Origin of the sequence: Haladaptatus sp. DYSN1, assembly GCF_029489995.1 — an archaeon.
GTDB lineage: Archaea > Halobacteriota > Halobacteria > Halobacteriales > Halococcaceae > QDMS2.
In genome coordinates this window covers 1497458-1611755 of the sequence record NZ_CP120470.1, presented here as the reverse complement: position 1 = coordinate 1611755, position 114298 = coordinate 1497458, and the positions used below count along the sequence as shown (strand labels likewise).

The following is a 114298-nucleotide window of genomic DNA, read 5'->3' as shown; positions in this document are numbered from 1 at the left end:
AGTCAGAGCGGGGCTACTGGGAGAAACGCGGGTATTCGCAGAGTGCGAACCCGTGGAACGAGGAACGGTATAGTTAGGCTAAATAGTCGCCAGCCCTGAATGCCGGTAATGGAACCCCTGCGCAGCGACGAGACGGTGGCGCACGCGTCGGGTGACGCCACCCTCGAAAGCCGGGTGTGTGAAATCGAGCGGCTTTCCCTCCACCGACTGCTCGATGCCGCCGACGCGCCGCGCATCGCGTGGAGTACTCCCGACGGACCGACGATCGTCGCCTTCGGCGCAGCAGACGTCCTGACCGCCGAGGGCACCGCCCGCTTCGACGACATTCGCTCGCAGGCGGAGACGCTGTTCGCCCGCAGTTCGAACGCCACAAGCCTCCCCGAGGCGGCCCGCCCCCGCCTGTTCGGCGGCTTTTCGTTCAACGAAGGCCCGACCACCGACGAGCACTCTGCGTGGGCGGGCTTCCCCGATGCCCAGTTCATTCTCCCGCGAGTACAGGTATCCCAGACAGCCGAGAAGACGTATCTCACGGTCACGCTCGCGGGACCGGGAGCAACCCCGGAAGCGGCCAATGCACTGCTCGAACAGGAACGCGAGTCGCTCGCAAACCTCCCGACAGAGCCGCCGACCGCGGCAAAACCCGGCGTCGCCTCGCTCGAACTGACCACCCCACGCGAGACGTGGACCGAGCAAGTAGAGGCCGCCCTCGCTCGCATCGAACGCGGCGAACTCACGAAGGTCGTCCTCGCGCAGGCACTCACCGCGACGCTCGAAGACGACCTCTCCGTGCCGGGGGCACTCACGCGACTGGCGGAGGCGTACCCGGACTGTCACCGATTCCTCGTCGCCCCAGACGAACACGGCACCTTCTTTGGCGCGACGCCAGAGGGCCTCGTCTCGTTGCGCGGACGCACCGTCTCCACCGTGGCACTTGCCGGGTCCACCGGCCGCGGGGAGACGCCTGAGGAAGACGAGTGGCTCGGCGCGGAACTCCTCGCGAGCGAAAAGGACCGCCACGAACACGACGTGGTCGCAGAGACCATCCGCGAGCAACTGTGTCCGTTCGCCTCGAGCGTCTCGCTCGGCGAGCGCGGCCTTCGACGACTGGCCACAGTCCAGCACCTCCAGACGCCCATCACGGCCGAACTCAAGCGTGACGAACACGTCCTCTCGCTCGTCGAGGCGCTCCACCCGACGCCGGCCGTCGGTGGCCTCCCGCCAGAGCGGGCGAAACGCACGATTCGCGAGACAGAGACGTTCGACCGGGGGTGGTACGCCGCGCCAGTCGGCTGGTTCGACGCGGCCGGAAACGGGTCGTTCGTCGTCGCAATTCGTTCGGCGATTGCCCGCGGTGACGAAGCGACCCTGTTCGCCGGGGCCGGCATCGTCGCCGACTCGGACCCCGACGGCGAGTGGGACGAGATACAACTGAAGTACCGACCGATGTTAGACGAACTCGAATGACCGCCCCGAACCGAAACACACTCTGGGCGCGGGTCATCACGGACGAGTTCTCGAAGGCCGGCGTCGACGCCGTCTGCATCGCTCCCGGCAGTCGTTCGACACCCCTCACCGTCGCCTTCGACCGCCACCCTGAGATTCGCGTCTTCTCGCACCTCGACGAACGCGCTGCCGCCTTCTTCGCCCTCGGCAGGGCCAAGCGCACGGGCCGACCGACACCGCTCATCTGCACCTCGGGCACCGCGGCGGCGAACTTTCATCCTGCCGTCATCGAGGCGTCACAGTCGCGCGTCCCGCTCGTCGTCATGACCGCAGACCGCCCGCCCGAACTCAGAGACAGCGGCGCGAACCAGACGATAGACCAGGAAAAGTTGTACGGCAGTGCGGTCCGGTGGTATCGAGACCTCCCCGAACCGGCCGTCGAGGACCGCAAACTGCGGTCGCTCCGCACCGACTGCGCCAGAGCGGTCACGACGGCGACCGGTCCCCACCCCGGCCCGGTTCACCTGAACGTCCCGTTTCGCAAACCGCTCGACCCCGTCGAAGTTCCGGACGACGTCCCCGAGGGGTTCGCTGCCGAGTTCCCGCTCGCGGCGGAAGGGCGAACCGGCCCGTTCGTATCGGTGCAGCAGGGAACGCCGCATGCCGACGAATCCACGCTCTCTGAACTGGCAGACGCACTCGACACGGCAGCCCGCCCGCTCGTCGTCGTCGGCCCGGACGACCACGGTCCGGCCCCGAGGGCCATCGCAAACCTCACAGACGCGACGGGTGCGCCGGTGCTCGCCGACCCACTCTCGCGGGTTCGATTCGGGCCGCACGTCGCCGAGCGGCCGATTTGCGGCGGCTACGATTCGTACCTGGCGGCCGAGTGGCCCGCCCCGGACGTCGTCTTGCGCTTTGGCGCGTCGCCAACCTCGAAGGTGCTCCGAACCTACCTCGAAGAGTCAGGGGCCACGCAGTTCGTCGTGGACCCCGCAGGCGAGTGGCGCGAAGCCACGTTCACTGCGACAGCCCTGGTGGTCGCTGACCCGACACCGTTCGCAGCGGCGCTCGCAGACCGCTGTTCGCGTTCCGCAGACGACTGGACTGCCCGTTTCGAAGCCGCCGAAACTCGCTACTGGGAGTTGGTCGGATCGGCCCACGACGAGCAGTTCTTCGAAGGCACCGTCCTCGGCGACGTAGTCGAACTCGCGCCCGACCCGACGACGCTGTTCGTCTCGAATTCGATGCCAGTGCGTGACCTGGACCGCTTTGGACAGCCCCGAGAGGCGGCGATTACCGCCCTTGCAAACCGGGGGGCGAGTGGCATCGATGGCGTCACCAGTTCGGCTCTCGGTGCGGGGAGTGCAACCGACGACCCGCTGGTGCTCGTGACCGGCGACCTCGCGTACTACCACGACATGAACGGCCTGCTCGCGCTCTCTCGCTGTGGAGTGGACGCGACCATCGTTCTCGTCAATAACGACGGCGGCGGCATCTTCCACATGCTCCCGATAGAGGAGTTCGACCCGCCGTTCACCCGCCAGTTTAAGACGCCACACGGACTCGATTTCGAGGCGACGAGCGACCTCTATGACCTCGACTTCGTGCGCGCAGCGGACCGCACCGCGTTCCGCGAGGCGTTCGCGGCGTCGGTTGGCGAGTCCGGCACGCGCGTCATCGAAGTTCAGACGGACGCGGCGACCAGCCACCGGTTCCGCGAGCGCCTGCACGGGCGGGTCTGCGACACGGTTGGGCGACCCGAGTGACGCGACGTAAGACGGCCGCGACGGCGGACGACAGCGACCCGGACGTGGCTTCCGGAGTCGATTTTTCACCTGTTGCACCGAGTCCGCCCGACCAACCGACCGGTTTTCGAGTCGTCGAAAACCAAGAGACTGCGGCGCGTAAGACAGTTCGAGTCTCGTCGATTGACACGACGGGTGTGGGTTTTCGCCCGCCCCTGTCAGACCGACCCCGTGTGAACGTCTCACAGACATTTATGAGGGGTGCGGTCGATGGAAGGTGTACCTGCGGTCACGCCGTGGGTGGGAAACGGGACCGGTGCAGGAACAGTCATTCAGGAGTGGACACGCTGTGGCTGCCACCGACCCGGAGCACATCATGAATCATCACGAGTCGAACACACCCGTCGAAACGGTCGCGTCAGGCACAGACCAGTCCACGCTGAGTGGTTCGATTTTCGACGACCTCCTCCGTAGGAATCGGCTGTTCTGCGACCGCGACAAGCTCCGCCCGACCTACACGCCGGCCAGCCTCCCACACCGCACCGAAGAGGTGGCCGCGCTCGCTCGCCTCCTGGCAGGAACCCTCAAAGGCGAATCAACGCCGAACGTCTTCCTCTATGGCAAGACGGGCACGGGAAAGACGGCGTGTGTCCGCTCGGTCACGCGAGAACTCGAACGTGCCGGGACGCGCCGCGACGTGCAGGTGGACGTGGTGCACCTGAACTGTGAAGTTACGGACACGCAGTATCAGGTGCTCGCCCACCTCACGAACGCGCTCGTGGAATCAAACCGCGAGGTGGGCGGTGCGGACGCCGGCCCGTCACCGGTCCCGATGACCGGTCTGCCAACCGAAGTCGTCTACGGCACGCTCGTCGAAGCCGCAGACTGCGTCGAACGCTCGCTGCTCGTCGTTCTCGACGAAGTGGACCGACTGGCGACGAAGGGCGGGTCGAGCGCGCTCTACAACCTCACCCAACTCGCCGCCGTCCTCGAACGCTCGCGGGCGACCGTCTTGGGCATCAGCAACGACCTCACGTTCACCGACACGCTCGACCCACGGATTCGCTCGCGGCTCGGGAGCGACGAACTCGTCTTCCCGCCGTACGACGCGACGCAACTCCGTGACATCATCGCAGAACGGGCGGCCGTCGCCTTCGAGGATGGCGTTCTCGAAGACGGCGTGTGTGCGCTCGTCGCCGCTCTGGCTGCACAGGAACACGGCGATGCCCGCCGGGCGCTCGACCTGCTTCGGGTGGCTGGCGAACTCGCAGAGCGGGCAGACGAGGGGCGAGTCATGGAAGCACACGTCCGCCAGGCGCAGGCCCGCGTCGAGTTCGACCATACGGCTGACCTGGTCGAGTCGCTCCCCCAACAGGCGCGACTGGCCCTTGCCGCCGTCGCCTCGTTCGACGCGTTCGCCCCGGTCGAAGCCGTCCACGAACGCGGGCTGGAACTGGCGACGAACCTCGACTGTACCTGCCCCGGCCGTGCCCAGTTTTCGAGCGCCCTCGGGGACCTCGACGCGCTCGGACTGGTGACACTCGTCTCCCGAACCCGCCCGCGAAGTCGACAGGTTCGGCTTTCGATGCGACGCCGCGACTTGGCCCGCATTCTCGCGGACACGGACCTCGCCGGTGTCGTCGGCTGAGTCGCAGAATCTTTTTGCGCCGCCCGTCCCGAGTGGACGTATGGTTTCAGACATCTTCGACCCCGACCGCTGGGACGCGATTTCTGGCTTCGACTTTCGCGACATCACCTACCACCGGGCGAAAGACCACGGCACGGTCCGCATCGCTTTCGACCGCCCGGAGGTCAGAAACGCCTTCCGCCCCGGCACGGTTGACGAACTCTACACCGCGCTCGACCACGCTCGCCGCCAGACGGACGTCGGCTGCGTCCTCCTGACCGGTAACGGCCCCTCCCCGAAAGACGGCGGCTGGGCCTTCTGTTCTGGCGGCGACCAGACCATCCGCGGCGACGACGGCTACCAGTACGAAGGTGACGAGGAAGGCGCATCCGAGACCGGTCGCCTGCACATCCTTGAAGTCCAGCGCCTCATTCGCTTCATGCCCAAACCCGTCATCGCCGTGACCCCCGGCTGGGCCGTCGGCGGCGGTCACAGCCTCCACGTCGTCTGCGACATGACTCTCGCCTCGGAGAAGGCCATCTTCAAACAAACCGACCCGGACGTGGCGAGTTTCGACGCCGGCTTTGGCTCTGCGTATCTCGCCCATCAGGTCGGCCAGAAGAAAGCCCGCGAAATCTTCTTCCTCGGCAAGGACTACTCCGCCGAGGAAGCAGCAGAGATGGGCATGGTCAACGACGTGGTCCCCCACGAGGAACTGGAGGACGTGGCCCTGGAGTGGGCCGCAGAAATCAACTCGAAATCGCCGACAGCCATGCGGATGCTCAAATTCGCCTTCAACCTCGATACCGACGGCCTCGTCGGCCAGCAGGTGTTCGCCGGCGAAGCCACCCGCCTCGGCTACATGACCGACGAGGCAAAAGAGGGCCGCGAGGCCTTCGTCGAGAAGCGCGACCCCGACTTCTCGCGGTTCCCGTGGCACTACTGAAGCGCACCTTTTTGCTCGGCGGACCGCTCCGAGCAAAAAGGTGCCCGAAAAAGGCCGATTGCGCTGTTGGCGCAATCGGTTCTGGTAGCTGACTTCCTCCCACGACTGCAGTCGTGGGGTTCCAGTCACAGACTGGGGTTCCACGACGGAGAGGTTCCCACCTCACCGATGGGTGGGTTGTGGGCCGAGCCAGTACGGCCCCCGACCGAGATAGCGGGCTTCATTTACCCCCTCGGTGGGATGCATATCCTTACCTCAGACTCGGTAGCACAACCTATGAAACGCTCCGATATGGCCGTTTCGGGAACTGTCGGATGCATCCCACGACTGAAGTCGTGGGCTTTCTCCTCGAATCTCTGTAACTTCGCCGCTTCCGCCACCGCATCGCCTCCGCACGGCAACTCCACAACAGGTCCGTACGGCAACCGTACGCCTCCACTACCGCACCGCCTCCGCCTTCGCACCGCAACCACAGGCGCTATGCCCACGCCATCCTAACTGCCAACTGAATGACTGACACCGCGACCATCTCGCCGACGAAGGCGTGGGTCATGGCCGCCCGTCCCCAGACACTTCCCGCGGCGGCCGCCCCCGTCATCGTCGGCACCGGGCTCGCCGTACACGACGGTGTCTTTTCGGCGCTCCCCGCACTCGCCGCGCTCCTCGGCGCACTTCTCATCCAGATCGGGACGAACTTCGCGAACGACTACTACGACGCCGTGAAGGGCGCGGACACGGACGAGCGACAGGGCTTCACCCGGGTCACGCAAGCCGGCATCATCGCCCCCGAAGACGTCAAACGGGCGATGGCGCTCACTTTCGCCATCGCCATCGTCTCCGGAACGTACCTCGTCTCCGTCGGCGGATTGCCAATCGTCGTCATCGGCCTCGCGAGCGTCGCAAGTGGGATTGCATACACGGGTGGCCCGTACCCCCTCGGCTACCACGGCCTCGGCGACCTGTTCGTGTTCACCTTCTTCGGTCTCGTCGCCGTCACGGGAACCTACTACGTACAGGCCGTGGACGCGATTGCGGGCATCCCGCTCACCGTTCCGCCGGGCACGATTCCCCTCGCCGCCATCGTCGCGAGCCTCGCTCCCGCCGCCCTCTCGACGGCGATTCTCGTCGTGAACAACATCCGCGACAAGGAGACGGACGCCAAGACTGGAAAGCGCACGCTCGCCGTGCGACTCGGCTACCGCTGGAGTCGCGTCGAGTACCTTCTCATGCTCGCGGTGGCCTACGCCGTCCCTGCCGTGTTCGCACTCGACCCCGCCTACTCGCAGTTCGCACTCCTGCCACTGCTTTCGCTTCCCATTGCAGTGCGCGTGGCGCGGACGGTCCTCACCCGAACTGACGGCGCGGCACTCAACCCCGCGCTCGAACAGACCGGGCAACTGCTCGCGATTCACTCGCTCCTGTTCGGCCTCGGCCTCGCCGCCCCCGCCTTACTCTAATGGACCTCATCCCCTACTCACTCGACCTCGAATCGCCCCTCTCGACCGCTGCCGGCGACATCACCGCCCGCCGGGGCTTCCTCGTCCGCGTGTCCGTAGACGGCCACACCGGCCTCGGCGAGGCGACGCCGCTTCCCGGCTGGACCGAATCCCTCGACGCCTGCGAAACGGCGCTGAACGCGGTAGCCGAGCGAGTCGAAACCGGCGCGTACGACGCGGCGACAGCAGCACTTTCGAAGAATCCGGCCGCCAAACACGGCCTCGCGCTCGCCATCGCTGACGCCCGCGCTCGCGCCGCCGGTGTTCCGCTCTATCGCCATCTCGGCGGCGAGAAGCGAGTCGAGCGCGTCTCGGTGAATGCTACCATCGGCGCAGGGTCCCTCGAAACGACCGTCGATGCAGCGGAGCGGGCGGTCGCTTCGGGTTTTCGAACGCTCAAGCTCAAAGTCGGAACCGCCGACGTGGCGGCGGACGTCGCGCGTGTGGCCGCCGTCAGAGACGCCGTCGGCCCGGACATCGAACTCCGAGCGGACGCGAACGGGGCGTGGGACCGGCGGACGGCCCGAAGCGCGCTCGACGGCTTCGCTGAAGCGGACCTCGCGCTGGTCGAACAGCCACTCGCGCCAGCCGACATCACCGGACACGCGACGCTCCGTGGCGGTTCCGTGAAAATCGGCCTTGACGAATCGCTCGCGGAACGAAGCGTCGAGGAAGTACTCGCGGGCGAGGCGGCAGACGTGCTGGTGCTCAAGCCGATGGCCCTTGGCGGCCCCCAACGGACTCGTGCGGTGGCGATGCAGGCGAAAGCCGCAGGCGTCGAACCCGTCGTGACGACGACCATCGACGCAGCTGTCGCGCGGACCGCCGCCGTGCACGTCGCCGCGAGCATTCCCGACATCGGCGCGTGCGGACTCGCAACCGCCGACCTGCTCGCGTCCGACGTCCTCGATGAGGACCCCGCTCCCGTCGTCGACGGTGCGGTTCGCGTCCCGCAGGGAAAAGGAAATACGGGCACGGCATCGATGGAGGAGTAATGTACGACTGGTTGCGCCATCGTGCGAGCGTTTCGGCTGACGCGACGGCACTCGTCGCGGCGGATTCGGAGGCGACGTGGACCTACCGGGAACTCGACGACGCCGTCTCCCGGACTGCGGCCCACCTCGTCGGCGCGGGAGTCGGCCGCGGCGACCACGTCGGCACGCTTCTCGATACCAGCGTCGAGTTCGTGAAATTGATTCACGCGACGGCGCGACTTGGAGCCGTGTTGGTCCCGCTCAACACGCGGTTGACGTCGGCAGAACTCCGGCCGCAAATCGAACGGGCCGACCTTACCGCGCTCGTCTGTAGTGTGGCCACCGCCGAGAAAGCCGTGTCCGCGTGCGAATCAGCAGACACCACACTGCTCTCTGTGTCGCGGCAGGATGCGGGGAGCGTCCCCGAACTCGCCGCCCAGCCACTCGGGTCGGTCACGCCGGCGACGTGGGACGAAGACGACCCGCAGGTCATCATGTTCACCTCGGGGACGACCGGCGAACCAAAAGCGGTCGTGCTCACGCACGGCAACCTCGCGGCGAGCGCCGAGGCCTCCGCCTACCGCCTCGGAACCCTGCCGGGCGACCGATGGCTGGTCTGTCTCTCGCTCTATCACATGGGCGGACTCGCGCCGATTCTCCGCGCCACGCGCTACGGTTCGACGGTCGTGCTCGTCTCCGAATTCGACCCGGAACGAGTCGGCCGCGCGGTCGAGGAGTACGAACCGACTGGCATCTCACTGGTACCGGTCATGCTCTCGCGCCTGCTCGACGCCGGTGTGTCGTTCAATTCGTTTCGCTTCGTCCTCCTCGGCGGTGCGCCCGCGAGCGACGACCTCATCGTCCGCTGTGAGCGCGAGGCCGTCCCCGTCTACCCGACCTACGGCATGACTGAGACGGCCTCGCAAATCGCAACCGCGACGCCCGCCGAAGCGTTTGTCCACCAGGGGACGGTCGGCAAGCCACTCCTGTTCACGGAGGTGACCGTCGTGGGCGTAGACGGCGAACCAGTCGAGCATGGGGAACACGGCGAACTCGTGGTGCGTGGCCCGACCGTGATGAAAGAGTACTACGGCGACTACCAGGCGACTGTCGAGGCATTTTCAGAGTACGGCCTCCACACGGGCGACGTCGGCTATCGCGACGAGGCTGGTCGCCTGTGGGTGCTGAACCGTCGGAGCGACCGCATCATCTCCGGGGGCGAGAACGTGGACCCCGGCGAGGTTGCCGCCGTCCTTCTCTCGCACCCGGCCGTCGCCGACGTCGCCGTCGTCGGCGTCCCCGACGAGGAGTGGGGCGAGCGCGTGGGGGCGCTCGTCGTGCCGGAACCGGATGCGACGCCGTCCCGCGACGAACTCGACGCCCACTGCCGGGAGTTCCTCGCGGGCTTCAAGTGCCCGCGGCTGGTCGCGTTCGCAGCCGAACTGCCGCGAACGGCGTCGGGAACGGTGGCCCGCGAGGCGGTCAGAGACCTCCTTCAAGCGACCGAGTGACGCCAAGGGTAGCGTACCTGTTCTTGAAAAAAGGAGCAAACAGGCGTGATTGGAACAATATCACATCCAAATCATTAAGTGGTCTTCGACCGCACAGAGTCTCGTCGCATACGGCTCACACACGGTCTACACGAACGTTCAGGAGCCCCATGTGACAGGCCAATACACACTAGCCAGCCGTTCCGCTGGTGTGCGTGCTTTGATGACGCGTCCTGCACGTTGCTGGTGCCGGGAACGAAACTTGAAAGACCACTGAGTCGCCCGGTGCGTCCCACGAGAAGCACGAAAATAGATAGTAGTAACACGGTGAGGTCCAGCCACCTTCGGTACTCAGTTGTACCGTTTGCTACCGAAAATAGGAACGGTTTAGAAGCGATGGCAGCCTAGAGGAACTCGTGTGTACGCTCACCCTCGCGTGGCAGGTGTTCGACGACACGCCAATCGTCGTCGCCGCCAACCGTGACGAACGATTAGACCGCCCCTCGACGCCGCCGACGACGTGGGACGGCGACCCGATCATCGTTGCCCCTGGCGACAGCGAAGCGGGCGGTACCTGGATTGGCTACAACGAACACGGCGTGTTCGTCGCCATCACCAACCGCTGGGTGGCCGGCGAACTCGTTCCCGAACGCTCCCGCGGATTGCTCGTCAGAGACGCGCTTCGCTACGAGACTGCAGAGGAGGCCACCCGGTTCGTCGAGCGCGAACTGGACGCCCGCGAGTACGACGGCTTCAACCTCGTGCTCGCCGACGCGAACGCCGCGCTGTTGGTCGAGTGGGATGGCAGTCGCACGATTCGAAACTTCGACCCGGGCGTCCACGTCGTCGTGAACGTCGGCGTTGACGGCGAATTCTTCGAGCCACCCCGCTTCCCAGACGCTGGCGAAATCCAGTCGCAGAACGCGATTCGGCTCCTCGAAACGCTCGAACCGAAACCAGCAGAGACCGCAGAGGCCTGGCTCAGACGGGCACAGACGGTCATCGCGGACCACGACTACGGCGTCTGCATCCACGAGGATGGCTACGGGACGCGCTCGTCGTCGCTCATCACGATTGGCCGCGATGGCGACGCGACCTACGACTTTGCCGCCGGGTCGCCGTGTACGACCGAGTACGAACCGGTCGAAGGTCAGATTTAACCTGCTCGGGGGAATTTGTTCAAGCCATGAGTACGGCAGAAGCGGAGGCTGAACTCTCCGAGGACGAGCGCGCAGGACTCGAACTCATCCGCGAGTCGGGTGGCGTCTACCAGAGCGACTTCTGGAAGGAACTCGACGTGAACTCTCGCAAGGGGAGTCGCATCATCGAATCGCTGCTCGAAAAAGACTTCATTCGCCGCGAAGAGGCCGTCTACAACGGTCACACGACCTACTTCGTCACGCCCGCCCCGAAGGACCTCGACTTCTCGCTGTTGATGGCCGGCGACCTGCTCTCGCCGTTCATCGGAGAGGAAGACATCGACCCGCGCAGTGACGCCCTGAGTCACTGGATTATGAACCTCGCCTACAACGGATAGGCCCGGCTCGGTCACTCGCTGCTTTTTCGCTGCTTGGCTGTACCGAGCGCCGCGCCCAGTGCGATACCGACGCCGAGACCGACTGCGATGTTGTCTATCGCCACGTCGATGGCCGCGCCGAGGGCGGTTCCGACGGCAATCCACACGCCTATCGATTGTGAAGACTGGCTAGCCATAGCTCACGGTTGTCGGCAGCGATAAAAGCGGTTGTCGTGACTCAGGCCAGCACGCTGCCGGCGCGAATGATGGTCTCCTCGCCGAAGGCCGGACCGATTAGCTGGAGGCCGACCGGAAGTCCATCAGTCTCGCCCGCCGGGACGGAGATGGCCGGCAGGTTCGCGAGGTTGATGGGAACAGTGTTCGCGTCTGCGAGGTACATCTGAAGCGGGTCGGAGAGGCTCTCGCCGAGTTTGAACGGCGGCGTCGGCATCGTCGGACTCGCGAGCACGTCTACGTCCTCGAAGGCGCTGTCGAAGTCCTGTTTGATCCACTCGCGGGCGTCCTGTGCCTTTTTGTAGTAGCGGTCGTGGTATCCCGCAGAGAGGGCGTAGGTGCCGAGCAGGATGCGGCGTTTCACTTCGTCGCCGAAGCCTTCCTCACGGGAGCGAGCGTAGGCGTCGTTCCAGTTGCCCTCGAAGCCACCGGAGATGCCGTAGCGCACGCCGTCGAACCGGGCGAGGTTCGAGGAGGCCTCTGACATCGCGATGACGTAGTAGGCCTGGACGGCGTGTTCGACGGAGGGAAGCGTGACCTCTTCGACGGTCGCGCCTTCGGCTTCGAGTTCCGAGAGCGCGTCGTAGAACGTCTCGACGACGCCTTCGTCTGCACCCTCGACGAGTTCCGTCGGGACGCCGATGGTGAGCCCATCCACGTCGCCGGTCGCGGCGTCTGCGTAGGTCACGTCCGGTTTCTCCCGAGTCGTCGCGTCGCGGGGGTCCTGCCCGCTGATGACGTCCAAGAGACCCGCGGCGTCTTCGACCGACGAGGCGATTGGGCCAATCTGTTCTAAGGAGTTTGCGTAGGCGACGAGGCCGTAGCGCGAGACGAGGCCATAGGTCGGTTTGATGCCAACGACGCCACAGAACGCGGCGGGACACCGAATCGACCCGCCCGTGTCGGAGCCGAGCGCGAGGTCTGCGTCACCAGCGGCGACGGCGGCGGCGCTGCCACCTGATGAGCCGCCGGGCACGCGGTCTTCGTCGAGTGGGTTGAGGGTCGGCCCGTAGGCGGACGTTTCTGTCGTCGTCCCCATCCCGAACTCGTCCATGTTGGTCTTGCCGACGATGGTCGCACCGGCCGCTTTGAGGCGGGTGACGACGGTGGCGTCGTACGGTGGGATGTAGTCTTCGAGCATCGCAGAGCCACAGGTCGTGCGAACGCCCTTCGTGGAGATGTTGTCTTTCACCGCGATGGTCTTGCCCGCGAGCGGGCCGTCGCCGTCGCCCTCGATGGTTTCCTCGGTGACGAAGATGTTGAGAGACTTCGTCATGAGACGCGCGGCCCCTTGAAGTAGCCGTCCTCCGTCTCCGGAGCGTTCTGCAGTGCCTCTTCCTGCGTGAGTCCGTCGCGGACCTCGTCTGGGCGCATCACGTTGACCAGGTCTGCCTCCTGTTCGACCTCGGGCACCTCGTCGAGCGCACCGAAGTAGTCGAGGATGTCACCGAACTGCGCTGCGAACAGGTCGACCTCCTCGTCGTCTAAGTCGATGCGCGCCAGGTCCGCGATGTGACGGACCTCGTCTGCGTCGACAACCGTATCGCTCATGGGTCAAACCACACGCGGACTGTCGGTAAGGGTTTCGATACTCGGGTTGACCCGAGGTGAATTTGAATTCAGTTAATCTGGCAAAATCGAGCGACAGAAGCCGCGAAACGCCCGAAGCATTTAAGTCGCCCGAGATACAACAAAACGGTGTATCGACGCCGTCTCTGCTAGTTCTCTTTGCAGTTTGATACACCAGACAATGACTGATACGAGTATTCGAACCCGAACCGATGAGCGGACGAGCGAGCGAGAAGAGCCCGAGCGAACACGAGAGGAGGAGCTGGTCTGCCCCGAGTGCAGTGGTAACCTCGTCGCGGATACGGAACACGGCGAGACGGTCTGTCAGGACTGTGGCCTCGTCGTAGACGAAGGTACCATCGACCGCGGCCCGGAGTGGCGCGCCTTCGACTCCTCTGAACGCGACGAAAAGTCCCGCGTCGGAGCTCCCACCACGCAGATGATGCACGACAAGGGGCTCTCGACGAACATCAGCTGGCAGAACAAGGACGCCTACGGGAAGTCCCTCGGCAGCCGCCAGCGCGCGAAGATGCAGCGCCTTCGCAAGTGGAACGAGCGCTTCCGCACGCGTGACAGCAAGGAGCGCAACCTCAAACAGGCGCTCGGTGAAATCGACCGCATGGCCTCGGCGCTCGGCCTTCCAAAGGACGTGCGCGAGACGGCGTCGGTCATCTACCGTCGCGCGCTCTCCGAGAATCTCCTTCCCGGCCGCTCCATCGAAGGCGTCGCGACGGCGGCGCTCTATGCCGCTGCCCGGCAGGCGAACATGCCCCGAAGCTTAGACGAGATAACGAACGTCTCGCGGGTAGACAAGAGTGAGATTGCCCGCACGTACCGCTACGTGGCCCGCGAACTCAAACTAGAGGTACGTCCGGCGGACCCCGAAAGCTACGTACCGCGGTTTGCGTCCTCGCTCGACCTCTCCGACGAAGTCGAGATGCGTGCCCGCCAACTCCTGAAAACCGCCAAAGAGCAGGGTGTCCACAGCGGCAAGTCGCCGGTCGGCCTCGCCGCCGCCGCCGTCTACGCCGCCGCGCTGCTCTCGAACGAGAAGGTCACCCAGAGCGAGGTCTCCGACATCGCGAACATCAGCGAGGTCACCATCCGAAACCGCTATCACGAACTGCTCGAAGCAGAAGAGCAAGTTCTCTAAGCGAAACACTGACCGTTTTTCCGGCGTTTTTCGACCCATGGAAACGACGCGTCACTACACTGCAACCGTCTACATCGTCAACGACGGAGCCACCGCCCTCCACGACCACAAGCGCCTCGACATGTGGCTCCCGCCCGGTGGCCACATCGACCGCGACGAACTCCCCCACGAGGCAGCCATCCGCGAGGTCAGCGAGGAGACCGGTCTCGACGTGACCCTGCTCGCAGCGCGAACCGGCGCGTCCTCTGCAACCGTCGAACCGCTACCCGAACCCGCCCACCTTCAGCTCGCGGACGTGAACGTCTGCGACGGCCACGTCGGCCACCAACACATCGACTTCGTCTACTTCGGGTCGGTCGAACACCGCGACATCCAGCCAGAAGACGGCGAAATCGAGACGTGGCACTGGTTCACCGCAGCGGAGTTGCGCGAGGACGGCGACCACCTCGACTCGGACGTCATCGCCCACGGCATCGAGGCAATCAAGGCGGTCGAGAACGACCGGTAGTTACAGAGCTCCGAGCGTGTCCATCCCGAGTTGCTGGAGCATCCTGAGAATGTCGAAGTTCGCCCACCGTTCTGCGTTTTTCCCGTCTTCGAGTCGCACTGCACCGATACCCATGATGTCGATTCGCTTTCCGGTGGGTTCCAGACGCATGAATGGTCCCTCGTGGGTGCCGGTCACCCGTCCCCAGAACGCGACGTAGTCACCTTCTTCGATCATGTGCGAAACGTCGTAGCGCAGGTCAGGAAATGCTTCGCGGTAGCGTCGGATGAACGTCGCAAACTCCGAAAGTTCCTCCTCGCCTGAGTCAGCAGGGTTGTGAAACACCTGGTGAGGAGTCAAAATTTCGGGCAGCGCTCCACATTCCCCTCGCTCCAGATCTCTTTCGTGTAGCGACGGACGACGACCTTCGAAGTGGATTGAACGGCCATACGAGAGACTACGGCGTGTCGGGAGAAAACGTATCCCGGCCTACAGCAGTGATTCGACGTACTGCCCGACGTGGTCGTCCATGCGCTTTTTGAAGCCCGCCTGTCTGGCGAGGCGGTCGAGTTCGCGGGCGACGAGACTGCCGTACTGAACCGCCTTCTTCTCGCGGAACGCGATGGGGTCGGGCGTCCACTCTCGGACGGCCAGCCTGAACGCGAATTTTCGCTCGCCACGCGGACTCACGAGCAGGCCGCCGGGCAGACGCAGACTCGCCTCGACGACGTCGTCGTGGAGGAGTGGGGCGATGGGTTCGACGCCCGCCGCCCGAATCGCGAGCACGTCACGGGCCAACTGGTCGGGAAGCGTGGCGATGACTTCGTGGGCCGCGCCTCTGACGGTGGTCGCTTCGACGCGGTGGTCTGCGCGGATTACCTTCTCGTAGCCACCGAACAGTTCGTCTGCCCCCTGTCCGACGGCGAGGGTGTCGTAACCGTCAGCGGCGGCGCGCTTCGCGGTGAGATAGAGCGGGAGCGCGATGCCCACGTCCATCGGGTTTGTCCGGCCAATCGCGCGGGCAACCGCTGGAATCGCGGCTTCGAGGCGCTCGTGAGTGATTTCGACGACCGTCAGGTCTTTGCCGAGGATACGTGCGGCCGAACGGGCCGCCGCCACGTCGTGACTTTCCGGGAACCCCGTAACGTAGAGCGGTCCGTCAAGGGACGCGCCGAGGGCCGCAGAATCCACGCCACCGGAGAACGCGACGGGCGTCTCTTCAGGGAGTGCGGCGAGACGGGTTTCGACGGCCGTTCCGACCGCCGAAACCGCTTCCGGGCCGGATTCGAACAGCGGAGGTTCGGGGAGCGTCCAGACCTGCTCGTCGCCGTCGGCGGTGCGCTTGCATCCGGCGGGCACGAAGTCGGGCGAATCGAGGTCGCGGTGGTCGAAACTCCACGTCATCGGGTCGTCCGCTTCTGAGAAGATTGGATAGCGGCCGAGCACGTCGCGGACGAGCGCGCCGTCGAGTTCGCCCGCGAACCCGCCGGTTCCGAGAAGCGGTTGCTTCGAGTCGAGGGCCGGCCGGACCGTGGCTGGGTCCGCGCCCTGCATCAGTCGATTATCGAGAGAAAGCGGTTTTTCACGCGGCGTTTCGCGCCGCCTGCGGCCTGTGCGAAACTGATACGCCACGGGGTGCGCTGGCCGACGACGCTCGTCCGGCCCTCGCGGATGGCGTCGAGGATGGCTTCGACACTCCGGTCGTCGGCGTCGATTTCGGTGACTGCCTGCCCGACCATCTCACTGATGTGGGCGTCACTGCCAGCGGTCATCGGGAGGCCACGGGCCCTGGCAAAGCGTTCTGCCTTGCGGTTTGCCCGCCCCGTGAGCAGTCGCGAGTTGTACACCTCGATGGCGTCTGCGCTCGCGAGTTGATCCATGGTGATGTGCGGGGCGACGCCGCTGCGGGACTTCTGGAACGGGTGGGGAACGACCGCGAGGCCACCTTGCTCGCGGATGCGGTCGAGCGTCTCGTCGAACGGACGGTAAGCCGGAATCTTTTCCTGGATACCGAATGCGAGGACGTGTCCGGCGGCGCTCGTGACTTCCATGCCCGGAATGCCGACGAGGCCGTAGTCTGGCGCCTTCCGCGCGGCTTCGAGACTGGCGTCTAGTTCGTCGTGGTCTGTGATGGCCAGTGCGTCGAGTCCGACGGCGGCGGCCTGTTCTAACAGGAGGTCGACCGGGTCGCGTCCGTCGAACGAAAGCGCAGAGTGGGTGTGGAGCTCGACCGACAGCACAAGCGGAGGTTACGCGGCGGTCCTGAAAAGCACCTCGGAACTGGGCCGCCGTTGTGCCGGGCCGACACGCCACAGCCCGAAAGTAATCACGTTCGTGCATATGAAAAGGACTTTACCCCGACTATCTCAACAGAAGGATGAATGAGTCTTGCCGAGTCGGACAAGGAACTCGTGGTTGCGGAGTTGGGCCGAGAACCCACCGACGCAGAGGAGGTCCTGTTCGAGAACCTCTGGAGCGAACACTGCGCCTATCGCTCGTCGCGCCCCCTGCTCAGCGCCTTCGAGAGCGAGGGCGACCAGGTCGTCATCGGGCCAGGCGACGACGCGGCCGTGGTCAAACTGACCGACGACGTGTACATCACGATGGGTATCGAGAGTCACAACCACCCCTCGTACGTGGACCCCTACGACGGGGCGGCGACGGGCGTCGGCGGCATCGTCCGCGACACCCTCTCGATGGGAGCCTACCCCATCGCCCTGGCGGACAGCCTCTACTTCGGTGGCTTCGACCGGGAGCACTCTCGCTACCTGTTCGAGGGCGTCGTCGAGGGAATCAGCGACTACGGCAACTCCATCGGCGTGCCGACGGTGGCCGGAAGCGTCGCCTTCCACGACGACTATGTGGGCAACCCGCTCGTGAACGTCGCGTGCGTGGGCCTCCTGCCCGCAGACCGCATGGTCACGGCGGAAGCACAGTCGGTCGGAAACAAACTCGTCCTCGTCGGTAATTCGACCGGGCGCGACGGCCTCGGCGGCGCGTCGTTCGCCTCCGAAGACCTCGCAGAGGACGCGGAGACCGAAGACCGACCTGCCGTGCAAGTCGGCGACCCATACACGGAAAAGCTCCTCATCGAATGCAACGAAGCCCTGCTCGACGAGAACCTCGTCGAGGCGGCCCGTGACCTCGGCGCGGCGGGCCTCGGCGGCGCGTCGAGCGAACTCATCGCGAAAGGACGGAAGGGCGCGATTCTCGAACTCGAGCGCGTCCATCAGCGCGAACCGAACATGGTTCCCCTGGAGATTCTGCTCGCAGAGTCCCAGGAGCGCATGGTGTACGAGGTCATCCCCGAAAACGTCGCTCGCGTCGAGGAGCTCGCAGAACGCTACGACCTCGGCTGTTCGGTCATCGGCGAAGTGACCGACTCCGGACGCTACGTCTGTACCTTCGAGGGCGAGTCCGTCGTGGACGTGCCCGTCCAGTTCCTCTGTGAGGGCGCACCGATGAACGACCTCGCGACCGAAGCGCCGGCAAGCGTCGAACGCGATCTGCCTGCGGTCGACCTCGCGGACGCCTTCGAGGCAGTCGTCGGCAGCCCGAACACCGCGAGCAAGCGGTGGGTCTACCGCCAGTACGACCACGAAGTCGGAACCCGCACGGCGGTCGGGCCGGGCCAGGACGGCGCGGTCCTCGCCATCCGCGAAGCGAACAAGGGCCTCGCCTTTACCGCGGGTGCGGACCCGAACTGGACGAGCGCGAACCCCTACGAGGGCGCGCGGGCGGTCGCCCTCGAAAACGCGACGAATCTCGCCGTGAAGGGTGCGACGCCGCTCGCCGCCGTGGACTGCCTGAACGGCGGCAACCCCGAGAAACCGGACGTGTACTACGGCTTCAAGGCTATCGTGGACGGTCTCGCCGACATGTGCGCCGACCTCTCGGTTCCCGTCGTCGGCGGGAACGTCTCGCTCTACAACGACTCCCAGTCCGGCCCGATTCCCCCGACGCCGACGCTCGCAATGGTGGGCACGAAGGATACCTACGCTGCCCCGCCCGCCTTCTTCGCCGGTGAGGGAACGGTCCTGCTCGTCGGCGACGCGGTGCTCGCGGGCGACGACGCGGGCCTCGGTGGGTCTGAATACCTCGCGCAGTTTGGCGGCGCAGACGACTTCCCGGCGCTCCCCGAGAACGCACCGGCGTTCGTCGAAGCACTCGCCGCTGTCGTCAACCAGGACGCGACGCTCGCCGCCCACGACGCCAGCCACGGCGGCCTCGCGGTGACGCTCGCGGAGATGGTCACAGCAGAGACGGGCGCGGACCTGCCCATAGAGGGCGACGCCACCGCCGCAGAGCTGCTGTTCCACGAGCAACCCGGTCGCGCTGTCATCGAGACGACCAACCCGGACGCCGTGAAGGCCGCATTCGACGGCATCGCACCGGTGTCCGAACTCGGCACGGCGACCACAGACGGGTCGCTCTCGCTTTCGGTCAACGGCGAATCCCTCGCCGCCTCGGCTGACGCAATCGCCGACCTGCGGGCGATTATCGAACGCGAACTCGACTAACCGAGAGCCGAACGCTTTTCACGCGCCACGTCAACTCGAACCATGGACGCAGTAGTCGTCGGTGGCGGCGTCGTCGGCCTCGCCTGTGCACACTATCTCACGGAGCGCGGAGCGGCCGTCACCGTCCTCGAAAAGGGAAGTCTCGGCGGTGGTTCGACAGGACGCTCTGCTGGCGGAATCCGGGCGCAGTTCTCGACGCCCGTAAACGTAGACCTCTCGGTGGCGAGCATGGCCGTGTGGGACACCTTCGAAGCCGAGTTCGGCGTGGACATCGCCCATCGCAAATCCGGCTATCTCTTTCTGGCCCGCGAGGCGGACACCGCGGACGCCTTCCGCGAAAACGTCGCCATGCAAAATGAGCGCGGCGTTCCGAGCGAAGTACTTTCGCCGACGGAAGCAGAGGTCCACTGCCCCGGGCTTCGCACCGAGGAGTTCGTACTCGCGACGTACTCGCCGACCGACGGCTTCGCCGACCCGAATTTGGCAGTTCAGGGATTCGCCCAGGCCGTGACCGAGGCCGGCGGCGAGATTCGGACGAAAACGCCCGTCACAGACGTACTCGTCGAGGACGAAGTGGTGGTCGGCGTCGAGACGCCAGACGGCGAACTGACCGCTGACGTGGTCGTGAACGCGGCGGGGGCGTGGGCCGGCGACCTGGCCGCGATGGCCGGCCTCGACCTGCCAATCGCACCTCGACGCCGGCAGATTGCGATTGTCCAACCCGAGACTCCCCTCACTGATGACCACCCGCTCACCATCGACCTCGACACCGGGTCGTACTTCCGTCCGGAGCGCGAGGACCAGGCCATCGTCGGCGGGCACTTTGCTGACGCTGATAGGGACGTCTCACCGGACCGATTCAGCGAGAAACTGGACATGGACTGGGCGGTGCGGGCGGTGGAGAACGCCGGAGACTGCGCGACCAACTTCGGCCTCGATTCGCGCATCGTCCGCGGATGGGCGGGCCTCTACGCGGTGACCCCTGACCACCACCCGATAATCGAGGAGTCGATGCCGGGATTCCTGACGGTGGCTGGCTTTTCCGGCCACGGCTTCCAGCACTCACCCGCCGTTGGAAACGTAGTCACAGAGCTCGTCTTCGACGGGAAGGCGTCGCTCGTGGACGTTTCAGGATTGTCGAGCGAGCGATTCGAAAGGGGCGAGGGACACGTCGAACAGAACGTGGCCTGACCTACGCCATCACGAACGCGAGGCCGAAGACGAGGGCGACGCCGATGAGCGTGACGATGAACCCCGTCGTGACCTGTCCCATCGTGAACTCCTGCATCGGCGAGGTGACGCGGCCGACCGATTCTCCTTCGTGGTGTTCGCCGTGACCGCCGTGATCGTCGTCGTGTGAATGCTCGTCCATATCCGCACATTCGCCCGGTCCTACTTTGCTATGTCGGAGTCGGGTGGTTACCGCAGGCGAAACAGTCTAACCCCGAGGTTCCTTAGCCCAAACCAACTGAATGCTCACGAAGCGGATCATCCCCTGTATCGACGTGGCGCTGGACGACGACGGGAACGCGGCGGTCTACACGGGGGTCAACTTCACCGACCTCAAGTATACCGGCGACCCCGTAGAGATGGCGAAAGCGTACAACGAAGCGGGCGCAGACGAGTTCGTCTTCCTCGACATTACCGCGAGTTCCGACGGCCGAGAAACCATGCTCGACACCGTCTCCCGGGTGGCAGACGAGGTGTTCATCCCGCTGACCGTCGGCGGCGGCATCCGAACGAAAGACGACATCAAAGAGACCCTCCGGGCGGGCGCAGACAAAGTCTCGATTACGACTGGGGCGCTCGAACGCCCCGAACTTATCAACGAGGGCGCGGCCGCCTTCGGGAACCAGTGTATCGTCATCAGTGTGGACTCTCGGCGCGTTTTCGACGAGCAGGGCGAACACTACGTTGAGGTGGACGGCGAGTCCTGCTGGTTCGAGTGTACCGTCAAGGGTGGCCGCGAGGGCACTGGCGTGGACGTCGTGGAGTGGGCGAAAGAGGCAGAGGCGCGCGGCGCTGGCGAGTTGTTCGTGAACTCCATCGACGCAGACGGCACGAAGGACGGCTACGACATCCCGCTGACTTCGGCGGTGTGTGATGCGGTTTCGACCCCGGTCATCGCCTCCTCCGGATGTGGCGGGCCGGAGGACGCCTACGAGGTGTTCACCGAAGCCAACGCGGACGCGGCGCTCGCGGCGTCTATCTTCCACTTCGACGAGTACAGCATCCGGGAAGTCAAGGAGTATCTCGCAGAACGGGACGTCCCAGTGCGCCTCTGAAAACCGAATTTTTACTGTGCTGCTTCGAACGCGTCGCGGAAGGCCGCTGCTTTTTCTCGAACGCGGGCGGCACCCGCTTCGAGTGCTTCGAGTGGGTCTACCCCCTCGACCGTTTTCACGGTGAGGATAGGGTCCGTCTGCCCACCGGACTGCTCGGGGTTCATGTCGTACGTCGCCGCAGAGACGTCCTCGAGTTCGAGGAGGGCGCCCTTCAGGACGTTCATGAACGTGTGGTCTTCGCCCGCAATCTCGATGGAGAGTTCGTTCTCCGTCTTCTCGATGACCCGCAGTTCCATACTCCTATGTCCAAAAGCCGGGCGTTTGTACCTTTCGAAGGGCCACGCCCGCACGCAGGACGACGCAGGGGCTCAGGGTTCGCTGAAACCGGCCCAAAAGCGGGAGAATCAGTCCTGACAGCAGCCACCGGCCTTCTCACCGAAGTCGACGGCGAGTTCGGCGGAGATGGCGTCGTTTACGGCTGCGAGTTTTGCATCGAGGTCGGCCTGTGCGGAGAGGTAGTCGTCCATCACGGGCAGGTCGTGGAGGTCGGCCTGTGCGTTCTGGAGCTGGTGGAGGTCTTCCTGGGTCGCCTCGCCGGATTGGCGGGCGAGCATGAACTCCTGGCGGAGTTGTTCGAACTCCTGGACTCGGCGCTGGGCCTCTTCTGAGTTCTCGACGGCTTCTTTGGTCTCCTCGAACCGCTTGTACTCCGGCGACTCGGCGATTGCCTTGCCGAGTTCCGTTCCCATGTCCTCCAGTCGTGCGGTTTCTACGCTCATGGACGGCGCTAAGTGAGCGAAACGTTTGAAAGTGCCGGTCTGGGCGGTTATTTTGGCGTGACGGTGAAGCCAACGGCCCGCCGCTGGAGACGGAGTTTGACCGCTTGCAGGATGGGAATCGCCCAGAGCGTCGAATAGAGTGCCTGCGTGAAGGGGTTCGAGACGAGGAAGTACCGCCATTTCTCCGCACGGCTTTCGAAGGCGATGGCACGGTCTGCCGCACGGTACATGTCGACGGAGTAGAGCGTCCAGGTGAACAGGTTGATGGCGAGGATGACGCCGAACGGTTCTGGAATCGGCAGCGGTCCGTAGAGCGCGAGGTGGGCAAGCGCGTAGAAACCGGTCGGCACGCCGATGACGTTGACGACGGCCGTCACCTGGTTGATGAGGGCGTACGTGGCGAAGCGAATGCGGTCTTCGACCGAGAGTTTCGACGAAACGAACACCGAGTACGGGCCCGACACCCAGCGGCGCTTCTGTCGAATCCAGTCGCGAGATTTGGGTGGACAGAGGTCCTCCACGTAGCGGTCGATGATGCCGAGTCGATAGCCCTTCGCGTAGGCGTCGATGCCGAGAGCGAGGTCTTCCGTCGCCTCGTAGGGGTCCCAGCCGATGAGGTCGTAGAGGGTCGATGCCTCGATGAAATAGCCCTTCCCGAGCAACTGATACGGCCAGGTCGCAGCGCGCTCGTAGATATTCTGTGACCACGCGGCGATGCCCATCGCTTCAAGCAGCGGGAGCCACCCCGCCCGTCGGTTCGCCACCGTCTGTTTTGCCTGCACGATTTCGTACTCCTCCAGTCCCACGACGCCGAGTGAGAACAGGTCTGTGGGGATGGCCGTATCCGAATCGAGAACGGTGACAACTTCGTCCAGGTCGAGTTTGTAGAGCGCGTAGGTGAGCGCCCGGGCCTTGCCGCGTGGGAAGGCGAGTCCCGTCCACCGGAGCCGAGTCACCTCCTCCCAGACGGGGTCGTCTTTGCGAACCTCCACGAGGCGAATGTCGAGGTCCGGCAGCGAGTCGGCAACCGAGTCGGCGTAGGAAGTCACCACCTTGTCGTCGTCTTCGTAGATGAGGTACACGGTGATTCGGTCGAGCGGGTAGTCGCCGGCTGTGATTCGTTCGAGGGTCGATTCGAGGACCTCACGGCGCTCGCGGTAGGCCGGAACGAGCGTGTGTATCTGTCGATAGCGGTTGGGCGGCCGCTCTTTGACACGGCGTCTGGGCGTCGTGCGCAACCAGAGAAACGCCAGATTCGCCACGAAGTAGCAACTCTGGCTCATGAGAAAGAGCAAGAAAACGATGGGCACGAAATGTGACATACTGTCTCAACAGACGCCAGAAAAATATACCTTCACGTTGGCTTAGGTGTGGCTTCCACCGACGGCGAGGCGAAGTCCGAGTGCGACGAAGATGCTACTCGTCACCCACCGGAGCCCGCGATTTATCGACGGGCGAGCGGCGAGCAGGGTTCGCACGCGCCCCGAGAGCAGCGCGATACCGGTGAGATACGCGAGCGTCAACACCGCGTAGATGCCACCGAGGGCGAGAAACTGGCCGGTTGCGGCGGCCGAGTCGACGAACTGCGGGAGGAAGGCGAGGAAGAACAGTGCGACCTTCGGGTTGAGGACGTTGATTGCGACACCCTGGAGATAGCTGTGGCCCGCCTGTTCTTCGTTCTCGATGCTGAGCGGCTCGTCGTCGCGGAACGTCTGGATACCGAGATAGACGAGGTAGAGCGCCCCGACGTACTTGACCGCGGCGAACGCGGTAGCAGAGGTCTTGAGCAGCACTGAGAGCCCCAGAACGGCTCCGAGAGTGTGGACGAGGATGCCCGTGCTGATGCCCGCCGCAGAGAGCACGCCCGCCCGACGGCCGTCGCTCACGCCTCGCGTCAGGACGTAGATGGTGTCCGGGCCGGGAGCGAGGATGAGCCCGACCGACGCGAGCACGAAGAGGTCGAGCGAATCGATTGCCATTGGGTCTTGGTGAGTCGCTTTGAGATAAAAACATTCGGCCGGCCAGAACGGTCTTGAACCCCGTCCAGTCTGCCACAATTGTTAAGTGAACACAGTCGATGACCGTCTCAATGGCATGGGTGCGGACGCTGGTGTTGGTAGGGCTTCTACTAGCGCTCGCGCCGATGGCCGGCGTGGCCGTGGACCCTGCAACGTCGCCATCACTCACGGCTACGTCTTCTCGAACACCCGACGGCATTCGATACGACATCACGGTCGAACCGGCATCCGTAGAGGGTCTCTGGGTTGACCCGGGTGACGAGTTCGACGTCGTCGGGGTTTCCGGCCTCGAAGAAACGACGCGTGGGGAGCGGCGCGTCTACCGCTGGGACGGCGAGTCGTCGGTCGCGACACTCAGCCTCGAATACGAAATTTCCAACTCCAACGGCGTGACCGCTGGCCCTGAATTCACGCGGGCTGACGACTGGGTTCTCGGCCCGGTTCCCGACCTCGAACTGTCGTGGGACGAGGATGGACAGCTCACCACCCGTCGACCCTTCTCAGACCCGACCGACCCGGGCGTGACGATTACGACAGACGGTCCCGGCGTCGTTGGGGAACGCTACGCGTTCCTCGGGGCCCACGACCGCTACGAGCAGCGCGGGTCGGAAACGACGGTGCAACTGGTCGTTCCGCGTGGCGTCGAGCTGGACCAGGCACCTGATACGATTCTCGATGCACTTCTAGCGAGCGAATCGATGCTTGACGTCGGTTCACCGTCAGAGGAAGTGCTCATCTTCGCGCTCCCGGACCCCGCACGTGGCGGCGGCGAATCGTTCCTCGGGGCGAACGAACTCTGGGTCCACGCTGAGTCACGCCTCGACACCCCCAACAACGTCTGGCTCCACGAGTACATCCACACGCGCCAATCGTTCATGCTCGCCTCAGAGATGGTCTGGTTGCGCGAAGCGTCGGCCGAGTACTACGGCGCGAAGTTGGCGCACGAGCACGGCTTCGTGAGCGAGACAACCGTCCACGAGTACGTCAGGAGGCCCGGGCACGAAGACACCGTGCTCGCGGACACGGAGACGTGGACCGAACCGGGCGTGCCCTACACGAAGGGAACCCGAACCCTCGCAAAACTCGACGAGCGAATCCGCGCCGCCACCGACGGGGAGCGGTCGCTCGACGACGTGATGCGCAGACTCAACGAACACGACGGCGTCGTCACCTACGCCGTCTTCGAACGGACGGTGGCGGCCGTCGCCGGCCAGTCGATGGACGAGTGGCTGTGGGAGCAGGTCCACGGGAGCGAAAACCCCAGGCCACTCACGACTCCGTGGGTCGTCCACCAGGCGAAAGCCCTGACCGGACCACTGACGCCACTCCCCACTGACTTCGGCTCGAAATCGCCCGCCGCTGGTCTCGGGGGCGTGCTGGCTGTGGGGTCTGGACTCGCGCTTCTCTCGCGAAAATAGCGTGACAGGTTGGGGACCGTCTGTCGCTCAGGGTTTGACCATGTAGCGGAGCACGAGTCCGACGCTGAGCAGCGCCCCGATGAGGATGAGCATCGTCGCGAGGCTGACGATGTTCATCCCGAACGAGCCGTACTGGTCGTCGAACAGTTCGCTGTGCGGCGGAGGCGGCTGGTTGAACACGTCGTCGACCGCCGGGGTCGTGTCGCCACCATCGACGTCCTCCACCACAGTCGGAAGGTCGGGTTCCGACGTCACCGGGCCGATGTCCGAGGACGAATCGTCGTTCGTACCGCCCTTCTTGTCGTCGTTCGGGTTCTTGTCACTGGCGTCGCCGCCGCCAGTCGCACCACTGTCAGCACCGCCAGTTGCTTGCTCCCCGTCGGTCGTTTCCCCGGACGAACCTGACTGCTGGTCGCCCGAGCCACCGGTGGCACTCTCGTCGGGTTCACTACCGCCCGTGTCCGGGTCAGCGACGGCGTCAGATTGACCGTCGTCACCCGTATTCGTGTCTGGTTGCTCGCTCGGCTCAGGTTCTGGCTCGGGGGCTGGTTCTGGGTCCGGCTCTGGCGCTGGGTTCGGGTCAGCACGGTCCTCGGTGTCAGGGTCCGCCACGTCCTCGATTCCCTCGTCGCGTGGGGTTGGCTCGGCCGGTTCTGGGTCAGCGCGATTGTCTGGCTTCTTCTCGGGCCGTTCCTTTTCGGGTGGCCCGCGCTTGTCTTCGCCATCCCATTTCTCGTGGAACTGCGAGTGTTTCTCTGCCCAGCGTTCGGCGAATTCACGGGCTTTCTCGTCCCACTTCGCGTTCAAGTCTACGACTTTTTCAGCGTCAGCACCGTACTTCTCGGTCGCCTTGCCGATCTTGTCGCGCTTTTTGTCCTCGAACTTCTTCGCGTCCTCTCTTGCCTCCTCGTGGAACTCCGCGTGCTCCGACTTGAATTTCGCTGCCTCCTCGCGTGCCTTCTCGGCGTCCTTGCGCTCCTTCTCCGCGCGTTTCTCGGCCTCCTTTCGTTCTTTCTCAGCTTTCTTCTCTGCTTCTTTACGTTCCTTTTCTGCTTGCTTCTCCGCTTCCTTGCGTTCCTTCTCGTCTTCGTCCGCGGAGCCTGCGTTCAGAGCCGACGAGTGATAGTCATCTTCGTCATCGTCCTCGTCGTCATCGTCTCGTTCCCATTCGTCGTCATCATCGTCATCGTCTCGTTCCCACTCGTCTTCGTCGTCATCGTCGTAGAACGTGCCAAGCGTCTGCACGTCGTTCGTCTGTTCAGTCGGGCCGAACGGTGCGGCTACAGCGACACCGGGGGCGAACAGAAGCGCGGCCACGACGACGAGAACGAACAATCGGCGTAGCAAAAGTCGAGGAGCAGTCACAGCGTCCCTCCCCGTCGCTCGTTCGTTGGGACGTTCGTCTCGGATGACGCACCAATCATGACAACAAGTCTGCCAGCGGGTCGCTTTGTTATGGGCAGCGTGAATGTCGTCGTTCGGGCATTGAAGTCAGTAAGTAGAGATTAATTTGTAGACAGGTTCGCCGCACGGAGCGGCGAAAAATCGGTTGCGGTGACCCTCACACGTCGAATTTCACGGAATTCAGACACGTGGCGGTCGGGAATCGAGGTCGTCGATCCTCACGCGGTCCCATTCTCGAGGCGAGCAATCGTTTCCTCGTACTGCGAGATGAGGTTCTGGCGCTTCGTTTCGTAGATGGCCACTTTTTGCTCCTGTTGGGCGCGGAACTGCTCGACCTGCTTTTCGTGTTGTCGTTCGAACGTCGCGACCTTCTTCTCCTGGTGGGCGCGGAACTGGTCGATGAGCCGCTGTGTGTGGGCCTCGAACTGCGCGACCTTCTTCGCCTGCGTCTCGTTGAAGTCAGCAACCATCTGTTCGTGTTCGGCCTGGAAGGCAGCTATCTTGGCCGCCTGATCGGCTTCGAACTCGGCTTCGAGCTGGTCGTGTTTGGCCTCGTACTCGGCTTCAAGTTGTCGCTGGCGCTCCACGTAGGCGTCGTATTCAGCCGGGTCGCCGCCGGTGTATGTTTCCTCGAACTCGCGAGCGAGGGCGGCGCTCCGTTCCTCGTACTCGTTGGCTAACGCGTCCACTGCGTCTTCGAAGGCGTGTGCGTCGCGCTCCTGTTGGGCTTCGAACTGTCGGGCGGCCTTCGCGAGTTCGGATTCGAACCGCTGGGCGTCACGCTGTTGCTGGGCTTCGAATTTCCCCGCTCGCGTGTCCAGCTTCTGCTCGAAAATGTTCGCGTCGCGGTCCTGCTGGTCCTCGAACGCCCGGGCTTCGCGTGCCAGCTTTTCCTCGAACGCGTTTGCATCGCGGTCTTGCTGGTCGGCGAAGTCCTGGTCGAGTTTCGCCAGGTTACGTTCGAACGCCTCGGTCACCGCTTGAATCTGCTCCTCGGTCGAGGAGTCCGTCTCGCTGGCCGCCGCGAGGCCGGGCGTGGCGACGAGTGCGAGCGCGAGCAACACAGCGACAAATTTCGAGAGGCCCGGCTGTGTCATCGGTCCATCACCCGGTGGCGTTCATCAATCAGCAGGACGTACCCGTCGTGTGGAGAGTCATCCATGGCGGAGAGTCAGCGGCCGTTACCCTTTGTTATAGACAGGCCGACGAATTTGGGTCCGGCCTGCGATTCTGAAGGGCGCGCCTAACCCGCGTCTGAGGCTCTCACACACGGTCAGACGGGGAAACGCCGCTGTTAAACGTCAGTAGCCGCTACGAATCCGCAATGACCAACGAATCGGAGTACTCAGAGGGCGACCTCCGAAACACGGGACTCAGTCTCAAACACGACCGGGAGTGGGACTACGAGCTCGAACGCATCATCGAGGCGGTCGAAGAACGCGACGCGAAGAAAGTCGGGCTCCAGTTCCCAGAAGGGCTCAAACGCCGTGGCCCGGCCGTCGCCGACGACCTCCGCCAGCTTCTGCCCGACGACGTGACCGTGATGATTTCCGGCCAGCCGTGTTATGGCGCGTGCGACTTAGACACCTTCCTCATGCGCCGCACCGACGTGTTCGTCCACTTCGGTCACTCGCCGATGAAGGAATCTGACAAGATTATCTACGTCCCGCTGTTCTCCAACGTCGAAGTCACGCCCATCATGGAGGAGGCGCTCGCCGAACTCGACGGCGACGACGTCGGCCTCGTCACCACCGCCCAGCACATGAACCGCTTCGACGAGATGCGCGATTTCTTAGAAGACGAGGGCTTCACCGTCCACACCCGGCGCGGCGACGACCGCCTCACTCACGAGGGGCAGGTCCTCGGCTGCAACTACGCTTCGGCAGATATCGACGCAGACCAGGTCCTCTACGTCGGCGGCGGCAAGTTCCACCCACTCGGCCTCGCCATGGAACACCCCGACAAGAAGGTGGTCATCGCAGACCCCGTCAACATGGTCGTCACCATCGCGGACACCGAGAAGTTCCTGAAACAGCGCTATGCCTCCGTCCACAAGGCAATGGACGCGGAGACGTGGGGCGTCATCTTCTGTACCAAAATCGGGCAGGGTCGCTGGGAAATCGCCCAGGAAATCCTTGAAAATAACGAGAACGCTTACCTCATCACGATGGACGAGGTCACCCCAGACCGCCTGCTCAACTTCGGTTTCGACGCCTACGTGAACACGGGCTGTCCGCGTATCACGACCGACGACGGGCCCCGGTTCAACAAGCCGATGCTCACGCCCGGCGAGTACGAGATTGCCATCGGCGAAAAACCGCTCGACGAACTCGAATTCGACACCTTCCACGGCACCTGGTAGTCGCCCGGAAGGCGGGATTTATCCGCCCAAACCTCGTATTTTTACGTATGGGAAGTGGGGAAACAGCGAGGCTGCACCGGACGGAAACGGACGTCGAACTGCGCACCATTGGATTCCGATTGCGCGAGATTCAACGCCTGTTGAGCATGCGCGTCGTCCAGGAAAACCGCAGGCTCGAAGCCGATGGCCTGACGCCAGTCACGGAGGCAGACTTTTTCAAGCAGGAGATAGACGAAGAGCGAATCTCCAGACAGGGAGTTTCACGGCAGGCAGAGCGCCTCGGAGGTCTCGAACTCGGTGCTGGGGTCCGGCTGACGCTGGTCGACGGAACAGTTATCGCGGGGACGGCCGGTCCAATCGAGTTCGTCCCGTCAGAGCGACTCCGACTCGAACTGCGACCTCGTGACGATTCGGCGGTTCGCTTCGAGGTTCGGACGGCCTTCGACGAGACGGGATGGGCACCGGTTACGGTCAGACGCTACGAGATCGGGGACAACGACTGGGACGTCCTCGGCGTCGTGAGGGAGGTTTCGACGCCGTGAGTTACCCCTCGCCCTCCGACTGGTAGGGTTCGCCCACGGCCTGCTGGGGCAAGAGGCCGAGAATCTCGTTTCGCAAGTCGTCGCGCGACTCGAACCGCTCGTCGTTCGAGTGCGTGAGGAGTTCGCCGAGGTTCTCCTCGCCGTCCGCGAGTTGGAGCGTCACGTCTCCGCAGCGTTCGACGGCTGTGGCCCGTGAAATCGGGTAGGACAGTTCGTCGAGGAGCGCGTCGAGGTGGTTCAGCTTGACAGTGTCGTCCATCAGAGAAGGTACGAGAGCGGCCGGTAAAGCCACGCGTATCGGTCAGACACCGATACGTTCAGCGTAGCTGAGAAGACGCGGCACCGACAGTGAGTCCAACTCGCACGGGAATAACTACTGTGCATACACAAAACTATTAGTATGTCTAGGGGGAATGGACTTGTAATGAGCGCCACTCCAGACGTCAGCCGAGCACTCGATTGTTGCAAACCAGACGACGCCGTTTCGGTCACGATCGACGCGACCGAACTCGAATCGACCAGTTCCGACTACTTGTGCACGTTCCGACGCGCCCTCCGCGAGCAAAATTTTTCACCGTCTCGCATCCGCCTGTCCGCGTCGTTCGACGAGGACTGCTCGCTCGCCACCCAGCGCGAAAGCGACCGCGTCCGCGAGTACGTGCGCGTGGCGGACTTCCTCGGCGCGACGACGGTCACGCTCACGATCGAGTCGGTCGCCAACCCGGAGAAGGTCCGTCCCGCACTCGCCGCCTGCCGCGAGCGGGCGGACCGAGAGGGAATCACCCTTGAGGTGACAGGCAAAACCAGCCTCTGATGGGAACGAAACGCGCCCTCGAACAGCAACTGGCGGTCGTCGCCGGGTTCGAACGGCCGAAAACGAGCCTCGAACAGTACCGCACACCCCCCGACCTCGCAGCCCACCTCATTCACGTTGCAGACCTTCAGGGCGACGTAGAGGACCGTCTCGTGGTCGATTTGGGCACCGGTACGGGGATGCTCGCGCTCGCCGCCGCACTCCGCGGGCCGACTCGCGTCGTCGGCGTGGACGTAGACCCCAAACCGCTGCGCACGGCGCGGGCGAACCAGAACCGAGTGGGCACCCGAACGGACATCGCGTGGGTGAACGCCGACGCGACGCGCCTCCCGCTGTGCCCCGACGAGGAGACAACCGTTGTGATGAACCCGCCGTTTGGCGCACAGGACGACAACGTCCACGCAGACCGCGCGTTCCTCGAAACGGCGGCGAAGATTGCAACCGTCTCATACTCCGTCCACAACGCCGGCAGCAAGCAGTTCGTCGAATCGTTCGCTGAAGACCACGGCGGGGAGGTCACCCACGCCTTTCAGGCGGCGTTTGACGTGCCAAAACAGTTTGACTTCCACACGGAGGCGTCGAAGACGCTCGACACCGAAGTGTTCCGCATCGAGTGGTAATTAGCGGTTGTACGTCTCGCGGGCCGCCACCTGGATGCGCGTCCCGTTGTCGCTCACGTAGATTTTGTCGTCGGTCCGGCGGAAATCCAGGCCGCCAACCGCGACCGACTCGTTCGGGGCGGGAAGTAACGCCCGTTCGAGCGTATCGTTTCCACGGGTTACGATGACGTCGTAGCCCGTCCGCGAGGGGGTGAACGTGATGTTCCGATTGGATACCGTGAGGTCCGCTCGCGACTCGTCAGAGGTGAACGCGAGCACCTTGTCGGCACCGCCGCGCTGGAGGTGAATCTTGTACACAGCGGAGTTACCGGCGACCGTCCAGCCGTCTCTGGTCACGGTGACCGTCTCCTGCCAGCCGACCCCGCCCACCCGGACGGTTTCCTGCCCGGAGAACGCCAATCGCCCACTGGTCACCGCCGTCGTCCAGATGTGTCTCTCCTCGCTGATGACGATGACCCCTGAGGTGTTCACTCGCGTCGTCTCGTTGAACGCGCTGATGTTGACTGCCGACACCATCTGATTGGGTACGTCCTCAGCGTACGAGATGGAGTAGTCGCGTACGTCTACGGGGTTCATTCCCGGAGCCGTCGCGTCGTCCACGGTGGTGAAGTTGACCGGAACCGTCGGCACGCTGATGAGCAGTAGGCCGAGGACGAGGAGGCCTGCGGCGGTCTCCCACCGGGAGAGGTCGATGTTCCCGACGAGCGGGCGGTCAGAAGCGGTCACCCCGGCGGCGATGAGAACCGCGAGGGCGAACACCAGCGCCGTCCCGAGCGCCCGGTAGAGGACGAACGTCTCAGAGCCGCGGAACCAGTAGACCGCCCAGAGGCCCTGCCCGACCGAAAAGAGGAGCGCACCGAGCCAGAGCCGAAGGGCATTCGGGCGGACGGACCGCCGACGGAGGAGCAACACCCCGAGGACGACGCCGGCGAACAGTCCGAGGGCGTGGCCCTGAATCGCGATAGAAGCCCACCATGGCGACTGAAAACTCGGTCCGGCCTGCGCTTCCAAGACGGGCATTCTGAGCGCGTTATAGATTAGGCTGAAGACGCTGCTCACCGAGAGCGCGATGATGGTAGAGAGCGGGTAGCGGACGAGTGCGAACCCCGCGAAGGCGAAGACGACACCTGAGAAGCCGATGACCGGACCGAGCGCGAACAGGCCGGTGAAGATGCCGACGACGGTGACGGCGACGACGAACGCGAGAATGCGGGCGAAGGGGTTCGTTCGAAGCGAGGTGAACGTCTGCGTGCCGCGTTTGGTGGGGTAGTGACTCCACGCGTATTCGGCGAGGGGTGCGAGTGCGAGCGTCCCGATGAGGTTCCCCATCAGGTGGCCCGAATTCGCGTGAGAAAACGGCGCGGCGACGAGGCCGAGTGGATAGAGGTAAGACCACGCCCGGAAGGGAATGACGAGGGGGTTGTACCAGTCGTCGATGCCGCGCTGGACGAACAGATAGACCGCGAGGACGCCGAGGATGACGAGGAGCGTTCCCCACGGTACGCCGAGGACGAATCGTTTACGCAGCGTTGCACCCCACCGACCGTTCGGACGGTCGAGGAGCCAGACCGCAACGAACGAGACGAGAACCGCAAGGGCAATCGCGAGTTGCCAGAGGGGAAGTCCAGAGGGAACGGAGACCATTACCCGTCTCTGAGAACCTGCGACCTCTTTGTTCTGGCGTCACACGGCGTGGGCGGAGAGACGACACGTTTAGGCCGGTGGTGGGCACAGTGTGGCACATGATTCACTCAGACTGGGGCGACTGGCTCCCGAACGAGGTCGCGGCGGCGGACCCCGAGGGTGTGGACATCTGGTACCTCGGCTGCAATGGCTTCATCCTGAAAGGCAACGAGGGAACGACCATCTTCATCGACCCGTATCTCGGGACGGGCGACCCGGGCCGGACGACTCGGATGGTTCCGGTTCCGTTCGACCCTGAGGACGTACAAGAGGCGGACGCGCTGCTCTGCACCCACGAACACACGGACCACGTCCACGGCGAGAGCCAGGCCCCCATCCTCGCGAACACGGGGGCGACGATGTACGCTCCCGACGACAGCCTCGCGGTGGCTCAAGAGGAGGGCTGGACCGACGAGTGGGACGTCTCGGAGAGTCAGTTCCACGAAGTTGCCGAGGGTGATACCATCACCGTCGGCGAGTTCGACATCACCGTCGAGGTGGCCCACGACCCCGATTCGACACACCCCGTCTCCTACGTCATCTCCCACGACGCTGGAACGTTCTTCCACGGCGGCGACTCGAAACCCGACGAGAAATTCGAGCGCGTCGGCGAGCAGTACGACATCGACCTCGGCGTGCTCGCGTTCGGGTCCGACGGGATGATTCCCGACAAACAGACTCGCAAGCCGACGCACAAGAAGTGGTATTCGGACGAGAACGAGATCGTCGAGGCGGCCCGCGCACTGCAGCTAGACCGCCTACTGCCGAGCCACTGGGACATGTGGAAAGGGCTGACCGCAGACCCGACGACGCTTCACCCACACATCCGGAGTTTCGAGTATCCGAAACGACTCGAACTCGTCGAAATCGGCGACTGCGTCTCCCTCTGAGCGGTTTCGTGAGATGAGTACCTATATTTTTAACTGAATATCCCGGGTAGTTTTATGTGTGCTGGCGGAGGATTTCTCTGCATGAACGACGCGCCTGCATCCGACGGGGTCGCCGTCTCGCTCGGAGACGTCACGATAACGAAAGCCTATCAGGCGGAGAAGTTTCCGGTTCCGGCCATCGAATTCGTCGTCGAGTCCGACCGAGACGACGACGTACTGGTTCGCGTAATCGACTATCCGCCCGAGACGGTGTCGAAAGACGACCTCGGATTCCATCCGGATTTCGGGGCCGATTACTGGACGGTCGCAGACGACCACATCGTCTTCGAACGAACCCTCGGTGCAGGCGAATCCTACACCACCGTCTACGGAATCCGCGAGGTGGAGGGTGACGGCATCGAAGCCTTTCTCGCGGAACCGGAACTCGTCGTCGTAGACAGCGAAGCCGACGTCGAGGAAGTCGTCGGCGAGGACAAGAGCAAAGTCGTCCGTGAGGTGCTCGCGGGTACGTCGGAGACGGTTCCGGGGGCGGAGTCGGAAGACACAGACCAGGAACCCATCGACGTGCCGGAACCGGAGGTCGGAGCGGAAACAGAAGAAGGAGAGGAGGATGAGCCCGAACCCATCGACCTCGAAGAACCGGCTGACCCGGCCACGGCCCCCGAACCGGCCGCCGCAGACGACCCAATCGACGGCGAGGCCACGCCCGCTGCGCGTCCGTCCGAGTCTGACCGAAGCGGCCCGTCGGTCATGCCAGGAAGCGTCGCCGCCGCACTCGCAACCGAAATTCGACAGGGTCGCGTTTCGGGTGACGACCTCGATGTCCTGCGCGAGGAACTGGACATCGCGGAGCGCGACGACAGCAAAGACGTGCGAATCAACCACCTCCAGTCGCAGGTGGCCGACCTCGTCGCCTACACGTCGGCACTCGAGGAGTTCATCGACGAGAACGGGCCGGGTCGCCAGCTTTTAGACGACCTGAAAAACGAGTTCGCGAACGTCAACGACGACCTGCGAGACCTAAATCTCGACATCGAATCGAACGAGCGCGCCATCTCGACGCTCGAAGACGACTCCCTCGAACTGCGCGACAATATCGACGACTTAGACGAGGATACGGCGACGATTCGCGGCGACCTCGCCACCGTGGAAGAAGACGTCCTCGACGTTCGCGGTGACGTAGACGAACTCGAAGACGACGTGAGCCGTCTCGACGCCACGATAGACGACGTGGTCGCCCAACAGGAAGAACAGGTCGCCGAACTGGCCGAAACCCACGAGGAACGGCTGGATTCGCTCAGAGCAGAGCAGGCGGCGCTCGCGGAGACGGTCGCCGAAATCAAAGAGTGGCGCAACCAACTCGCCGGTGTGTTCGGGAGTGGGAACGGCGAGTAACAACCGCAACCGGTTTTAGAGCCAGTCCCTTGCGTGCGTACAATGACCGAGACGATTCCGGTCGCCGTGCCGCGCAAGGGCCGTCCCCTGGAAGCCGTCTTAGAACGGCTCGCTGCCCGTACCCGAGAACTCGACGAAACCGCACCGTTCGACGACGTTGCAGACCACGTCATCTCTACGCTGCGTTACGAGAAAGCCATCACGAAGGGAAACCAGTCCACCGACGAAACCGTCTACGAGCGACTGGCGTCCTACAGCGACCTCGCAGCCGACGAGGCACCTGAGTTCACGCTGCTACGCGACGACCGCGAGGCGATGCCACGGCGCATCGTCTTCGACAGCGTCACCGTCCCCGTCGGCGACGTGGAAGTCCAGCTCGTCGGCCGCGAGGAACCGTTTCGGGCGCTCAGAAAACACGAGTTCGCCCTCGGCTTCGACAGCGCAGACCTCGTCTTAGAGGAGGTCGTCGAACTGCGCGAGGAACCGCTCGCGAGCATCGCCGACCTGAACGCGCGAATCAGTCCCCGCGATACCGACGTTCGCGTCGTCACGGGACTTGGTGATACCGTGTATCACACGCTGCTCGTCCATCCCGAGATGCGCGAGGCGATCCCCGACGTGCCACTTGGCCACGAGTTCGTCGAGGCCCACGAGGGACCGCTTTGCATCTCGCCGCGGTACGAGCGACTCGTGGAGGCGATTCTCGGAACCGAGGCAATCGAGGACGTCACGTTTTGCTACCCCAACGAGAGCGAGGAGGAAGAAGCGGCAATCGCGGATGTCGGGCTCGGCGTCTACCTCACGGTGACCGGTTCGACCGCCCGCGAATACGGCCTCCAACTCGGCGAACAACTGTTCCCGAGCGAAACGGTGTTACTCGAAAATCACAAGGAAGCGACGACCGAGGCAGCGCGAAAGGCGAAGGCGCTGTTCGAAGCGCCGAAACTGGACACCGAGCTTTCGGTCTGAAGGCGGCAGTTTTTCCGTAATCGATAGCCGACGAGCCGTGCCACTGGGTAGTCTGTCACGGTTTGTCACTTATATTGATTGGAGGAGTCTAATGATTCCAATGCGATTATAGAATATTAACATTATAAATCATAAAGTTTTTTTATTGACTCGTAGTTCGCTGTGGTGTAGTGACACATCATGACTGTACACGGAGCGGCACACCACTGGTCCGCACAGCGCGACGACCATCCCGCGAAACCACCCTGTCCACGCGCATGCCCGACCACGACGACTTGACAGCACCACTCGTGCCACACGTGACGGCGGAAGACGCCGACAGCGAACCCACGCCGACCGAACTGTACGAGGAACTGAAAGCACTCCGTGCGCAGTTAGAACGACTCGAAACACAACTCCAGGACTAATCCAATGCTAGAAGACTACATCACCGACACGAATTTCGACATCAAAAACATCGACAACCCGAAGGCCCGACTGCTTCGAGAGAAGCTGAACAAGCAGGACTTCGTGTTCGCCCCCGGCCTCTACCACGCCTTAGACGCCCGTCTCGCCGAGATGGCTGGCCACGACGCCGCCTACATGTCCGGCTACTCGACTGTCCTCGGCCAGTTTGGCTTCCCTGACCTCGAGATGGTTACCATGACCGAGATGGTCGAGAACGCAAAGCGCATTGTGGAGGCGACGAACCTCCCGGTTATCGCCGACTGTGACACCGGCTACGGTGGCATCCACAACGTCCGTCGTGCCGTCCGCGAGTACGAGAAGGCCGGCGTCGCCGCCGTCCACATCGAAGACCAGGTGTCGCCAAAGCGCTGTGGCCACATCGCTGGCAAGCAAATCGTCTCCCGCGACGAGGCGCGCGCTCGCTTCGAGGCCGCCGTGGACGCAAAGCAGTCAGAAGACACTATCATCATCGCCCGCACCGACGCCTACGGCTCTGCGAATGGCGACTGGGAAGAACACTTAGAGCGCGGTCGCATCTACGCCGACGCTGGCGTCGACATCGTCTGGCCGGAGATGCCCGACCCGTCCCGTGAAGACGCCGTCAAGTACGCAGAGACCATCCACGAGACCCACCCGGACCTCAAGCTCGCGTTCAACTACTCGTCGTCGTTCAAGTGGTCCGAGCAGGAAGACCCACTCACCTTCCAGGAACTCGGCGACCTCGGCTACAAGTACATCTTCATCACCCTGTTCGCCCTGCACTCAGGCGCGCACGCCGCCTACGAGGACATGAAGAACCTCGCCGAAAACGACGAGCAGGCCCAGTTCGACTTAGAGAAGAAGTACATCGGTCACCCGACCGAGAGCCACCACGAACTCTCGAACGTCCCGCGGTACCAGAACATCGAAAAGCAGTTCGACCCACTGGCCCGCGAGCGCATCGAGTCCTCTGAAGGCTTCGCCGAGAGCGACGACTAACCGCCTTCGGACACCCGTGGGCTTCGTTTTTTAGTCGGACTCTCGACATAGTATTTTAACAAACGACACACCATACCACACACACATGGCAGAACGCAAACACGCACGGAAATTCGTTCGGACGTTCTTCACCACGCCGACGGCCGTCGAAGGCGAGGAAGACTCCGCGAAGATGCTTCGAAGCGCCATCAAACTCCGCGGCATGAAAGCCCCCGACGTCTGGGTCCCCGACAACGAGGACGCCACCGCACCCTCCATGCGCGACCAGGGTGCACGGAACATCGTCGAAGTCGTCGCAGAGGAAGGCGCAGACTTCCCCGGCGAGATTCACCCCCGCGTCGTCTGGCACCGCGACAGCCCCGCGACCCGGTATCAGGGATTGAAACACATGCTCGAAATCGCCGACCCGGAAAACGGAGCCATCGAGAACATCGACGGCTTCGTCATCCCCGAGGTCGGTGACATCGACGACTGGAAGAAGGCAGACGAGTTCTTCACCATCGTCGAAACCGAACACGGCCTCGAAGAGGGGAGCCTCAAGATGTCCGTCATCATCGAGAGCGGACAGGCAGAACTGGCCATGGGCACACTCAGAGAAGAGATGGGCAAGCCCACGAACAACTTAGAACGCCTGTTCATGCTGGTCGACGGCGAAGTCGACTACACGAAGGACATGCGTGCCATCACCCCGACGGGTGCGCTGCCGCCGTGGCCAGAACTGCGCCACAACACCTCTCGCGGGGCGAGCGCCGCCGGCCTCATCGCCGTGGACGGCCCCTACGACAATATCCGCGACGTCGAGGGCTACCGCGAGCGCATGACCGAGAACCAGGCGAAAGGGATGCTCGGCATCTGGTCGCTCACGCCCGGTCAGGTCATCGAGGCGAACAAGGGGCCGCTGCCGCCCGAAAACGGAAGCTGGCACATCGAACTCGGCGACCGGCAGTTCGAACTCGAACGAGACGGCGACCGCTGGACGTACAGCGGTGACCGCATCTCGCTTTCGACGACGGACGAGGGCTACCACCTCCGCCACAGCGGCGACGAACTGGACCTCTCCGAAGACGAACTGCGCGAAGAACTGCTCGACTTGACCGTCTACGTCCCGAGCATGGACGACATCGTGGACTCCATGGAGGAGTTCGAAGCCGCCAAAGACGCCGGACGGGGCGCAATTGCGATTACGCAATCTGCGACCATCGTCATCGACGGTGTTGAAGTCGACATCAGCAAAGACCGCATGTGGGACGAGGCAACCTATCAGGCGGCGATGACGCCGATTACCCTGTTCCAGGACGTGTACAAAAATCGGTCCGACCAGCACGAAGACCTCGCAGAACTCTACAGCAAAGACGTCGTCGAGCGCGCGATGGACGTCGGGAACTGAGCACACCCACTCACCCTGTTTTTCGCATCGCGCTGGTGACAGCGCCGTAGCTCGTCGTCGAAGTTTCAAAAGAACCATCACACGACCCGGTCCGCGTTCGCGTCGGGCGGGGTGTTACTGGATGTGGCCTTCGCGGCGCAGCTGGGCTGCGTCCTGCTTGGTGTAGCGCCACTCGATGTTGGCCTTCTCGTCTTGCCACGACCACGGTTCGATGAGGACGACGTCGTCCTCGTTAATCCACGTTCGGTACTTCATTCGACCGGGAATACGACCGAGTCGCTCCTCTCCGTCCTGACACTGGAGACGGACGTGGTTGCCACCGAGCATCTCGGTGACGACCGCGAACATCTCGTCACTGTTTGGCATGCGGAGGTTCCTCCGCCCACCGTCTTCTTCGCTCACGGGCCTACTATGTGGTCACGACGGATAACTCATTGGAGATAGCTGCCAGCGTGTCACACGCAAAAAGAATTGGCCGAATTTCGCGGTACCTTACTGCTCGTCCCAGGCGGCGTGGAGCGCTTCCTCGTCCTCAAGGCCATCCTCGGGCAGTGCGTGGTTGATGACGTAGGAGCCTTCCTCGTGGGTGTTGTCCCACATGTCCTGATGGGCTTTCTGTGCGTCGTCCCACGCCGTCAGATGCGTGTTCGGGACGCCAAAGGCGCCGAGTTCGATGGCCTCGTTCATCTCGGCGACCTCCCACGGGTTCTTCATGTGGGTGCCGAAGATTTCGGTCGTCGGCATGTAGATGCGCCGCTGGCGCATCCAGACCTGGGGCGCGTAGAACGAGTATCGACTGCCGGCCATCTCCTCCGCGAACACGACCTTACCCTGGAATGGGAAACAGAGCATTGTGGAGACGGCGAGCGTGTTTTGCCCTGCGCGCTCGAAGACGACGTCTGGGTTCCCGCGTGGGTTGTTCGGCGTCTTCAGGATGCCGCCGAGCGCGATGCCCAGTGGCTTGAACATCTTCCCCATGTAGGCCCCGAGGTTGCTCGGGTCGTCGATGTCGGGGAATGAATCCATGTACTCGAACGAATCGTTCTCGTCGGCGAGCGTCTCGAGGCTAAGCACACCTGCAACGTCGTATTCGTCTTCGACGTACTCGGCCTGCTCGTCAGTCTCGGTGATGACGGCGACGCGGGCGCGACTGCCGAGGGCGGATTCGATTGCGGTTTCCGCCATCTCGTCGCTCGTTCCAGAGACGTCGTCGGGCGTGCCATACCAAACGAGCACGGACTGTCCGGGACGGAGTTCGGCCCGGGAGAACATCGTTTCGGGGTCGCTGGACCCGCCCTTCCCGAGGAACGAGAGTTCGTGGCCCGTCGATGCGCCGTAGAAGGTGAGTCGGCCGCCCTCGCCGAGTAGTTGGTACGAGCGCGAGAAGGCGAGTTTACCCGCGTGAGAGACGGCGTAGTCTGCGAGTTCGCCGTCGTTCTGGTCGCGGAACGCAGAGAGCAGTGGTTCGCCCGCTGCTTCCCATTCAGCCCACTCGTCCGGGTCGTGGGGCACGTCGGTCATTGCGTCCACGATGGCCGCGTCCTTGCGGTTGACCGTCGCGGTGGCCCCGGCTTCGCGGGCACGTTCGGCACGTTCCTCGCTCGAAACCATGCCGGTCACGTCGAGACCCTGGCTCGCGGCCATGACGACGGCGTCGCGGCCCGTCCCCGTGGACGCGCCTTCGACGAAGAGGTTGGAGTTCGGCTTCACGTCGAGGGTGGTGAACAGGGCGCGGTAGATGGTCCCCATCGTGAGGATGTACGACCCGGCTTCGGTGAGGTTCAGGTTCTGTGGGGGCTTGAACAGTTGCGTGCCCTGTGCGAGCATGAACTGCTGGTGTGAGCCATCGGGCGTCTGATAGCCCTGAATCTCGTAGGAGGAGAACATCGGGTCCTTCGACGCCTTCGGGTCGATTGGGTCGAACTGCCCGGCGTAGACGTTCACCATGTCGCCGACTTCGATACGACCCTGTTCTTCGAGTGCGTCGCCCACGGCGGCGACGTACCCGAGACCGCCCGACCCGGTGATGTGCCACGGCGTGTCGTGACCCTTGAACGTAGAGACGGGGTCGCCCGCGATGGCCCACGAGTCGTTGAAGTTGACCTCGGAGGTGAGCAGATAGACGAGTGCCTCCATCGGCCCGGGTTCCTCGACGGGGACGATGATCTCCTTTTCCGCGTCGTCGTTGAGCGGTTCGCCGTGAATCGGCTCACCGTCTTCGTCGCCGATGATGCCCCATGCAAGCTGATAGGCGGGGATGTCGGTCTCACCGGGGTAGAACGGTGTTCCGACCGGCAGCAGGTCGCCAGCGTCGATGAGTTCCTGGGTCACATCTTCGTCGGCGAGCACTGGTGGTTCAATCGTTCCCATGGCTCACACCTTTCTTGAGGAGGTTGATAAACGTACCTTGTCTAAAATCATATACAACTGTTAATCATCCATGTCATATGGTGCGAATTTTCAGATATTAATACCTGACAAGAATTGGCCGCAACCCAACGTGTTATATGCTACGATAGGCCAAGTGTGAGTCAGTATCGTATGCCATCATCGAACATGACGCTCCAGTCTTTCTTTTCGCGGGCGACGCGCCTGTTTCCCGAGAAAACGGTCGTCTCCTGTCCACCGGACGGAGACGTTCGATACACGTACGAGGACTTCGCAGACCGGGTGGCCGGGCTTGCTGCTGGCCTCACAAAACTGGATTCGCTCGAGGGGACTCGCGTCGGAACCATCGGGTACAACCATCACCGTCACTACGAAGCCTACTTCGCCGTCCCGCTCGCGGGCGGGCAACTCCACACCATCAACGCCGTCCTGCCGGACGAACACGTTTCCTACATCGTAAACGACGCCGCAGACACCATCCTGCTCGTGGACCCCGGCGAGCCGTTCGAGACGGTCGAACGGGTCTGGGACGACCTCGAATCGGTCGAACACGTCGTCGTGATGGACAGCACCGTCCCGGCCACCGCGCTTCCGGTAACGGCCTTCGACGACCTCGTCCTAGAAGAGGCGACCGTCGAGTGGCCGGACCTCGACCCCGAACGGCCGGGGAGTATGTGCTATACGTCGGGCACGACAGGCAAGCCGAAGGGCGTCGAGTACACCCAGTCGATGCTGTATGCCCACGGGATGATGCTCATGTCGCCCGCGAGCATGGGCGTCGGCGAGTCCGACGTGGTGTTACACACCGTCCCGATGTACCACGTCAACGCGTGGGGACTGCCCTACGCTGCGACGGTGGCGGGCGCGAAACAGGTGTTCCCGGGGCCGTCGCCAAGCATCGAAACGCTCGCCATGCTCATCGAAGAGGAGGGCGTCACGCTCACCGGAGGTGTCCCGACGGTATGGATTTCCATGCTCGAATATCTGGACGAACACGACGCAGACATCTCCTCGCTCGAACGCATCGTCGCCGGCGGGAGTGCCGTCCCCGAAGGCGTCATGCGCCGGTACGAAGAGGAATACGGCGTCACCATCGACCAGGCGTGGGGGATGACCGAAACGATGAGTATCTCGACCGTCTCGCGCCCGAAGTCCTACATGGCCGACTGGCCGAAAGCAGACCAGTTCGAGAAACGTGCGAAACAGGGTATCCTCACGCCGAGTCTCGACATGACCGTCGTGGACACGACGGGCGAGGAAGTGCCGTGGGACGGCGAGACGTTCGGCGAACTCTGGATTCGCGGGCCGACCGTCGTGAGCGAGTACTACAACCGGCCCGACGCGACGGCGGAGAGTTTCGAGGGTGACTGGCTCAAAACCGGTGACATCGTCACCGTGGACGAACACGGCTACATCGAACTCGTAGACCGGGACAAGGACATCATCAAGAGCGGCGGGGAGTACATCTCGAGCATCGAGCTCGAAAACCGCCTGATGGAACACGACGGGGTTTCGGAGGCTGCCGTCTTCGCCATCCCGCACGAGAAGTGGCAGGAACGCCCGGTGGCGACGCTCACCCTCCGGCCGGGGAGCGACCTGACGGCAGATGAGGTCAGGGAGTTCCTCGCACAGTCCTATCCGAGCTGGTGGCTTCCCGACACGATTCTGTTCGTAGACGAGGTACCAAAAACCGCAACTGGAAAGTTCGACAAGAAGCGACTGCGAAACCAATTCGAAGCGGCCACGCTGGAGCAGACGCCGGACCGCTAGTCTGGCGAACACGACTGTTTTCAAAACCGTTCACTCGGGCAAAATATGGCACCAATACCCGCGAGAGGCATCGACTCCCGCGTCACTCGATACCTAAGGTGCATACGATGGATACGTTAATATGCACCTTGGGAATAAGCGGAATCAGAGATGGCAACACTGTCATTCGAACCGCTGTCGTACGACGAGATCCCCGACGACGAGCGACCAACGCTCGTCCAGGCGCTTGTGCCCGTCGTCGGGATGCTCGCGTTCCTGAGTATCGGGGCCATCGGCCTGGGCCTCGACGCGCACATGCCACTCCTGTGGGGCATCGTGCTCACCGGCCTCGTGGGCCGGTACTGGATCGGCATCTCGTGGGACCGGATGTACGAGGGAATCGTCGACGGACTGCGCATGGGAATGCAAGCGATACTCATAATTTTCATCATCTACCTGCTCATCGCGACGTGGACTGGCTCGGGAACAATTCCCGCGCTCATCTACTACGGGCTGGACATCCTGAACCCGCAGATTTTCCTGCCCGCGACCGCGCTGCTCGCCGCTGTCGTTGCGTTCGCAATCGGGTCTTCGTGGACCACTGCCGGGACGCTCGGCGTCGCGTTCATCGGCATCGGTGCGGGCCTCGGCGTCCCCGAGCAGATGACCGCCGGCGCGGTCCTCACGGGCGCGTACACGGGTGACAAGATTTCACCACTCTCCGACACCACGAACCTCGCCGCCGCGGTGACGAACACCGACCTCATGACCCACGTTCGGACCATGCGCGTCGGCACCTCCATCGCGATGGCAATTTCGCTCGTCCTCTACGCCTACATCGGTCTCAACGCCGCGGGCTCGATTCCCGCAGAGAGCGTCGGCGGAATCCAGTCGGCCATCGCGGGGACGTACAATCTAACCCCACTCGTCTTCTTGCCACTGCTCATCACCTTCGGCCTCGCCCTCTCCGGGTTCCCGGCGCTTCCGGCCCTCGGTGCGGGAATTTTCGCGGGCGTGTTCACGCAGTTCTTCTTGCAGGGAGCGCTCACCGTAGACAACTTCATCGCCGCCTGGGAAGTGCCGATGTACGGCACGTCCCCCGAAACTGGCTCCGAACTCGTAAACGGCTTGCTCTCCTCTGGCGGCGCAGTGGGCGACTCGGCGTGGACCATCATCATCGTCGTCGCCGCCCTCTCGCTCGGTGGGATTCTCGAACGCACGGGCATCATCGCCGTGCTGACCCACCACCTGAGTAAAGCAATCACGTCTGTTGCGGGCCTCACTATCGGGACCGCTGCCTCCGCGCTCGGGATGAACATCCTCGCCGCAGAGCAGTACATGAGCATCGTCGTCCCGGGAATGAGTCTGCGGGGGCTCTACGACGATTTCGACCTCGAGAGTCGCAACCTCTCGCGGGGTATCGAAGCGGCCGGAACGACGACCAGCGCCCTCATCCCGTGGAACGCAGGCGCAATCTACATGACCGGCGTGTTCGGCGTCGCGCCGTTCGCAGGGTCGTGGGGCCTCCAGGGGTACGGCCCGTACTACTTCCTTGGCTTCCTCTCGCCACTCATCCTCGTCACGATGGGGCTAACCGGGTGGCGTATCACGAAAAAGTCTGCTGACACGACCGCTGGCATCAAGGGCGCGATTTCCTCGATTGGCGACGATTGAACGGTCTTGTGGGGTCCCTAAGCAAACCTTAGGCCTGCTCCTAAACGTTTCTTAGCAACAATATAATGAATTTACATTAGTTCGCAGGTAATTCTATGCGAACTCGTTTCACCGAACTGGCACCGCTTCCGGTGCGAGCTATCCTGGTGGGGATATTGACGATGCCTGCGGTCTCGAAGTTTCTCGACTTCGGTGGGAGTGCTGAATTCTTCGAATCACTCGGCCTCCCGGTCCCGGCAGCACTCGTCCTCGTCGTCGGCGTCGTCGAAGTCGCCGCCGTCGTCATGATTGCGTTCGGTATCGCCGGGCGACTCGCCGCTATCTCGCTCCTGCCCGTGATGCTCGTCGCCATGGCGACAGCCGGACCGGGGTGGAAAAACGTCGTCGTCCTGCTCTGTGCCATCGTCCTGTTCGTCATGGGCACGGGCGCCTACTCGCTGTACCGTCTCGGTGAACTACCCGGGCGCACATCGTCGAGAAAGCTCTCGCGGAGACGTGCGGGCAGCGGACGATAGCGAAAAAGACAGACAGCGGACGGGTGGGTCGGCTTCCCCGTTACTTCGTTACCAGTTCCGTCGAAACCGTCACCGCGTTCGTGACGTTGTCCATGATAGACGACGCGCCCTCCGCAGCGTCTCTGAGTTCTTCGAGTTCTTCTTCGGTTCCGTCGGCTTCGAGGTAGGTCGTCACTTCGATTTCGTCAAACCCGTTGCGAACCTCCTCGGAGAGGCCGAGGAATCCGCGCAGGTCGATGTCGCCTTCGAATTCGAACCGGAGGCTCTCCAGTTGAACGCCGAGTGCCGCGCCGTGGGCGGCATAACTCACCGTTAAACAGGACCCGAGGGCGGCGAGCAGCAACTCCGCCGGGTTCGGCGCAGAGCGCTGGCCGAGCAGTTCTTTGGGTTCGTCACCCTCGATGACGAACTCTGGAGAGTCGACGGTTTCCCCGGCGTGGTCGAAGTCACTGACGCGCGTTTCACAGGCGACGCCGCCCGTCCACACCGTCTCCGCGCGGAACGTGACTTCGCCGAGTTCGTGGTCGTCGTCCACGGCGTCGATGGTCGAAAAGAGGGCGTCGAGGTTCAGGTCGTTAATCGTCTCGGATGACTGGTCGTTGGTCGTGGCCATTGAGTGCGTTCCTCACGTCACCGTTTCACAATGGCGGGTAAAACGGTAGGCAAACACCCCTTATTTCGCCGGAAAATTCGGGAAGAGTACAGGAACGTTCGTGAATGTTAGACGGCGATTACTGGTCGCCGAACGGGTAGTCTGCGATGATGCCGTCCACGCCAGCCTGTTCGAGTTGCATCGCCTCGTACCACGTTGCAATCGTCCAGACGTTCACCTCACGCCCTTCCTCGTGGGCGACGGAGACGAGGTCTACGTCCGCGAACGGGCCTTCGAGGTAGTACTCGTCGCCGAAGAAGGGCGTTCCCTTGACCATGTTCTTCGGCGGATGAATCGCTTCGCAGTCGTAGGTGCGCGTGATGTCGAGGCCTTTCTCGAGGTCGTCCCAGAACAGCGTCCCGAGGGGCACGTCCGGTGCAACGTCCGAAACGGCGGCGAGTGCGCCTTCGTAGAACGACGAGACGAGGACGTCGTTGTGGTAGTCGTCGAGCACGTCGAAAACGTTCTCGGCGAAGGGTTCCCAGAGCGCCTTCTGGTCTTCGAGGTCCGCCCCGGAGAGGTTCGCCGCGAACTTCGTGTTCGGCGACCCCGGATTCTTGAACTCGACGTTCACGCCCACGTTGCCGGGCAGTGCGTCCATCACCTGTTCGAGCGACGGAACGAGTTCGCCGCTTTCGAGGACTTCTGCCTCCTTGACCGTGTCCCACGGCGTCTCCCAGACGAGACCACTCACGTCGGTGAGCCCCTGGGTACCGCCGTCGCGCTCTGCGAGCCCGTCGTCGTGGAAGACGACGACTTTGTCGTCGGCGGTCGCCATCACGTCGATTTCGACCATATCTGCGGCGTTTGGGCCGCGCGTGGCGTTACGGACGGCGCCGACGGTGTTCTCGGGGTACATCCCGGCGAATCCACGGTGGGCGATGAGCGACGGGGAATCCATCTCGAGTTCGTCTTCTCGTTCGTCGTCTTCGTCCTTTTCGCCTTCGACGTCCTCGTCTGCAGCAGCGGTTCCGGCGACCAGCGACCCGGCGAGGGCGATTCCGGTTCCGTGCAGGAAGGTTCGGCGGCTTGCATTTCCAGGCATACATTAATTCATGTTGCAACAGTCAGCAAATAGCTTGCTAAGAGTGCTTAAAAAAGGTCCCGTGTGGTAAATACGCACACCGAGCGCCACGGCTAAGCCTCCGCGGCGCGTAGTTCGTCCCTCGTGGCCTCGAATCGTAAACACCGCTATTCGGACAGTCGCGGGTTCGGCGACCCGTACGAGGGGTTCACACTGGACCCGCCGGAACTCCGAGAAGACCCGACGAAGGTAGACCCGGTGGACGACTACGCCCTCGCTGACCTTCTAGATGATTGGAACGTGAAGCGTGACGACATCACGCCACAGGAGCTCATCGACCTCGGACTCACCTACCTCCAGTTTGGTTTCCATCCGGAGGCGGCAGACGCCTTCGAACGTGCAGCCCGACTCGCAGACGAGGATTCGATCGTCGCCCAGGAGGCCTGGGTGAACAAGGGCGTCGCCCACTCACAGATAGAGGAGTTCGACGAGGCCATCGGTGCGTTCAGAGAGGCGCTTCGCATCCACGACCATAACGAGTTCGCCGCGCTTGCGGAGATGAACCTCGCCTTTGCCCTCTGGGAAGACGGCAACTCCTCAGAGCCACTCGAACACGCAGAGCGGGCCGTCGAACTCGACTCGCGACTGCCGCAGGCGTGGTTCAACCTCGGCTTTTTCTACACCGAACGGGCGCTCTGGGAGGACGCAGCCGAATGTTTCGAGAAGGCGATTACGCTCGGCTATCGCACGGCGACCGTCTACGAAGAGCAGGCCCGGGCGCTCGAAGCCCTCGGGAACTACGTGGACGCGGAGACGGCGGCCGAAGCGGCCGCGACCATCCGCGCCGAAGGACAGAAACGGTTGCTCACCGAGTGAATCGAGTTCTTCCGTCGATTCCCACGCCAGTTCGATTTTACGACGACTCCCACGCCAGTTCGAGCGTGAGGTCCGCATCGCAGTCGAGTTCGTCTGCGTCCATTCCAACCTCCGTGACCTGGTGGTCCTCCGGAAGGCCGTTGCTGCACGTCCCGTAATCCACGATGGTGGCGAGCGTCGCGGGCGCACCGCAGGCCGGGCAGTCAGTGAAGTACCCCTGTTCCCCCTCGTGCCACGCGTCCTCCGTGAGTTCGATACGAGCGGCCTCGTCGTCGGTGGACTCGGACATGATACACGCTCGATTTGGGTCGCCGGACGGGTAAGTGCAAGGGCCGTCGCGAAGCGAGGAGGCCGGGGCGGATACGCCCCCCGGCAACCACCGGCATGGGTCGCATCCACCGATGACTACTTGTGTTCCTCTCAGTGAAGTGAGTCATATGAAAGCAGTCACCCTGGGTCCCGCCGGGACGTACTCACACCGGGCGGCCAAAGCGGTCGCAGACGAGGTGGACTTTCGCGAGTCGATGACGGCCATCGTCGAGGCCGTCGTCGCAGGCGAGTACCGCCGCGGAGTCATTCCAATCGAGAACAGCATCGAGGGGAGCGTCACCGAGAGTCTCGACGCGCTCGCCTCGAACGACCTCGCCGTCGTTGCGGAACTGGTCACGCCCATCCGTCACGCGCTACTTGCCCAGTCTCCCGAGTTCGAGACGGTCGCAAGTCACTCACAGGCTCTCGCCCAGTGTCGTGGTTACCTCACCGAACACTACCCGGACGCGAAACTGGAGGCCGTCGCGAGCACCGCACGCGGCGTCGACCTGGCCCGCGAAGACCCCACCGTCGCCGGCATCGGCCACCCCGACACCGCAGGCGACGGACTCACCCTGCTCGCAGAGGACATTCAGGACCGTTCGTCGAACGAGACGCGCTTTCTCGTCATTGCGCCACCAGAAGAGCGCACCACCGCCGGCGGTAAATCGACGGTCGTCGTCCACCCGAACGCCAACTATCCGGGCCTCTTGCTCGACATCCTCGAAGCGTTCGCCGACCGCGACATAAACCTCTCTCGCATCGAATCCCGTCCGAGCGGCAACCGCCTCGGCGACTACCTGTTCCACCTCGATTTCGAGGCCGGGATGTACGAAACTCGCGCCAAGGAGGCCATCCAGGACGTGCGGTCGACGGTGAAACACGGCTACGTGACCGTTCTCGGTTCCTACGACACCCGACACATCGTCTAACATGAGCGACGCACCTACCCACAATCCGGCGACAGACCGCCGTGCGAACTACGATTACACCGACGACAGCGTCGACCGCCCTGCCGTCGTGAAAGACTTAGAGCCGCGCGTGGCGGGCGACGTGCGGTTCGATTCCTACTCGCGACAGCAATACGCCACCGACGCGAGTTCCTACGAGGTGACGCCAATCGGCGTCGTCTTGCCCGAATCGACCGACGACGTGGAGACGGTCATGGAGTACTGTGCCGACCGAAAGATTCCCGTCCTCCCCCGCGGCGGCGGGACGAGTCTCGCCGGGCAGGCCGTAAACGAGGCCGTCGTCCTCGATTTCACTCGCTACATGGACGGTCTGCTCGACATCGACCCGAACGCGAAGACGGCGCGCGTCCAGCCCGGCATCACGCTGTCCGTGCTCAACGAGGCCCTCGCTCCCCACGGACTGAAGTTCGCCCCCGACCCGGCCGCAGGTGACCGCAGCGTCATCGGCGGAGCCATCGGGAACAACTCGACGGGGTCGCACTCGCTCAAATACGGCCTGACAGAGGCGTACGTCGAGGAGTGTGAAGTCGTCCTCGCAGACGGGACGGTCACGACCTTCGGCGAGGTGACTCTCGACGAACTGCGCGAGGGTGCAGGCGGCGACGACCTGGAGAGTCGCATCTACGCCGAAGTGCTGCACATCGTCGACGACCTGAGCGAGGAGGTAGAGGCGCGGTATCCCGACCTGAAGCGCAACGTCTCCGGGTACAACCTGGATTCGCTCGTCGAAGAGGCCGAGTCCGGGTCGGTGAACCTGGCCCGTCTACTGGCTGGAAGCGAGGGGACGCTCGCGCTCATCACCGAAACAAAGATTTCGCTCGTGGACGTCCCCGAGGCGAAGGCGATGGCACTGCTCGCCTACCGCGATATCATCGACGCGATGCACGACGTGGCTCCCATCGTGGACCACGACGCCGCGGCCGTGGAACTCGTAGACGACGTGTTGCTCGACCTGGCGAGTCAGACCGCCGAGTTCGAAGCCGTCGCCGAGCTCGTCCCCGAGGGAACCCAGGCGATTTTACTCGTCGAATTCTACGCAGCAGACGACGACCACGGCAGAGAGCAGGTGACTCGCCTCATCGAAGACCGGGTCGAGGGGGCAGGCCACGCCTTCGACTCCGTAGAGGCTCACACGAAAAAAGAACAGGCCGACCTCTGGAAACTCCGGAAGGCGGGTCAGCCTATTCTGATGTCGCGTACCTCGGACGAGAAGCACATCTCGTTCATCGAAGACGCGGCGGTGCCGCCGGAACACCTCCCCGAGTACGTCGAAGGGTTCCAGCAGATTCTCGAAGCCCACGGCACGTTCGCGAGTTTCTACGCCCACGCCGGGCCGGGCGTACTCCACGTCCGTCCACTCGTGAGTCTCAAAGACGAAGCCGACATCGAGATGATGGAGTCCATCGCCGACGACGTGACCGACCTCGTGGTCGAGTTCGGCGGGTCGGTTTCGGGCGAACACGGCGACGGCCGGGCGCGCACGCAGTGGAACGAGAAACTCTACGGCGAGACGCTCTGGCAGGCGTTTCGTGACCTGAAGACGGCCTTCGACCCCGACTGGCTGTTGAACCCGGGGCAGGTCTGTGGCGACGTGAAGATGACCGAGAACCTGCGCTACGGCCCCGACTACGAGTTCGATGCCGGCTTCTCGCCGTCGCTCAACTGGGAGAACGACAACGGTTTCCAGGGCATGGCCGAACTCTGTCACGGATGTGGCGGGTGTCGCGGTCACCAGGAGACCACCGGCGGCGTGATGTGCCCGACCTATCGCGCGGCCAACGAGGAGGGCCTCTCAACCCGCGGACGGGCGAACATGCTCCGCCAGGCGATGAGCGGAGACCTCTCGGAGGACGAACTGTTCGCAGACGAGTTCCAGCACGAGGTTCTCGACCTCTGTATCGGCTGTAAGGGCTGTGCCCGCGACTGCCCCTCGGAGGTGGACATGGCGAAGATGAAAGCCGAGATTCAGCACGCCCACCACCAGAAAGAGGGGTCGAGCCTGCGCGACAAACTGTTCGCCAACATCGACCGGCTCTCCGCGCTCGGGAGCCTGTTCGCGCCCGTCTCGAATTTCGGGACGAAGATTCCGGGTGCACGAGCCGTTCTCGAAGGGACGCTCGGCATCGCGAAGGACCGGACCCTCCCCGAGTTCCACCGCGAGACGCTGCGCAAGTGGTATCGGGCGCGGGGGTCGCAGGTGAGCGAGGCGCAAGCGGAGAGAAAGGTGGTGCTGTTCCCGGACACGTACACGAACTACAGCCACCCCGAAGCGGGGAAGGCAGCGATTCGCGTGCTCGAAGCCGCAGGGGTGCACGTCCGTCTCGCAGAACAGACCGACAGCGGCCGGCCTGCCCACTCGAAGGGGTTCCTCGGCAAATCGCGAAACATCGCGGCGCAGAACGTCGAGGCACTCGCCCCGCAGGTCGAAGACGGCTGGGACGTGGTGCTCGTCGAACCCTCCGACGCCGTCATGTTCCAGTCCGATTACCTCGACTTGCTCTCTGGGGAAGACGTAGAGACGGTCGCGGCGAACACCTACGGCGTCTGTGAGTACCTCGACGGGTTCCGCCTCGACGAGAACATCACCTTCGGTGGAGGCAACGCCTCGCTCACCTACCACGGCCACTGTCACCAGAAAGCCACGAAGAAGGACCATCACGCTGTGGGCGTGCTGCGGCGAGCGGGTTACGACGTGGACCCGCTCGATTCGGGGTGCTGTGGGATGGCCGGGAGTTTCGGCTACGAGGCAGAACATTTCTCGATGAGCAAGGCAATCGGGAACCTATTGTTCGACCAAGTGGACGAGAGTTCTGGCGACCAGGTAGTCGCTCCCGGCGCGTCCTGTCGCACCCAACTCGGTGACCGAGAAGGAGCGACCAGCGAACCGATGACGCCAATCGAGATGGTTGCCGTCGCGCTCGGGGAGTACTGATGGGTGAACTACTGACCGTTCAGAGGTTCAGTCGGCGGTCGTGACCACGCGGTCACGGACGGCGTCGAGTGCGGATTCGAGGTCCGCGAGCAGGTCGGCTTCGTGTTCGACGCCGACGGAGAATCGCAAGAGTGTGTCGGTGATGCCGAGGTTCTCGCGCTCTTCCGGTGTGAGCTCTGAGTGCGTGAGCGTCGCCGGGTGCTCGACGAGCGACTCGACGCCACCGAGACTAACCGCGAAGGTGAACTCGTCGAGTTCGGCGACGAACTGCTCTACGGTTTCGAGGTCGCCTTTGAACACGGCGGTGACCACGCCACCGGGCCCGGACATCTGGCGGTGGGCGAGGTCGGCCTGTGGGTGGCTGTTGAGGCCGGGGAAGTAGACGCGTTCGACGAGTTCGTGGGTTTCGAGGAATTGGGCGACGGCCTGTGCGTTTTCTGCGTGTTGGCGCATTCGCATTGGCAGGGTCTTGATACCCCGGAGCAGGAGGTACGAATCGAACGGGGAGAGCATGTTCCCGAGGCCGATTTGCTGGAGAAACGTGAGTTGGGTGGTGAGGTCGGGGTCGTTGGTGATGGCGACGCCGCCCATCGAATCTGAGTGTCCGTTCAAGTACTTGGTCGTGCTGTGGACGACGACGTCTGCGCCGAGGGCGAGCGGTTGCTGGAAGTACGGCGAGAGGAACGTGTTGTCCACGCCGAGCAGCGCGCCGTGTTCGTGCGCGATGTCCGCGATTGCCGCCACGTCACAGAGGTGGAGCAGGGGGTTGGTGGGCGATTCCATCCAGACGAGGCGCGTATTCTCCTGCATCGCGTCGCGGACGTTCTCGGGGTCGCGGGCGTCCACGAAGGTTACGTCCACGCCAAGGCGTTCTGGCAATAGCAGGGTAAACATGGCCTTGGTCCCGCCGTAGAGGTCGTCGAAGGCGACGACGTGGTCGCCGGGGGTGAGCGTCGCCATGGCGACGGTAGCGATGGCTGCAGTCCCAGAGGCGAACGCGAAGGCCACGTCGCCGCCTTCGAGCGCGGCGAGGCGCTTTTCGACCGCGTTTCGCGTCGGATTCGAGAGCCGCGAGTAGACGTACTCGTTCGCGTCCGGGTCGAGCGAGAGCAGGTCAGCCTCGGGGTCGATTCCCTCGACGGCAAAGGTAGAAGAGAGGTGAATCGGGACCGTCACGTCACCGACAGCGTCGGGGCCAGTTTTCGCTTTCTCGCCACAGGTGACCGAAAGCGTCTCGAATCGTGTTTCGGATGGAGACCGTTCTCGCCAGTTCATGATAGACAATAATGCAAGTTACGTGAAAAAGATTTCACTTTTGTCTGATAATACTGTGATTAATTAAACGAATGTATAGATGAGCATTGGTAATATTTGCGTGAAGGAGTTTGGTTGCCAATACGGTGACGAAGGATGATGTGCGGCGAGCGGCCGACGAAGGCTCGTACTCGCCCGAGAAAATGCAGGAAGGGGGTTCGGTTGCGACGGTCGACCGTCTGGTATGGCACCAAAGCGAGACCGACGCGTCCCCTTCGAAAACACCGGGTAGGTGGAGCGCTACACCGGTTCTGCGCTTTGTACATACGCTATGATATACCATATCCCTACACGTTCCGGTGAGATATGCCGCGGCGGTAGCAGCGAGCAGTTCGTCAGGCTGAAGGTGCGGACCTTCCACCGACGTGAGATTCCGGGACACGCAACGGAGAGAACTCACAGGCTTAACGAAAAAGGCGGGCGACGCCTGGGTCTGCAGGCCGCCAGCAGCCGAGGTGTCGTCGGTCCGGATTACTCAGTTGGCGAGCATATATACTCCCCGCCTGCGAAGAGAGATGTATGCAAGGTGCAGACCGCTTCTTCAGACTGGTCGTCATCCTCACGTTCGTGCTCATTGTACTCGGCATCGTGCTGAGTCTCATCCTCTAGCCATTTTCACCGGAAATCCGGTGTGGGAATCACCCCGTGCGGATCAGTTTCTACGCCTCGGAAAGCGCAGCGAGGAGGGGTGCCGTGTCGATGATGGTGGCGAACTCCCCGTTCAGTTGCGCGAGCGCCAAGTCGTGAACCACCTCCGGTTCGTAGTGCGTCCCGTCGTGGCCCGTTCTGTCGAACGCGGCCGTGGCATCCGCGACGACGTACACCGAAAAGCCGAGATTCTCGGCCATCCGGGCCGTCGTCGAGACGCAGTGGTCCGTCGTCAGCCCCGTCAGAATGAGCGTCGAGATACCCTGTTCGTGGAGCAGTTCCTCGAGATTCGTACCGATGAACGCGCTGTTCACCTGCTTTGTAATGACGGGTTCGCCCTCGTTGATCAGGCCCGCTTTCGGGGCACTCCCCGGATGGTCCGACCTGAGCGGGGAGTCCGGTTCGGTCGAATGGTGCTGAACGTGGAAAAGCGGGAGGGCCGCCTCTCGCCAGGCAGAAAGGAGGGCATCGAGGTTCGTCTCAAAGTCGGGATTGTTTCGAGTTCCCCATCGGGAGTCGGAGAACCCCTCCTGTACATCGATGGTCAGAAACGCGGTTTCCCGGGTCAGCGGCGGGTGGTCCTGCGGGGTGCTGGCTGGCGGCGTCATCGCAATGCCGTGATTTGGAGCGGACAGGTACTCAGTGTATCGTCGGTTTGCTCCGGCAGGAGATACTGTTTCCACTCTCGCGTGTGCGAATCGCCCCAGTCACCGAGGTCAGCGTGCGGACACATCCCGTCGTACGCCTCGATTCGCTCTCGAATCACGCGTCGTGCTTCCTTTCCAGCCGCCGTGTCCCCTGTGATACCAGCGAAGATTGCGCGGGGTTGGGCGGTGATTTCGAGGCCGTGTGCCGTGTACCGACTCCGTCGCTGTTCGTAAAACGGTGCTCTCGCGGTGGGAAACATCGGTTCGCCGGCGAAGCAGAACTCCCAGTATGGGTCCGTCGGGTCCGTCGGCATGTCGTAGGGCCACGGTTCCGGGTCGTGGTCATGCAGATACTGAAGAATCCCCCAGAAGCGCTGGCGGTATTCGGCTTCCGTCAGGGGTACATCCGGCGGCTTGAAGAAGATAACAAGTGAGGTTCGCTCGCCGAAGTCCTCGAACACCTGGACGTACTCGAAGAGCGTGTCCGCGAGGTCTGAGAGCGCCCCCTCGTCAGTCATCGATTCACAGAACGTGTACAGTGCGTCGCCATTCCGCTCGGATTCGACGCCGAAGTAACACGGAAACGGTTCGCCGTCACGTGGTTCGAGCATCGATTCGCGAAACCCCACGTAGTGAGCGACTGCCCATCCGGGGAGGGCGTCAGCACCAATCGCCGCGCGCAGACGCTCCTGGTCGAACAGTTTGTGCAGGAACTCGTCCGGCATCGTGATACCCGAGGTTAGGAAGAACCACGTATGACTGTGGCGGTTCGAGCGGAAATTTCTGCATTCAGTACGCTACGAACGGTCGGTTTTTGACCGGCGTTTGTCCAATTCGTTTCGAGAATGGCAGCCTGATTAGAGAGACACTGTATCGCCGGCGGAGAGTTGCTTGCCCCACTCGGTTTCAGGAACCGTCGTGTTCACCATCACCCGAAAGAAGTAGTCGAACTGCTCACGGTTCGCCCAGTCCGGCAGGGAGGCTTCCCGCCTGTTGACGAACGTCTTTCGAAAGTCGGGGGTCGGCTCACCCGTGTCCGGGTCGCGGGTGGGCACGACGCACCGTTGGCAAGGGTTCGTCCCGGCGAACGCCACGTCCCCAATCTCGAAGGGGCGTTCAGATCCCGGCGGGCCGTAGAGGTGGTCCTCCCAGAAGGCGGGACACGACCCGAGTTCGAGATTGGCGCGGAATCGCCGCCGGACGTTCTCGACCGGAAGGTCGTACCACGAGGCAATGGCAGAAAGCGTCTCCGTGGAGATAACGGTCGGACCCGACGCTTCGGTGTCGTCTGGAAAGCCACCCGCGGCCTGTTTTTCGAGGGAGACGGGTCGCTCGAAGTATGCAGAGAGCCAGGACTCGAACCGGTCGCGATGGTCGTCCAGGTGGCCGGTTACCGTGTTTTCTGCGGCCCGAGCGGTGGTCTGGTCAGTCCCGTGACGGCGTATCGTCGCCCGGTTTGTTTCGAGGTCCATCGAGAGGCGAAGGCGGTGAATCGACGCGGTGCGCTTCCCGTTTACGAAGTGGCCCGCTTCGTCTACGATGGCGTACTGTCGGTCGTGTTCGAGGCCACCGTTTTCGACGAGTGTGGCCGCCTCGCAGTCGATTCCGTCGAGCGATTTGATGGGATACACTGTGAGACGGTCGAGGCGTGGGGAGGTCACTGGGTGGCCGTTGGGGCGACGGCAGTATCAACCCTGAGGGTGATTGGCTGCGTCGAATCAACTTGCGTACCGAGGGACGCTGCGCTTCGAAATCGAGACGATGCCATAGACTTTGCCCGTCGCGCCCCGAGTGTCAGATATGACACATTCGCTTGCGATAGTCGGTGCCGGCGCGGCCGGTTGTGGCGTCGCCTACGCCCTCCGTGAGACGAGCATCGACGTGACAGTGTTCGAAAAGAGTCGCGGGGTCGGTGGCCGCGCGGCAACGCGCAGACGAAACGGCTGTTACTACGACCACGGTGCGAACTATATCAAACCCACGGACGACCGGACCGAGACGCTGCTCGAATCGCTTGGGACGGACGGACTCGTGGACATCGCCGGCCCGGTCTGGACCCACGACGCTGCCGGGCGAATCAACGAGAGTGACGACCAGGAGGCCCACAAGTGGAGTTATGCGACCGGCATCACCCAGTTCGCAAAGCGCGTGCTGGCAGAGACGGACGCGACCGTCCAGAAGAGCACCCGCATTACCAAACTCGAATGGGAGAACGACGGCGATGCGCGAGGTTGGCAACTGGTCGACGAGGCGGACGCTGGCGTTGGCAGGTTCGATGCGGTAGCACTGACCGCACCCGCCCCGCAAACGGCGGACATCGTGCGACGCACGCACTGGGTAGACGAACGTCGGAGAGCTCTCGCCGCCACAATCGACGCAGTACCGTATCGGACCATCCGGTCGGTGATGCTTCACTACCCGTTCGAACTCGACCGCCCCTACTACGCGCTGGTCAATCCCGACCGGAACCACCCGATTGGCTGGCTTTCGAGAGAGGAGTGTAAGACGGGACACGTCCCGGCAGGAGAGAGTCTCCTCGTCGTCCAGATGAGTCCCGAATGGTCAACCGAGCACTACGACCACCCGGAAGAACAGGCCGGAAGGGTCGTTGCGAACATGGTCGCCACGTTGCTTGACGACGACCGACTCGCCGAACCAGACTGGGTCGACACTCAGGGCTGGCGGTACGCGCTTCCGGATGCGAGCGTGGCCGACGGAGACGATGAAGGAGTGGTCCAGCAGGTGGCGGACGCGAGCCTATTTTTCGCTGGGGACTGGGTAGTCGGCGAGGGGCGGGTCCACGCCGCCTTCTGGAACGGGGTTTCTGTGGGCCAGCGAATCAGCGAATCGTTGGAGTGAGTTGAGACGCGCGCACCGGATTTCCGGTGAAATGGGAGGATGGTGGGGTGGGTACCCCGGGGTCGGGGATTGGAGGGTTGGGGATTCGAGAGTCGAGGATTGAAGAGACGGGTGTTTCGATATTGCTCGATCGTTTTTGCACGGCCGCTAATGCAGGGCCGCTATTGCTCGGTCGTTTCGACGAGAACCTTCTTCACGACCGCGGGTTCTTCGAGGAGTTGGTGTTCCGTGTAGCTTCCCTCAGCGCTACCCCCGCTGCGGTGGGCCTGTTCGATAATATCGAGGAAGGCGTGTTCCTTGAGGAGGTCGCGGACGCGTCGCAGTGAGAGGTAGTCAGAACCCTCCTGTCTGCAGATTTCCTTGTAGACATCGTAGATGCGCGTCGTTCGAAAGCCGTCCTGATTCGGGTTGTTGAGCGAGAGAACGGTAAGCGCCTGCAAGACGAATCGAGAGTGAGGGGTAGACCCGCGGATGAGTTCGCGAAAACGGTCGGTTTCGGCCCGCTCGCGTGCCTGTACGATGAATTCTTCTTTGACAGTTTTCGCACCCGTCGATTGGGCGATTTCCCCGGCGTACCGGAGGATGTCGATGGCCTTGCGAGCATCGCCGTGTTCTCGTGCGGCAAGAGCCGCGGCCCGTGGGATGACCGACTCTTCTAACACGTCGTCTCTGAATGAATCGGAGCGGGCCGCCATGATTTCGCGCAGCTGGTTCGCGTCATACGGTGGGAAGACGTACTCACGTTCGCACAGCGACGAGCGGACACGCTCGTCCATCCGGTCTTTGTACTTGATCTTGTTGCTGATGCCGATGACGCCGACCTTGCAGTGATGGAGTTTGCCCGCCTCGCCCGCACGGGAGAGTTGCATGAGGATGCCGTCGCTGTCGAGTTTGTCGATTTCGTCCAGGATGACGAGGACGACGTCGTAACGCTGGTCGAGAATCTTCCAGAGGCGTTTGTAGTACGTCGCCGTCGAGATGCCCTTGTCGGGAATCTTGATGTTCGTCGATGCTGCGTCGTTGACCGCCGTCGCGATGGTTTGGACCGTCTGCGTCTCGGTCGTATCCTGGGCGCAATCGACGTACGCCATCGCGACCGTGACGCCCTCCTCGTCGGCCGTTTCGATGAGCCGGCGGGAGACGTACTTTGCACAGAGCGATTTGCCAGTGCCCGTCTTCCCGTAAATGAGGACGTTGCTCGGGCTTTGCCCGAAGATAGCTGGGTTCACGGCGTTCGCGAGGTGTCCAATTTCCTCGTCTCGCCCGACGATTCGACCGCCGTCCGGTAGATGATTTATCTCGAGAAGTTCCTTGTTCGCGAAGATGGGGTCCTCCCGAGTGAAGAGTTCGTCAGCCTCAGACATTCGTGGTACTCACCCCGTTTCCGGTGAAATGGCTTTACGTTTTCTTTCCGTCAGCGAGACGTGACAGACTTCGGCCGGAAACTGTCTAATTACGGGTTCTCTTCCCGAATCTACTGGCCGCGTGCGTTCTGTAGACTGTTTCGATTCTCAGCTCGAACCGGTTCTAGTGAAAAGACGCGCACACCGGGTTTCCGGTGAAATGGTGGATTGAGTGGTGGTTGTTGTTGGAGGGGCAGCGGAGAACGTCAAGAGAGGGAGCCGGAAAAACATCAAGAGGGAGAGAGAGAGGAGGAACAACGTCAAGAGGAATATCGAGAGGATATACGGGTAAAGTCTACTGTGAAAATTTGCTGGGAACCTCTACTGGGAGAGTATGCCACGAAGGAATGCTGAGCACAGTGAGAAACGAAGACCGACTATTTGAACAACCAAATAGCCGGTTCACTTTGCTGACTTAATGAACTTTTTCCCGAGAGCCCTACTTAGTATTTTTTATTTCAATATTCGAGTGAGTTCGAGCGGGTTTCACCGGAAGCGGCTTGATTTTTTCAGTCACTACATAGAAAGGTTCACCGGAAATGTGGTGTGTACCCTCCAGAGTAAGGGTATCCGGCGGCTAACCAAGAATCAAAGAATCGTATCGACCCAAAATCAAGTGACGACTCGCAATTGAGTATCGACCCCGTACTCCGGCGTCTACTCCTACTCTAGCATCCAGTCGTAATCCAGTAGTTTCCCTCCGTAATTCCACTGCACTGGACCCTCCCTGACTCCACAGCACTGGATTTTCCTTGATTCCACCGAGTTGACCCCTCTCTAACCCCGCCAAACTGAATTCTATTCCTATTCGCCCTTCTATTCCTATTCGCCCACCACCTTCTGAGCCGGTACCCCTAGCACCCACTCCCCCACTCCGTTTCACCGGAAACCCGGTGTGCGCGTGCCAATCTTATTCAACTCCACAATTCGCCCCCCATTGGTAGTCCACACGTATCCCGGTCCCACTCGATATCGTATTTTGATCCCACCCTCTACCCCCCGACCAACCACACTCATCCACTCCCCCACTCCGTTTCACCGGAAACCTGGTGTGCGCGCGCTATCATCTCCTATATCGACCGAGAACCATGCCGATTTCACCGGAAATCCGGTGTCTGTGGTATCTGTACCATCGAGAAGTCAGTCGGTCACGAAACTTCGCCTGCGTCGGGTCGAATACTCCAGCAACCGGCCACCGATTTCACCGGAAACCCGGTGTGCGCAAGATGACGACCCCTTCACGGAACCCCATCTCAACAATTCACTAGTGATAGAATGTCTATCCGCACTACTTTCACCGGAAACCAGGTGTCAGTCCGTCGGTTTCCGGGCAACTTGCGCTCAGTCGAAGTAGTTGTAACCCCAGGATTCGAGAACCGAGACGACGAGTTCTGGATGTTGCATCCCGACGAGGTACGCAGCCTCCCGAACGTCGAGCCTGCTCAGGTCGGTGTCCATCGCCTCCTCTAAATCGCTCTCGAACCGCCGATAGGCTCGGTCTGTCTCCGGGCGGACGAACAGTTGGTGGACCTTGTCGCGGTCTGATTTTACCTTGTCGCGGCGGAAAATCCACGGAATTTCCGGATCGTCTGCTGAATCCGCAGCTGATTGCTCGTCAATACCAGACGATTCTCCGCCTGATTGTTCGCGACCCGAGTCGTTTTTCACCGCGGAATGGCCGTCGCCCTCATCCGGCATCTCGGTGGAATCTCCTGCTGACGATTGCGCTTCAGGATCCAACGTGTTCTCGTCGGCTTCGGTATCGAAGATGTCCTCGAACGGGTCGTCCCCGGCTCCGGATTTCATGCCGACACCTCCGATTCAGATTCGATCGGGCTGCCAACCTGCGCTGCGACGAAGGCGGCGAGGTCGTCGAACTGCGAGAGGGTATCGAGTTCGTATTGCCGCTTGCGGTCACGGAACTCTTCGACGTAGGTGAACGCATCGACCTGCTGTTTCCAGCATCCTTCGAACAATGAGGTGCGGTCCCGAATCGACACCGGGACGGAGAACCCCAGTTCCGAGAGCGTGGCTTCGTACTCCCGCTGGTCTGCGGTGTCTTTCACTTCGTTTGGTACCACCGCGAGAACGCCGACCTCCAGATTCAGTTCGGCTTCCAGTCCCGCGACGATGTCCTGAAGACCTTCGACACTTTGGTGGCCCTTCCCCGAAAGTTCGAGGGGGATGACGACGTTCCGCGTCGCGTAAATCGCGTTGTAGAGGTGGTCGCCCGTCGTCGCTGGAGGGTCAACGATGAGCACATCGTACTCCTCGTGCACTCGCGCCGCCGCGAGCACGCGATGGAGCTGTTCGTAGCGGGGGTACTCGAAGTCCGGGTCTGGGTTCGTCTGCTCCTCGATTTCTGCAGTGCGGAGCAACAGTTCGGTCAGTCGTTCGAGCATGTTGTGACTCGGGAGAACGTCGATGCCCGGTTCCGCAGTTCGGATAAGGTCTTCGAACGCTCCACTCGGCCGCCCAATCATGTGCCGAACGAGGTTGTCAGACCCGCCGTCGTTCCGCCCCGCTTCCACGTCGAGGAGGTAGGTAAGGCTCCCTTCCTGTGGGTCTAAGTCGATGACGAGCACGTCCTGGCCAGCCCGAGCGTGCGCCTTCGCGAGATTCGCAGAAATCGTGGTCTTGCCCACTCCGCCGGCTTCCGAATACACCGTGTACGTAAGCATTAGCGAGTGATGGTCGAACTGCTACAAAAACACCCGTCAGACGCAAAATTGTTACTGGTCAGTAATACTGGACAGTGTTACTGTACAGCATTATCGAAAATGAAGCACAGTCATAGCTGCTCTGGCACGCAACGGTGATACGCCTCCGAATCCGTACCTCAGGCGACATCGGAAACAAGTTAAAAATACATACTCAGTCAAGTAGGCGGGAGCGGGCGACTGGGCATATGCTGCTCACGAAAGCAGATCAACAGTCAAAAACCCTTGAATCGCTCGTTAAAATGCGCTTAGCTGCCTTTCCGCCCCCAACTGACAACCAAAACGAACACATCTGAGAGACGGTACCGCGGGAACAAAATAATATTACAGAGATTCGAGGAGAAAGCCCACGACTGCAGTCGTGGGAGGAAGTCAGTCTCCCCAGTATCGTTTTACGGTTTTCCTAGACGCAGGAGTTTGGCTTCAAGGCTTAATGTCGAATTGAACGAAGACACGCTCAAGGTAGACGCTGGAAATTCAGTATTGTGAGTCACGACGGTGTATATTTGTGTAATTCCTAATTCAAAGTATTATGGACGGTTAGCGACCAAACAGGCGTTCACGAACCGTCCGTGTACGCTTTTTCTCTGCGAGGAGGACCGAGCACTCTACGTCGTCGACGACACCCATGACCAACGACCCATGAACTAACCGGGAGAGTAGTCCACGTTCGGTGGCCCCGATGACCAGCAATGAACAGTCCGAAGCAACGCCCTCGATAGCGGTTTCTACGTCACCCGTCTCGATACGGAGATTTGCGTCTCCGAGATCGTGCTCTTGCGCCCACTCCGTGAGGAAACGCTTGCCCTCTTCACGGTTACCTTCCTCGGCCACGTGCAGCACGACGATTTCGGAATCGTACTCTGCTTGAAGCAGGTTGGCAATAGTAGCGCTCAGGTCCGAATCAGGCCCACCGGCGGTCGGGACCAGCACTCGTTCTGGGTCGAAGCCACGATTTTTCAGTACGAGGAAATCACACGGTAGGTCGTGTGCGAAGTCATCGATTGCGCTCTCGGCTCGTCCTGGCGAGCCGTGGGAGTTATCACCCCAGCCCATGACAACGAGGTCCGCCTCGTGTGTCTCAGCCGCCGTGAAGATCTCTTCGAACGACCGGTGGGAGACGATCGTGTGTGTCTCCACTTCAACGCCGAAGGTCTCCGCATCTCGCCTGGCCTGGTCGAGGAGGCGTGCGGAGGTCGCATCGAGTTCGTCGATATGCGCTGCTGCACCCGCAAGCGCCGTTTGGTCGGGCACGGTGACGATGTGGACCGCATCCACAGTGCCGCCGCGTTGCTTCGCGAGTGCGCTGGCGAGGGTGATGAGGTCTTGCTCGTGTTCGGGGTTCGCAAGCGGGACCAGCACTCTGAACTGGCCGCCATCTGGCTGGACGCTACTAGCAGCCGACACCGCTGCGTCCGGCATGGCCTCCTGTCGTGAGAGGACGTATTGGGTGAGAATTCCCTGTTTGTCGACCTTGCTACGAGCGTAGGCGAAATACCAGATTGTGCCCCCACCGATGAACAGTGCCGCGAGTCCGATCTCGACTGGATCCATAAACGCGATGAGTCCGAATGACGTGACGGCACCGAGAATTGGGACGAAGGGATAGAAGGGAACGGTCCATTCCGGCTGATACTCCGGGGTATTTGCCTCCCGCATCACGATGAGCGCGACGTTGAGAAGCCCGTAGACGATGAGGTGCAGGACGCTTCCTGCCTTCGCGAGCGTTTTCACGTCGCCGACGAATACGAACAGAATGATGAGCCCGCCCGTCACCGCAATACTGCGATAGGGTGTGGCGAAGTTCGGGTGGATGGCGTTGAGCTTCGCGCTGATGAGCTTGTCCCGCCCCATCGCGAAGTTGATGCGCGACGACGCCAGGATTGACGCGTTCGCGGAAGAGGCTGTCGCAAGCAGTCCGGCGAAGGTCAACAGCCCGATGCCGACACTTGCGAGTCCGACCGCTCCGAAGGAGACTTCCGCAACGTCGAGGACTGGCGTGGTGGTGAATTCCGGGGCAAGCTGACGCCAGTTGATGACGCCCATCAGAACGACCATGATGATCGCGTACATGATCGTCACGATGACGACGCTTCCGACGACAGCCAGCGGGAGGTTCCGTCCGGGATTCTTCAATTCCTCAGCGACGGTCGTGATTTTGGCGAAGCCGAGAAAGGAAACGAACACCAGTCCGGTGGCTGGAAGAATCGCAGTGGCACCGCCGGTTTCGGGTGGGAAGAGCGGCTGGAGCGTCGAGAGGTCTGCCTGGAGGAAGCCAAGCACCGAAAAGAGGGTGAGGATGCCGACCAACAGCGTGACAATTACAATCTGGATGCCACCGGTCTCCTTCGCGCCGATATAATTGATTGCGATGAACGCCAGTCCGGCGAGAAGTGCACCAACCTGGAATGAGGTGAGTCCGAAGGGACCGAGCGCCAGCGCAGGCAACGGAAGGAACGTTGCGAGGTATTCACCAAATCCGAGCGTATAGAACGCGCTCGCGAAGGCGAGACCCATCCAGTTACCCCAGCCCGCAATCGAGCCAAACAGCGGCCCGAGCGCGTGGTTCACATAGTAGTAACTGCCGCCCGCTTTGGGCATTGCGGTGCCAAGTTCGGATGCCGACAGCGCGGTGAACAGCGAGATGACACCGCCGACGACGAACGAGAGTGCAACGGCTGGCCCCGCTGCAGCCGCGGCCTGGCCTGGCAGGACGAAGATGCCTGCACCAATCATCGTTCCGACACCGATGGTGAGCGCGGAGAGCAACCCAAGGTCCTTCGCGAGCTCCTGATTGTTTTCCATCCTCAGTCCTCCTCTGGGATGCAGATGACGGGAACACCCGCCTCGGTGATTAACCTGAGAGAACGGTCACCGGCGAGGAATTGGACGATTCGCCCGCCACCTCTCGGTCTGAAGAGAATCGCGCTCGCATCCCGACCGGTGGCCACGTCGAGGATACCCGCAACTACGTCACGACGGTACGCGGTCGCGGTTTCAGCAGTCGGGAAAATCTTCCGAAACGCGGCGTACGCCTCAGCGGCAATCTGCTCTGCCTGTTCGACGGAAATTTTGTCGGGAACTCCCTCACCCTTCTCAATGACGTGAACAACGGTAATTCGCTCGAAATTGTACGGAGCTAAGGCGACAGCAGTGTCACGTGCGTCATTCTCATCGGCAACGGGGACGATAATGTGCGCTGTTAAAGAATGGTTCATTGTCTCGATAGTTACTCGAGGTTGTATCGGACGCTTTCGTCTGACCCACACGCGGGACATGTGGACAGTTGTTCTTCGAGGGTCGTGCCGCAGTTCCGACACTCGCAAACCATTGTCTCAGTGGTGAACAAGCGCCGGAGGAATGCTTTGAGTAGGTGCATGGGTGTGCAAATAGTCACCCGATGCGTTCGAAGCGGGGCACCTGGAACGCCTCAAGGTCGTCCAGGCTCGCGCCGTTCCGCGAGAGGAGTGTCACGATGTCATCGGGACGAATTACCGTGGCACCATGGGGGGTGAGTTCCCGGTCGTCGCGCTCGATGGCAATGACCAGCGTGTCCTCGTCGAGGATTCCCTGTTGCCCGACTTCTTCGAGGGAGAGGCCAGCGATAGAAGCGTCCTGCTTGACGGCGACCTCGACGACGTTCGAGTCACCGGTCAGACTAATGAAGTCGTTCGGTTTGGGTTGTGAGGGTGTTATTTCTGGGACGAACGGGGTGTAGGGTTCGATAAATTCGTCTTCGACGAGTTCTTCGTCTTCGATTTCTATATCGAGTTCCGAGAGGGCGCGCGCAACGCGTCGAAGATCTGTGGTGTCTTCTCCCACGGCCAGAATGTGAAGGTTCCGTCGACCCGTCATCAGCGCGCGAACGTTGATAACGCCCGGGACCATTCGGGCTTCGTTCGCGAGAGCCTCCCGGTCAGAAACGGGTACATTGCAAAGGTAGAGATTGGTGAGCTTGCCGCCCGCCCGTTCGAAATCCAGGTGAGCTGTGTACCCCCGGATGATGCCGGAGTTTTCGAGTTTGTGAATCCGGTTTCTGACGGTCGCCCCCGAGACACTCAGCTGTTCGGCGAGGGAGGTGGCGCTCGTGTTCCGTGAATCCTGCATCAGGGCGTGAAGGATTCGACGGTCGATTTCGTCTAGTCGATGGGAGTTGTTTCGATGGGGCATTGTGATTCCCTTCGTACAAGAATTTCGCTTCCGTGAATATTGTAGCCTAATATTGCTTAACTCTTACCCACAGATATGGATATTTTCGAATTCGGAAAAAGCATGGGAATCTACTATTTGAAAGTGGAAGGTGTGAGGACCTTGAGAATCTGTGAACCCCACAATAGAGAGCCACACAACACCGGGCTCTGTTGACTCATTAGTAATAAGGCGGCTTGGGTTAAATTGACCAACATATTTTCCGCCCTAATTCCGTGATTGTTAGCCTCGTCGAGCAGGGCTTCTAGCTGTATCCCCGGAGAACAGAGCGGCAACCGCTAGTACTATCGCTCAGGCGAACAGTCGAACGACCCAAATCGTCCACTTACTTTGGCGGTGGACCCTCCTAGAACGCCGCCAACAACATCGCGCGTAGTCGGCTTGTCATCACGCCGAGCAGATCTGCACGCCCAGTGGTCTGCGCCCACAACGCTGACCCACCCAGGGTGATGAACCACGGGAACGAGGTGGCGGACGTGCCGATGATTCCGACGAAGACAACCTGGCGAATCGTTCTGCCACGACAGATGTGTGCGATGAAAATCCCAATCATCGGGCCGAGCGCGAGCCACCACGCCCAGAAGAACATGGTCCGACTCCCAACTCACTCAGCGCCGTTGCTGAAGTTGGTGTAGAGGCTCATGCCGACGGAGTCGCTCACGAGCGAAGGCCGCTATCACATACGGAGGTGCCAAAAACTCACTCTTCGGTTGTCGTTGGTGCAACCTTCTGAGCGCCGCACTTTGGGCACTGATCGTGATTGGTGTGAAATCGTGCGTCACATGCTTGACACTGGTAGTCTGCGTCCTCCTCAGCGACCTCTTTCGCAGTCTGCTTGAACTGCTCAACCTGCCTACCGATTCGCTTGAAGAACCCCATCTCTGCTCTCCAAGGAAGGCGACGTGAGGGATAAGCCTTCGCCGCATAGCAAGGAAGCATTCTATCGGTGGACTTTGCAGTGGCGGTCAGTGATGATTCCCACGAAGTGGCGTGACCGAGGCACAATGTGAGGACGACTCGATTATCCACGTGGAATTTTAGGTACCGGTAGTGAATACCAAGGTATGACCACGTCAGACTCGTCGGACGAGGCGGAGTCCTCTGCTGATGATTCGACGGACACCCATTCAATTGATTTTTCAGCGTATAATCTTCCGACAGACCTCACTGCGTTTCAGGTCCACCTCCTCTGGTTGATCTACCGGCTCGGGCCGGCAGAAGGAGTGAATCTTCAAGACCCGCTTGAAGAACTCTATCCTGAAGACATCAATCACGGTCGGCTGTATCCGAGTCTCGATCGGATGGTTGACTCCGGGTTGGTCAATAAGCGAACGAAGGAAAGCGATAAGCGACGGAAGGAGTACACGCTCACGGGCCGGGGCGAGTGGGTTGCCAAAGAGTATCGTGACTTCATCGATGAGATGGTTAGACCGGACGATAGCTGAGGCGAAGGGGTGTGTATTAGTTGTGAATGGGCTCGGGGATTCCGACCGCAGTAACCCGGACGTTGATGGTGCCACAGGTTGCGCAGTCGTCGACGAACGCACACATCTGTAGCGAGGTTTCTAATTCTCGGATGCTTCCACACACCGAGCACTCATAGTCAGTGAGATAGCGAACCGACACCCGATCCCGTTCTCCCTGTGAGTGGGGCGTTATTGTCGACGACGTCGACTGGTCGTGTGCTGTCGGCATGCTATCCTGGGTAGCGTTCTGCTGGTCGAGTGGGCTGTGCTAGGCGCCGTCAGGGAGACTATCGTAGAGTCCGCTGGGGTCACTGTCGGCGACGTCAACGGGGATTCCGTCAGCTGGTCGTGTAGTGTTCTCTGACTCCTGCCGTAATGGTGAACCGACATTACCGACACCAGCAGAGTGGTCGGTCGGTGGGAAGACTGCCGTTGATGCGCTGATTTCGACGTATTCCATGCTGTCGTGGAGTTCGCCATCGATTGCAGCGGCGAGTTCAGCGAGCGGATTTGCGATTTGTGACTTGGCGTGGTTCTCTACCCCCGTCTCGAACAACCAATCGCGAACTGCAGTTGCTGTCTCAACGTCGAGCGTAAACGATGGGCCTGGTGACATTGGTGACTTGCTCCGTCCTTCTTGGGTGCAACAAACCAATGGTCGTTCTACGACAGTAGTAGCGGGGTGGTTCGGGCATCATTGGTTGCTTTGCACGGCAGCTCAGTCTCAAATTGCTCGCTGAGTAGGTCTATCTATAAACAGCGAGAGAATCCTGCCGTTCACGGCGGGCGAGGATGTCACTCGGACAGCGTTTCAACAACGTCATCGACAATGAAGAGACCAAGATCCTCTCGCTCCTCAGCTGCTTCCTCTAGTGACGTGGCAAACCCACTTCGACTGAACAATGCGTACTCGTAGGTCACCTCGCCATCGTCCGGCGACCACTCAATTTCCGGTGCTTCTCGCTGGAGTTGCGCGAAGACTTCGTATCCCATCGGTTGTTGTCGGAATTTCGCTTCACCGACCAGTAGCGTGTTGCTGTTCGTCGGAGCCACGATATCGATCTCCCGCCCGTCGGTGTCCCACCATGTAGCCGGGGCTTCGGTGAACGTGTACGCATCCCCGTACTCGTAGAGCACTGCTCGCTGGCAGAGGTGTTCGAACGTCGTACTTACAAAATCCAGGAGGTGCGGTTCAACGAGTTCGTCGTACGCGTCAGCGCCGAACACTTCGTACCGGGACGAACGTCCGTGGACGAACCGGAACCAGAATGCAAATAGTTGATCTCGGATGCGGTACCGGCTGTTTCGACTTCGAGAGGGGTCAACAGTGACTGGGTACTCCTGTTCGATAATCTGGAGTTCCCGAAGTCGAGAGAGGTAGTAACTCGCGCTGTTGGCGTTGATTCCTGCGGCTTGTATGATTTCGTTTCGCTTGTGGTTTCCCTCCGCCATCGCTTTCAGAACGGCGAAATACCGGTCTACCTCGTCCAGTTCTCGGTACAGGACGTCTTCAGGCTCCTCGTGGAGTCCTCCATCACGGAGCAGCAAGGTTTCCGTGATGTTTCCCTTCAGTGACTGCGTGTCATCCACGGCGCGGAGGTATTCTGGCGTACCTCCGAATACTCCATATGCGATCACCTGCTCAACGGGCGTGTACTGCGGGAAGAACGCCATCGCAGCAGCAAACGGTAACGGCCCGATGTCGAGTTTCCCATTCGGACGTTTCGAAATCCGACCGTAGAGCGGTGAGCTCCCGTCAAGCGCGATTTTATGAATCATGCCGATTGCTGAACCAGTCAACACGAATGTCGCAGCCGTGTCCTCGACATTGTGATCCCAGAGCCGTTGGATGAGGGATGGAAGCGCGTCGTTCTCATCTACGAGATATGGGAACTCGTCGAGGATAACGATTGCATCTTGTTCAGCGAGATACGTGAGCACATTCTCCCAGTCCTTTCGAATCCGATTTACTCCCGCGAACACCGTTGCAGCATCACTAATAAACGAGTCTAGTTGCTGTTCCGTTGTTCCGTGCGCTGCCTGATGATACACTGCATCATCACGCCCTTCGATGGATTTCACGACGAGTGCCGTCTTCCCCATCCGCCGACGCCCGTACACAACACTCAACGCCGCAGAATCACTTTCATATAACTCATGGAGCCTGTCGAGTTCCTTCTCCCGATTTACGAACGGGGGCATACTCCCGCCTTCGACCAACCAGCATATAAAACCCACCGTTAGCGTAGCTCAAACTATCGTAGTTCAAGCTACGATAGTGTGAACAACCATAGTTTAGTCTACGAGGCGAATGGGGCCGAGAACGAACGTTGGGTGATGCCCGTCCCAGCTTCCGCCGAGGTACTCGTCGGTGAGGGGAACCTCCCAAGCGGTGATGTCACCGGTGCTCGTGTTGATCTCTCGTGGGGAGAGAAATACGAGATAGACGAGCGAACGGCAGTGACCGCGGGAGCGATCGCAGACGAAGTGGGACCAAGTGGCCCGTACTTGGATGGTCTCGACGCGCTGATTGCAGCAGTCAGGCGTGAGTTGGATACGTCGGTTGTGCCTGTCGACGGCGACCTCACTAATGAGGAGACGAAGAAGGTAATCGACGTCGAAGAATACTGATTAGGTGGCAATTTTCTGTGAGTATCTGCAGTCACGCGATTCGGTTCTGTCTTGACCGATGCAGAGGTGGAGATGGATCGGTATTCGAACCGGTATATAACGCTGTCAGGTTGTGGCTGCCGACGCCTCTGGCGTCGGGAGCGGAGGGTGGGGAGGGTGGGGAGGTGGGTGTCTGTTGGGCGGCGGTCGCGAGAAAAAACGAGAGAGATTTCGCTTAGTGCAGGATGTCTGGCTCTTGCTCCAGGACAATAACTGGGTCGTTGCCTCCATGTCGGGCCTCGAAGGCGTCAACGAGCTCGCAACTGTACCGACTGATCCGGCTTGTCGACGTCGGCACGACCCTACTGGCCGCCTCCGCAACCTGCCCCTGGGTGAGATGTTTGTGAGGCGTCAACCAATCCGCGCCATAGAGTGCTGCCGCCGCGATAGTGAGCCGCGACGTCCCCGGCCCAACCGGTACCTGGTCGCCGAGCTGCACGAGATGCTTCGCCAGCCGCCACATCCGCACAGCTGCACTCCCCGAGAGTGCATCCTCATCCAGCGCGTCCATGACCACCATCACGGCGTTCGGCCGGGTGGCAGGGACTGTGTCGATTCCGAGTTCGCACCGAATCTTTCGCGCCGCGGCACACACTCGCTCGTGAGGTGCCTTCGTGTAGGTTGCCACGTCGACATCGATCTCGTCACGATCAACCCTCGATTCACGTGTTGCAATGAGTACGGCACCGCCGGCGAGTGCCTCCCACGCCATCCGCCCGCCGGCTAATCGTGGCTCCGAGGCGCGTCGCAGGTACTGCGCTGCCGTCTTCACCACGTGGTCGGGAAGACTCAGATTGCCACCGATCATTTCGACGTCACGCAGCCCCTCATTGAGCCGTTTCGTTCGCTTGCGCTCGTCTCCAAACTGGTAGCGCCTGTGCCACTTCCGAAGACGCTGGAATTATCTTCGCCGATCGGAATCGCAACGACTCGTTTCATGAGCCGGGCCATCGAATCATGCAAGCAGCACATCGAGGCGACCTCCCGCAGTTGCGGATTCTCTCACACAGCTTGATCTGACTTCCTCCCACGACTGAAGTCGTGGGCTTACTCCTTGAAGCTCTGTTATTCAATAAGCAGACTCTTCAGTGTCGCAGTGGGGTCGATTGCGAACGATTTCGGTTCAGTACGTAGGATTTTCATCTCCGGACTACGTCCCCTCCGAAATTGTTGATAACTGCATCGGAATGACCATTCCTGAATAGCAGACTAACAATATCGCCGTGCTGAAACTCGACGTCTCCCTTCGGTGTAACCATCGATCCATTCCGTTCAATTGCGACGACAAGAATATCGTCTGAGAGAATTCCGTTCTTGTCAGTTTCACTGATGGTCATGCCGACAACTGGTGTGTCCTCTAAGAGACGAAGTTCGGTTAATTCGGCGTCACCCGCGAGGCTCATGAAGTCTTTCCCTGGTCGTGTATGTTCATCATTTGGTCCATACGGGTGGTACGGATGAAATGACTCCTCTTCGAGTAGCCCTTCTTTTTCAATCTCGACACCAAGTTCAGTCAGGGACTGGCCGAGACGACCAATATCTCTTATATTACTTCCGACGGCTACGACGTGTAGATTCTCTCTCCCTGTCATTGCTCTCCGGACATTTACGACCCCAGGAATTTGAAGTGCTTCACGTGCAAGCCGTTCTCGCTCCGAGCTCGGAGCATTGCAGATATAGAGGTGCGTAAGGAGGTTTTCGGCCTTCTCGTAGTTGATTTCTGCGTGATATCCCGCGATGATTCCAGAATCTTCGAGACGTTCAATACGATTTCCGATAGTGCCCGGGGAGACATCGACTCGCTCGGCTATCTGTCTCGCTGTCGTGTTTCGCGCGTCTTCAGCGAGGTAGTACAGAATGCGTTTGTCGATCTCGTCTAATCGATATTCCATGCTGACTCTTGCTTACGAAGGCCGAATAGGGTTGTGTCTGTTAGTGTTACTCTGCGTCAATCGATAGCGTCCGCTTTTGAACTACACCACAACTCGGACAGATGTGGTGGTAGTGTACTTTTTCCCCCGTCGTTTCCGTCTGCCACTCCCCATCTGTGTCTTCGTAGCCGCATTCAGGACATTTCATGTCGACATCGTCATAGTGAGATTTCAACTTCTCGAACGGACTACGTTCATCGTCCAAATCATGGCCCATAGGCTGTGTTTCTAAATTTAATGTAATAATAGTATGGGCCTATTCCAATGAATGCAAAATATATGGCTGCAAGTGAGCGTCATAGAATAAAGACGAAAACAATAGAGACTCGCCAAACCACCTCACTTTCTTCTTGATGCACATTAGCAATCCCCAAGCAGGTCGCTGACGAACTCACCGAGACAGCGTCCTACGATAACCCTTCGGGAGCGGCGGCACAGGCCGTCATCGACCGTCTTACCGAATTCGACATCCGCACCGTCACCCCCTGACGAAACGTTTCCACTTGGCGATGGCGAGAACTCGGCCGTCACGCTCTCGAACGAAGTGGACACGCGGTTCAGTTGCTCTGTGACGAGTTCAACCGACTCGCGTTGGTGCATGCATCACCGGATACACGCCTCGTAACGACACCATACGTTCTCACGGCGTTTTTGCGGAATGACGTACTCGATGAAGGTGCGCGACCGACAGTTGGTACTGGTTCTCAGTACTGGCTAATGAGGAGAGCTGGAACATCCTGTCGATTCAATTTCAATTACCGGTTTGGATGACACTGTTTGATTGCTGTATGAACCGCGTCACGTCGGCCAACAAACGTGAGATGGTCACCACGTTGGAGTGTGAGCTCAGGAGTGGGAATCTGAGAATCCCCACTTCGACTGACAAGTGCAATCAGCACTCCATCTGGAAGATACTCATCAAGCTCCTTTATCGACTTCCCTACCAACCGATCTGCTGTGACCTCAATCTCCTGAACATCACCGGAACGGCCGAGTTCTGTCATCCACTCCGAAAGTGCAGGCCGTTCGATAGCGTTGTCCATCTCGTGGGCAATTGCATCATTCGCTGAGATAGCCCGAACACCCAGCTCCTCGAACGCTTCCACGTTGCCCGGTGTGTTCACTCGGGAAATCACCGTTTCAACATCGTAGTTCGTGTTCGTGAGCTGTGCAATGAGGAGGTTGGCGTCATCGTTAGCTGTCGCTGCGGCCACGATCTTCGCATTCTCGATGCCTGCTACCTGTAGGACGCTCGTATCAGTTCCATCGCCATGATGAGCGCTAAATCCAGCGTTCCGTGCTGTTTCAACGGCATCTTGATCCTTATCGACGATGACGACGTTTTCGCCTCGATCCTCAAGTCGTTCGGCGAGGCCGCGGCCGACGCGCCCTCCGCCAACTATGATTACGCGCATGGGAAGTACGTTAAGTGCTTGTGCGATATGACGGGCAAAACCACCCTCAAAAACGACGGTAGTGAGAATAATTAAGAAGACCGACCCGACGAGAACAGTTGCCTGCTCGGGATTTGTTGCACGTAGTTCGAGTGCAAACAGTGTCGCAACACTGGCTGGAATGATTCCACGGGGGCCGACAGCACTCATAAACACTTGCTCACGGAACGTGAATCGGCCACCATACGTACAGAACAAAACGGCAACAGGGCGAATTACGAGAATCACGGCGAGGACAACGATGATTCCGCCAATCCCGAGCGCGGCAAGTTCGCTGAAGGATAATAAGGTCGCAAGTGAAATAAACACGAACGAAAGGACTATTAGCGTGATATCTCCCTTGAACGTCTCAATTTCGTCTTCATACGGAAGATCAGCGTTCCCGAGGAGGAGACCTGCGGAGGCAACTGCCGCGATGCCAGCTTCCGGTACAATCGCTTCTGCGAACCCATACGTTGCAATTGCACCAATGAGGACGACCAGCCGCGCATTTTGTACCGCATTCGAGGGTGTCAAATCGAGATGTTTGAGGAGATACCAGATAATCGCAGCCGTGACACCTCCAACCAGGAGCCCGACTCCGAGTCGGGCCACGAACGACTCGAGGAGAGCCGGAAGGCTCGTCCCACCCTGTACGGCGAGGTCGAAGATGACAACAGCAAGAATCGCGGCTGTGACGTCGTTTACGATTCCTTCTGTTTCGAGGGCTGCTCCGACTCGGTCGCGAACTGGAACTACGTTCAAGATTGGTGTGATCACAGTTGGGCCGGTTGCAATGAGAAGTGCTCCAACGAGAAACGAGAGTGCCCACGGTACATCTAATGCAAATCGAACAACGGTAGCAGTAGCGATAAACGTGACAACCGCCCCGACAGTGACTAGTCGGAATACTTCACGTGGGGCCTGCTGAAGTTTGTCGATTTTAAGATGAAATGCACCCTCGAAAACGATAATCGCGACTGAGATACCGACGATACCAGAGAGCGGTTCTGGACCACCAAACGAATCAAGACCGACTACATTCAGACCCTCAGGTCCAACAGCAATGCCGGCGAGAATTAAGAAGAGTACACTCGGTATCGAGAGTCGGTCAGCTAGAATCTGAGCGACGACACCGAGCCCGAGGATGATCACCACGAGTGGAATAATCCCGGCCCCAGCGGTCATGATTCGAACACCACATCGACTCTACTGATGGGAGGGTTAAATAAAAGAGGACTCTGACAACGAATTCATCACAACGCGGGGATTTCTGCTCGAAGAACTCCCGACAGAGATTGTGGATCAGTCAAGGGAGATATGAATGAAGAACGAAAGGAGAACCAGAGCTACTCCCAGATATCCGATGATATTTGAGATATCTATCAGTACTGGGCTATTTTGGGCGAGAGACACAGCAACTATCCCAAACAGAATGCAGACCAGTCCTGCCACCATACCGTATCTTAACCACCAAGGAGTTGACTCGCTAAGCGGTGTAGATTCGGAAGTCATCATTGAGACATTAGTGGGTAGCCACAAATAGCAGGCGAGTTACTCTGTTATCTCGCCCTGAAAAACAGATATTGAGTGTTGGTTCAGAGCCACCTCACCAGAAACGCAAGACTGGGCGGGAAAAATACTCGTAATGAAGCCGCTCCACATCCAAGTCCGATGTAGCTCATCAAGACAACGAATTGCGACCGATCGTCTTCGAATCCGATGAGGAAGGAGTACAAAATGAGCGACGCTGTCGCCTGCACAACGAACACGGAGATGAGAGTGCCTGTTAGAAAGAAACCAGGGTCTCCCGCTATGGAGAGGAATTCCGAGGGTGCCCATGAACTCTCGAGTACTGTAAGGCTCCAACCAGCCACGATATAGCTAACAAAAAGAATGGTGCTAACGAGCATCCCACGGGTTCCCCAGAGAGCCGACCGCCGGAGCCAGCGTTCAAGGATATCTGCCATACGAGCGTGGATCGAACGCGGTGGACGCTCACTGTTCATGGATTGTCGTGTGCGTAGTCACCGCCGAGCCCCCTGATACAAGGTATACGCGACGAACACGACAATATACACGGCTGCAAGAATCTCAGTTACGAGAGTTCGACCAAGAATGACCACCAGCCCGATTACGAGTGGCCCAAACAGCAGTAGTGAGTCAAAGACTCGGTTATCCGCCCCGGCCTCAAACACATAGGAGACAACGGGGAGATCGCTCAGTTTCATGAGTACAGCCCTCCCTGTTTGAAAATCGTTCGAAGCATTACGAGGACCGGAATGATTTCGAGTCGTCCAATCCACATGTTGAAGAGTAACGTAATCTTCCCAATTGTGGGAAGTGACTCTGGTCCCGTAATCCCCGACGAGAGTCCTACGTTACCCTGTGCGCTGGCCACCTCAAACACGACATTAGCGAGCGAGTACTCTGTAGATGGAATCGTAAGGAGTAAGACGAAAGTACCGACGACGAGGAACGTAAGCCAGAGAACAACGATAATAGCCGCCTCCATGAATTCACGACTGGCCTCTTGTTCATTCAGTCGACGTCCATTGATGTTCAGTCGCCGGACTGCAGTCTCGGGGTAAAAGACATCCGCGATGTGATACCGGATCCCCTTCGCAAGCGTCAATCCACGAATAAGCTTGATACCACCCGCGGTAGATCCTGCTGCACCACCGACGACCATCCCGAATGTGACTGTAAGTTGGGCGTATGACGGCCACTTTCCAAGGGCGACGTTGGTTGAATCGACAGCCGTTTGGAACCCTGTACAGGTAGCAGCTGAGACGAACTGGAACAGGCCGTATCGCAGGGCACCAAACAGAGTCTCATAGGGACCACCGAAGTACAGGAATCCCCACAAGACGGCTGACCCAAGACCCATATAGCCAAACACCCATCGCGTCTGAAGGTCCGAGTAGAAGTTTCGGAGATCACCCTGCAGGATAAGATAGTGTACTGGGAACGCGATACTCCCAAGCAGCATAATTGGAACTAAGACGAAGTCGATTAGGGCGCTGTCGTAGGTCGCAATCGAGTTATCTGTGATCGAGAAGCCACCGGTCGAGAGGCCAGTCATCGCGTGATTGATCGCGCCCCAAATCGGCATTCCAGCCAGCCACAGTGCGAGAATAGAGACAAACGTGAACAAGATGAAGATCCACCAGATGGTTCGGACGGTCGAGACGATGCTCGGGTGAATCTTCTCAGAGCGAGCCTCACTTTCATACAGTGTCAGCGAGCCGCTGCCAGGACGCGAGAGAATCGCCGTCGTCAAAACGATAACACCGACACCGCCGACCCATTCGGTAAACGTCCGCCACCACTGAAGCGTGCGTGGCAGGACTTCCTCATTGTCGGTCATGGTCAGCCCCGTCCCAGTGAATCCACTCATACTCTCGAAAATGGCATTAAGTGGATCAGTGAACGCTGCAAGCGTCGCTGTCTGCGCAGGAGCAAAGCCCGGAATACCAAGCTGAACGCTCCACGCGATTAGTAGGAATGGAAGTGAGCCGAAAACGCCCACTGAAAACCATCCCAATGCAGCGACAATCATTCCGTGGAGTCGACCCGGAGCTTCGGCTTCCCGGAATTGTCGATACATTACTCGACCAATTCCCAACGGGATAACGGCCGAGATGAGAAGCGCTGGGAGCGCATAATACTCTCCCCAGACGAGCGGGACGGCGAGCGATACGAGCATCAGTCCACCAAGTGCCTCTAAGATGCGACCGAGGTCCCGTCCGACTGTGGGGATGGATCCGTTCATACGTGTTCCGCGTGCGCGATCAGACCGCTAACGGTTGTACTAGGTTTTAGCATAGTCTGCTCATTCAGTGGTCTTCATAATGACCGAAGATGTCCGTGATCTTGGGATCAGCGCCGACTCCAGAATACACAGTTAGAAGATCTCCTTCCTTGATTATCGTATTCCCGCGAGGGGTGATCGGGTGGTCATTCTCTTCGCGTTCAATCGCCACGACGAGCATATCATCGGTGAGGAGTCCTGTCTGTGCGGCTTCCTGAAGCGTTTTCCCTGCGATAGGTGCATTCTCTGTGACTGTAATTTCGAAGACTTCAGCCTCATCACCAATGCGCATATAGTCCACAATCGCTGGCCGTGCCACTGCTCGATATAGGTAATCGGCGATTAGCTGTTGTGGGTTCTCCATCGTGTTTACGCCGATCTGTTCGAATAACCCCATGTGCTCTGGGTTGTGTACGACCGAGAGTATCGCAGGAATTTCGAACTGTTTTGCGAGCAGACAAGTCATCACGTTCGTTGCGTCCTGATCTGTTGTGGAGATGAGTGCATCGGCCCGTCCCGCACCGGCATCCTCTAAAGTGTCTTTTGTTGTGGCATCGGCGTGCAGTACCAAGCAGTCGAACTGATCTGCAGCTCGATTCGCGCGTTTTTCATCGCGCTCAATGACGACGACTTCGTTTCCAGACCGCGTCGCAATATCGATAAGCGGTGTCCCGATATCTCCAGCGCCGATGATGATAATGTACATTGTTGTTAGACCTCCAGTCTCCGCAGCAGGGCTTCACGAATTGACATTGGAGATTCCTCTTCCCCGCGCGCCATCACAACAGTTTGAGCGAGTTCTGCACCGATTTTTTCCGGGAGCGAGCCGAACACTGCCTGCGAAATCGCTCCCACTCGCGTCGCACCGACACAGACGGTGTCGTACTCCAGGGCAGCCTCGATAATGGCTTGTTCAGTGTCTTCAGCCACTATCACCGTGGAATCGTACGTCATGTATTCGATGCCAGCGCGTTCAACTAAGTTGGCAATCACTGCTTCACCACGCTCAGTCGGCGAGTGACCTCTGTCACTATCACTTTCTGGTGACTGTACGTTGAGGAGAGTCAGGGATGCCTCGTCAGCCGCAGCGACGAATTCAGCAGCACGTTGGGCAGCAACCGGTGCGTGTGGACCTTCACCAGCAAGCACCATAACATCCCCTTCACCGCGTCCGTCTTCGGGCCCGAGTTTCACGAGGGTCGCGTCACATGGGGCACGTCCGATGACGGGATCGATCGTCGACCCAAGAACGTGTTCACGCCGGCTTCGAGTGCCTTGCCACCCAAGCAAGACATGATCGGCGTTTTCTTCTTTTATCACGTCGAGGATGATAGACCCGGCATTGCGGCCGACAATCGCCCGCGTTCGGAGCCCAATATCGAGGTCAGTGGCGATATTCCGAGCGGACCTCAACAATTCCCGTTGCCGTTCAACTCGCTCCTCTTCGAAGGTAAGGTCCTGGGAAAGTGACGTTTGGCGCGGGACTTCGATGACGTTCACAGCAATTACCTCAGCACGATTACTTTCGTGAGCATGCGCGCTCGCCGCCGCCATTCGGAGGAGGTCCCGTTCAGTTTCCGGATTTGCGACCGGAACGACGACGCGATATCGTCCGTCACCGTTCGCCACCGCAGCTGGTTCGGGAGCAATAGCTTCGCCGACAAGGCTCTCACTAAGCGCTCGCTCGCGTGCATAGAAGAGATACCAGAACACGCCGAAGACCATAATAACAGCGCCAATAGCTTGGACGATGAACGTCATCTGGACAAGAATCACAAGACAGGCCACGAACCCCACGATTGGCACGATGGGGTACAGGACGCTCGGGATTCTGAAGGCTGGATTATATGCTTCCGGGTTCGCTCGACGTAACACAACGACAGCAACGTGAACGAGGGCGTACGTCACCAGATACATGAAACTCGCGACCTCAGCAAGCGTGCCGATTCCAACCCCAATTGCGATCAGTACGAGGGTGATGATTCCAGTGACTGTAATCGCCCGGTACGGCGTCCGGAACCTACCATGGACTTCGTTGAGCCAGTTGACGAGAATACGGTCACGGCCCATGGCGAAGTTGACCCGAGCGGCCGAAAGGATGCTTGCGTTCGCACTCGATACTGTCGCAAGGACGGCCCCGACAATCATCACCAACGCCCCGATCGACCCCATGAATTCTGTCGCAACGTCGGAAACCGGAATCTGGGATGCTGAGAGGGCTTCAATCGAGAGTGTGCCTGTCGAGACGAACATCACCCCAACGTACATCAGCGTCGGCGTCACCACAGCCGCGATCATTGCGAGCGGGAGGTTCCGACTCGGATTCTTGATTTCCTCAGCACTAGTTGCGATAACTTCAAACCCGATGAACGAAACGTAGACCGTTCCGATTGTCGCTGCAACTGCTGGCCATCCGTTCGGGTTGAACTCTCCGATGGTCGGACCACTAAAGATGCCCAATCCGAGAAATGTGAGAATGAGCGCAACGAGTGAAAGGACGATGACGTTCTGGAGAGCACCGGTTTCCTTGACGCCATAGTAGTTGACACCGGTCAAGAGCGCGGCCATCACGAGCGCCGCGACAGTAATTCCAATTTGACCCCAGCCAGCAAGGATGCCGACAAACTGTCCGAGTCCTGGGAGGAGGTACTGGCCGAACCCGATCATGTAGAAGGCTGAAGCGAAAGTTAACCCTGCCCACATCCCCCACCCGACGACACTCCCGAAAAATGGTCCAAGCGCGCGATTGACGTAGTAGTAGCTGCCACCAGCCTTTGGCATACCAGTCGCCAACTCTGACAGGGAAAGAGCTGCCAATAGCGAAACCAGACCCCCAACAAAGAATGAGATCATACTGGCGGGCCCTGCCTGCTCAGCGGCGATGCTCGGCAGGACAAAAATTCCGGCCCCGATCATCGTTCCCAGACCTATGGTGTAGGCTTCGAGGAAGCCAAGGTCACGGGCGAGCTCTTGCTCGGCCTCACTCATCAGGAACTTCCTCCGTCATGCGCGTCGCTTTGAGTGTGCATATTTTGACCAAGTTGGCTATCATTCGTTATCAGTCCCTTCTGGGAATGCGATGACCGGACGGTCTGCGTCCGTAATCAGCTTGAGCGCTGTATCACCGGATAAGAACTGGACGAGCCGATTCCCTCCTCGAGGGTGAAATGCGATAGCACTGGCATCCACGTCGGCCGCGACTTCGAGAATCGCAGCAACGACGTTTCTGCTGTATGCAGTTTTCGTGTCTATCTCCGGGATGAATCCACGAAACGCACCAAACGTCTCCGATGCGCGTTGTTCTGCTTGTTCGAGTGGTAACTTGTCTGGTACTCCCTCTCCTTTCTCGACGACGTGAATAACAGTTATTTGACCGTATTCATAGGTATCAAGTATCCGCGCCGTTTGACGGGCATCCTCTTCGTTTGCAACCGGGACAACAAGGTGTTTTGTAAGTGTTTTTGACATAGGTTAGCTCTCCGACTCAGTATTGTCCATATTCTCAGCACCACAATGCGGACAGACAGTTGCTTCCTTGTCGAGAATGCCACCACAGGACGTACACTGAATTTGCTCGGCGTTTTGCACATCTCCGAGATACGCCCAGTGCAGGACGTCTGCGCCGTCCATCTGCTGCTCTCGGCGAACATGATAGAGTGATACACGGTCCGTATCCACACCGGACTCATTCAGATTAGGTGGATGCTTCCGTACGAGCGCGTATGCGCCGTAATCTTCTATGTTGAGAACTGCTCCGGTAGCCGTTGTTTCAATTTCCTCTACGATTGAGGCTCGAAGAGTTTCGATACGGTGCTCAACGTACGAAAGCACGGATTTCAACTCAGAGAGCGCTAGCGAATCAATCCGCTGAATGAGTGCATCGGAGAGGGTATTCGGTGACACTGCGCTCTCATCTTTGTCACCCATATTTCACCACCTCACCGAAGTATAGCGATCGCTTGGGTCAGAGGGTGAATAACCCCAGAAACGCCACCCGGAGGACTGAGACACATTCGATACCGAGAGCGAAAGTTGATGGATAGCCGTGCTTTCTGAACTGTCCAGTAAAGTTGGAATGAGGGGGAATCCTGAAGTCATACACGGACTCATATCGCGAATAGATAAATAATCACCGTATTTTCAAACGATAGCGAATATTTCCACTATATTTTTTTCTATTCGTTTAACCCTGGTGCTGGCCTGTCTATTGCCAGTTTATAGTGTGTCCAGCGATACTCTCCAGATTAAGTTACGCAAAGAGAGTAGGAGTGTAATCGAACCCGATATAGCAACTTAAAAGCACCCACGCGATCAATTTCCAACTATAAATATGACTCTTCAAATCGATACAATAGATGAGCAAATCTTGTATTATCTGTCGAAAGAAGCTCGCCACACGTCTGCACCCGATATTGCTGCGCAGGTCGACGTCTCAGCACCGACCGTACGGAATCGAATTCGTCGACTTGAGGAAGCAGGGATAATACGAGGATATCATGCAGACATCAATTATCAGAAAGTAGATGGACGTCTTACAAACCAATACGTCTGTAGTACGGGAAACCGCGACCGAGAGGAGATGGCCCAGCGCGTTCTCGATGTTCCAGGTGTGATCAACGTCCGAGAAATTATGTCCGGAAAAGGCGATCTTCGGATAACAGTCGTCGGGATGGATACTGATGATCTCACGCGAATCGCACAGGGAATCACATCTCTCGGTATCGAAATCGACGACGAAGATTTGGTTCATCGAGAGTATTTCCGCCCCTATGCCTCCTTCGGTCCTCGAGACGAAAAACTGGCATCTCCTGTCACAGGAGTTGCTGGCCTCGCCGGAGATGCCGATGTTGTCGAGGTTCTTGTTAGAGAGCAGGCCCCAATCGCTGGGAAAACACTTCAAGAAGCAAACGAAGAGGGACTCATTCCCTCGGATGTGCTGGTCGTCCGAATCAATCGTGATGAAGGAACAGTTACGCCAACGGGACAGACCCTAATCAAGGTAAGCGATTTTGTTACGATTCATTCTCGATCTGGGGTCACTGAAGAGACGTTGGCTGCATTTACTGGTCAGTGATCAGTACTTGTGACACAGACGGATATACAAGCCTACACAAGCAATTGGTCGAGTTATATGGGAGGCAGAGTTGTGAACTACTCCCACCTATCGCGTTCGGGCTTACCCAACCCTCACTTGTTGAGGTGGGAGCTTCCTGTTCCTGCGTCGGAACTTGCACCCGACGTGGGCATAGCAGTTCCAGACTCTGCAGGTGACTTTCCTTGACGGGTGATTCGGAGTGTCCCACTCCTCCTGGATGGACACTCATCCACCACGTTCGACGCACGCTTGTTGTCGCGTTTGAACACCGGGCGCATTGTGACGTCCTCCCTGTCGTAAACGACGGGGCTTCCCACGCCCACCAACAGGCGGTGCTGTGTTCTCTTAGGGTTTGCACACCGACGTGTGAGGGAGTACCACGTTCCGTTACTCCTATCCGGCGGTGGGTTCTGGTGGTTCTACCCCGCTGACTCGGAGTTATCTGGTTGTTTTGTGTCGGTATCCGACTCGTTCTCTCGACGGCATACCGTCGAGGTGGTGGTCGGAACCCGAGTTTGTCCGATTGTCCTGGCACGGGGGCGGGCGTGCCGCCTCGGTCGGTGTGCAAGACGGTCCGGTGAAAATAGCCAGCGGCAACGTGCGCTAGCGATGAATCGTCCCATTCACGACCAAGGTGCTCCAGTGCGCGAATCGACGGGAGTGGTGCCAGCAGGGATCGGTGGGCCAATAGAGGTTTGCGTCTTTGCGTACCACCACCACACCAATGCACGATCTGACCGGGTTCCAACGCGACCTGCTGCACGTCGTCGCTGGGAACGACAATCCCTATGGCCTCGCCGTCAAAGAAGAACTCGAAACGTACTACGAGACGGATTCCACTACGGGCGGCTGTACCCGAACCTCGACACGCTCGTCGAGAAAGGCCTCGTCGAGAAGGGCGAACACAATGGGCGGACGAACTACTATGCGGTTACTCGACGCGGGCGGCGTGAGATTGATGCTCGTGAGCGATGGGAACAACAGTATCGGAACACCGAAGACTGACACCACATAGACTCTAAAACCTCGAGAGGTGTGATCAAATCATTGAACGACCGCAAAAATTAGGTCACCCAGTCATATGCGTCCGCAGGTTTTTGCCGGGTTTCCATGTGACTATATGATCGATATTCCAATCGAACGGTTTCAGTGTGAACCTGCAGTAGGGATGCGGTTCGTTGAAAAGAACGTTACCGATGATTGTGAGCCGTCTTTTGTAGATATGACAGGCTACAGAGTTCACCTTCGATGAACATACCCTCTGCCTCTCGTACGCCGCTTCTGGCAGTGACTGGGTCGGTTTCCGAGGTCGTGCTGTAATTCAGAGCGCACGTCGGTCACAGAACTCTAGGATACCTGCTCATCTTTGATGGGGTGTTTCCCATAGTCTTATTTTGATGGGGTCCATACCATAGAGTGAGGAATGACGTTCCAGGTCATCGAGAACACCGAAGACAGGACGAGCAACACGGTCATTCGCCGGAAAATCTACCGAACTGACGACCCACAGTATCCCAGCGGGTACCGATACGCCCTTCACTACGGGTTTCTCGATGGCCAGGGCGTCATTCTCCGCTACGACAACGAGAACCAGACACCCGGGCGCCACGAACGCCACACGACCGGCGGCATCGAAGAAATCGAGTTCCCCGGAATGATGACACTCCGTGACCGGTTCTTAAAGGAAATCCAGGACCTCCCATGACCACGAACACACTCAAAATCACATATGGACAGCGCGAGAATAATCAGCGAGCCGCTCACGAGCGACTCCGTCGGGCGGAAGCTGGAAAAGCGTTCGACGAACAGGAGGCAGCGTTCATCCTCAATTTTGAGGATCTCGACGACGTCGAACGACTCATGCGTCGGTTGAACCTCCAGCTTCTGGATGTCATCGCCAGTGAGCGCCCGAAAAGTATCCGAGAGACAGCTCGACTCGTCAATCGCGATTACAAAGAGGTCCACCGGAACCTCAAAGAACTCGAAGCGCTCGGTGTTATCGAATTCACGACAGCGGGAAACAGCAAGCGTCCGATTCTTCGCGATGGGGCCGAGGCGATCGATCTCTCGATTACGTTTCCCATCGACTCCGACACGGCAAACGCCAAGTCTCACCACGGGACGTCGGCGTGAGCAACGAATCAGTGCGTAGACTGTCTGCTGGCGTGTTGGGTTGATTGTGACCCCCACCCGCTGCTGATTTTTCGAGGCTGTGCTGTATAGAGCGCGTGTCGATCACTGAACGTGAGCGGGGGCGAAATCAATTACGGGGTCACGTACTCGTTTCGACGTGCGTGTGACGAACACTATTCTTGGTCGAATCGACCCATTGTGAAGTGGAGGTCTGCCTCCTCAGAGGATGGGTTCAGAGTAATGTGATATTCGGGGTTGTCTTGTTCGACAATCCAGGTTTCACACTGCTCGGAGATGCCGTCCGTGGCAGCGCAGATGTCGTAGTCTCCAGTTGACGGGAACACTTCTTTGGCGGTGATATGCGGGCCGCCTGGTGGAATGCGGAATTCATCGTCAATGTACGTGTTCCCGGTTATCGCGCTGGTGAGTTGGACGGTGATCGATCGTTTCTCGGAAGTCAGGTTACGGATTCGAAGCTCAGGGGGTTTCTCAAACATCGACGTACAGCCGGCAAACCCACCGATACCGACTGCTACACCGAGCTTGAGAAGGGATCGACGAGAGTGAACGGAGACCATACACCAATAAATGTGTCAATTTGATAATATACGTTTCCCCTTTTTACGCCCAGTCGTGGTTTTGGATTCCCTCGTAGTGTTTGAGCCGACTGGCAATCTCCCAAGATTCCCATCCGCACTCGTAGTAGAGGACATCAGCGAGTTTGTCGAAGTGGCTCTTGTCAAGTTCAATGCCGCGTTTCCCGCGGTAGGTGATGTAGGGCTCACTTCGGAGGTCGGCGTAGACCTCACGTGCAGTCGGATAGTCGCCATTGATTGCCGAGAGATTGAGGAGCGCCTCCTCCGTAATCGGTGTGCCCCACTTGTGTTTCGCTATCATCGTCGCCAAGAGGGCACATTTCACCGACGGCTTATCCATAATCGAAGCATGAAGTCACTTCCACATAAAGGCTGTTAATGGTCGTTAACAGTAGTGGAAACTCTTATACACACGCAGAGTCTGAACCCCTGTATGAGCATTGAGCACGTGGACGGCGACCGCGGTCAGAAAAAGGAACTCCGGAAGGAGCATCCGAGTGGGTGGCTCTACCTGACGCAGCACGACGCCATTCCGATCCTCGTAGACGCGCTGCTTGATCTGCCGCCGAACCGCGAGTTCAACAAAACTGAATTCGCGGAGCACGCTGGCGTCACGCGCCAGACCGTCGGTAACTACACCGACCTCCTCCTTGAAGTCGAACTCATCGAGGAGGTCCCGAACACGTCTCCCCGCCGGTACCGAGTCGCCAACAGTAACGTCGTTCGGGAACTCTACGAGTTGAACAGTGCTCTCAATAACGCAGGAAGAGAGTAGATATCGGTGGCCATGCTGACGGAAAACGAAGTGAACCGGGAATCGGTTGATAGAATTGAAAGACCCCAACCCCCTTCCCTACCCAATCAATTCAATGTATCAATCCCCATCCCGTTTCTCGAGCCCGTAGCTGACCAGCACCAGTCCAGATAGCCCGGAGAGGGTGAGGACAAGCACGGTGTGACTCCGGGGGTACGTGTTGTCGCCGTGGATGACTGAATACTCGAAGTACCTCCCATCCTTTTGCACGTAGCGATGGGCAAGGATGCTCCGAACCGCCTCCGGGTCTTCTGATTCATAGACTGCGACCACCGTCCCATCCTGTTGAGCGCCGTCAAACGATGCCTGTGCAGCTGGTGGGAGCTGACTGTACGTGATGACCTTCGTCGTAGGAGGTGTGTCCTCAACTGGTTCGACCGTTGCTATTGCATAGCTCGCCCCGGCGGGTGGCGCTGTTGCCAGCCCGTACACGCCGGTTCCGGCAAAGACGAGGCAGGCTATCCCAAGGATGAGAGCACCACCCCTCAGCCACCCAGAGACCATTTCATGTTAGTTGACTGCCTACTCTATGGGTTTTCCGGTGACTCAGCGGCTGCACTCAGGCTTTCGGACCGAAGAATGGCCAGTTGAGCACTTAGTGGTGTAACGGGCGAAACAACCCTATTGGCTGGGCGCGAACTGATTGTATGATAACGTATTCGACGGAGATTTACCCGCCGACAGACGCCCTCGAACTCACCGTCGAAGCGTCGAGCGCCCCCACAGCAACGAGTCCACCGCTCGTCACGGTCTGCTTGACATACCTCGGAGATACCCCCACGACGCTGTACTACGGCTATACCGCTCCGTTCAATCGCTATTCCGCGTGGAACGACGACGAGACGAAACGAGTGATGATCTTCCCGCCTCGGTTGAACGACGAACAGCATGTGATTCCAGACCAGCCAATCGGGAAGAGCTGGCCAATGGGTCTGTCAGCGCTACAAATCGAAGTTGGGAAACTGTGGAAGGTCACGGCAGGGGATCGCCTCTGTGAGGAGTACGCCATTCTCACGTTTGCGCCCTCTCTGGCTGGCTATCCGAAGGGAACGTACACGGCTCGTGATCGAGTGAAATTTGATGACAAAGAGTTTGAAGTGCAACTCAGAATTAATGTTGATGGAATCGATCAGTAATATCGTCACTCTGGAATCTTCCTCGAGTGTTTCTCTCGGAGACCTCCCGAACCATCCTGTACGAGTGAGCTGTGAATCCACCCGCTTTCAATAGGCGTGGAGAATTACCGATCCAGTTCTGAAACCTGGAGCGTGAATCCCCACGTGAAGTGTTCACCACGAATTGTATGCTGTGACTTGAACCGATAGGTTCCGACAGGGAAACACCCCTGTGCTGTCCAGTCATCCACCACGATGAGTTGGTCGGTGTACGTTTCACCCGGGGCAAGCGTCTGTGTCGGCGTTTCTTCAGTCGTCCACGCCAACTCTCCCGTTTGCTCGCCGAGTTCTGGTCGTGTAAAACACTCTGGAGAGTAATTGGGTGAAGGACTGTCTGGTGCTGAAAATGAATACAAGAGAAGGCCTGGCGCTCCCGCCCACGAACTCGCCCCTTTGTAGTACGGCAGCTGAATGCTGACCTCGCTCTCTCCCACGTTCGTCATCACTGTCTTGAGGCGCGCGGGGGCTTGCGCGGTGATTTCCGCTCGTTCAACCGCGATCGAAAACTCCACACCTGTCTCCGAGGGCACGGCAGCAACGCCGGCCACGCTGACACGCTTTTCTGTGGGGTTCTGGTTGGAGGTGCCGGGTGTGGCAGAAGAGATACACCCCGCTGAGAGCGTGAGACCCACCCCAATCGATTTCACCACCAGACGACGTTCCATACTGACATCTAAACGGCCCAACAATACGAACATTCCCCTTGTCGAAACCTGAACCTACAAAATAGGATGGGTACGACTGAAAACGTGCCCGACTTGCTGAATCCCAGACGTGTAAATCTTGCTTTAATCGGAATCTACAGCCCCAGAACCACGAACGCGACAGTGTAACTGGCCGATACTAACGCGAAAAAGACAACCCATTCGACTACGGCGCGACGAATCGACTGCCGGGGGGCAAACCCAGTGGCCACGCGGTTCAGCACCAGCAGGACGGATGTACTCGTCAGGACGAAAAACACCGGATAAAACGTGAACCGGGACTCCCACCGACAGACGTACAGCGCCCCCATCGGTTGCTGGGTTATCTCCACGAGCACCTCGCTACAGAACGTCACCACCAGCGACGCATACCCCAGCGCTCCCAGAAGGAATCCAATCACGCCGACACTGAGAACCACGGCGTGCCGCCGCCGAAACGAAGCCCCCACCTGCACCGACTCCTCGGGATCGACCCGATAACACCACCCGAGAAACGTTCTGACCACGGGGAGTCGCCGAAGCGCCACGACGGTGACGCCCGCAGCCAGCAACCCACCGCCGACCACCACCAGAAAGAGCGAACCGAGAATCACGATGACCGTGACTGCGATCCAGCCTCCGACAACCGCGCCAAGTCCGACGACGAGCAGGCTCCGTCCGGTAACGACGTCCTTGCTCAGTCGCTCGCGTGCGACGAGGACGAGGAGGCTCGCGAACACACCCATGATCACGGTGAACCCGCCGACTAGGCCCAGCCCCCAGATGATGAATACCTGGTATATCAGGAGATTGCCTTCCGCGTCCCAGACTCCCGTTCGGATGGCGTCAAGGGCGAGGATGAACACCCAGGCGACGGGGTGGACCAGCACGCCGGTTATCAGCCCGACGAGGCCGCCGCGCTCGCGGGTCAAGTGCCCGGGTCGCTCAAAGAGCAGCCACCAGCTGGTTCCGCCGACGAGTCCCGCGGCGAGTCCAGCAAGCAGGGGAAACTCGCGGGTTGGAAGGCCGAAGCCGCCGTAGAAGATAGTGAAAATCGGTGTCCTCGTCAGAGCAGCGGCGGCAAGCCCACCGACCGCTGTAAATATCGCCGTGGCGAGCAACGCCCAGCGGAGCGTCTTCGGGTTCGTGCGGGAGTGTCTGGGCCGAGCCACTCGTCATGTAAGCCGGCCAAGACTATTAGTAACGGACAGCCTATCGCTCGCGACGGCGGGTGTGAGTGATACCGTACGCACCTTCGGAAAAGTTCGTGGCTATGATGCGTCAGCAATCTTCACTGGAGCAGTTCCTCCTCGTCGTGAATGCAGTGTAATCAGCAAGCCGAGACTCCACAGTAGCTTGGGGACAAACTCTACTAGACCAGGGACTCCAATGAAGGTCACTAACGCATCACTCACGGCACCGATACCAAGTAAACTGGCTGCCAAAATGGTCCACGCTCCTCTCCCATGGCGATAGAGTACTTCTATTGCGAGCGCGAGTAGTCCTACTACGAGCAGTTGGGTAATAAACGAACCAGCAATTCTCTGCGAGGCAATTAGGTTGACTGTGATGTCCACCGCACCCAGAACAATGAGAAAGATGAGAAGCACTCCTTCTTTTCGACTTTCTTGCTGATTCATGCTCTATTATTGGTAATGAAGCATGAATGTTTTGCGGTGATTTAACATTAAGGTTTAATAGAATGGTGTCGGGTTTTTATACGGTATATGGCGGTGACCTATTAGTAACGGACAGCCTATCGCTCGCGAAAGCGAGTGAGATTGGGATGGGGAATACGATGTACGAGAGTACGGACTCGAATCTTCAAAGGAATAATCTCGTCTTTCTGTGAGAGCCGCCGTCGGCGCTAGCTCACGTAGCTCGGTTCCAGTGAATCGATGTGTGTATTAGTCACAGATCGCTTCCCCGATTCGGTGCGACGGATAGAACCCTTGATTACCGAAACGTACTTTTCTTGGTTGGGTCCACTACTAGTATGTCATTTGACGTGTTTCTGCGTAACGGCTGGCTAGTGCTGTTTCTGCTCTTAATTGCTGGAGGTCTTTTTGTCGGCGTGTGGAACCAGCAGGATATACGAAACTGCCAACAAATGGCTGAAAATGAGACTGGAGGCGTTGTCGAGTGTGTGGATTCATTCTCGGACGTAGTGCACTATGGGTCGATGGTGAGTGTCGTCACTGGCGTAATTGGCGTCCTTTGGAAGCTAGTAAACTCAGTAAAATAACGGGGACACTCATCCAGACACCACGCAGTTCGCATCCGACACCTAGAACAAACAACGATTGCTTGCCACGACACCCTGTAGGTTCCGTGCGTGCCGTCTGACAGCAGTCAGGGAGGCAACAGCGGTCATGCTGCATAATATGCACGCTGGTCAGGGGCGAGTCAGCACGGTTGACCCAGTCGAATCGTTCGAGACAGAGTGTGGATTGACCACTTCGAACAGTCCCTGTTTTCAAAGGAACGTATTTCTCGCTGTAGTTGAAACACAGTGTATGGTTTCCTATCTGTCACTTGTGGTGGGGATATTTGCGCTGTGGGTTGGCTGGACATTCTATGCAACCCCCCAAACCGCCTTTCGGAGACGTCACTGGCCGTTTCATCCAGAAGGCGATGGACTGACTGAAGAAGGTGAGTACTCCTACCGTGTACTCGGGGTGTTCTTTCTTATTACCGGTGCGGGTCTCGTGCTGTGGGGAGTACTCGCCTGAGTGTCTTCGATACAAACACCACATTCAATAGCTACTGATTCAGCGATCAGCGCGGATTCACCTATCGGCTCGTGTATCGTCTGTATCTAACGTTCAGGAAGCCTGTCGATCGTATGAATGAGCCAGTCGACAGCGATTCATGGAACTGCTTTCACCAGTATCGTGAGCGGACGAATGCGCCACATGTCCATTTGGGACGAGAGTTCACCGTCTTTCTCTACCTGAGCAGACCGAATAGGATAGCAGCCAGTCGAGTAATCCATGCCTTGTGGGCAACCAAAACTCTTGGTTCTTGATGAGCTGACGAACAATTTTTCAAGGACTACCGCGCTACTTTGGGTTAGAAACTCAAATAATCGGAACGTTTACGCATACTCAGTACGCCGCGAAGCCGATATCGATGTTACCCTCATAGATGGTCATGACAAGAATACAGTCACACATCGTGAGTTCTTCAGACCCATCGAGACCACCAGTTGTGGATGCAGAAATCGCATAGGTCTCGTCTATCAAGAGATCAGTATCAAACACTTCAACTTGGCCGGGGTCAAGTGTGTTTTCTGCCTCAAAAACGGCACCATCTTGAGCTGAATTGGCCTCGGAAATTGTAATCGTAATGGTCGCAGTGTTCTTTGTCCTGTTTGTCACTTCGAGTCGTTTGTGGGCTTTCACGTCTGATGAATCGACTAGCGAGAGACAGCCTGCGATGGCTGGAATTCCTGCGGCAGTGCCGAGGAGAGTACGCCGATTCATAGGTACAAAGAATCATAAAGCAGCCAACAAATATTTTCTGGAAAGCACGTGTTGGGATTGATAGTATAATCAGTTTGAGCGGTATTCACCCCGACTTTTCCGGTGTCACACATTGCTATTCACTTGTATGGGTATCTGTGGAAATCGTCAGTTCGACGTATTTGCTTCAAAAATAAGGGTAGTGGAACCCGATTGTGGCACCGACTATAGCGATAAAGGACATAAGGACGTCAAGCTGTGGGCGTCCACTCTGAGCCTTTAGCAACGATTTGAATTGACATCGTGATACTAAGGCGCTCTCTCCACAATCACTCAGAGTAGGGCCTAAGCGATGAATTTAGAGCGTATCCCTCCACAGAAAAAGATGGGTGAAAAGGTCATCACAACTCTTCAATTGGGTCTCGATTAGTCTTCGCCTGGTACTTCAGACCAGAATCCTATCCCAAGCAACAAATCACGCTAGAGTGAGTCGAAATCGAGGTCGACCACGTACCAATCGAGCACCAGAACGATACCGACACCGACCACAGCAGACCCCACGAACACTACGCCGATCGCAGGCGAAAAGCCAACCGTCTCAGCCACGCGCGCAACCGGTGCTCTGAGCGCCCCAACGACCATCATCACGAGAAACGCCAGTGTCCCTCGACGATGGGCGGCCAACGCCCACCGAATCAATCGAGAGACAGACACCAATCCAGTGAACCCACCAAGCACGAACACGAGGACCTCAACTCCGGGTTCGGTCAGACGAGCAAGCGACCCGCCCAACAAGACCGCAATTAGTGCATCGATGAACCCGCTCAGACTGGTCGCCATCCGCGTGTACTGACCCAGTATCACCAGTAGCAAGGACCCAGAGATGCCGGGGAGTATCATCGCACTCACGGCGACTGCTCCCGCGATGAACACCGTTCCCAGCCCGCCACCACCCAACAGCGCGGGCGTCCCCGACAGCATAAAGGCGAGGATAAATCCGAGTCCACCCGCAGCGGCCTGCACTGGTGTTTGGATGCGAAGGGTTCGAAGCAAGATGAGTGCGGAGGCGGCGATGAGGCCGAAAAAGAACCCGTATAAGAGCGCAGGATACGCCTCGCTTGCGTGATGGACGAGGCGAGTCACCACGACGATGGCGGTGGCCATCCCCGCACCGAGCACGAGGACGAAGCCGGCATCCACCTCGTCAGCGAGCGCACGAATTCTGTTGAAAACCCCCTCGCGCTGCGTATGTGGTTGAAGGAGCGTGTGAAAATGGGTTAGAGAGAGGCTGCTGATGGCGGTGATGAGGCGTTCGTAAATGCCGGCGATGAGGGCGACGGTGCCGCCTGAAACCCCGGGGAGGGCGTCGGCGATGCCCATGCACAGGCCGATGGCGTAGGTGCGTCGCCACTCGGGAGAGGTCTGACTCGACTCGGTCAGAGTGCGTGTTTCGGTGTTTGGTGAATCGGATACCATTGGGTGAGGTACAGTGCTTCGCGGCGTTCTGTTAGCTAATTGACTGTATTTGGCTTAAGTTCTCAGTAGCATACCACCGTTCTGTGATAACAAGATCCCGTCACAAGCGCTGAAGTAAATGAGAGCACCCAGTGATCAGGGGTGGATTATCGAGAGAAACATCATCGACACGTGGGGCAAACCAGTCCTGACAGTATCACTCGTGCTGGAACGCTCGTGTGCTAAGCTAGTGGATCCACCGATCACTTCTGTCAGAGAGGGTGTTTTTGATTGGTGTCACTGAGGGTGAACGTACTTGACAATGTAGATTGTGCGCTATATATGGCCGATACGAATCGAATTGCAGGGGTGATCGGTATGATCGGGGGGACACTCTGGGCGCTAGTTCCCTTCCTTGACGACCTGTTCCCGTTCTACATGAAGACCCTTGCAATCATCCCTATCCTTCTCGCGCTGGCAGTCTACGGAATTTGGTCCCAGAATAAACACGATATCTCGCGTGTCGACATAGCCCCGCTGATAAGCGGCTTCGGGCTGTTAGCAATCGTCGCACTCTGGTACGCGACCATCTCCACCGGCAATGTCGCCGCTACCTTTGCAATCGGTATTCCTGCCCTCATCGGTCTGTTGTTTATTGGGATTGGATCAATCCTTCTTGCATATCGTCTACGAATCGTTCGAGGGCTCCCTCGCTGGATCGCGTTCTTGTTCGCACTCGCACTACCGACCGATCCTTTGTTCAATGCCGTTGTAACACCCGTGATTGGTGGTGGGATATCTCTCTACGGGCTCGCGTGGATAGTCCTTGGAGTCCACCTCTGGCGAGATAGTCATCCCGGGATAGAACAGAGTCAGTTCAATGAGAGCCAGTCGCTGTTGTGTTATCTTTGACGGGTAACCCGGATTCCATCGCTAGCGTTTCACTGACTGTTCCAACCCGGATAGCTCAGAACAGGGCCGTTTGGTTTAGAGAACGTAGCTCAGTCGTCAGAGGAACGTATATCTTCAAACCGATAGTAGAGGACGAATACGGACGACGATGTATTCGTGGAAAGTGGGCCCGAAGGAGTCGCTACTTGTACGGGGACTACTGTACGTTGCAAGTGGTTTGCTCCCGGCATATCTGATTGTATTAGGAGTGAATATTCTCACGATAGGTGTATTTTCTCCTGAAATCCTTGCGATTGGCGCTTTAATTGGCGTTCTATTTTCACTCCTCCTTACAAGGACCATACTTGCCCTTCGGCACTCACCAACCCATTGGATACTCACAGAATTTCGCAAGGTGATGAACCCGATCTTGTTCGGCGTTTCGACCGTACTTGCAACGGTAAGTTTGGGAGCGCTTTTTCAATGGGGAATATCGATTCATATCGCGTTTTTTGTGCTGTGCTTCACGTCTTTCTGGCTGGCAGGACTCCTTAGCTCACAAGGCTCGATCGATCCTCACGAACAGACGCTTAGCTTCGTCACCCACACACACCATGAGATTGCTTTAGATTCAATACGAAAGAGAAGACAGCTAGTCATTGGCAACCGAAGCTACAATGTACTTACCTTCCAGCGAGATGACGATGTGCTCGTCGACAGGGTTCTCATGATTCCGACTGACATCCTCCCCCAGATGGCGTCCCTTCTTGCGACCGAGAACGCAACTCCTGCTCGCTCACCACTCTCGAAAACCTCTATTTCAGTTCTACTCGCTGGGCTCCTGGTCTTTGGGACGCTTGGGATCGGATTCTCAATCATCGTGTATCTGGGAAGTGGGTCAGTGATTGGGGCAATCCTCATCTCAGCAGTTCTGTTCGGATTCGTATTGTTCTATTTCCTCCTCGCACACTTCACGAACTTCTTGTCCTCAACCTCCGCAAAATAAGTGGTTGCGTTGGTCCCCTCAATGGTCTGTACATTATTTGCTTGTCTCCCACGAAGAGGCATAGAAGATGGAATGGTCCACCGCCCAGTTTTCGTCGAGGCCCGCCGACTCTCGCCCGGTTCGGGTTGCCTTCTACGTCGGAGAAGGCGCGATGGCCGGTGCCCTTCTCACCCTCGCCATTTTCGTCGGCCTCTTGCTCAGACGCCTCATTTTGTCAGGATTGCTTGCTGAGTCCAACCTGCTCGTGGCCGGGTTCATTGCGGTGGTGTTCTTGTTGCTCACCGTGCGGTCGGTGTGGGCCGTCCGGAGAGCTGGCCGTGAGTCGTCGTCATGGGTTTACGACGAGTGGAGCGAACTCCGTCAGTGGCGGTGGGTGCTCGCGGTCGCACTCCTCGTCACCGGAGCGCATATCGGGCTTTCAGCACTCCTGTTGACCCAGGCGGGGGTTGCGGGACTTCAGGGAATTAATGTACTCGTGTTTGGCACCTTAATCGCGGGGCTCCTCCTCCGACTGCTTGTTCGACGGAAGATAGAATCAACGGTGGACAGACCATAGATGGAGAACGAGACTGGGTGTCTGAACGAGTATTTAGATAGCAGAAGTGGAGGTGGGGTTGGTTATCGTCGAACGACCGCGAGACCGAGCAGAATCAATCCAACCGGGAGCATGACAGGCCCAAGCCCCATCGTACACTCCGACCCGTTCGTACAGTAACTGATGACAACGCCAACGAAGCGAGTGACCTCAATCCCGAAGAGTGAGACACCCTCTCGTCCGCAGTGGTCCGAGCACGACGTAAAAAAGAGAGCAGGGCTCAAGAAAACCAATATACCGCCAGTCACACCCAATATCCACTGTTTCATTCCGCTCCGTAAAGTGGGTTGCAACCGGTAAAACAGCTGTGCCGGCCTGTTCTATGGAGACTTCAGTCAACTCTCATGCGGTTGTGCTCCTGAAGACCCGGATATCAGCTCGATGCAGCCGATGTGGGCCTACGTCGATTGAATGCGGTTGCGCCAGAGGAGGGACTGGGCGAGACCGACCAGAACAATACCGGTGAGCGCGAGAGAAACGCCGCCGAACAACTCCAGCAGACCGGGTTCTTCACAGGCACCGCCAGCGACGTCACCTTCGTGGGTGTCGATACAGGCTGGTGCAGCATAGTCCTGATACACGCCCCAACATACAAGCAAGACGCCAACCAGAATGAGAACTACGCCCAATCGGCGAATCGCATAGAACGTAGAAGCCATTCGTGAGGATTCTCGTACTTCCGCATAGACTTTCTGCTTGAGTGATAACATCAACACTGGCTCCTTTTTGAACCTACGGTATAGAGCCGCACTACAAATGGGGCGCGAGGTTGAACACTACTTGGCTTCTCCAAGAGGACTAATTAACTGAACAACATATCCAAAGATAGTGAATGACGAGAAGTAATCCGCAAAGCTCGCGGCGGGGAAGCGGCATGATCTTTGGCTGGGTGTTGGCTTTGATCGGTGGCCTCGGAGGAGTCGTCGCGTCCGCACTCACTCACCTCGGCGTGATACTTTTCACGTTTACACAGATATACGCCTCTCAACTAGAATACGTAGATCATGCCGTAGGAGATGCTGGAGTTGTGCACTTCGTCCTTATCCTGGGAGGTATCTTCTTCGTAGGAGTGTCAGGAGCACTCCTGTCTCTCGGGATCAGGTTGCTCCAAAAACATTCGGATAAGACGTTTTATGATAGCGACTCGGTGAAGAGTGACTTTCTTGGCGTGGGCGAATCCGCGTTTATTCTCGGCCCTTCACTGACCGGCGTGGCGGGTATTTTTGTTTTTGGAGTGAATGCGATTTTACCCAGCTTGCTCGGCGCTACGATCGTGTATTGCATAGGACTAGGCTTGATGTTCCGATCCTACTGGCCTGCCATTCATCCGAATCAACCACCTGCGTAGTAGGGATTGTTCGCTCGGGTGAAGGCGCAGAAGTGCATGTGCTGATTAGCTGCCCTCTTGCGTGTCCAGGGTTTAGAATCGGGATGTGTGTAACCTGCGAGACGGCAGAAGCTAGGAAATTGGCGTCGCCGTCGTCAAGGTGAATAGTCCCTCTGCCTGTCGCACGTCGCTTCTGGCAGAGATTGGGTAGCTTTCGGTGAGGCCGTGCTGAATTGAGCGCGCGCATGCAGCAGGGTCGTTACTCCAAGGGAGGGGGACCACAGTCGGGACCTCAGGGAACCGTCCTTACAAAGGGTCATTTGTCCCAACCACCTACGTAACGTGAATGCTTGCTACGCTCTCCGTCGAATCAATCAAATTGGAGGACTCGAAATTCACCAACGGAGAGCCCGTTTTCACTATCATCGCAGAAGTACCATCAGGACTGGTGATGAGGCTATACGAAGCGGACCACCTTCACATCCACTGGATCCGTCCGAATATCACTGAGATATGTGTTTTCGCCCATCCAATCGCGGGAGTCAAGCGACGAAGCACGGTCACGCCCCACATAGAACGCCCAGCCGCTCCGATGTCGGAGTGGTCTTACGACCTGTACGGAACGATTGCGAAAGTCAACGTATCGGATCCACACAGTGACCGCGAAGGCTTGTATCTACTTGATGTTGGAGAGGGAACGATTCTCGTCGATTCATCGCTCAGCGAGTTCCTTCCTGCGTCCGAACCTTCTCTGTCAGTTGGAGATGCGCTCTTCATTCCGACCTCCCGTGTCGATATCTACGAAGACCAACCGCTGAGATGCTAACCAAAACTCAGTGGGTGAGGTTGGGCTGATTCGTTTGTACGGCGGGTTGAACTCGAAACGCAGTGAATAAAGGGCAGGCTCTTTGCTGAACTCTTCCTCTAAGTTCAGCATGCCGCTTCTGACAGGGACTGGTGAGGTTTCTACGACTGTGCTGAATAGAAAGCGCATATCTTGCAGACGCACCTTCACTACGATTGGTGGCGTCTCTCTTATTCAGTCGGCCCAATTGCTAATTCGCGTACAACATCGTCGGAGAACCGATGGTCGTCTGTTCCTGTTTCAAGACTCTCAACGCCGGATAGATTATAGATGGACCGAAGGAACCGACTCAATCGCTTACGGTTCTCATCTCCAATCTCCGTCTCCTCAAGCCAGATAGCGGTATTAGACCGAATTTCGAGGTCGTAATAAGACTCAGTACGGTCGGAAAATCCCCGTCGGTGGTGTAGCTCAATCTTGATTGGATCAATGGATGGTGGTTCATCGACTGGAACCCCGTCCTCGAATGCGCGGTAGCGATCTGAATCGATTGAGATCCAGTGGTCGCCGTCTGCCAGTCGAATATGCGTATCTCCGCGCAGCAACTTGACCATCCGAATGTAGGGCAGTGTTCCATTTGGGCACTGGAATCCTTCAACGAGGGCCATGAGGTCGCCGTAGGTGATTGGATTGTCTGCCCGCACCGCGAACCGGTCCTGATGAGAAGGAGACAGGAGGTGTGTTCGCAGGCGCTTTGTTGCAACCGTCTCGAACGTGTCACTGGGTTTGACCTCCGGCGGGAAACATGAGATCGGCATATCCACCTCCATAGGTCTGTACAGTTCCTCCGCTGCGTCAAGCACGGTTCGAAGATATCCGAGCAATTCGTCGGTGACGTCTGAAGCCGTATCAGCGTCAGAGCGTAACCTGAATCTCCATGAGATTGCCTCTGGTGTAGGGGAGAGGATATCGTGGTTTCTCTTCATCAGAATTTGTCTGCTTAAGCTTGATGTAGCGATTCACGTCAGCATCAAGCGTTGGTAACTCTACATCCTGTCGATTGATAAAAATATGTGACTATAGTCGAAAGGCGTTGAATCTGTAGTTGCTGATATGCTGAACTCACCCTCTGTATCTCGCACGGCACTTCTGACAGGGACAGGGTAGGTTTCCACAACCGTGCTGAACTCAGAGCGCATATCGGTCAGATGGGTCGATGCAACGTTACACCACTCGAATCGTTCGATACAAGGATGTACGTCCAGCTCCTGTTGCGAGAGTTGATTGTATTAGAACACCAATCTCGTGGGTATGAAGATTGAATTTCGCGAATCGGAACATCGCAACCCCATCGAATCGTATGTCTCCTTAAGCGAATGGGAGATGGAGGCTCGAATTCTGACGGATGAAGGGCCAGTTGAAGCATTTAACGAGGGGTATTTTGATACCTGGATATGGACATTTTTCATCTCGTGTTTGGCTTACCTTCCAGAGATATTGACGGGGGAGGAAGTCAAGATTCAACCAGACGACAACCCGTGGGATTTGGTGGTTCGCTCCAGCGAGCACAAAATCGAGCTATTCATTGACACGGGTGTACGTGGCGGTCGCGGTTCAAATGCCAAGGTTTCACGCTCTGAATTTGCGGAGGGAGTATTCGATGGGACAGAACGATTCCTCACATACATTCAATCCGCTCGGCCCGATTGGGTAGGCTCCCGTGATTATGAGCTTCTGGATAACGTATTGATGCAGAGAAAAGAATGGTACAACTCGGTGTTCTCGCGGGATGAAATCCCATAGACGGAATCAATGGTACGTACACTTGCCTATCGGTTGAGGTACGAATCGCGTGCTGCATACACCCTCTCTATTCAACACGCACCTTCTGACAGGGAATGGGTGGGTTTCTACGACCGTGCTGAACTCAGGGCGCGTATCATGCAAACCACCGGTGGAGATCTCCGATGTTGTGACCGGACATCCAAGCAATACGAAGCAACTACCAAGATGATATACCGCCAACATCAAGAACAGAATGGGTACTGATGTGTACGGCGCAATCGAAGCTGACACCCAACATGGGTGGGTCTATCTTCAAGCGCTACATCCTCTTATTGGCCGTTCATACAAGACGTTCGGAATGCTGTTCGACGTCCGAAACACTACAGGATTCGAACCAGCGTTCTCCTATCGGGGTCTCCCGTCCGAAAAAGAACGGTCTCGAGAATTAAATCAGCAGATAGAAGAATTTCTGGATGAAGAATACTCGAATAATGAAAGGCATCACCACAATCTGGACGATGAATTTGCGGAGTACCGTCCATCATATTTCTTTCTGGATGAGATACTCGCCATCGAGTGGAACGAACAGTCGGACCTGCTCGACGACGAGTACAGTTTCCTGAATAAGAACAAGGAGCCGATCGGGTACAAGTCCAGACACCCTGGTGGATCTTGGAAAGATATTATCGAAGAATACCAAGCCGAGTTGGACAATGGGAACGCCGTTCCCGCACCTGATAGGCAAAGTTACATTCAGCGTCGAAAACTCACCCGGCGCGAGGTGATTTCAGATGACTGGGAATGGTTGATTTTCGACCTACTCATGGCGTATGGCCGCAAATTCGGATACAATAGCGTTCGAGTTGTTGTCTGGTTCGAGGGATGAATGGTTTCGGGCGCTGTTTGAATCGGGAATAGGGACTCCGGACAACACTTTACGAGTCTGGTGATGACTGGTTCTGTGGCTAACGTTCTGCTGAATCTAGCCTCTAAGTCTTGCACGGCGTTTTTGACAGGAACGGGGTAGGTTTCTGAGGCCGTGCTGAACTCACGGCGCGGATCGGTCACTGGACTCCCTATCGCAACAGTTGAGATGACACGTACAGAGGAGTACGAACCGACGAATCGAAACTGCCGCTGCGTATGGCGCAACGGAGTATTCGCGGGGGTATTGACGACGGTTTCGCCTCACCCTCCAAGTAGGCGGCGGATGCTGCTCATAAATCCGGAGTCAGTTCCATCTTCTGGAACCTCTTCGGGCGAATCGTACGCTGTTACCTCGCCAGTGTCTGTATCGACGACGGTTACGCGGTCAAGCCCACGCTGTTCTGTGCTTGGGGCGGTTGAGGCATCCCTCGTTCCGTGTTCGGGAGGAGTGGCTGCCGGGTCGTTTCGAAGAAATTCGAGGCCAGAGTCAGTTGGTTCGATTCCCGTAGCCTCATGGAGTTCTTCGACGAACGAATTGAGCTCGGATACGAAATCGAATGCAGCTGGGTGAAATGCGATTTGGTTGGTGGGAGACTGGGCGGAGTACGACCGGAACCGGAACTCGTGTTTCATCGCGAGTGCGTACATAACGTCCTGCCCGCCGTAGCCGTCGATACCCCCGAACTGGACTGCCGCGACTTCATCGTCCGCACCCGCGTTTGTATCGATGATGAGCGTCACGTCAGTCGCGGTTTCCGTTCGCCCATCGAACGTAGCGATAGCTGCTCGCTTCCACAGGTGCGTCGTCTCGTGGACGATATTCTCTGCCTTCCCCATGACCGTCACATACAGGTAACGGTCAATCCACGCATAGTCGGCACCTCTTTCACCGCTGTCTGTTTCGACCTTCGCGAACGTGGATTCCTCTTCCGTTGAGAATTCAACCGGGTGGTTCTCTTTAAACCACTCCATCAGTGTCTCCCGAGCACTCACGTCATCACACTCGAAATTGTAAACTGTCCAACTGACCATCAAGAGTCTTACGTCGTTATCTGATAAGTATGTAGTGTTGACACAAGGTGTCAGGGAATTTCCGACACCGTTCTCACTTCAGAAGTGGCCATGTCTGGGATATCCACCAAAGAATGAATTGTATACTGAACGCCTGCTGAATACACCCTCTGAGTCAGTCACGTCAGTTCTGATTCAACCTAAATGATTCAGCCCGACTTTGCCGAACTCACAGCGCAAATCGGTCAGAAGGTTAGATCTGAATCGCGACATTCAGTACCAACAATTGCCGCATCAATCACTCGGCGGAAAGGCGCTAATTGGATAAATCAAAACGAGTCAGTGCCAGCGATAGTTTATTGTTGTATTAATTATACTACACACTGTGAATGAGCCACGAGAATCGTCGTCGGACAAACAAGTGAGCAGCAGGTGGTGGATACCTATCGGCATGATTGTCGTGATTCTCCCGATAATGTCGCTGGCTGCACTCGTATTGCCACCTGACGCGTTCACGTTACTCCTAACTGGTCCGTTACTCATTGTCGGGACCATCCTGAATCTCCTCTCACCGGTATTCGTCTATTTCGATAGTCGCTACCTCACGACCGCTTCGGCGTGGGAGCCATCATCGAAATACTATCTGATGTTTCTCCCGCTAATCGGGTACGTACTCGCCATTGTGTACATTTACAATCGACACAAGCATCTAGGGATCCCGTAGGTCTCCGACGTGCACCTAGACTGGAAGATTACTCCGGAACAAACAGATTTGGTTTGCTGCATACACTCTCTTAGTTAGTCACGTCAGTCCTGATTCACCCCCGAATGATTCGGCGCGACCGTGCTGAACTCACAGCGCGAGTGTATCATTCTTCATAGAAAGTACTTATTGCTCATTGACTATATTGCCGTATGAAGCGCCGTGCCCTCCTCGCACTGCTCGGGGCGACTGCGACTGCTGGTTGTTCGACTGCCTCGGGACTGTTCGGCGGCGAGCAGTACGTCGGACTCGGTGGCCTCGAAGTCGGCAACTTTGACGACGAGCCACACACCATCACGGTGCAGGTCGACGCCGATGGAGAAACAGTGCTCGACCGAACGCTCGAAACCGACGCCCGCGCAAACGGCATCATCGACGGTGGTGAACTCCCGTGTGTTTGGCGCGACACGTTGGGACCGTACGTCGTCCGGGCACGGCATGAGTCGTCTGACGGATGGGTCGAGACGGCCCTTGACGACGGTAGCGACCAGTCTGAACTCGTCAAAGCCTCCGTCTGCGTCGGGTTTCTCGATCAGAGCGACGAAATCGAGGTGCTCTGGCTGAAGGGCGATGTCGAGGACTGTCGGGCTGTCACGCCGACCACCACCTCTGGCTGAGCCGAGATGAGAGGTGGTGATATACCCACCCTCTACGTTCAGCACGGCAATTCTGACAGCGTCTGGCCAAATCAGGCACGATATGCGAGGGAAGTGGTTTACCACTGCGCTCACAATGTACACACATGAGTTCCGACTCGGAGAAAAAACGCGTGCAGTTCCGAGCGCCACGAGGGCTGGTCGATCGCGCCGACACCCTCGCCGCGGTATTCGAGACCGACCGAACAGACATCCTCATTACGGCCCTTCGCGATTACCTTCGAGACGCATCACACTCCGACGAAGTGAAACAGGAGATTGCCGAGGCCTACTACGACGATGACATCACCTTCGCGGAGTTGAAAGCCCTCGTCGGCCACGAAGAGGCGGCGAACTTCCGCCTCCTCAAGCAACAACTGAGCGAGGCGTTCGTCGACGAGGTGGCAGAGGAGCTGGCTGACGGCTAGATGGTGCGCATCGTTGCCGATACGTCCGCCCTTGTTAGTCTCGGGACCGTTGCAGATACCACACCGAACCCGCTTGACCTCCTTCTCGACGCACACGACATCCTCCTCCCCGAGCAGGTCATCGACGAACTCACCGAGACCGCATCCTACGACGACCCGTCGGAAGAGGCAGCACAGGCCATACTCGACCGCCAGGCCGCCTTCGACGTCCGCAGTGTTGACTTGGACGAGACGTTTCCGCTCGATGACGGCGAGAACGCGGCTGTCACGCTCGCGAACGAAGTGAATGCGGTCCAGTTGCTCTGTGACGAGTTCAATCGATTGGCGCTCGTGCATGCATCACTGGTAGATACTCGCCTCGTGACGACGCCAATCGTCCTCACGGCGCTCGTGCGGAACGACGTGCTCTCTGCGGATGCTGCTGAGGAGTTCTTGGAGACGATGAGCGAGGCTCGGAGCTGGTCTGCGAACACCTACGTCGCACGGGCGAAAGCCACACTGCACCAGCAACGAGATGATGGGTGAGACGGGGCGAGTGGACCGCCCGTAGCTCTACGTATTAGGCACCGACAAGGCACTACTCCACAGTCCCGCTGAGAAATCGCTTCGTGCGGCCTAAGAGTGACGAACTCTCTGACTCGGCCTCGTCGCGGACGTCAGTCTGCGGAGATTCAGCGCCACTATGAGTCGATGCATCCGCGTCAGTTCGAGCGGTTTGGGTCGTTTCCACCTGTTCGAGCTGAGCTTCGAGGATGTCGATACGCTCGGTCTTGTCCTCGAGTGTTGCTTCGAGTGTGGCGATCCGGTCTCGCAACATCTGATTCTTCTCTACGAGGTACACTCGGCTGCGCTCAGCACCGGCACCGACATCACCGCCGGTACCCGGTGTGCCACCCTCTGGTTCAGACTCCGCCGTCGACGCTGGCTCGTAGAACTCCGACGTCGTCGCAACGGCTCGCTCAATCGTCTTCTCACCGTATGTCGAGCCATCCGCGTAATGCACATCGTCCCACTTCTCGCGCATCAATCCGGACTGCTGGAACAGCTGCTCCATCCGCCCAGCCTCGCCACCAGTCCAAAACGCCAATAGGCAGCACAACGCCATATCGGCTTCTGAGTGGCTGTCATAGCCGGAAATACGACCGTTCCAGAGCCGATTAAACTTCGCCCCGTTCGACGCGGTCTGTGCTTTTTGAAGGAGTTCCTGGTCGTTGAGATCGACATCGACCCTGGGCCCAGACTCCCCGCCAGCGGCACCAGAACGATCTGCCTCAATCGTCGAATCGGATTTGGACTCCTCAACGTACTCGCTATGAATCGCCACAAGTGCATCCTGCCGGGTGGCAACGCGCATGGGAGTGACGTCGACGTGGTCGCCGGTGACGGTGAAGAACCGAGCCGTGTCGTACAGCTCGACGCTGCCCCGCCGATTCCGGCCGTCGGGAAGGTCGCCGACGATGAGTACATGGTAGCCCGTCCCGGACGGCGAAACCTCTGTGTAGGAATCGAGACGCTCGATGATATCCCGTGCGGTGTCGTCGACGTCTCCGGTCTCCGGATCGCGACAATCGTCGAGGTCGACACCAACGATTGGGTCGTCGTCGGTGAAGACGAAGCCCACCCCAGCGGCCTTGCCGGCCTCGACGTAGTCACGGGCTGCCTCAAACGATTCCCACGTGTCCGGGTTCGTCGCTGACGCGAACACCCCTGTTCCCGGTGTCACCGGAATTTTCGTTGGTTTCCCATCGCGTGCTTCGGCTCGCCAGCACACCCACTGGTCGCGTTCCTGGAGCATCTTCGGGATGACTGCCGCGTCGATGTCAGGGTCGTTGTTCGTCATCGAACCCCTCCACTGGAAGATGGTGAAACCAGTCGCCAGACTACATCAACTCTCTGAGGTAACCGTCGTCGAAGAGGGGGGTTGTCCCCTTGCTGCATCACCTCGTCCTTTTGCGGATGCAATCTAGTATGTATTAGTTGGTAATAACGCCGATACTGGTGGGACAGTATTCTCGTAATGCGATTTTGTCGGGACATGGTTGCGAGGACAACTTCGATGAGTGGCCGAACTGCTGGGACAGCAACCGAAAGTGCCGTATTCTGACGCATAACGGGCATAGAACAGAAGATACCGCAGACTGGTCCGAAGCGATTGACGGAGTCTGTGGCACCGCCGCTCTCCTGCATCAGAATTTTGTCAGATATCATTGGTTGAGGAATGTGTGACCGTCGGGTGTGAGCTCGATACCGACATAGAAGCGCACCCGCTCGCCATCCTCTCTGCGCCGTTCGGTGTCGAAGTCAACGGCCTTCCCAAGCTTCCGTGTGAACCAGCCCTTGCTCGTCGTGCCGTCGACGTCGTGTTCGTCGAGCCAGGAGGAGTACGCTTGAAACAGAACGTCTTCTGAGACGCGTGAGCCACTGGTTTGTCGCACGTACAAGGTAGCGAAGACTTCCACAGCATCGTCCTCTGCATCGCGATCCAATGAAGGGGAAATATCGCCGTCGGATGCCAATTCGTCACTCGGTTCGGGATGCGCCTGGAACGGGTCGACACTGGTGGGCCAGAGTTCGCCGTGATCGAGACAGTCCGATAGTGGATACGTCGATTCTTCTTGATAGAGAGCTGGTGAGCCGTCTTCTGGGAGAATCAGGATGAGATAGTCTTCACGCGAGAGGGCGGGGAATTCCTCGCATGGGATGAACGGGCGTTTGAGTGGGATCCACTCGGCGTCGAAGTCGTCTTTCGAGTCGTACCGTTGCGTCTCGCCAGGTGTGTAGACGGTGTATTGTTCGCTTTCTCGGTCGTAGCTGTAGTAGGCCGGGACGCTGTCTTTCGAGAGAGTATCGCCCTCTGGGATTCGAGCGAATTCTGTTTCGCCATCCGAGAGAACACGGTCTCCGTCATCGCGGACCCACACAGTTCGATTCGAGTCGGACGTCCGGGGACGGACGGCAGTCACGCCACCGTGGGAAGTTGCGCCACCGCCGAAGGTCACAATCTCGTCGCGGTTGTAGAACAGCTCAGTCCCATCCGCAAGTTCACGCAACGGTGGGGAGCAGATGTTCTCGACACGTGCTGCTTGCTTGGTTGTCGAGTCTCCGGGACGAACAACGAAGATTGGGGCTTGGCCTGCCTCGTGAGCACGGCTGAGGTTCTGGAGGACTTTCGCTGGGCGCTCGGGTGTCGTTGTCTCAGATTCGATGGCGAAGTCCGTCTCGAACTCGGGGTGTGTCGCCGTGGCATCGGGTTGGGAACTCCCATCTTGCTCGATGATACTGACGCTGAATCCGTGTTCGGTGAGTATGGTCTCTGCATCAGCGAGCAGTGCGTCGTGAGCTGTGTCGCCAGCTGACCGGACAGCGCCGGTTTCGGGACGAGCTGCATCCTCACCGGCATCGGAGAGTCGAGTGACGACAGTATCCGCTTGGAGGTCGATATCGGTCTCAATCAATCGCGACGTATCGCGGATATCCGGGAGATCGACCGGGTCGACGTTGAGGTTCGGGTGGTCTTCGTCAGCAGATTCAAGCCGCACGATGAGTTCGTCGTCGACGGTAGTAACGTCAACCCAGCCGTTATCAGCGCGAACGCCTTCCCGAATCTGGACGGCGCGAATTGCCTCCGCCATCGTTTCGGCCAGTAACTTGTCGGGGTTCGCGGCATCGTTCGAGTCGCTGTAGAGCAGATTCTGTAGGATCTCGGCATCAGTCAGTGGGTCAGTGCCGTACTGGGAGAGACTTTGTTCGATGATGTCGTCGACAACGTCGGCTGACCGGAGCGGTGGGTACGGCGGGAACGACTGGAGCAGAACTGGGTCTGAATACCGACCGCCACCAAGTGGGAGTTTCGTCCAGGCTTGATACTGGTCAGTGGAGATGAGGTCTTCGGCGGAATAGCCCTGAAACCGTTTCATCAAGAGCCGGGCGTCGTCGACGTCGTTCACCGAGAAGGAAATGAGTGTGTCGCAGTTGTTCTGCATCGACTTGAGCGTCCTCTCATCGAATTGCGATGGGTACTGGGAAGCCAGCGTGACCGAGAGGCGCATCGATCGGGCGCGGGCAAGCATCGACTCGATATCGAGGTTCTCACTCGCGATGTCGTCAAACTCATCACAGAGGACGAAGTATGGATCCGGGTCGGTATCTTGCCCGTAGGACCGGTGCTGGATGGCACTCCAGAGATTACGCATCACCCCGAGGGTGACCATCTTCTTGATGTCCGTGTTTTCAACGGGCGTAGAGACGATGACGATGCGGTCGTTAGCAACGATGTCGCGGAAGTCGATGGTGCTCTCCCGGTGGGCGATAATCCGCCGGATAACGGCGTTCTCCACCCACGACTTGATTCGCTTGAGAAGTGGTCGTACGGTCTCGTCGTCCATTTTCGCGATTTCGAGACAGAACTCACGCACGTAGGGGTCGTCAACGTCAAGGGCGAACTCTTCGCGCCGCTCGGCGTTCAACAAAGTGAAGTACATATCGATCACCGAGAACGGTTTCTCCGACTGCATCATCGCCCGCGCCATCGACTCGGTAATCGACTCCATGTTCACGCCCCAGTACTCGTCCGTGTCGAAGATCGCTTTCAGGTTCTCGATGCGATTCTCAATCTCATTCTCACGCTCTGTCGTGGTGGTGCAATCAGGCAGTTCGAGGAAGTTGAGCCCGATCACGCGGTCGTGTTCGACCGACCCGGGTTCGATCCACACTACATCGTCGAGACGGTATTCGGGGAGCATTCGCAAGAGTTCACGGGAGTCACGAGCCTTCGGGTCGACGTAGACGAAGCCATAGCCGGCGTACGCCCACTGGACCATCATGTTGAGCAGTGCAGTCGTCTTGCCGTAGCCGGTCGTGCCCGTAATCCAGATGTGCCGGAACAGCGAGGTGAAGCTGAGCGGGGCTTCGCGGAATCCCCGATGAGCGTCCTCGTCGTACCCAATCCAGAGTGGCGCACGAGTGGTCTCGGCACTTGCCTCGAACATCTCACGAACGTGTGATCCCGCGACGATGCCCTCAGTCTCAGTGTCTGCGATGATGGGTTTCCCACCGACGGACGCGGAGTTGGTGACTGAGATATCGTACGACTCTCCGAATCGTGAGCGGAGAGTCGCGTCTGGCACGGAGGACGAGCCCGTTGCCGTGGAATCGACTTCGGGGACAACAGGATCGCCGCCAGTTGGAGTGACGTCTACTGGTTCTGTCTTTGGTTCGGAGGACTCGTCACTCCCGAAGAACTGTTCAAACATCATCCTCACCTCTCTGTCTGACCCCGCTCCCAGTGAGGTCTGGATTGGAAACGAAGGGGTCGAACTCGCTCTCGTCAGTTAGCTCTCGGCGAGGGTCATCGTAGTGCGCTCGCGTCTGGTCATCAAGCCGGACACCGTCAGCGGCGGACGTGGGCACAGAGAATGCAGGGACGTCAGCAGGTACGCCAACACCGGCAGCGGTTCGTGACCAGTCGACGGTGGGGTTCTCGACTTCCTCGTTCGGGAGATGGACCAGTCCGGTGAGTTCGCGTAGTGTGAGGACATTCCGCCGCCCCCAGAAGGTGCGTTTGAGTCGACTGGTTGGAGTGAGCGCACGCATTCCTGTGGCCTCAAGGACGGCCGGAAGGTGAGAGGCAGACGAGTATCGAGGAAGGAATCCTTGATTGGTGTGCTCGTGGTCAAGTGCGGTGACCGCGTCGGCAACGCGGCTGAGTCGGTGCTCAGCTGTCGAAGCGTTGGATGCAGCGGTTACGACACGGATAGTCGTCGCGAACGCCGGGCGACCGAGTTGCGCAACAACATCGTCTGCGGCTTGGGTGTCGTGTTTCGACTGGAACACCTGGGGATGCAGATATCCTTCGACCGTTCCCTGACGGCGTGCTTCTGCGATGTGTGCGACGTTGCCACCTCCGAACCGGCCAAGCAGCCCCCGGTTCGTCCACGTCTGGGTGACTGGCATGAACACGACCTGGAGGATCGCCGTCTCGTCGTCTCCGCCGATGAGTCGAGAGAGGATAGTCCGGTATGGGTCGTCATCGAGCGGCGGTCGGGAGTCGAGGTGTTTGACCGGGTAGGCCGCGTTGTGTCGGAGTTCGAGGTGGCAGCCAGCGACGTACTGTCCTGGCGAGATGTCCGGAAACCCCGCGTCGGTAATCTGCTGTGTATCGCTGTTGGGATAGTGTGCGTTGACGAGAGCAATCGCGTCCTGTGGGTCGGGTGCACGGAGATAGAACTGGAGTTTCCCATCCGTGAACCAGATTTCAGCGGCGTAAACAGGTGCGTTTCCTCGATGAAGCGACCCGGCGGGCGCGGTATGGAAGTCTCGGAGGAATCGCGGCCCGGCTGCAATCCCGTCGGTCTCGGGATAGGGTCGAACGCGTATCAGTGGTTCATCGTCGGCCGCTTCGTGAATTCGTCCGAGGAGGTTGGGTGTGAGTTCGATGCTCGTCGGCGTTGCTGTCGTGGTGGTTGGGTACATCGTTTTGTTGAGCGTAGGTGGTCGGGGTGCTAGTCTCGGTGACGGTCGTCAGTGAGAGCCGTGAGTATCCACTCGGGAATTACGTTGAGGACGGCGTCGCGTGCGCGGGGGTCGTATGGAAGCCGCAAGCCAGTGAATGCAAGCGCAACGCCGGCAGGAATCGCAGCGAGAATGCCCGTCGTGGTCAGAGCAAAGACGCTGGGGAATGGAACACCAGCGACAATGGCGATAAGTCCCGGCAAGAGCCCGACTCGACCAGCAATTATCCACAGTCCGCGATCGGGTCGCCAGATATCGATGTGAAGATCATGGCGGATTGCGAGATCGATATACCAAGCAACGCCAGCAGCGCCGGTTAACCAGACGACAGCGACGAACAGTTGCGCCAGTGGTGTTGCAGGAAGCAAGCCTGTCGCAAGGCATAGCAGACCGAGCGACCCAACACCGGAAGTTACTCCAGCAATGATGAGTGGAATCCACGGCTCGTGGTTACGAGGTAAATATCCGCGTGGATCATACCGAACGCGCTCGACACCATGGGCAGTATACGCAATACCGAAGAGACCACCGACAATCCAAGGGTGGTCAGCAAACGCGATGGCGACTGTACCGGCGGTCATGACGACTGTGCGAGCCCAAGCCCACCCAGCATCAACGGTGGCGCTGAGAGCGCCGACGATGCCAGCGACTGCAGCAAGGAGTGCGATGAGTACAACCAGTCCGATGAGACTTCCTGCTACGCGACGGGCGAAGAGCGATGTCGCGGTCGGGTCCGAGAGCCAGTATGTAACGAAATCTCGCCACGATGGTGGGTGCTCACGTTCACGAACTCGCTTGCTGCAGACGTCAGCCTTCCATTCATCCGTGGGCCGATTTGCGCATGAGTGACACAGCAGAACCCGATTCTTGACGGTGTATACGTTGCCAACGATTTTTCGAAGAACGAACGGCTCACCACCTTCCAAATCACCACCTTCGGGGTGGTGGACCGTCTGCTGACAAGCCTCGCAAGTGGCGCTTTCCCGTCCAAGCACTTCCCCCATCACCGCTGGAAGATCGTATTCCAGCGTTAGGTGCGTACGGACGTCAGCTGTCCGCCGCGTTTCCTCGATGGGCGTGTACTCGGCGGGATCCATGTTGGGATATGTCGAGTGAACTGTATTGGTTCTCATGCCGATATCCTCACCGTTGAGAACCGTTCCAGAGGAGACAGAATCGGTCATTGCTCTGACCCCCCGTTCGAGCTACGGGAAGCCTCCTGTGCTTCGATGATCGACTCCTCTTCGGGGAGTGCAGTAACACGAAGTGGGTAGGTTCCGCCCTCGTCAATGTCGAGGAGCGCAGTACTGAACCCGAGCCCCTCTTTACCGACAACTGCATTGCGGACGAAGGAGGCCTGTGTCTCGGTGAGACCGAGCGCGTTGGCGTGTTCAGGAGTGAGATTCCCCTGTCGATGGAGGATTTTGATCGACGACTGGTTGATGAACGTCTCAGCTCCATCAGTATCGTAGAAGTCGGCGAGTTCCTGCGTGACGAAATGCAGCGACAAGTTGAGATGGCGTGAATGCCGAGTCGTTCGCTTGAGCCACTCGACACTCCCCGGCGACTCAACGAGATAATGTGCTTCGTCGATGGCGAGGATGGTGTTCCCGGTCGTTGCTTTGAGACGTTCGTAGACGGCGTCATACAGCGGTTGCATCACGAGGCCGGCGAGTGCCTCATCGGAGCCGCCACCGAACTGCTTCAAGTCGAGATAGATGACGCGACTCCCTGTGAGGTCAACCTCGGTCTGACCATTCAGAAACGCGAACTGGCCGCCAGGAGTGAATGGCTCTAAATTGAGTCGGAGGTCTTCGGCGTGACTCTGCCATTTGTCCAGTTCACCATCTGAGTAATCATCACCGTTGAGTACCTCGGTTGGATTGACAGCGACGTCGCCGAGAACAGCTCGCACGTCCCCCACCACGGGACTCTCGCGATGGTGGGTGGTGGGATCGGCCGTGATACCGTTCTGGGCGTACGCTTCTCGGACACACCGCTCGAGGACCTGTCGACGGTCACCAAGCGGTGCACCGACGTATGCGAAGAACGATTCGAAGAACGCCATCACGGCGCTGATGCGCTCGACGAACGGGCTGACGTTTTCCTGTTCAAGCAGGTGGTCGGGTGTTGGCCGGAGCTCCAGTGGGTTGACTGTCCGGGTACCACCGATAACGTGGTGTTCGGCGTCGAGACCAGCGGCCAGACTGGCGAACCCTCCGACTGGATCGATCATGACGATGGCTGTGTCGCGGTCCTTCGCAATGCGGCGGAGCAGAAGCCGCTTTGTATCGTAGGATTTCCCAGAACCGATCTCACCAGCGACCAGTACATTGTGACCATTCTCACGGAGGAACCGGTCGAGATACACCGGTGCGTCTGTCGTCGCGTGATAACCATAGAGGACGCCACTCTCTTCGATAGTGGTGCTCGCGGCGAAGGGGAACAGCGCACCGGCTGCCTGTCCAAGCATGGGTGTCGTCTGTCCGAGGTTGTCTTTCGCGACCGGACTCCCTGTGACCAGCGAATCACCCTGTCGATACGCCGCGGACTTCGTCGTCAATCGCTGGCGCTGCAGCTCACCACGTATACTGGAAACGGTGGTGTCTACCTGTTCCTTCGAGTCACCACGGATGGTCAGATAGACACCGACATCGAGGATGCGCTGGGCGTTCTCGTGCAGTTGGGTGTACACTGCTTCGTGATCGCGGATACGTCGCTCTGTCACCGTCGCTTTCGCTGAGCCACGGTTCTGTGCCTCGATATGGTCGACTTTGAGTGACTTGATTGCACTCTCGAATCGTATCAAGGACGTTCGAGGGTCCTCTGGGTCCGCATAGATTGTCACATCGACATCCGCGCTTGGGTGTGTACAGATTCGGTCGAGCAATCCTGGCGTTGCTGTCTCTGGAAATCCTGTGACGAAGAGAACCTTGACCCACCGGTCACCAGTTCGTGCCGTGTCGGTTTCGAGACGAACACCTGCTGGGGCAACACGCGTCGCGTGCATTCGCTCCCAGTGAGTATGAGTACTGTCGTTAGTAGGTTCGTCCCCAGTGTCGGTGTCAGCTGTCGTTTCGTCGCCATCTCCACGGAGTAAGCCAGTGAGCTGGGAGAGTACGTTCATGCTCGGTCACCCCGGGTTACACCGGAAGTGGTGGTGTCGGCTGGCGAGTGCGATACTCCGCCCTCGTGCTTGTCCATGACGACGGGCGTTGTACGGAGGTGTGGACCAGATTCGGGGTACTCGGCCCGATTCCCCGACCAGTACTCTTCGACGAGTGTGACGAGGTCGGGCGTAGTAACTGGACAGGCGGTGACGCCTTCGATGCTTGTCAACTGCTCTGTGAGGTGAGTGCGACGGTCTCGAAGAATAGCGTGTTGCCGTTCTTCGATTTTTTCGCGCCGCTCGTCTCGCAGCAACACGTCCGCAACGACTGAGCCAACGTTGTCTCCAATGAGCGGGATGCTCTGCAAACGACGAACCCACGCGTTGTCTTCAATACTGACCTCCTGAATCCCGACCGGGACGATTGCGTGGTACTGGCGGATGCTCGTCCCGCGCTCCTGGAACTCCTGTGGGCGACGTCGTCGGTACACCTCGACGATTTCCGCAAGTACGGGCGTCAACCTGACGTCAGGGTCAGTCCGACGGTCATCGTATGCGGCAGTCATCCGAGCGGGATCGACACGCCGCGCCGACGAGTGTATCTGCACCGTGTAGTCGAGTGCGTTCAGGACGGCACCGAGTCCGCGGGCTGCCCTATCCCACTGCGCTTGGTCAGCAAGCGCAAGGTTCGCGGGGTCAATGCGGACGGCACCGACGAGCGTCTCGTCCTGCCGTCGAATCGCATCAGCTTCTGGTTCGACCGCTCGGACGTGGGTCAGCTCCCGAGCATCCGGCGGTGTATCTGCTCCTGTATCAGTGGTTGTGTTGGTGAATGTCATAGTGTTCTCGCGTCGGTGATGAGTGAGAAACGAGGAGATGAGACCAAGCGGTGTCCGATGGTCGGGACAGACGTGCACGTACGCGCCAGCAACAGCCAGAACAGTCAGCGCGAGTGCGACGCCAACGAAGAATTGGCCAGTCACAATGACGACGGCCTCGAGTGTGACCATCGCGACGATGAGCGCTGGTACGAGGAACAGGAGGTCAGCGTTCGACACATCAGTGAATGCGAGGAATCCGGAGTCGGAGCCAACGTCATCGAGAATGCGGCGCTCCGAATCGTCGCCACCGGGACCGAGGCCGGTCATCGTGACCCCTCACCTGCATCGCGAGCGTCGAATACTGAGTCACGACTAATCTTCGTTTCCTCAGCGGCACTCACGCCCCAGTCCTCGCCAGCAACCGGTTTCGTGTCGTACAAGGTTCCATCCGCTTCGCCACGATGGAGGACCCCTGGATGATCACCATCTGAGTCGTAGGCTGCGGCGAACCGCTCATGCTCCCGAACGACGAGCTGTCGTGTCTGTCCTACCGACTCAACTGGCTGGAACTCACCGTCAGAGACGTAGCCGGGTTGGTACGACTGCCTATCCGTCATTTCTCCCTCTCCGTCGACAACGACGAGGTCGAATCCATCGATAGCCTCGGGACTCACGTCTGTTCTTGGCCCAGTACGGTTGCCAGCTGTCGTGCCATCGGAGCTTGGACGTCCACCAGTTGGCGTGCCTACGGAAGCGAGACCGCCGACACTGCTACCAGACGTTCCGGGGCCAAGCGCGCCGGCAGCATTGGCCCGGGTTCCGGCTCCGAATGCGCCCCCACTCCCACTTCCACGGGAAGAGACCACTCGGTC

The 114298-nt window shown here is 59.3% G+C and carries 109 protein-coding genes and 2 pseudogenes (2 of these 111 cut by a window edge); 51 read left to right on the top strand and 60 right to left on the bottom strand.

Annotated elements, in window-relative coordinates; genetic code table 11:
- The 10 genes from P0648_RS08625 to P0648_RS08580 form a co-directional block, all read left to right on the top strand.
- Positions 1-77, top strand: partial view of a sulfite oxidase-like oxidoreductase gene (locus P0648_RS08625; RefSeq protein WP_276247677.1) — the 3' portion only. Its footprint begins 520 nt before the window's first position; 77 of the gene's 597 nt are visible here — the last part of the coding sequence; the start codon falls outside the window, past its left edge; it ends in the stop codon at positions 75-77.
- Positions 78-108: 31 nt separating this feature from the next.
- Complete coding sequence (locus P0648_RS08620; protein WP_276247678.1) at positions 109-1464, top strand: isochorismate synthase MenF; 1356 nt, start codon at positions 109-111, stop codon at positions 1462-1464.
- Positions 1461-3212 (top strand): 2-succinyl-5-enolpyruvyl-6-hydroxy-3-cyclohexene-1-carboxylic-acid synthase, encoded by a 1752-nt coding sequence (menD, locus tag P0648_RS08615; protein WP_277503564.1) that lies wholly within the window; start codon positions 1461-1463, stop codon positions 3210-3212. The genes P0648_RS08620 and menD overlap by 4 nt, the downstream gene beginning before the upstream one ends.
- 328 nt (positions 3213-3540) lie before the next feature.
- Positions 3541-4839 carry a Cdc6/Cdc18 family protein gene (locus P0648_RS08610; protein WP_277503563.1) on the top strand — a complete coding sequence of 433 codons (1299 nt, stop codon included), beginning with the start codon at positions 3541-3543 and terminating at the stop codon, positions 4837-4839.
- Positions 4840-4879: 40 nt separating this feature from the next.
- Positions 4880-5764: a 1,4-dihydroxy-2-naphthoyl-CoA synthase gene (locus tag P0648_RS08605; protein ID WP_276247681.1), complete on the top strand. Its 885-nt coding sequence runs from the start codon at positions 4880-4882 to the stop codon at positions 5762-5764.
- A 509-nt stretch (positions 5765-6273) separates the two neighbouring features.
- On the top strand, positions 6274-7221 hold the full coding sequence (locus tag P0648_RS08600; RefSeq protein ID WP_277503562.1) for a 1,4-dihydroxy-2-naphthoate polyprenyltransferase: 948 nt from the start codon (positions 6274-6276) through the stop codon (positions 7219-7221).
- Positions 7221-8255: a mandelate racemase/muconate lactonizing enzyme family protein gene (locus P0648_RS08595; protein ID WP_277503561.1), complete on the top strand. Its 1035-nt coding sequence runs from the start codon at positions 7221-7223 to the stop codon at positions 8253-8255. Before P0648_RS08600 ends, P0648_RS08595 begins: the two co-directional genes overlap by 1 nt.
- Entirely contained in the window at positions 8255-9745 is a 1491-nt protein-coding gene (menE, locus tag P0648_RS08590) for an o-succinylbenzoate--CoA ligase (RefSeq protein ID WP_277503560.1), read from the top strand. Before P0648_RS08595 ends, menE begins: the two co-directional genes overlap by 1 nt.
- Positions 9746-10140: 395 nt before the next feature.
- On the top strand, positions 10141-10884 hold the full coding sequence (locus P0648_RS08585) for an NRDE family protein (RefSeq protein WP_277503558.1): 744 nt from the start codon (positions 10141-10143) through the stop codon (positions 10882-10884).
- A 26-nt stretch (positions 10885-10910) separates the two neighbouring features.
- On the top strand, positions 10911-11261 hold the full coding sequence (locus P0648_RS08580) for a MarR family transcriptional regulator (protein WP_276247686.1): 351 nt from the start codon (positions 10911-10913) through the stop codon (positions 11259-11261).
- Between the two features lie 11 nt (positions 11262-11272).
- Here the strand turns inward: P0648_RS08580 and P0648_RS08575 are convergent, their stop codons facing one another.
- The 3 genes from P0648_RS08575 to gatC are packed head-to-tail and all read right to left on the bottom strand — an operon-like array spanning position 11273 to position 13025.
- A complete protein-coding gene (locus P0648_RS08575; protein WP_277503556.1) occupies positions 11273-11437 on the bottom strand; it encodes a hypothetical protein in 165 nt (54 codons plus the stop codon).
- Between the two features lie 41 nt (positions 11438-11478).
- Entirely contained in the window at positions 11479-12750 is a 1272-nt protein-coding gene (gatA, locus tag P0648_RS08570) for an Asp-tRNA(Asn)/Glu-tRNA(Gln) amidotransferase subunit GatA (protein WP_277503555.1), read from the bottom strand.
- Positions 12747-13025 carry an Asp-tRNA(Asn)/Glu-tRNA(Gln) amidotransferase subunit GatC gene (gene gatC / locus P0648_RS08565; protein WP_276247689.1) on the bottom strand — a complete coding sequence of 93 codons (279 nt, stop codon included), beginning with the start codon at positions 13023-13025 and terminating at the stop codon, positions 12747-12749. The genes gatA and gatC overlap by 4 nt, the downstream gene beginning before the upstream one ends.
- 199 nt (positions 13026-13224) lie before the next feature.
- Between gatC and P0648_RS08560 the strand changes: the two genes are divergently transcribed.
- Positions 13225-14196, top strand: a complete 972-nt coding sequence (locus P0648_RS08560; protein WP_276247690.1) for a transcription initiation factor IIB family protein — start codon at positions 13225-13227, stop codon at positions 14194-14196.
- A gap of 37 nt (positions 14197-14233) precedes the next feature.
- Positions 14234-14704 carry an NUDIX hydrolase gene (locus P0648_RS08555; protein ID WP_276247691.1) on the top strand — a complete coding sequence of 157 codons (471 nt, stop codon included), beginning with the start codon at positions 14234-14236 and terminating at the stop codon, positions 14702-14704.
- Here P0648_RS08555 and P0648_RS08550 read toward each other — a convergent pair whose 3' ends face one another.
- The 3 genes from P0648_RS08550 to P0648_RS08540 form a co-directional block, all read right to left on the bottom strand.
- Positions 14705-15043 (bottom strand): ester cyclase, encoded by a 339-nt coding sequence (locus P0648_RS08550; RefSeq protein WP_369685654.1) that lies wholly within the window; start codon positions 15041-15043, stop codon positions 14705-14707. It lies immediately after the preceding gene.
- 129 nt (positions 15044-15172) lie between these two features.
- Entirely contained in the window at positions 15173-16237 is a 1065-nt protein-coding gene (locus P0648_RS08545) for an asparagine synthase C-terminal domain-containing protein (RefSeq protein ID WP_277503552.1), read from the bottom strand.
- A complete protein-coding gene (locus P0648_RS08540; protein ID WP_276247693.1) occupies positions 16237-16923 on the bottom strand; it encodes a PHP domain-containing protein in 687 nt (228 codons plus the stop codon). Before P0648_RS08540 ends, P0648_RS08545 begins: the two co-directional genes overlap by 1 nt.
- A gap of 141 nt (positions 16924-17064) precedes the next feature.
- On the opposite strand from P0648_RS08540, the gene purL reads away from it, so the two are divergent.
- Positions 17065-19203, top strand: a complete 2139-nt coding sequence (gene purL, locus P0648_RS08535; RefSeq protein WP_277503550.1) for a phosphoribosylformylglycinamidine synthase subunit PurL — start codon at positions 17065-17067, stop codon at positions 19201-19203.
- Positions 19204-19245: 42 nt separating this feature from the next.
- Positions 19246-20394, top strand: a complete 1149-nt coding sequence (locus P0648_RS08530; RefSeq protein ID WP_277503549.1) for an FAD-binding oxidoreductase — start codon at positions 19246-19248, stop codon at positions 20392-20394.
- 1 nt (position 20395) lies between these two features.
- On the opposite strand, the gene P0648_RS08525 is transcribed toward P0648_RS08530, so the two are convergent.
- Positions 20396-20575: a hypothetical protein gene (locus tag P0648_RS08525; RefSeq protein WP_277503547.1), complete on the bottom strand. Its 180-nt coding sequence runs from the start codon at positions 20573-20575 to the stop codon at positions 20396-20398.
- Between the two features lie 100 nt (positions 20576-20675).
- Between P0648_RS08525 and hisF the strand changes: the two genes are divergently transcribed.
- Positions 20676-21488 (top strand): imidazole glycerol phosphate synthase subunit HisF, encoded by an 813-nt coding sequence (gene hisF, locus P0648_RS08520; protein ID WP_277503545.1) that lies wholly within the window; start codon positions 20676-20678, stop codon positions 21486-21488.
- A gap of 11 nt (positions 21489-21499) precedes the next feature.
- Here hisF and P0648_RS08515 read toward each other — a convergent pair whose 3' ends face one another.
- The 4 genes from P0648_RS08515 to P0648_RS08500 all read right to left on the bottom strand — a co-directional run bounded on the left by P0648_RS08515 (position 21500) and on the right by P0648_RS08500 (position 24246).
- Complete coding sequence (locus P0648_RS08515) at positions 21500-21784, bottom strand: DNA-directed RNA polymerase subunit L (RefSeq protein ID WP_277503542.1); 285 nt, start codon at positions 21782-21784, stop codon at positions 21500-21502.
- A gap of 108 nt (positions 21785-21892) precedes the next feature.
- The gene (locus P0648_RS08510; protein ID WP_276247699.1) at positions 21893-22267 is read right to left on the bottom strand and encodes a YlbF family regulator; all 375 of its coding nucleotides are present in this window, start codon (positions 22265-22267) and stop codon (positions 21893-21895) included.
- Positions 22268-22314: 47 nt separating this feature from the next.
- The gene (locus P0648_RS08505; RefSeq protein ID WP_277503541.1) at positions 22315-23589 is read right to left on the bottom strand and encodes a glycosyltransferase family 2 protein; all 1275 of its coding nucleotides are present in this window, start codon (positions 23587-23589) and stop codon (positions 22315-22317) included.
- 42 nt (positions 23590-23631) lie between these two features.
- Positions 23632-24246, bottom strand: coding sequence for a LysE family translocator (locus P0648_RS08500; protein ID WP_276247701.1), 615 nt, complete (start codon positions 24244-24246; stop codon positions 23632-23634).
- Between the two features lie 110 nt (positions 24247-24356).
- Here P0648_RS08500 and P0648_RS08495 point away from each other — a divergent pair, with 110 nt between their 5' ends.
- Entirely contained in the window at positions 24357-25703 is a 1347-nt protein-coding gene (locus tag P0648_RS08495) for a hypothetical protein (protein ID WP_277503540.1), read from the top strand.
- Positions 25704-25730: 27 nt separating this feature from the next.
- Here the strand turns inward: P0648_RS08495 and P0648_RS08490 are convergent, their stop codons facing one another.
- Positions 25731-27068, bottom strand: a complete 1338-nt coding sequence (locus P0648_RS08490; protein ID WP_277503538.1) for a hypothetical protein — start codon at positions 27066-27068, stop codon at positions 25731-25733.
- A 257-nt stretch (positions 27069-27325) separates the two neighbouring features.
- Complete coding sequence (locus tag P0648_RS08485; RefSeq protein ID WP_277503537.1) at positions 27326-28204, bottom strand: hypothetical protein; 879 nt, start codon at positions 28202-28204, stop codon at positions 27326-27328.
- A gap of 227 nt (positions 28205-28431) precedes the next feature.
- On the opposite strand from P0648_RS08485, the gene dph2 reads away from it, so the two are divergent.
- Together dph2 and P0648_RS08475 are read left to right on the top strand one after the other, a co-directional pair.
- Positions 28432-29469: a diphthamide biosynthesis enzyme Dph2 gene (gene dph2 / locus P0648_RS08480; protein ID WP_276247705.1), complete on the top strand. Its 1038-nt coding sequence runs from the start codon at positions 28432-28434 to the stop codon at positions 29467-29469.
- Between the two features lie 47 nt (positions 29470-29516).
- Positions 29517-30011: a hypothetical protein gene (locus P0648_RS08475; RefSeq protein WP_276247706.1), complete on the top strand. Its 495-nt coding sequence runs from the start codon at positions 29517-29519 to the stop codon at positions 30009-30011.
- A 1-nt stretch (position 30012) separates the two neighbouring features.
- Here the strand turns inward: P0648_RS08475 and P0648_RS08470 are convergent, their stop codons facing one another.
- On the bottom strand, positions 30013-30270 hold the full coding sequence (locus P0648_RS08470; RefSeq protein WP_276247707.1) for a hypothetical protein: 258 nt from the start codon (positions 30268-30270) through the stop codon (positions 30013-30015).
- Positions 30271-30435: 165 nt separating this feature from the next.
- Here P0648_RS08470 and P0648_RS08465 point away from each other — a divergent pair, with 165 nt between their 5' ends.
- Both P0648_RS08465 and P0648_RS08460 read left to right on the top strand, forming a co-directional pair.
- Positions 30436-30825, top strand: coding sequence for a hypothetical protein (locus tag P0648_RS08465; protein ID WP_277503536.1), 390 nt, complete (start codon positions 30436-30438; stop codon positions 30823-30825).
- Positions 30825-31445, top strand: a complete 621-nt coding sequence (locus tag P0648_RS08460; protein ID WP_276247709.1) for an METTL5 family protein — start codon at positions 30825-30827, stop codon at positions 31443-31445. Before P0648_RS08465 ends, P0648_RS08460 begins: the two co-directional genes overlap by 1 nt.
- Here P0648_RS08460 and P0648_RS08455 read toward each other — a convergent pair whose 3' ends face one another.
- Positions 31446-33089, bottom strand: coding sequence for a rhomboid family intramembrane serine protease (locus tag P0648_RS08455; RefSeq protein ID WP_276247710.1), 1644 nt, complete (start codon positions 33087-33089; stop codon positions 31446-31448).
- A gap of 98 nt (positions 33090-33187) precedes the next feature.
- On the opposite strand from P0648_RS08455, the gene P0648_RS08450 reads away from it, so the two are divergent.
- The 6 genes from P0648_RS08450 (at position 33188) to aceB (ending at position 39194) form a co-directional block, all read left to right on the top strand.
- Entirely contained in the window at positions 33188-34018 is an 831-nt protein-coding gene (locus P0648_RS08450) for an MBL fold metallo-hydrolase (protein WP_277503534.1), read from the top strand.
- Positions 34019-34099: 81 nt separating this feature from the next.
- Positions 34100-35413, top strand: a complete 1314-nt coding sequence (locus P0648_RS08445; RefSeq protein ID WP_276247712.1) for a hypothetical protein — start codon at positions 34100-34102, stop codon at positions 35411-35413.
- A 42-nt stretch (positions 35414-35455) separates the two neighbouring features.
- Complete coding sequence (locus P0648_RS08440; RefSeq protein WP_277503532.1) at positions 35456-36382, top strand: hypothetical protein; 927 nt, start codon at positions 35456-35458, stop codon at positions 36380-36382.
- Between the two features lie 257 nt (positions 36383-36639).
- Positions 36640-36789 carry a hypothetical protein gene (locus P0648_RS08435; RefSeq protein ID WP_276247714.1) on the top strand — a complete coding sequence of 50 codons (150 nt, stop codon included), beginning with the start codon at positions 36640-36642 and terminating at the stop codon, positions 36787-36789.
- 4 nt (positions 36790-36793) lie between these two features.
- Positions 36794-37807, top strand: coding sequence for an isocitrate lyase (aceA, locus tag P0648_RS08430; protein WP_276247715.1), 1014 nt, complete (start codon positions 36794-36796; stop codon positions 37805-37807).
- An 85-nt stretch (positions 37808-37892) separates the two neighbouring features.
- A complete protein-coding gene (aceB, locus tag P0648_RS08425) occupies positions 37893-39194 on the top strand; it encodes a malate synthase AceB (protein WP_276247716.1) in 1302 nt (433 codons plus the stop codon).
- Positions 39195-39308: 114 nt separating this feature from the next.
- On the opposite strand, the gene eif1A is transcribed toward aceB, so the two are convergent.
- Together eif1A and P0648_RS08415 are read right to left on the bottom strand one after the other, a co-directional pair.
- The gene (gene eif1A / locus P0648_RS08420; protein WP_277503531.1) at positions 39309-39596 is read right to left on the bottom strand and encodes a translation initiation factor eIF-1A; all 288 of its coding nucleotides are present in this window, start codon (positions 39594-39596) and stop codon (positions 39309-39311) included.
- Positions 39597-39686: 90 nt separating this feature from the next.
- On the bottom strand, positions 39687-41564 hold the full coding sequence (locus P0648_RS08415; protein ID WP_276247718.1) for a zinc-binding dehydrogenase: 1878 nt from the start codon (positions 41562-41564) through the stop codon (positions 39687-39689).
- 171 nt (positions 41565-41735) lie between these two features.
- Here P0648_RS08415 and P0648_RS08410 point away from each other — a divergent pair, with 171 nt between their 5' ends.
- The 3 genes from P0648_RS08410 to P0648_RS08400 all read left to right on the top strand — a co-directional run bounded on the left by P0648_RS08410 (position 41736) and on the right by P0648_RS08400 (position 45520).
- Positions 41736-43352, top strand: coding sequence for a long-chain fatty acid--CoA ligase (locus tag P0648_RS08410; protein WP_277503530.1), 1617 nt, complete (start codon positions 41736-41738; stop codon positions 43350-43352).
- Between the two features lie 150 nt (positions 43353-43502).
- Positions 43503-45005, top strand: coding sequence for a Na+/H+ antiporter NhaC family protein (locus P0648_RS08405; protein ID WP_276247720.1), 1503 nt, complete (start codon positions 43503-43505; stop codon positions 45003-45005).
- Positions 45006-45100: 95 nt separating this feature from the next.
- Positions 45101-45520, top strand: a complete 420-nt coding sequence (locus tag P0648_RS08400) for a DoxX family protein (RefSeq protein WP_277503529.1) — start codon at positions 45101-45103, stop codon at positions 45518-45520.
- Between the two features lie 40 nt (positions 45521-45560).
- Here P0648_RS08400 and P0648_RS08395 read toward each other — a convergent pair whose 3' ends face one another.
- Both P0648_RS08395 and P0648_RS08390 read right to left on the bottom strand, forming a co-directional pair.
- A complete protein-coding gene (locus tag P0648_RS08395) occupies positions 45561-46133 on the bottom strand; it encodes an OsmC family protein (RefSeq protein WP_276247722.1) in 573 nt (190 codons plus the stop codon).
- Between the two features lie 118 nt (positions 46134-46251).
- Positions 46252-47217, bottom strand: coding sequence for a glycerophosphodiester phosphodiesterase (locus P0648_RS08390; protein WP_277503526.1), 966 nt, complete (start codon positions 47215-47217; stop codon positions 46252-46254).
- A 123-nt stretch (positions 47218-47340) separates the two neighbouring features.
- On the opposite strand from P0648_RS08390, the gene P0648_RS08385 reads away from it, so the two are divergent.
- Positions 47341-48072, top strand: coding sequence for a tetratricopeptide repeat protein (locus P0648_RS08385; RefSeq protein WP_277503524.1), 732 nt, complete (start codon positions 47341-47343; stop codon positions 48070-48072).
- Positions 48073-48109: 37 nt separating this feature from the next.
- Here P0648_RS08385 and P0648_RS08380 read toward each other — a convergent pair whose 3' ends face one another.
- Complete coding sequence (locus tag P0648_RS08380) at positions 48110-48361, bottom strand: hypothetical protein (RefSeq protein ID WP_277503523.1); 252 nt, start codon at positions 48359-48361, stop codon at positions 48110-48112.
- A 148-nt stretch (positions 48362-48509) separates the two neighbouring features.
- Between P0648_RS08380 and pheA the strand changes: the two genes are divergently transcribed.
- Entirely contained in the window at positions 48510-49313 is an 804-nt protein-coding gene (gene pheA, locus P0648_RS08375; protein ID WP_276247726.1) for a prephenate dehydratase, read from the top strand.
- Between the two features lies 1 nt (position 49314).
- A complete protein-coding gene (locus tag P0648_RS08370) occupies positions 49315-52284 on the top strand; it encodes an FAD-binding and (Fe-S)-binding domain-containing protein (protein WP_277503520.1) in 2970 nt (989 codons plus the stop codon).
- Positions 52285-52311: 27 nt separating this feature from the next.
- Here P0648_RS08370 and P0648_RS08365 read toward each other — a convergent pair whose 3' ends face one another.
- From P0648_RS08365 to P0648_RS08350, 4 genes are all read right to left on the bottom strand, one after another.
- A complete protein-coding gene (locus tag P0648_RS08365) occupies positions 52312-53559 on the bottom strand; it encodes a PLP-dependent aspartate aminotransferase family protein (protein ID WP_276247728.1) in 1248 nt (415 codons plus the stop codon).
- 698 nt (positions 53560-54257) lie between these two features.
- The gene (locus P0648_RS08360) at positions 54258-54854 is read right to left on the bottom strand and encodes a cysteine hydrolase family protein (protein WP_276247729.1); all 597 of its coding nucleotides are present in this window, start codon (positions 54852-54854) and stop codon (positions 54258-54260) included.
- Positions 54851-55618, bottom strand: coding sequence for a YqcI/YcgG family protein (locus P0648_RS08355; RefSeq protein ID WP_276247730.1), 768 nt, complete (start codon positions 55616-55618; stop codon positions 54851-54853). Before P0648_RS08355 ends, P0648_RS08360 begins: the two co-directional genes overlap by 4 nt.
- Before the next feature lie 132 nt (positions 55619-55750).
- Positions 55751-56554, bottom strand: a complete 804-nt coding sequence (locus tag P0648_RS08350) for an MOSC domain-containing protein (RefSeq protein ID WP_277503519.1) — start codon at positions 56552-56554, stop codon at positions 55751-55753.
- 139 nt (positions 56555-56693) lie between these two features.
- Here P0648_RS08350 and P0648_RS08345 point away from each other — a divergent pair, with 139 nt between their 5' ends.
- On the top strand, positions 56694-57752 hold the full coding sequence (locus P0648_RS08345; RefSeq protein WP_277503518.1) for an NAD(P)/FAD-dependent oxidoreductase: 1059 nt from the start codon (positions 56694-56696) through the stop codon (positions 57750-57752).
- Positions 57753-57913: 161 nt separating this feature from the next.
- Here P0648_RS08345 and P0648_RS08340 read toward each other — a convergent pair whose 3' ends face one another.
- The 7 genes from P0648_RS08340 to P0648_RS08310 all read right to left on the bottom strand — a co-directional run bounded on the left by P0648_RS08340 (position 57914) and on the right by P0648_RS08310 (position 66673).
- On the bottom strand, positions 57914-59116 hold the full coding sequence (locus P0648_RS08340; protein ID WP_276247733.1) for an orc1/cdc6 family replication initiation protein: 1203 nt from the start codon (positions 59114-59116) through the stop codon (positions 57914-57916).
- A gap of 1380 nt (positions 59117-60496) precedes the next feature.
- Positions 60497-60961, bottom strand: a complete 465-nt coding sequence (locus tag P0648_RS08335; RefSeq protein WP_276247734.1) for a hypothetical protein — start codon at positions 60959-60961, stop codon at positions 60497-60499.
- On the bottom strand, positions 60958-61836 hold the full coding sequence (locus P0648_RS08330) for a ParA family protein (RefSeq protein ID WP_276247735.1): 879 nt from the start codon (positions 61834-61836) through the stop codon (positions 60958-60960). The genes P0648_RS08335 and P0648_RS08330 overlap by 4 nt, the downstream gene beginning before the upstream one ends.
- A gap of 579 nt (positions 61837-62415) precedes the next feature.
- Complete coding sequence (locus tag P0648_RS08325; protein WP_276247736.1) at positions 62416-64680, bottom strand: amino acid permease; 2265 nt, start codon at positions 64678-64680, stop codon at positions 62416-62418.
- 2 nt (positions 64681-64682) lie between these two features.
- Positions 64683-65093 carry a universal stress protein gene (locus P0648_RS08320; protein WP_276247737.1) on the bottom strand — a complete coding sequence of 137 codons (411 nt, stop codon included), beginning with the start codon at positions 65091-65093 and terminating at the stop codon, positions 64683-64685.
- A gap of 175 nt (positions 65094-65268) precedes the next feature.
- Positions 65269-66045: an Lrp/AsnC family transcriptional regulator gene (locus P0648_RS08315; protein ID WP_277503517.1), complete on the bottom strand. Its 777-nt coding sequence runs from the start codon at positions 66043-66045 to the stop codon at positions 65269-65271.
- 385 nt (positions 66046-66430) lie between these two features.
- Complete coding sequence (locus P0648_RS08310; RefSeq protein WP_277503513.1) at positions 66431-66673, bottom strand: BCCT family transporter; 243 nt, start codon at positions 66671-66673, stop codon at positions 66431-66433.
- A gap of 475 nt (positions 66674-67148) precedes the next feature.
- Between P0648_RS08310 and P0648_RS08305 the strand changes: the two genes are divergently transcribed.
- Positions 67149-67529, top strand: a complete 381-nt coding sequence (locus P0648_RS08305; RefSeq protein ID WP_277503512.1) for a helix-turn-helix transcriptional regulator — start codon at positions 67149-67151, stop codon at positions 67527-67529.
- A gap of 289 nt (positions 67530-67818) precedes the next feature.
- Here the strand turns inward: P0648_RS08305 and P0648_RS08300 are convergent, their stop codons facing one another.
- Both P0648_RS08300 and P0648_RS08295 read right to left on the bottom strand, forming a co-directional pair.
- Positions 67819-68166 (bottom strand): hypothetical protein, encoded by a 348-nt coding sequence (locus P0648_RS08300; protein ID WP_277503510.1) that lies wholly within the window; start codon positions 68164-68166, stop codon positions 67819-67821.
- A 179-nt stretch (positions 68167-68345) separates the two neighbouring features.
- Positions 68346-69752: an ATP-binding protein gene (locus tag P0648_RS08295; protein WP_369685679.1), complete on the bottom strand. Its 1407-nt coding sequence runs from the start codon at positions 69750-69752 to the stop codon at positions 68346-68348.
- Positions 69753-69830: 78 nt separating this feature from the next.
- Here P0648_RS08295 and P0648_RS08290 point away from each other — a divergent pair, with 78 nt between their 5' ends.
- Positions 69831-70181 (top strand): VapC toxin family PIN domain ribonuclease, encoded by a 351-nt coding sequence (locus tag P0648_RS08290; RefSeq protein WP_369685653.1) that lies wholly within the window; start codon positions 69831-69833, stop codon positions 70179-70181.
- 214 nt (positions 70182-70395) lie between these two features.
- On the opposite strand, the pseudogene P0648_RS08285 reads toward P0648_RS08290, so the two are convergent.
- The 9 genes and pseudogenes from P0648_RS08285 to P0648_RS08250 all read right to left on the bottom strand — a co-directional run.
- Positions 70396-71052: pseudogene (locus P0648_RS08285) on the bottom strand (transcription initiation factor IIB family protein); the annotation flags it as partial.
- Positions 71053-71359: 307 nt separating this feature from the next.
- Complete coding sequence (locus tag P0648_RS08280) at positions 71360-72112, bottom strand: Lrp/AsnC family transcriptional regulator (protein WP_277503506.1); 753 nt, start codon at positions 72110-72112, stop codon at positions 71360-71362.
- Between the two features lie 46 nt (positions 72113-72158).
- Complete coding sequence (locus tag P0648_RS20515) at positions 72159-72368, bottom strand: HVO_0649 family zinc finger protein (protein ID WP_303659072.1); 210 nt, start codon at positions 72366-72368, stop codon at positions 72159-72161.
- Between the two features lie 538 nt (positions 72369-72906).
- Positions 72907-74772, bottom strand: a complete 1866-nt coding sequence (locus P0648_RS08275; protein WP_277503504.1) for a cation:proton antiporter — start codon at positions 74770-74772, stop codon at positions 72907-72909.
- A gap of 1039 nt (positions 74773-75811) precedes the next feature.
- The gene (locus tag P0648_RS08270; protein ID WP_277503502.1) at positions 75812-77359 is read right to left on the bottom strand and encodes a TrkH family potassium uptake protein; all 1548 of its coding nucleotides are present in this window, start codon (positions 77357-77359) and stop codon (positions 75812-75814) included.
- A 64-nt stretch (positions 77360-77423) separates the two neighbouring features.
- A complete protein-coding gene (locus tag P0648_RS08265; protein WP_277503500.1) occupies positions 77424-78104 on the bottom strand; it encodes a TrkA family potassium uptake protein in 681 nt (226 codons plus the stop codon).
- A 5-nt stretch (positions 78105-78109) separates the two neighbouring features.
- Positions 78110-80386 (bottom strand): amino acid permease, encoded by a 2277-nt coding sequence (locus P0648_RS08260; protein ID WP_277503498.1) that lies wholly within the window; start codon positions 80384-80386, stop codon positions 78110-78112.
- 60 nt (positions 80387-80446) lie between these two features.
- Entirely contained in the window at positions 80447-80866 is a 420-nt protein-coding gene (locus tag P0648_RS08255; RefSeq protein WP_277503497.1) for a universal stress protein, read from the bottom strand.
- A gap of 3 nt (positions 80867-80869) precedes the next feature.
- Positions 80870-81325, bottom strand: coding sequence for a zinc ribbon domain-containing protein (locus P0648_RS08250; RefSeq protein ID WP_277503496.1), 456 nt, complete (start codon positions 81323-81325; stop codon positions 80870-80872).
- 403 nt (positions 81326-81728) lie between these two features.
- Here P0648_RS08250 and P0648_RS08245 point away from each other — a divergent pair, with 403 nt between their 5' ends.
- The 4 genes and pseudogenes from P0648_RS08245 (at position 81729) to P0648_RS08230 (ending at position 84626) form a co-directional block, all read left to right on the top strand.
- Positions 81729-82472: an Lrp/AsnC family transcriptional regulator gene (locus tag P0648_RS08245; RefSeq protein ID WP_277503495.1), complete on the top strand. Its 744-nt coding sequence runs from the start codon at positions 81729-81731 to the stop codon at positions 82470-82472.
- A 745-nt stretch (positions 82473-83217) separates the two neighbouring features.
- Positions 83218-83498, top strand: a pseudogene (locus P0648_RS08240) (helix-turn-helix transcriptional regulator).
- 418 nt (positions 83499-83916) lie between these two features.
- Entirely contained in the window at positions 83917-84198 is a 282-nt protein-coding gene (locus P0648_RS08235; RefSeq protein WP_277503494.1) for a DUF6516 family protein, read from the top strand.
- Positions 84195-84626 carry a transcriptional regulator gene (locus P0648_RS08230; RefSeq protein ID WP_276247755.1) on the top strand — a complete coding sequence of 144 codons (432 nt, stop codon included), beginning with the start codon at positions 84195-84197 and terminating at the stop codon, positions 84624-84626. The genes P0648_RS08235 and P0648_RS08230 overlap by 4 nt, the downstream gene beginning before the upstream one ends.
- Positions 84627-84799: 173 nt before the next feature.
- Here the strand turns inward: P0648_RS08230 and P0648_RS08225 are convergent, their stop codons facing one another.
- Together P0648_RS08225 and P0648_RS08220 are read right to left on the bottom strand one after the other, a co-directional pair.
- Positions 84800-85204: a hypothetical protein gene (locus tag P0648_RS08225; RefSeq protein WP_276247756.1), complete on the bottom strand. Its 405-nt coding sequence runs from the start codon at positions 85202-85204 to the stop codon at positions 84800-84802.
- Between the two features lie 43 nt (positions 85205-85247).
- On the bottom strand, positions 85248-85562 hold the full coding sequence (locus P0648_RS08220; RefSeq protein ID WP_276247757.1) for a hypothetical protein: 315 nt from the start codon (positions 85560-85562) through the stop codon (positions 85248-85250).
- A gap of 93 nt (positions 85563-85655) precedes the next feature.
- On the opposite strand from P0648_RS08220, the gene P0648_RS08215 reads away from it, so the two are divergent.
- Positions 85656-85997, top strand: a complete 342-nt coding sequence (locus P0648_RS08215) for a hypothetical protein (RefSeq protein ID WP_276247758.1) — start codon at positions 85656-85658, stop codon at positions 85995-85997.
- Positions 85998-86096: 99 nt separating this feature from the next.
- On the opposite strand, the gene P0648_RS08210 is transcribed toward P0648_RS08215, so the two are convergent.
- On the bottom strand, positions 86097-86540 hold the full coding sequence (locus P0648_RS08210) for a hypothetical protein (RefSeq protein ID WP_276247759.1): 444 nt from the start codon (positions 86538-86540) through the stop codon (positions 86097-86099).
- A gap of 143 nt (positions 86541-86683) precedes the next feature.
- Here P0648_RS08210 and P0648_RS08205 point away from each other — a divergent pair, with 143 nt between their 5' ends.
- Positions 86684-87172: a hypothetical protein gene (locus P0648_RS08205; protein WP_276247760.1), complete on the top strand. Its 489-nt coding sequence runs from the start codon at positions 86684-86686 to the stop codon at positions 87170-87172.
- 104 nt (positions 87173-87276) lie between these two features.
- On the opposite strand, the gene P0648_RS08200 is transcribed toward P0648_RS08205, so the two are convergent.
- The 5 genes from P0648_RS08200 to P0648_RS08180 form a co-directional block, all read right to left on the bottom strand.
- Complete coding sequence (locus P0648_RS08200; RefSeq protein WP_276247761.1) at positions 87277-87876, bottom strand: hypothetical protein; 600 nt, start codon at positions 87874-87876, stop codon at positions 87277-87279.
- A 134-nt stretch (positions 87877-88010) separates the two neighbouring features.
- Positions 88011-89066: a hypothetical protein gene (locus tag P0648_RS08195; RefSeq protein WP_276247762.1), complete on the bottom strand. Its 1056-nt coding sequence runs from the start codon at positions 89064-89066 to the stop codon at positions 88011-88013.
- A 99-nt stretch (positions 89067-89165) separates the two neighbouring features.
- Positions 89166-89534 (bottom strand): hypothetical protein, encoded by a 369-nt coding sequence (locus P0648_RS08190; protein WP_276247763.1) that lies wholly within the window; start codon positions 89532-89534, stop codon positions 89166-89168.
- Positions 89535-91001: 1467 nt separating this feature from the next.
- Positions 91002-91379, bottom strand: a complete 378-nt coding sequence (locus P0648_RS08185) for a hypothetical protein (protein ID WP_276247764.1) — start codon at positions 91377-91379, stop codon at positions 91002-91004.
- A 459-nt stretch (positions 91380-91838) separates the two neighbouring features.
- Positions 91839-92834, bottom strand: coding sequence for a DUF368 domain-containing protein (locus P0648_RS08180; RefSeq protein WP_276247765.1), 996 nt, complete (start codon positions 92832-92834; stop codon positions 91839-91841).
- A gap of 321 nt (positions 92835-93155) precedes the next feature.
- On the opposite strand from P0648_RS08180, the gene P0648_RS08175 reads away from it, so the two are divergent.
- The 3 genes from P0648_RS08175 to P0648_RS08165 all read left to right on the top strand — a co-directional run bounded on the left by P0648_RS08175 (position 93156) and on the right by P0648_RS08165 (position 95266).
- Positions 93156-93725 carry a hypothetical protein gene (locus P0648_RS08175; RefSeq protein WP_276247766.1) on the top strand — a complete coding sequence of 190 codons (570 nt, stop codon included), beginning with the start codon at positions 93156-93158 and terminating at the stop codon, positions 93723-93725.
- 148 nt (positions 93726-93873) lie between these two features.
- Positions 93874-94710: a hypothetical protein gene (locus tag P0648_RS08170; RefSeq protein ID WP_276247767.1), complete on the top strand. Its 837-nt coding sequence runs from the start codon at positions 93874-93876 to the stop codon at positions 94708-94710.
- A gap of 67 nt (positions 94711-94777) precedes the next feature.
- Positions 94778-95266, top strand: coding sequence for a hypothetical protein (locus tag P0648_RS08165; RefSeq protein ID WP_276247768.1), 489 nt, complete (start codon positions 94778-94780; stop codon positions 95264-95266).
- Positions 95267-95703: 437 nt separating this feature from the next.
- On the opposite strand, the gene P0648_RS08160 is transcribed toward P0648_RS08165, so the two are convergent.
- On the bottom strand, positions 95704-95964 hold the full coding sequence (locus P0648_RS08160; protein WP_276247769.1) for a hypothetical protein: 261 nt from the start codon (positions 95962-95964) through the stop codon (positions 95704-95706).
- A 215-nt stretch (positions 95965-96179) separates the two neighbouring features.
- Here P0648_RS08160 and P0648_RS08155 point away from each other — a divergent pair, with 215 nt between their 5' ends.
- Complete coding sequence (locus tag P0648_RS08155; protein ID WP_277503486.1) at positions 96180-96653, top strand: hypothetical protein; 474 nt, start codon at positions 96180-96182, stop codon at positions 96651-96653.
- 325 nt (positions 96654-96978) lie between these two features.
- Positions 96979-97458: a hypothetical protein gene (locus tag P0648_RS08150; RefSeq protein ID WP_276247771.1), complete on the top strand. Its 480-nt coding sequence runs from the start codon at positions 96979-96981 to the stop codon at positions 97456-97458.
- Positions 97459-97667: 209 nt separating this feature from the next.
- Here P0648_RS08150 and P0648_RS08145 read toward each other — a convergent pair whose 3' ends face one another.
- Entirely contained in the window at positions 97668-98423 is a 756-nt protein-coding gene (locus P0648_RS08145) for a hypothetical protein (RefSeq protein WP_276247772.1), read from the bottom strand.
- Between the two features lie 325 nt (positions 98424-98748).
- Here P0648_RS08145 and P0648_RS08140 point away from each other — a divergent pair, with 325 nt between their 5' ends.
- The gene (locus tag P0648_RS08140; RefSeq protein WP_276247773.1) at positions 98749-99240 is read left to right on the top strand and encodes a hypothetical protein; all 492 of its coding nucleotides are present in this window, start codon (positions 98749-98751) and stop codon (positions 99238-99240) included.
- A gap of 340 nt (positions 99241-99580) precedes the next feature.
- Positions 99581-100108 carry a hypothetical protein gene (locus tag P0648_RS08135; protein ID WP_276247774.1) on the top strand — a complete coding sequence of 176 codons (528 nt, stop codon included), beginning with the start codon at positions 99581-99583 and terminating at the stop codon, positions 100106-100108.
- Between the two features lie 302 nt (positions 100109-100410).
- Here P0648_RS08135 and P0648_RS08130 read toward each other — a convergent pair whose 3' ends face one another.
- Positions 100411-101121, bottom strand: a complete 711-nt coding sequence (locus P0648_RS08130; RefSeq protein WP_276247775.1) for a hypothetical protein — start codon at positions 101119-101121, stop codon at positions 100411-100413.
- A 954-nt stretch (positions 101122-102075) separates the two neighbouring features.
- On the opposite strand from P0648_RS08130, the gene P0648_RS08125 reads away from it, so the two are divergent.
- The 3 genes from P0648_RS08125 (at position 102076) to P0648_RS08115 (ending at position 103511) form a co-directional block, all read left to right on the top strand.
- On the top strand, positions 102076-102540 hold the full coding sequence (locus P0648_RS08125; RefSeq protein ID WP_277503483.1) for a hypothetical protein: 465 nt from the start codon (positions 102076-102078) through the stop codon (positions 102538-102540).
- 125 nt (positions 102541-102665) lie between these two features.
- Positions 102666-102986 carry a hypothetical protein gene (locus tag P0648_RS08120; protein WP_276247777.1) on the top strand — a complete coding sequence of 107 codons (321 nt, stop codon included), beginning with the start codon at positions 102666-102668 and terminating at the stop codon, positions 102984-102986.
- Positions 102987-103511, top strand: coding sequence for a hypothetical protein (locus tag P0648_RS08115; protein ID WP_276247778.1), 525 nt, complete (start codon positions 102987-102989; stop codon positions 103509-103511).
- A 52-nt stretch (positions 103512-103563) separates the two neighbouring features.
- Here P0648_RS08115 and P0648_RS08110 read toward each other — a convergent pair whose 3' ends face one another.
- The 7 genes from P0648_RS08110 to P0648_RS08080 form a co-directional block, all read right to left on the bottom strand.
- On the bottom strand, positions 103564-104826 hold the full coding sequence (locus P0648_RS08110) for a hypothetical protein (RefSeq protein ID WP_277503478.1): 1263 nt from the start codon (positions 104824-104826) through the stop codon (positions 103564-103566).
- Between the two features lie 364 nt (positions 104827-105190).
- Positions 105191-108241 (bottom strand): hypothetical protein, encoded by a 3051-nt coding sequence (locus tag P0648_RS08105; RefSeq protein WP_277503477.1) that lies wholly within the window; start codon positions 108239-108241, stop codon positions 105191-105193.
- A complete protein-coding gene (locus P0648_RS08100) occupies positions 108231-109457 on the bottom strand; it encodes a hypothetical protein (RefSeq protein WP_277505852.1) in 1227 nt (408 codons plus the stop codon). Before P0648_RS08100 ends, P0648_RS08105 begins: the two co-directional genes overlap by 11 nt.
- Positions 109458-109486: 29 nt before the next feature.
- The gene (locus tag P0648_RS08095; RefSeq protein WP_277505851.1) at positions 109487-110680 is read right to left on the bottom strand and encodes a hypothetical protein; all 1194 of its coding nucleotides are present in this window, start codon (positions 110678-110680) and stop codon (positions 109487-109489) included.
- Positions 110677-112623 (bottom strand): VirB4 family type IV secretion system protein, encoded by a 1947-nt coding sequence (locus tag P0648_RS08090; protein ID WP_277505850.1) that lies wholly within the window; start codon positions 112621-112623, stop codon positions 110677-110679. The genes P0648_RS08095 and P0648_RS08090 overlap by 4 nt, the downstream gene beginning before the upstream one ends.
- The gene (locus P0648_RS08085; protein WP_277505849.1) at positions 112620-113753 is read right to left on the bottom strand and encodes a hypothetical protein; all 1134 of its coding nucleotides are present in this window, start codon (positions 113751-113753) and stop codon (positions 112620-112622) included. The genes P0648_RS08090 and P0648_RS08085 overlap by 4 nt, the downstream gene beginning before the upstream one ends.
- On the bottom strand, positions 113750-114298 hold the final stretch of the coding sequence (locus P0648_RS08080; RefSeq protein ID WP_277505848.1) for a hypothetical protein. The gene runs 1326 nt beyond the window's last position; only the last 549 of its 1875 coding nucleotides appear in the window; its start codon lies beyond the right edge, outside the window; its stop codon occupies positions 113750-113752. The genes P0648_RS08085 and P0648_RS08080 overlap by 4 nt, the downstream gene beginning before the upstream one ends.

What these genes read in the sequence shown, in the direction of transcription:
- P0648_RS08620 (WP_276247678.1), top strand. Translation starts at nt 109, where the DNA reads ATGGAACCCCTGCGCAGCGACGAGACGGTGGCGCACGCGTCGGGTGAC.
- menD (WP_277503564.1), top strand. Translation starts at nt 1,461, where the DNA reads ATGACCGCCCCGAACCGAAACACACTCTGGGCGCGGGTCATCACGGAC.
- P0648_RS08605 (WP_276247681.1), top strand. Translation starts at nt 4,880, where the DNA reads ATGGTTTCAGACATCTTCGACCCCGACCGCTGGGACGCGATTTCTGGC.
- P0648_RS08600 (WP_277503562.1), top strand. Translation starts at nt 6,274, where the DNA reads ATGACTGACACCGCGACCATCTCGCCGACGAAGGCGTGGGTCATGGCC.
- P0648_RS08595 (WP_277503561.1), top strand. Translation starts at nt 7,221, where the DNA reads ATGGACCTCATCCCCTACTCACTCGACCTCGAATCGCCCCTCTCGACC.
- menE (WP_277503560.1), top strand. Translation starts at nt 8,255, where the DNA reads ATGTACGACTGGTTGCGCCATCGTGCGAGCGTTTCGGCTGACGCGACG.
- P0648_RS08580 (WP_276247686.1), top strand. Translation starts at nt 10,911, where the DNA reads ATGAGTACGGCAGAAGCGGAGGCTGAACTCTCCGAGGACGAGCGCGCA.
- P0648_RS08575 (WP_277503556.1), bottom strand. Translation starts at nt 11,437, where the DNA reads ATGGCTAGCCAGTCTTCACAATCGATAGGCGTGTGGATTGCCGTCGGA.
- gatA (WP_277503555.1), bottom strand. Translation starts at nt 12,750, where the DNA reads ATGACGAAGTCTCTCAACATCTTCGTCACCGAGGAAACCATCGAGGGC.
- gatC (WP_276247689.1), bottom strand. Translation starts at nt 13,025, where the DNA reads ATGAGCGATACGGTTGTCGACGCAGACGAGGTCCGTCACATCGCGGAC.
- P0648_RS08560 (WP_276247690.1), top strand. Translation starts at nt 13,225, where the DNA reads ATGACTGATACGAGTATTCGAACCCGAACCGATGAGCGGACGAGCGAG.
- P0648_RS08555 (WP_276247691.1), top strand. Translation starts at nt 14,234, where the DNA reads ATGGAAACGACGCGTCACTACACTGCAACCGTCTACATCGTCAACGAC.
- P0648_RS08545 (WP_277503552.1), bottom strand. Translation starts at nt 16,237, where the DNA reads ATGCAGGGCGCGGACCCAGCCACGGTCCGGCCGGCCCTCGACTCGAAG.
- purL (WP_277503550.1), top strand. Translation starts at nt 17,065, where the DNA reads ATGAGTCTTGCCGAGTCGGACAAGGAACTCGTGGTTGCGGAGTTGGGC.
- P0648_RS08530 (WP_277503549.1), top strand. Translation starts at nt 19,246, where the DNA reads ATGGACGCAGTAGTCGTCGGTGGCGGCGTCGTCGGCCTCGCCTGTGCA.
- P0648_RS08525 (WP_277503547.1), bottom strand. Translation starts at nt 20,575, where the DNA reads ATGGACGAGCATTCACACGACGACGATCACGGCGGTCACGGCGAACAC.
- hisF (WP_277503545.1), top strand. Translation starts at nt 20,676, where the DNA reads ATGCTCACGAAGCGGATCATCCCCTGTATCGACGTGGCGCTGGACGAC.
- P0648_RS08515 (WP_277503542.1), bottom strand. Translation starts at nt 21,784, where the DNA reads ATGGAACTGCGGGTCATCGAGAAGACGGAGAACGAACTCTCCATCGAG.
- P0648_RS08510 (WP_276247699.1), bottom strand. Translation starts at nt 22,267, where the DNA reads ATGAGCGTAGAAACCGCACGACTGGAGGACATGGGAACGGAACTCGGC.
- P0648_RS08505 (WP_277503541.1), bottom strand. Translation starts at nt 23,589, where the DNA reads ATGTCACATTTCGTGCCCATCGTTTTCTTGCTCTTTCTCATGAGCCAG.
- P0648_RS08500 (WP_276247701.1), bottom strand. Translation starts at nt 24,246, where the DNA reads ATGGCAATCGATTCGCTCGACCTCTTCGTGCTCGCGTCGGTCGGGCTC.
- P0648_RS08495 (WP_277503540.1), top strand. Translation starts at nt 24,357, where the DNA reads ATGGCATGGGTGCGGACGCTGGTGTTGGTAGGGCTTCTACTAGCGCTC.
- P0648_RS08485 (WP_277503537.1), bottom strand. Translation starts at nt 28,204, where the DNA reads ATGACACAGCCGGGCCTCTCGAAATTTGTCGCTGTGTTGCTCGCGCTC.
- dph2 (WP_276247705.1), top strand. Translation starts at nt 28,432, where the DNA reads ATGACCAACGAATCGGAGTACTCAGAGGGCGACCTCCGAAACACGGGA.
- P0648_RS08475 (WP_276247706.1), top strand. Translation starts at nt 29,517, where the DNA reads ATGGGAAGTGGGGAAACAGCGAGGCTGCACCGGACGGAAACGGACGTC.
- P0648_RS08470 (WP_276247707.1), bottom strand. Translation starts at nt 30,270, where the DNA reads ATGGACGACACTGTCAAGCTGAACCACCTCGACGCGCTCCTCGACGAA.
- P0648_RS08465 (WP_277503536.1), top strand. Translation starts at nt 30,436, where the DNA reads ATGAGCGCCACTCCAGACGTCAGCCGAGCACTCGATTGTTGCAAACCA.
- P0648_RS08460 (WP_276247709.1), top strand. Translation starts at nt 30,825, where the DNA reads ATGGGAACGAAACGCGCCCTCGAACAGCAACTGGCGGTCGTCGCCGGG.
- P0648_RS08455 (WP_276247710.1), bottom strand. Translation starts at nt 33,089, where the DNA reads ATGGTCTCCGTTCCCTCTGGACTTCCCCTCTGGCAACTCGCGATTGCC.
- P0648_RS08450 (WP_277503534.1), top strand. Translation starts at nt 33,188, where the DNA reads ATGATTCACTCAGACTGGGGCGACTGGCTCCCGAACGAGGTCGCGGCG.
- P0648_RS08445 (WP_276247712.1), top strand. Translation starts at nt 34,100, where the DNA reads ATGAACGACGCGCCTGCATCCGACGGGGTCGCCGTCTCGCTCGGAGAC.
- P0648_RS08440 (WP_277503532.1), top strand. Translation starts at nt 35,456, where the DNA reads ATGACCGAGACGATTCCGGTCGCCGTGCCGCGCAAGGGCCGTCCCCTG.
- P0648_RS08435 (WP_276247714.1), top strand. Translation starts at nt 36,640, where the DNA reads ATGCCCGACCACGACGACTTGACAGCACCACTCGTGCCACACGTGACG.
- aceA (WP_276247715.1), top strand. Translation starts at nt 36,794, where the DNA reads ATGCTAGAAGACTACATCACCGACACGAATTTCGACATCAAAAACATC.
- aceB (WP_276247716.1), top strand. Translation starts at nt 37,893, where the DNA reads ATGGCAGAACGCAAACACGCACGGAAATTCGTTCGGACGTTCTTCACC.
- P0648_RS08415 (WP_276247718.1), bottom strand. Translation starts at nt 41,564, where the DNA reads ATGGGAACGATTGAACCACCAGTGCTCGCCGACGAAGATGTGACCCAG.
- P0648_RS08410 (WP_277503530.1), top strand. Translation starts at nt 41,736, where the DNA reads ATGCCATCATCGAACATGACGCTCCAGTCTTTCTTTTCGCGGGCGACG.
- P0648_RS08405 (WP_276247720.1), top strand. Translation starts at nt 43,503, where the DNA reads ATGGCAACACTGTCATTCGAACCGCTGTCGTACGACGAGATCCCCGAC.
- P0648_RS08400 (WP_277503529.1), top strand. Translation starts at nt 45,101, where the DNA reads ATGCGAACTCGTTTCACCGAACTGGCACCGCTTCCGGTGCGAGCTATC.
- P0648_RS08395 (WP_276247722.1), bottom strand. Translation starts at nt 46,133, where the DNA reads ATGGCCACGACCAACGACCAGTCATCCGAGACGATTAACGACCTGAAC.
- P0648_RS08390 (WP_277503526.1), bottom strand. Translation starts at nt 47,217, where the DNA reads ATGCCTGGAAATGCAAGCCGCCGAACCTTCCTGCACGGAACCGGAATC.
- P0648_RS08380 (WP_277503523.1), bottom strand. Translation starts at nt 48,361, where the DNA reads ATGTCCGAGTCCACCGACGACGAGGCCGCTCGTATCGAACTCACGGAG.
- pheA (WP_276247726.1), top strand. Translation starts at nt 48,510, where the DNA reads ATGAAAGCAGTCACCCTGGGTCCCGCCGGGACGTACTCACACCGGGCG.
- P0648_RS08370 (WP_277503520.1), top strand. Translation starts at nt 49,315, where the DNA reads ATGAGCGACGCACCTACCCACAATCCGGCGACAGACCGCCGTGCGAAC.
- P0648_RS08365 (WP_276247728.1), bottom strand. Translation starts at nt 53,559, where the DNA reads ATGAACTGGCGAGAACGGTCTCCATCCGAAACACGATTCGAGACGCTT.
- P0648_RS08360 (WP_276247729.1), bottom strand. Translation starts at nt 54,854, where the DNA reads ATGACGCCGCCAGCCAGCACCCCGCAGGACCACCCGCCGCTGACCCGG.
- P0648_RS08355 (WP_276247730.1), bottom strand. Translation starts at nt 55,618, where the DNA reads ATGCCGGACGAGTTCCTGCACAAACTGTTCGACCAGGAGCGTCTGCGC.
- P0648_RS08345 (WP_277503518.1), top strand. Translation starts at nt 56,694, where the DNA reads ATGACACATTCGCTTGCGATAGTCGGTGCCGGCGCGGCCGGTTGTGGC.
- P0648_RS08340 (WP_276247733.1), bottom strand. Translation starts at nt 59,116, where the DNA reads ATGTCTGAGGCTGACGAACTCTTCACTCGGGAGGACCCCATCTTCGCG.
- P0648_RS08335 (WP_276247734.1), bottom strand. Translation starts at nt 60,961, where the DNA reads ATGAAATCCGGAGCCGGGGACGACCCGTTCGAGGACATCTTCGATACC.
- P0648_RS08330 (WP_276247735.1), bottom strand. Translation starts at nt 61,836, where the DNA reads ATGCTTACGTACACGGTGTATTCGGAAGCCGGCGGAGTGGGCAAGACC.
- P0648_RS08325 (WP_276247736.1), bottom strand. Translation starts at nt 64,680, where the DNA reads ATGGAAAACAATCAGGAGCTCGCGAAGGACCTTGGGTTGCTCTCCGCG.
- P0648_RS08320 (WP_276247737.1), bottom strand. Translation starts at nt 65,093, where the DNA reads ATGAACCATTCTTTAACAGCGCACATTATCGTCCCCGTTGCCGATGAG.
- P0648_RS08315 (WP_277503517.1), bottom strand. Translation starts at nt 66,045, where the DNA reads ATGCCCCATCGAAACAACTCCCATCGACTAGACGAAATCGACCGTCGA.
- P0648_RS08310 (WP_277503513.1), bottom strand. Translation starts at nt 66,673, where the DNA reads ATGTTCTTCTGGGCGTGGTGGCTCGCGCTCGGCCCGATGATTGGGATT.
- P0648_RS08305 (WP_277503512.1), top strand. Translation starts at nt 67,149, where the DNA reads ATGACCACGTCAGACTCGTCGGACGAGGCGGAGTCCTCTGCTGATGAT.
- P0648_RS08300 (WP_277503510.1), bottom strand. Translation starts at nt 68,166, where the DNA reads ATGTCACCAGGCCCATCGTTTACGCTCGACGTTGAGACAGCAACTGCA.
- P0648_RS08295 (WP_369685679.1), bottom strand. Translation starts at nt 69,752, where the DNA reads ATGCCCCCGTTCGTAAATCGGGAGAAGGAACTCGACAGGCTCCATGAG.
- P0648_RS08280 (WP_277503506.1), bottom strand. Translation starts at nt 72,112, where the DNA reads ATGGAATATCGATTAGACGAGATCGACAAACGCATTCTGTACTACCTC.
- P0648_RS20515 (WP_303659072.1), bottom strand. Translation starts at nt 72,368, where the DNA reads ATGGGCCATGATTTGGACGATGAACGTAGTCCGTTCGAGAAGTTGAAA.
- P0648_RS08275 (WP_277503504.1), bottom strand. Translation starts at nt 74,772, where the DNA reads ATGACCGCTGGGGCCGGGATTATTCCACTCGTGGTGATCATCCTCGGG.
- P0648_RS08270 (WP_277503502.1), bottom strand. Translation starts at nt 77,359, where the DNA reads ATGAACGGATCCATCCCCACAGTCGGACGGGACCTCGGTCGCATCTTA.
- P0648_RS08265 (WP_277503500.1), bottom strand. Translation starts at nt 78,104, where the DNA reads ATGTACATTATCATCATCGGCGCTGGAGATATCGGGACACCGCTTATC.
- P0648_RS08260 (WP_277503498.1), bottom strand. Translation starts at nt 80,386, where the DNA reads ATGAGTGAGGCCGAGCAAGAGCTCGCCCGTGACCTTGGCTTCCTCGAA.
- P0648_RS08255 (WP_277503497.1), bottom strand. Translation starts at nt 80,866, where the DNA reads ATGTCAAAAACACTTACAAAACACCTTGTTGTCCCGGTTGCAAACGAA.
- P0648_RS08250 (WP_277503496.1), bottom strand. Translation starts at nt 81,325, where the DNA reads ATGGGTGACAAAGATGAGAGCGCAGTGTCACCGAATACCCTCTCCGAT.
- P0648_RS08245 (WP_277503495.1), top strand. Translation starts at nt 81,729, where the DNA reads ATGACTCTTCAAATCGATACAATAGATGAGCAAATCTTGTATTATCTG.
- P0648_RS08235 (WP_277503494.1), top strand. Translation starts at nt 83,917, where the DNA reads ATGACGTTCCAGGTCATCGAGAACACCGAAGACAGGACGAGCAACACG.
- P0648_RS08230 (WP_276247755.1), top strand. Translation starts at nt 84,195, where the DNA reads ATGACCACGAACACACTCAAAATCACATATGGACAGCGCGAGAATAAT.
- P0648_RS08225 (WP_276247756.1), bottom strand. Translation starts at nt 85,204, where the DNA reads ATGGTCTCCGTTCACTCTCGTCGATCCCTTCTCAAGCTCGGTGTAGCA.
- P0648_RS08220 (WP_276247757.1), bottom strand. Translation starts at nt 85,562, where the DNA reads ATGGATAAGCCGTCGGTGAAATGTGCCCTCTTGGCGACGATGATAGCG.
- P0648_RS08215 (WP_276247758.1), top strand. Translation starts at nt 85,656, where the DNA reads ATGAGCATTGAGCACGTGGACGGCGACCGCGGTCAGAAAAAGGAACTC.
- P0648_RS08210 (WP_276247759.1), bottom strand. Translation starts at nt 86,540, where the DNA reads ATGGTCTCTGGGTGGCTGAGGGGTGGTGCTCTCATCCTTGGGATAGCC.
- P0648_RS08205 (WP_276247760.1), top strand. Translation starts at nt 86,684, where the DNA reads ATGATAACGTATTCGACGGAGATTTACCCGCCGACAGACGCCCTCGAA.
- P0648_RS08200 (WP_276247761.1), bottom strand. Translation starts at nt 87,876, where the DNA reads ATGGAACGTCGTCTGGTGGTGAAATCGATTGGGGTGGGTCTCACGCTC.
- P0648_RS08190 (WP_276247763.1), bottom strand. Translation starts at nt 89,534, where the DNA reads ATGAATCAGCAAGAAAGTCGAAAAGAAGGAGTGCTTCTCATCTTTCTC.
- P0648_RS08185 (WP_276247764.1), bottom strand. Translation starts at nt 91,379, where the DNA reads ATGAATCGGCGTACTCTCCTCGGCACTGCCGCAGGAATTCCAGCCATC.
- P0648_RS08180 (WP_276247765.1), bottom strand. Translation starts at nt 92,834, where the DNA reads ATGGTATCCGATTCACCAAACACCGAAACACGCACTCTGACCGAGTCG.
- P0648_RS08175 (WP_276247766.1), top strand. Translation starts at nt 93,156, where the DNA reads ATGGCCGATACGAATCGAATTGCAGGGGTGATCGGTATGATCGGGGGG.
- P0648_RS08170 (WP_276247767.1), top strand. Translation starts at nt 93,874, where the DNA reads ATGTATTCGTGGAAAGTGGGCCCGAAGGAGTCGCTACTTGTACGGGGA.
- P0648_RS08165 (WP_276247768.1), top strand. Translation starts at nt 94,778, where the DNA reads ATGGAATGGTCCACCGCCCAGTTTTCGTCGAGGCCCGCCGACTCTCGC.
- P0648_RS08160 (WP_276247769.1), bottom strand. Translation starts at nt 95,964, where the DNA reads ATGGCTTCTACGTTCTATGCGATTCGCCGATTGGGCGTAGTTCTCATT.
- P0648_RS08155 (WP_277503486.1), top strand. Translation starts at nt 96,180, where the DNA reads ATGATCTTTGGCTGGGTGTTGGCTTTGATCGGTGGCCTCGGAGGAGTC.
- P0648_RS08150 (WP_276247771.1), top strand. Translation starts at nt 96,979, where the DNA reads ATGCTTGCTACGCTCTCCGTCGAATCAATCAAATTGGAGGACTCGAAA.
- P0648_RS08145 (WP_276247772.1), bottom strand. Translation starts at nt 98,423, where the DNA reads ATGAAGAGAAACCACGATATCCTCTCCCCTACACCAGAGGCAATCTCA.
- P0648_RS08140 (WP_276247773.1), top strand. Translation starts at nt 98,749, where the DNA reads ATGAAGATTGAATTTCGCGAATCGGAACATCGCAACCCCATCGAATCG.
- P0648_RS08135 (WP_276247774.1), top strand. Translation starts at nt 99,581, where the DNA reads ATGCTGTTCGACGTCCGAAACACTACAGGATTCGAACCAGCGTTCTCC.
- P0648_RS08130 (WP_276247775.1), bottom strand. Translation starts at nt 101,121, where the DNA reads ATGGAGTGGTTTAAAGAGAACCACCCGGTTGAATTCTCAACGGAAGAG.
- P0648_RS08125 (WP_277503483.1), top strand. Translation starts at nt 102,076, where the DNA reads ATGAAGCGCCGTGCCCTCCTCGCACTGCTCGGGGCGACTGCGACTGCT.
- P0648_RS08120 (WP_276247777.1), top strand. Translation starts at nt 102,666, where the DNA reads ATGAGTTCCGACTCGGAGAAAAAACGCGTGCAGTTCCGAGCGCCACGA.
- P0648_RS08115 (WP_276247778.1), top strand. Translation starts at nt 102,987, where the DNA reads ATGGTGCGCATCGTTGCCGATACGTCCGCCCTTGTTAGTCTCGGGACC.
- P0648_RS08110 (WP_277503478.1), bottom strand. Translation starts at nt 104,826, where the DNA reads ATGACGAACAACGACCCTGACATCGACGCGGCAGTCATCCCGAAGATG.
- P0648_RS08105 (WP_277503477.1), bottom strand. Translation starts at nt 108,241, where the DNA reads ATGATGTTTGAACAGTTCTTCGGGAGTGACGAGTCCTCCGAACCAAAG.
- P0648_RS08100 (WP_277505852.1), bottom strand. Translation starts at nt 109,457, where the DNA reads ATGTACCCAACCACCACGACAGCAACGCCGACGAGCATCGAACTCACA.
- P0648_RS08095 (WP_277505851.1), bottom strand. Translation starts at nt 110,680, where the DNA reads ATGACCGATTCTGTCTCCTCTGGAACGGTTCTCAACGGTGAGGATATC.
- P0648_RS08090 (WP_277505850.1), bottom strand. Translation starts at nt 112,623, where the DNA reads ATGAACGTACTCTCCCAGCTCACTGGCTTACTCCGTGGAGATGGCGAC.
- P0648_RS08085 (WP_277505849.1), bottom strand. Translation starts at nt 113,753, where the DNA reads ATGACCGGCCTCGGTCCCGGTGGCGACGATTCGGAGCGCCGCATTCTC.